The 115,343-nt window shown below is 71.3% G+C and carries 87 protein-coding genes (1 of these 87 running past the window's edge); 22 read left to right on the plus strand and 65 right to left on the minus strand.

Translation table 11 applies throughout. The features are described from left to right. Positions 1–119: 119 nt before the first annotated feature. The 3 genes from ABZZ74_RS28785 to thyX all read right to left on the minus strand — a co-directional run bounded on the left by ABZZ74_RS28785 (position 120) and on the right by thyX (position 3,801). Positions 120–1,805, minus strand: a complete 1,686-nt coding sequence (locus ABZZ74_RS28785) for a ribonuclease J (protein WP_356769757.1) — start codon at positions 1,803–1,805, stop codon at positions 120–122. A gap of 145 nt (positions 1,806–1,950) precedes the next feature. Then, on the minus strand, positions 1,951–2,850 hold the full coding sequence (gene dapA / locus ABZZ74_RS28790; protein WP_208783927.1) for a 4-hydroxy-tetrahydrodipicolinate synthase: 900 nt from the start codon (positions 2,848–2,850) through the stop codon (positions 1,951–1,953). A 210-nt stretch (positions 2,851–3,060) separates the two neighbouring features. Further along, a complete protein-coding gene (gene thyX / locus ABZZ74_RS28795) occupies positions 3,061–3,801 on the minus strand; it encodes an FAD-dependent thymidylate synthase (RefSeq protein WP_356769759.1) in 741 nt (246 codons plus the stop codon). A 201-nt stretch (positions 3,802–4,002) separates the two neighbouring features. On the opposite strand from thyX, the gene ABZZ74_RS28800 reads away from it, so the two are divergent. Together ABZZ74_RS28800 and ABZZ74_RS28805 are read left to right on the plus strand one after the other, a co-directional pair. Continuing rightward, complete coding sequence (locus tag ABZZ74_RS28800; protein WP_356769761.1) at positions 4,003–4,239, plus strand: hypothetical protein; 237 nt, start codon at positions 4,003–4,005, stop codon at positions 4,237–4,239. 89 nt (positions 4,240–4,328) lie between these two features. Then, on the plus strand, positions 4,329–4,883 hold the full coding sequence (locus tag ABZZ74_RS28805; RefSeq protein WP_356769763.1) for a hypothetical protein: 555 nt from the start codon (positions 4,329–4,331) through the stop codon (positions 4,881–4,883). A 102-nt stretch (positions 4,884–4,985) separates the two neighbouring features. Here the strand turns inward: ABZZ74_RS28805 and ABZZ74_RS28810 are convergent, their stop codons facing one another. From ABZZ74_RS28810 to rpsO, 5 genes are all read right to left on the minus strand, one after another. Next, complete coding sequence (locus ABZZ74_RS28810; RefSeq protein ID WP_356769765.1) at positions 4,986–5,438, minus strand: hypothetical protein; 453 nt, start codon at positions 5,436–5,438, stop codon at positions 4,986–4,988. 7 nt (positions 5,439–5,445) lie between these two features. Continuing rightward, on the minus strand, positions 5,446–6,198 hold the full coding sequence (dapB, locus tag ABZZ74_RS28815) for a 4-hydroxy-tetrahydrodipicolinate reductase (protein ID WP_356769767.1): 753 nt from the start codon (positions 6,196–6,198) through the stop codon (positions 5,446–5,448). 56 nt (positions 6,199–6,254) lie between these two features. Continuing rightward, a complete protein-coding gene (locus ABZZ74_RS28820; RefSeq protein WP_356769769.1) occupies positions 6,255–7,634 on the minus strand; it encodes a pitrilysin family protein in 1,380 nt (459 codons plus the stop codon). Beyond that, positions 7,631–9,856 carry a polyribonucleotide nucleotidyltransferase gene (locus ABZZ74_RS28825; RefSeq protein ID WP_356769771.1) on the minus strand — a complete coding sequence of 742 codons (2,226 nt, stop codon included), beginning with the start codon at positions 9,854–9,856 and terminating at the stop codon, positions 7,631–7,633. Before ABZZ74_RS28825 ends, ABZZ74_RS28820 begins: the two co-directional genes overlap by 4 nt. Before the next feature lie 337 nt (positions 9,857–10,193). Then, entirely contained in the window at positions 10,194–10,481 is a 288-nt protein-coding gene (gene rpsO / locus ABZZ74_RS28830; RefSeq protein ID WP_356769773.1) for a 30S ribosomal protein S15, read from the minus strand. Between the two features lie 233 nt (positions 10,482–10,714). Here rpsO and ABZZ74_RS28835 point away from each other — a divergent pair, with 233 nt between their 5' ends. Then, positions 10,715–10,990 carry a DUF397 domain-containing protein gene (locus tag ABZZ74_RS28835; protein ID WP_133047445.1) on the plus strand — a complete coding sequence of 92 codons (276 nt, stop codon included), beginning with the start codon at positions 10,715–10,717 and terminating at the stop codon, positions 10,988–10,990. A gap of 19 nt (positions 10,991–11,009) precedes the next feature. Here the strand turns inward: ABZZ74_RS28835 and ABZZ74_RS28840 are convergent, their stop codons facing one another. Further along, positions 11,010–12,530 (minus strand): PQQ-binding-like beta-propeller repeat protein, encoded by a 1,521-nt coding sequence (locus ABZZ74_RS28840; protein WP_356769775.1) that lies wholly within the window; start codon positions 12,528–12,530, stop codon positions 11,010–11,012. Between the two features lie 387 nt (positions 12,531–12,917). Between ABZZ74_RS28840 and ABZZ74_RS28845 the strand changes: the two genes are divergently transcribed. After that, on the plus strand, positions 12,918–16,976 hold the full coding sequence (locus ABZZ74_RS28845; RefSeq protein WP_356769777.1) for an SCO5717 family growth-regulating ATPase: 4,059 nt from the start codon (positions 12,918–12,920) through the stop codon (positions 16,974–16,976). 77 nt (positions 16,977–17,053) lie between these two features. On the opposite strand, the gene ABZZ74_RS28850 is transcribed toward ABZZ74_RS28845, so the two are convergent. The 9 genes from ABZZ74_RS28850 to rimP form a co-directional block, all read right to left on the minus strand. Next, a complete protein-coding gene (locus ABZZ74_RS28850; RefSeq protein ID WP_356769779.1) occupies positions 17,054–18,019 on the minus strand; it encodes a bifunctional riboflavin kinase/FAD synthetase in 966 nt (321 codons plus the stop codon). 129 nt (positions 18,020–18,148) lie between these two features. After that, positions 18,149–21,613 (minus strand): trypsin-like peptidase domain-containing protein, encoded by a 3,465-nt coding sequence (locus tag ABZZ74_RS28855; RefSeq protein ID WP_356769781.1) that lies wholly within the window; start codon positions 21,611–21,613, stop codon positions 18,149–18,151. Positions 21,614–21,869: 256 nt separating this feature from the next. After that, positions 21,870–22,775, minus strand: a complete 906-nt coding sequence (gene truB / locus ABZZ74_RS28860) for a tRNA pseudouridine(55) synthase TruB (RefSeq protein ID WP_356769783.1) — start codon at positions 22,773–22,775, stop codon at positions 21,870–21,872. Next, positions 22,772–23,218, minus strand: coding sequence for a 30S ribosome-binding factor RbfA (rbfA, locus tag ABZZ74_RS28865; protein WP_133047440.1), 447 nt, complete (start codon positions 23,216–23,218; stop codon positions 22,772–22,774). Before rbfA ends, truB begins: the two co-directional genes overlap by 4 nt. 37 nt (positions 23,219–23,255) lie before the next feature. Further along, positions 23,256–23,549 (minus strand): DUF503 domain-containing protein, encoded by a 294-nt coding sequence (locus ABZZ74_RS28870; protein WP_356769785.1) that lies wholly within the window; start codon positions 23,547–23,549, stop codon positions 23,256–23,258. A 143-nt stretch (positions 23,550–23,692) separates the two neighbouring features. Continuing rightward, positions 23,693–26,821, minus strand: coding sequence for a translation initiation factor IF-2 (gene infB / locus ABZZ74_RS28875; RefSeq protein WP_356769787.1), 3,129 nt, complete (start codon positions 26,819–26,821; stop codon positions 23,693–23,695). 146 nt (positions 26,822–26,967) lie between these two features. Further along, a complete protein-coding gene (locus ABZZ74_RS28880; RefSeq protein ID WP_356769789.1) occupies positions 26,968–27,264 on the minus strand; it encodes a YlxR family protein in 297 nt (98 codons plus the stop codon). A gap of 101 nt (positions 27,265–27,365) precedes the next feature. Next, a complete protein-coding gene (gene nusA, locus ABZZ74_RS28885; RefSeq protein ID WP_133047437.1) occupies positions 27,366–28,352 on the minus strand; it encodes a transcription termination factor NusA in 987 nt (328 codons plus the stop codon). A 2-nt stretch (positions 28,353–28,354) separates the two neighbouring features. Continuing rightward, positions 28,355–28,864 carry a ribosome maturation factor RimP gene (gene rimP, locus ABZZ74_RS28890; protein ID WP_356769791.1) on the minus strand — a complete coding sequence of 170 codons (510 nt, stop codon included), beginning with the start codon at positions 28,862–28,864 and terminating at the stop codon, positions 28,355–28,357. A gap of 209 nt (positions 28,865–29,073) precedes the next feature. Between rimP and ABZZ74_RS28895 the strand changes: the two genes are divergently transcribed. Genes ABZZ74_RS28895 through ABZZ74_RS28905 form a run of 3 tightly spaced genes read left to right on the plus strand, consistent with a single transcriptional unit; the run spans position 29,074 to position 31,031 of the window. Continuing rightward, positions 29,074–29,619 carry a hypothetical protein gene (locus tag ABZZ74_RS28895; protein ID WP_356769793.1) on the plus strand — a complete coding sequence of 182 codons (546 nt, stop codon included), beginning with the start codon at positions 29,074–29,076 and terminating at the stop codon, positions 29,617–29,619. Next, complete coding sequence (locus ABZZ74_RS28900; protein ID WP_356769795.1) at positions 29,616–30,092, plus strand: ferritin-like domain-containing protein; 477 nt, start codon at positions 29,616–29,618, stop codon at positions 30,090–30,092. Before ABZZ74_RS28895 ends, ABZZ74_RS28900 begins: the two co-directional genes overlap by 4 nt. Positions 30,093–30,119: 27 nt before the next feature. After that, positions 30,120–31,031 (plus strand): aminoglycoside phosphotransferase family protein, encoded by a 912-nt coding sequence (locus tag ABZZ74_RS28905; RefSeq protein WP_356769797.1) that lies wholly within the window; start codon positions 30,120–30,122, stop codon positions 31,029–31,031. 20 nt (positions 31,032–31,051) lie between these two features. Here ABZZ74_RS28905 and ABZZ74_RS28910 read toward each other — a convergent pair whose 3' ends face one another. The 18 genes from ABZZ74_RS28910 to ABZZ74_RS28995 form a co-directional block, all read right to left on the minus strand. Next, positions 31,052–31,252 (minus strand): ferredoxin, encoded by a 201-nt coding sequence (locus ABZZ74_RS28910; protein ID WP_356769799.1) that lies wholly within the window; start codon positions 31,250–31,252, stop codon positions 31,052–31,054. Between the two features lies 1 nt (position 31,253). Then, positions 31,254–31,841: a hypothetical protein gene (locus tag ABZZ74_RS28915; protein ID WP_356769801.1), complete on the minus strand. Its 588-nt coding sequence runs from the start codon at positions 31,839–31,841 to the stop codon at positions 31,254–31,256. Further along, complete coding sequence (locus tag ABZZ74_RS28920; protein ID WP_356769803.1) at positions 31,841–32,065, minus strand: hypothetical protein; 225 nt, start codon at positions 32,063–32,065, stop codon at positions 31,841–31,843. Before ABZZ74_RS28920 ends, ABZZ74_RS28915 begins: the two co-directional genes overlap by 1 nt. A 99-nt stretch (positions 32,066–32,164) precedes the next feature. Next, entirely contained in the window at positions 32,165–33,868 is a 1,704-nt protein-coding gene (locus ABZZ74_RS28925) for a proline--tRNA ligase (RefSeq protein ID WP_356769805.1), read from the minus strand. A 74-nt stretch (positions 33,869–33,942) separates the two neighbouring features. Further along, positions 33,943–34,473: a GNAT family N-acetyltransferase gene (locus ABZZ74_RS28930; protein WP_356769807.1), complete on the minus strand. Its 531-nt coding sequence runs from the start codon at positions 34,471–34,473 to the stop codon at positions 33,943–33,945. 54 nt (positions 34,474–34,527) lie between these two features. After that, positions 34,528–35,376, minus strand: a complete 849-nt coding sequence (locus ABZZ74_RS28935; RefSeq protein WP_356769809.1) for a GNAT family N-acetyltransferase — start codon at positions 35,374–35,376, stop codon at positions 34,528–34,530. 98 nt (positions 35,377–35,474) lie between these two features. Then, a complete protein-coding gene (locus ABZZ74_RS28940) occupies positions 35,475–37,262 on the minus strand; it encodes an alpha-L-fucosidase (RefSeq protein WP_356769811.1) in 1,788 nt (595 codons plus the stop codon). Further along, the gene (locus ABZZ74_RS28945; RefSeq protein WP_356769813.1) at positions 37,259–38,638 is read right to left on the minus strand and encodes a glycoside hydrolase family 28 protein; all 1,380 of its coding nucleotides are present in this window, start codon (positions 38,636–38,638) and stop codon (positions 37,259–37,261) included. Before ABZZ74_RS28945 ends, ABZZ74_RS28940 begins: the two co-directional genes overlap by 4 nt. Beyond that, positions 38,635–40,065, minus strand: a complete 1,431-nt coding sequence (locus ABZZ74_RS28950) for a glycoside hydrolase family 28 protein (RefSeq protein WP_356769815.1) — start codon at positions 40,063–40,065, stop codon at positions 38,635–38,637. The genes ABZZ74_RS28945 and ABZZ74_RS28950 overlap by 4 nt, the downstream gene beginning before the upstream one ends. Positions 40,066–40,112: 47 nt before the next feature. Beyond that, the gene (locus tag ABZZ74_RS28955) at positions 40,113–41,000 is read right to left on the minus strand and encodes an ABC transporter permease subunit (RefSeq protein WP_356769817.1); all 888 of its coding nucleotides are present in this window, start codon (positions 40,998–41,000) and stop codon (positions 40,113–40,115) included. Continuing rightward, positions 41,000–41,896 carry a sugar ABC transporter permease gene (locus ABZZ74_RS28960; RefSeq protein ID WP_356769819.1) on the minus strand — a complete coding sequence of 299 codons (897 nt, stop codon included), beginning with the start codon at positions 41,894–41,896 and terminating at the stop codon, positions 41,000–41,002. The genes ABZZ74_RS28955 and ABZZ74_RS28960 overlap by 1 nt, the downstream gene beginning before the upstream one ends. After that, positions 41,893–43,002: an ABC transporter ATP-binding protein gene (locus ABZZ74_RS28965; protein ID WP_356769821.1), complete on the minus strand. Its 1,110-nt coding sequence runs from the start codon at positions 43,000–43,002 to the stop codon at positions 41,893–41,895. Before ABZZ74_RS28965 ends, ABZZ74_RS28960 begins: the two co-directional genes overlap by 4 nt. Before the next feature lie 4 nt (positions 43,003–43,006). Next, the gene (locus ABZZ74_RS28970; protein WP_356769823.1) at positions 43,007–44,176 is read right to left on the minus strand and encodes an extracellular solute-binding protein; all 1,170 of its coding nucleotides are present in this window, start codon (positions 44,174–44,176) and stop codon (positions 43,007–43,009) included. Between the two features lie 179 nt (positions 44,177–44,355). Next, the gene (locus tag ABZZ74_RS28975) at positions 44,356–45,390 is read right to left on the minus strand and encodes a LacI family DNA-binding transcriptional regulator (RefSeq protein ID WP_356769824.1); all 1,035 of its coding nucleotides are present in this window, start codon (positions 45,388–45,390) and stop codon (positions 44,356–44,358) included. A 296-nt stretch (positions 45,391–45,686) separates the two neighbouring features. Beyond that, positions 45,687–46,844: a flavodoxin-dependent (E)-4-hydroxy-3-methylbut-2-enyl-diphosphate synthase gene (ispG, locus tag ABZZ74_RS28980; RefSeq protein WP_356769826.1), complete on the minus strand. Its 1,158-nt coding sequence runs from the start codon at positions 46,842–46,844 to the stop codon at positions 45,687–45,689. A gap of 167 nt (positions 46,845–47,011) precedes the next feature. Next, positions 47,012–48,304 (minus strand): site-2 protease family protein, encoded by a 1,293-nt coding sequence (locus tag ABZZ74_RS28985; RefSeq protein WP_356769939.1) that lies wholly within the window; start codon positions 48,302–48,304, stop codon positions 47,012–47,014. An 8-nt stretch (positions 48,305–48,312) separates the two neighbouring features. After that, entirely contained in the window at positions 48,313–49,575 is a 1,263-nt protein-coding gene (gene dxr, locus ABZZ74_RS28990) for a 1-deoxy-D-xylulose-5-phosphate reductoisomerase (RefSeq protein ID WP_356769828.1), read from the minus strand. Between the two features lie 128 nt (positions 49,576–49,703). Continuing rightward, on the minus strand, positions 49,704–51,635 hold the full coding sequence (locus ABZZ74_RS28995; RefSeq protein WP_356769830.1) for an acyl-CoA dehydrogenase family protein: 1,932 nt from the start codon (positions 51,633–51,635) through the stop codon (positions 49,704–49,706). A 293-nt stretch (positions 51,636–51,928) separates the two neighbouring features. Here ABZZ74_RS28995 and ABZZ74_RS29000 point away from each other — a divergent pair, with 293 nt between their 5' ends. Beyond that, on the plus strand, positions 51,929–52,948 hold the full coding sequence (locus ABZZ74_RS29000) for a LacI family DNA-binding transcriptional regulator (protein WP_133047415.1): 1,020 nt from the start codon (positions 51,929–51,931) through the stop codon (positions 52,946–52,948). A 55-nt stretch (positions 52,949–53,003) separates the two neighbouring features. After that, on the plus strand, positions 53,004–55,061 hold the full coding sequence (locus ABZZ74_RS29005) for a TIM-barrel domain-containing protein (protein WP_356769833.1): 2,058 nt from the start codon (positions 53,004–53,006) through the stop codon (positions 55,059–55,061). 26 nt (positions 55,062–55,087) lie between these two features. On the opposite strand, the gene ABZZ74_RS29010 is transcribed toward ABZZ74_RS29005, so the two are convergent. From ABZZ74_RS29010 to ABZZ74_RS29045, 8 genes are all read right to left on the minus strand, one after another. Next, positions 55,088–55,657 (minus strand): chorismate mutase, encoded by a 570-nt coding sequence (locus ABZZ74_RS29010; protein WP_356769835.1) that lies wholly within the window; start codon positions 55,655–55,657, stop codon positions 55,088–55,090. A 34-nt stretch (positions 55,658–55,691) separates the two neighbouring features. Further along, on the minus strand, positions 55,692–56,405 hold the full coding sequence (locus ABZZ74_RS29015; protein ID WP_356769837.1) for a hypothetical protein: 714 nt from the start codon (positions 56,403–56,405) through the stop codon (positions 55,692–55,694). Between the two features lie 37 nt (positions 56,406–56,442). After that, positions 56,443–58,638: a glycoside hydrolase N-terminal domain-containing protein gene (locus ABZZ74_RS29020; RefSeq protein ID WP_356769839.1), complete on the minus strand. Its 2,196-nt coding sequence runs from the start codon at positions 58,636–58,638 to the stop codon at positions 56,443–56,445. Beyond that, positions 58,635–60,605 (minus strand): beta-galactosidase, encoded by a 1,971-nt coding sequence (locus ABZZ74_RS29025; protein WP_356769841.1) that lies wholly within the window; start codon positions 60,603–60,605, stop codon positions 58,635–58,637. The genes ABZZ74_RS29020 and ABZZ74_RS29025 overlap by 4 nt, the downstream gene beginning before the upstream one ends. After that, positions 60,605–62,812 carry a 1,4-beta-glucanase gene (locus tag ABZZ74_RS29030; protein ID WP_356769843.1) on the minus strand — a complete coding sequence of 736 codons (2,208 nt, stop codon included), beginning with the start codon at positions 62,810–62,812 and terminating at the stop codon, positions 60,605–60,607. The genes ABZZ74_RS29025 and ABZZ74_RS29030 overlap by 1 nt, the downstream gene beginning before the upstream one ends. 154 nt (positions 62,813–62,966) lie before the next feature. Then, on the minus strand, positions 62,967–63,902 hold the full coding sequence (locus ABZZ74_RS29035) for a carbohydrate ABC transporter permease (RefSeq protein WP_356769845.1): 936 nt from the start codon (positions 63,900–63,902) through the stop codon (positions 62,967–62,969). Further along, positions 63,899–64,933 carry an ABC transporter permease subunit gene (locus ABZZ74_RS29040; protein ID WP_356769847.1) on the minus strand — a complete coding sequence of 345 codons (1,035 nt, stop codon included), beginning with the start codon at positions 64,931–64,933 and terminating at the stop codon, positions 63,899–63,901. The genes ABZZ74_RS29035 and ABZZ74_RS29040 overlap by 4 nt, the downstream gene beginning before the upstream one ends. 27 nt (positions 64,934–64,960) lie before the next feature. Then, positions 64,961–66,652, minus strand: a complete 1,692-nt coding sequence (locus ABZZ74_RS29045; RefSeq protein ID WP_356769849.1) for an extracellular solute-binding protein — start codon at positions 66,650–66,652, stop codon at positions 64,961–64,963. A gap of 328 nt (positions 66,653–66,980) precedes the next feature. Between ABZZ74_RS29045 and ABZZ74_RS29050 the strand changes: the two genes are divergently transcribed. Further along, positions 66,981–69,815: a glycoside hydrolase family 3 C-terminal domain-containing protein gene (locus ABZZ74_RS29050; RefSeq protein ID WP_356769851.1), complete on the plus strand. Its 2,835-nt coding sequence runs from the start codon at positions 66,981–66,983 to the stop codon at positions 69,813–69,815. A 109-nt stretch (positions 69,816–69,924) separates the two neighbouring features. Here the strand turns inward: ABZZ74_RS29050 and ABZZ74_RS29055 are convergent, their stop codons facing one another. The 3 genes from ABZZ74_RS29055 to ABZZ74_RS29065 all read right to left on the minus strand — a co-directional run bounded on the left by ABZZ74_RS29055 (position 69,925) and on the right by ABZZ74_RS29065 (position 75,653). Continuing rightward, positions 69,925–71,370, minus strand: coding sequence for an aldehyde dehydrogenase family protein (locus ABZZ74_RS29055; protein WP_356769853.1), 1,446 nt, complete (start codon positions 71,368–71,370; stop codon positions 69,925–69,927). Positions 71,371–71,801: 431 nt separating this feature from the next. After that, positions 71,802–73,445, minus strand: coding sequence for a PucR family transcriptional regulator (locus tag ABZZ74_RS29060; protein ID WP_356769855.1), 1,644 nt, complete (start codon positions 73,443–73,445; stop codon positions 71,802–71,804). Positions 73,446–73,544: 99 nt separating this feature from the next. Then, positions 73,545–75,653, minus strand: a complete 2,109-nt coding sequence (locus ABZZ74_RS29065; RefSeq protein WP_356769857.1) for an ATP-binding protein — start codon at positions 75,651–75,653, stop codon at positions 73,545–73,547. 239 nt (positions 75,654–75,892) lie between these two features. On the opposite strand from ABZZ74_RS29065, the gene gabT reads away from it, so the two are divergent. Beyond that, positions 75,893–77,227, plus strand: coding sequence for a 4-aminobutyrate--2-oxoglutarate transaminase (gene gabT, locus ABZZ74_RS29070; RefSeq protein WP_356769859.1), 1,335 nt, complete (start codon positions 75,893–75,895; stop codon positions 77,225–77,227). 191 nt (positions 77,228–77,418) lie between these two features. Next, a complete protein-coding gene (locus ABZZ74_RS29075; protein ID WP_356769861.1) occupies positions 77,419–78,285 on the plus strand; it encodes a phosphatase PAP2 family protein in 867 nt (288 codons plus the stop codon). On the opposite strand, the gene ABZZ74_RS29080 is transcribed toward ABZZ74_RS29075, so the two are convergent. From ABZZ74_RS29080 to ABZZ74_RS29115, 8 genes are all read right to left on the minus strand, one after another. Further along, a complete protein-coding gene (locus ABZZ74_RS29080) occupies positions 78,224–80,026 on the minus strand; it encodes a glycoside hydrolase family 18 protein (RefSeq protein ID WP_356769863.1) in 1,803 nt (600 codons plus the stop codon). The genes ABZZ74_RS29075 and ABZZ74_RS29080 overlap by 62 nt on opposite strands. 139 nt (positions 80,027–80,165) lie before the next feature. Beyond that, on the minus strand, positions 80,166–80,612 hold the full coding sequence (locus tag ABZZ74_RS29085) for a hypothetical protein (RefSeq protein ID WP_356769865.1): 447 nt from the start codon (positions 80,610–80,612) through the stop codon (positions 80,166–80,168). 118 nt (positions 80,613–80,730) lie between these two features. Further along, positions 80,731–82,149 carry an FAD-dependent oxidoreductase gene (locus tag ABZZ74_RS29090; RefSeq protein ID WP_356769867.1) on the minus strand — a complete coding sequence of 473 codons (1,419 nt, stop codon included), beginning with the start codon at positions 82,147–82,149 and terminating at the stop codon, positions 80,731–80,733. Positions 82,150–82,171: 22 nt separating this feature from the next. Continuing rightward, a complete protein-coding gene (locus tag ABZZ74_RS29095) occupies positions 82,172–82,972 on the minus strand; it encodes an ABC transporter permease (protein ID WP_356769869.1) in 801 nt (266 codons plus the stop codon). Then, on the minus strand, positions 82,973–83,896 hold the full coding sequence (locus ABZZ74_RS29100) for an ABC transporter permease (protein ID WP_356769871.1): 924 nt from the start codon (positions 83,894–83,896) through the stop codon (positions 82,973–82,975). Further along, positions 83,896–85,050 carry an ABC transporter ATP-binding protein gene (locus tag ABZZ74_RS29105; protein WP_356769873.1) on the minus strand — a complete coding sequence of 385 codons (1,155 nt, stop codon included), beginning with the start codon at positions 85,048–85,050 and terminating at the stop codon, positions 83,896–83,898. Before ABZZ74_RS29105 ends, ABZZ74_RS29100 begins: the two co-directional genes overlap by 1 nt. A gap of 5 nt (positions 85,051–85,055) precedes the next feature. Further along, positions 85,056–86,303 carry a spermidine/putrescine ABC transporter substrate-binding protein gene (locus tag ABZZ74_RS29110; protein WP_356769875.1) on the minus strand — a complete coding sequence of 416 codons (1,248 nt, stop codon included), beginning with the start codon at positions 86,301–86,303 and terminating at the stop codon, positions 85,056–85,058. Positions 86,304–86,351: 48 nt separating this feature from the next. Beyond that, positions 86,352–87,893: a gamma-aminobutyraldehyde dehydrogenase gene (locus ABZZ74_RS29115; RefSeq protein ID WP_356769877.1), complete on the minus strand. Its 1,542-nt coding sequence runs from the start codon at positions 87,891–87,893 to the stop codon at positions 86,352–86,354. A gap of 210 nt (positions 87,894–88,103) precedes the next feature. On the opposite strand from ABZZ74_RS29115, the gene ABZZ74_RS29120 reads away from it, so the two are divergent. Then, positions 88,104–88,673, plus strand: coding sequence for an NADAR family protein (locus ABZZ74_RS29120; protein ID WP_356769879.1), 570 nt, complete (start codon positions 88,104–88,106; stop codon positions 88,671–88,673). Positions 88,674–89,377: 704 nt separating this feature from the next. Here ABZZ74_RS29120 and ABZZ74_RS29125 read toward each other — a convergent pair. Next, positions 89,378–90,220, minus strand: coding sequence for a DUF4190 domain-containing protein (locus ABZZ74_RS29125; protein WP_356769881.1), 843 nt, complete (start codon positions 90,218–90,220; stop codon positions 89,378–89,380). Between the two features lie 229 nt (positions 90,221–90,449). Between ABZZ74_RS29125 and ABZZ74_RS29130 the strand changes: the two genes are divergently transcribed. Beyond that, positions 90,450–91,511 carry an adenosine deaminase gene (locus ABZZ74_RS29130; RefSeq protein WP_356769883.1) on the plus strand — a complete coding sequence of 354 codons (1,062 nt, stop codon included), beginning with the start codon at positions 90,450–90,452 and terminating at the stop codon, positions 91,509–91,511. A gap of 47 nt (positions 91,512–91,558) precedes the next feature. Next, complete coding sequence (locus ABZZ74_RS29135; protein WP_356769885.1) at positions 91,559–92,254, plus strand: glycerophosphodiester phosphodiesterase; 696 nt, start codon at positions 91,559–91,561, stop codon at positions 92,252–92,254. Here ABZZ74_RS29135 and ABZZ74_RS29140 read toward each other — a convergent pair. Continuing rightward, positions 92,236–93,918, minus strand: coding sequence for a sigma-70 family RNA polymerase sigma factor (locus ABZZ74_RS29140; RefSeq protein ID WP_356769887.1), 1,683 nt, complete (start codon positions 93,916–93,918; stop codon positions 92,236–92,238). The genes ABZZ74_RS29135 and ABZZ74_RS29140 overlap by 19 nt on opposite strands. A gap of 299 nt (positions 93,919–94,217) precedes the next feature. Further along, positions 94,218–94,736 carry a hypothetical protein gene (locus ABZZ74_RS29145; protein ID WP_356769889.1) on the minus strand — a complete coding sequence of 173 codons (519 nt, stop codon included), beginning with the start codon at positions 94,734–94,736 and terminating at the stop codon, positions 94,218–94,220. Positions 94,737–94,894: 158 nt separating this feature from the next. Here ABZZ74_RS29145 and ABZZ74_RS29150 point away from each other — a divergent pair, with 158 nt between their 5' ends. Then, the gene (locus ABZZ74_RS29150; protein ID WP_356769891.1) at positions 94,895–95,206 is read left to right on the plus strand and encodes a hypothetical protein; all 312 of its coding nucleotides are present in this window, start codon (positions 94,895–94,897) and stop codon (positions 95,204–95,206) included. A gap of 684 nt (positions 95,207–95,890) precedes the next feature. Here ABZZ74_RS29150 and ABZZ74_RS29155 read toward each other — a convergent pair. The 3 genes from ABZZ74_RS29155 to ABZZ74_RS29165 all read right to left on the minus strand — a co-directional run bounded on the left by ABZZ74_RS29155 (position 95,891) and on the right by ABZZ74_RS29165 (position 97,501). Next, positions 95,891–96,382: an RNA polymerase sigma factor gene (locus tag ABZZ74_RS29155; RefSeq protein ID WP_133047384.1), complete on the minus strand. Its 492-nt coding sequence runs from the start codon at positions 96,380–96,382 to the stop codon at positions 95,891–95,893. Positions 96,383–96,470: 88 nt separating this feature from the next. Further along, the gene (locus ABZZ74_RS29160) at positions 96,471–97,100 is read right to left on the minus strand and encodes a class F sortase (RefSeq protein ID WP_356769893.1); all 630 of its coding nucleotides are present in this window, start codon (positions 97,098–97,100) and stop codon (positions 96,471–96,473) included. Next, complete coding sequence (locus ABZZ74_RS29165; protein ID WP_356769895.1) at positions 97,097–97,501, minus strand: sortase-dependent protein; 405 nt, start codon at positions 97,499–97,501, stop codon at positions 97,097–97,099. The genes ABZZ74_RS29160 and ABZZ74_RS29165 overlap by 4 nt, the downstream gene beginning before the upstream one ends. Before the next feature lie 228 nt (positions 97,502–97,729). On the opposite strand from ABZZ74_RS29165, the gene ABZZ74_RS29170 reads away from it, so the two are divergent. After that, positions 97,730–102,826 (plus strand): hypothetical protein, encoded by a 5,097-nt coding sequence (locus tag ABZZ74_RS29170; protein ID WP_356769897.1) that lies wholly within the window; start codon positions 97,730–97,732, stop codon positions 102,824–102,826. On the opposite strand, the gene ABZZ74_RS29175 is transcribed toward ABZZ74_RS29170, so the two are convergent. Continuing rightward, positions 102,823–105,669 (minus strand): AAA family ATPase, encoded by a 2,847-nt coding sequence (locus tag ABZZ74_RS29175; protein WP_356769899.1) that lies wholly within the window; start codon positions 105,667–105,669, stop codon positions 102,823–102,825. The two genes, ABZZ74_RS29170 and ABZZ74_RS29175, sit on opposite strands and share 4 nt — an antisense overlap. Before the next feature lie 269 nt (positions 105,670–105,938). Here ABZZ74_RS29175 and ABZZ74_RS29180 point away from each other — a divergent pair, with 269 nt between their 5' ends. The 3 genes from ABZZ74_RS29180 (at position 105,939) to ABZZ74_RS29190 (ending at position 109,531) form a co-directional block, all read left to right on the plus strand. Continuing rightward, the gene (locus tag ABZZ74_RS29180; RefSeq protein WP_356769901.1) at positions 105,939–106,601 is read left to right on the plus strand and encodes a response regulator transcription factor; all 663 of its coding nucleotides are present in this window, start codon (positions 105,939–105,941) and stop codon (positions 106,599–106,601) included. A 153-nt stretch (positions 106,602–106,754) separates the two neighbouring features. After that, positions 106,755–107,426, plus strand: coding sequence for a DUF4255 domain-containing protein (locus ABZZ74_RS29185; protein WP_356769903.1), 672 nt, complete (start codon positions 106,755–106,757; stop codon positions 107,424–107,426). Between the two features lie 113 nt (positions 107,427–107,539). Then, positions 107,540–109,531, plus strand: a complete 1,992-nt coding sequence (locus tag ABZZ74_RS29190) for an ATP-binding protein (protein WP_356769941.1) — start codon at positions 107,540–107,542, stop codon at positions 109,529–109,531. A gap of 15 nt (positions 109,532–109,546) precedes the next feature. Here ABZZ74_RS29190 and ABZZ74_RS29195 read toward each other — a convergent pair whose 3' ends face one another. Together ABZZ74_RS29195 and ABZZ74_RS29200 are read right to left on the minus strand one after the other, a co-directional pair. Beyond that, a complete protein-coding gene (locus ABZZ74_RS29195; protein WP_356769905.1) occupies positions 109,547–110,926 on the minus strand; it encodes a ricin-type beta-trefoil lectin domain protein in 1,380 nt (459 codons plus the stop codon). A 4-nt stretch (positions 110,927–110,930) separates the two neighbouring features. Further along, the gene (locus ABZZ74_RS29200; RefSeq protein WP_356769907.1) at positions 110,931–112,361 is read right to left on the minus strand and encodes a hydrolase; all 1,431 of its coding nucleotides are present in this window, start codon (positions 112,359–112,361) and stop codon (positions 110,931–110,933) included. A 363-nt stretch (positions 112,362–112,724) separates the two neighbouring features. On the opposite strand from ABZZ74_RS29200, the gene ABZZ74_RS29205 reads away from it, so the two are divergent. Then, positions 112,725–113,747 carry a hypothetical protein gene (locus ABZZ74_RS29205; RefSeq protein WP_356769909.1) on the plus strand — a complete coding sequence of 341 codons (1,023 nt, stop codon included), beginning with the start codon at positions 112,725–112,727 and terminating at the stop codon, positions 113,745–113,747. Positions 113,748–113,764: 17 nt separating this feature from the next. Here the strand turns inward: ABZZ74_RS29205 and ABZZ74_RS29210 are convergent, their stop codons facing one another. Beyond that, positions 113,765–114,364, minus strand: coding sequence for a DUF4157 domain-containing protein (locus tag ABZZ74_RS29210; RefSeq protein WP_356769911.1), 600 nt, complete (start codon positions 114,362–114,364; stop codon positions 113,765–113,767). A 243-nt stretch (positions 114,365–114,607) separates the two neighbouring features. Here ABZZ74_RS29210 and ABZZ74_RS29215 point away from each other — a divergent pair, with 243 nt between their 5' ends. Next, a protein-coding gene (locus tag ABZZ74_RS29215; RefSeq protein WP_356769913.1) for a phage tail sheath subtilisin-like domain-containing protein crosses the window boundary here: on the plus strand, positions 114,608–115,343 show its 5' portion. The gene runs 860 nt beyond the window's last position; 736 of the gene's 1,596 nt are visible here — the first part of the coding sequence; it begins with the start codon at positions 114,608–114,610; its stop codon lies off the right edge, out of view.

The following is a 115,343-nucleotide window of genomic DNA, read 5'->3' on the forward strand; positions in this document are numbered from 1 at the left end:
GAAGGCCCCCCGCGTCTGCGAAGGACCTTCACCCACTGTGCGCCGCCAGGGACTCGAACCCCGGACCCGCTGATTAAGAGTCCCGAGGCGCCCCGCTCCTAGTTCACCCGCAGGAGGTGTCAGACGTCCACCACGACCGGGAGGATCATCGGCCTGCGGCGATAGGTGTCGGAGACCCACTTGCCGAGCGTGCGGCGGATGAGTTGCTGCAGCTGGTGCGGCTCCACGACGCCGTCCTGGGCCGAGCGTTCCAGGACTTCCGTGATCTTCGGGATCACCTCGCCGAAGGCGGAGTCCTCGATGCCGGAGCCGCGGGCCTGGATGTGCGGTCCTCCGCTGATCTTGCCGGTGGAGGAGTCCACCACCACGAAGACCGAGATGATGCCCTCGTCACCGAGGATCTTGCGGTCCTTCAGCGCCGGCTCGCCGACATCGCCGACGGAGAGCCCGTCGACGTACACGTAGCCCGCCTGCACCTTGCCCGCGATCTTCGCCTTGCCCTCGACGAGGTCGACCACCACGCCGTCCTCGGCGATGACGATCCGGTCGTGCGGAACGCCCGTCAACGCGCCGAGTTCCGCGTTCGCCCGCAGGTGGCGCCATTCGCCGTGCACCGGCATCAGGTTCTTCGGGCGGCAGATGTTGTAGAAGTACAGCAGTTCGCCGGCCGAGGCGTGGCCCGAGACGTGGACCTTGGCGTTGCCCTTGTGGATGACGTTGGCGCCCCAGCGGGTCAGACCGTTGATCACGCGGTAGACCGCGTTCTCGTTCCCCGGGATCAGCGAGGAGGCGAGGATCACCGTGTCGCCGTCGACGATGCGGATCTGGTGGTCGCGGTTGGCCATGCGGGACAGGGCCGCCATCGGTTCGCCCTGGGAGCCCGTGCAGACCAGGACCACCTCGTGGTCGGGGAGGTCGTCGAGCGTCTTGACGTCGACCACCAGGCCCGGAGGGACCTTGAGGTAGCCGAGGTCCCGGGCGATGCCCATGTTGCGGACCATCGAGCGGCCGACGAAGGCGACCCGGCGGCCGTACTCGTGGGCCGCGTCCAGGATCTGCTGGATGCGGTGCACGTGGCTGGCGAAGCTCGCCACGATGATCCGCTTGCGGGCGCTTCCGAAGACCTGGCGCAGGACGTTGGAGATGTCCCGCTCGTGCGGGGTGAAACCGGGGACTTCCGCGTTCGTGGAGTCCGTGAGCAGAAGGTCGATGCCCTCCTCGCTCAGGCGTGCGAACGCATGGAGGTCCGTGAGGCGGTTGTCCAGCGGGAGCTGGTCCATCTTGAAGTCACCGGTGTGGACGACCATGCCGGCCGGGGTGCGGATGGCGACAGCCAGCGCGTCCGGGATGGAGTGGTTGACCGCGATGAACTCGCAGTCGAAGGGGCCGACGCGCTCGCGGTTCCCCTCCGCCACCTCGAGGGTGTACGGGCGGATGCGGTGCTCCTGCAGCTTGGCCTCGATCAGGGCGAGGGTCAGCTTGGAGCCGATCAGCGGGATGTCCGGCTTCTCGCGGAGCAGGAAGGGGACACCGCCGATGTGGTCCTCGTGGCCGTGCGTGAGGACGATGCCGTCGATGTCGTCGAGGCGGTCCCTGATGGACGAGAAGTCCGGCAGGATCAGGTCGATTCCGGGCTGCTCCTCCTCGGGGAAGAGCACTCCGCAGTCGACGATCAGGAGACGGCCGCCGTACTCGAAGACCGTCATGTTTCGGCCGATCTCACCGAGACCGCCGAGCGGGGTGACCCTTAGGCCGCCTTCGGCGAGCGGCGGGGGCGGGGCGAGTTCAGGATGCGGATGACTCAAAAGACTCTCCTCACCACACGCGCCACGTACCGGTGGGCACGTGGCGCGCGTGACGTTCGTGCGTGTAGCAGTTGTCGTTGTGGGATGCAGGCAACCGGTGGCCTGCCTATTCAGTTGTGAAGCCTGGGTGGTGCCAAGTCTGTTGTCAGAGCTGTACCCCGCCGGCGGCAAGATCGATCTTGAGCTGCTCGATCTCTTCCGGCGCGCACTCGACCATGGGGGCGCGCAGGGGCCCGGCGGGCAACCCCTGGAGGGCGAGCGCGGCCTTCGTCGTCATGACGCCCTGCGTGCGGAACATGCCCGTGTAGACGGGGAGCAGCTTCTGGTGGATCTCCGTGGCCTTCTGTACGTCGCCGGAGACGAATGCGTCGACGAGGGCCCGCAGGTCGGGCGTGACGACGTGGCCCACGACCGAGACGAAACCGACCGCACCCACGGAGAGCAGCGGCAGGTTGAGCATGTCGTCGCCGGAGTACCAGGCAAGGCCGGAGCGCGCGATGGCCCAGCTCGCGCGGCCGAGGTCGCCCTTGGCGTCCTTGTTGGCAACGATGCGCGGGTGCTCGGCGAGCCGGACCAGCGTCTCGGTGTTGATCGGGACGCCGCTGCGGCCGGGGATGTCGTAGAGCATCACCGGCAGGCCGGTGGTGTCGGCGACGGCCGTGAAGTGGCGGTACAGGCCCTCCTGCGGGGGCTTGTTGTAGTACGGGGTGACGACCAGGAGGCCGTGCGCGCCGACGCGCTCGGCTTCGCGTGCCAGCTCGATGCTGTGGTGGGTGTCGTTCGTGCCGACGCCGGCGACCACGTGGGCCCGGTCGCCGACCGCCTCCAGGACCGCCCGTACGAGGTCCGATTTCTCCGCGTCGCTCGTGGTGGGGGACTCTCCGGTGGTGCCGTTGATGATCAGGCCGTCGTTGCCTGCGTCCACCAGGTGGGTGGCGAGCCGCTGTGCGCCGTCGAGGTCGAGTGCGCCGTCCGCCGTGAAGGGCGTGACCATGGCGGTGAGGACCCGCCCGAAGGGGGTCTGCGGAGTGGAGGTCGGAGCCATGGGTAACACGCTACTCGCTGCTGATTACGAGGTCTGCCCTCGGGGTGCGGGATAAGTCCGGACAAATGCGGAGCCCGGTACTGCCTGCTCGGGGGTTCAAGCAGTACCGGGTCCGTTTGATCAGGCTAGATGAACTTCACCAAATGCCGCAATTGGGACACCTCGCGAGGCTGACCGTACATGTGTGCTCCGCCGGGGAACACTGGTGCGTCACGGCGCCACACGCCCGTTCGCATTGAAGGCGGCGTACGTCAGCGGCATGAGCTTCGCCCACTCCGCCTCCATCTTCTCGCCCACCATCTCGATCTCCCGCTGCGGGAAGGACGGCACCTTCGCGAGCTCGTGCTGGGTGCGCAGCCCGAGGAAGTGCATCAGCGAACGGGCGTTGCAGGTGGCGTACATGGAGGAGAAGAGCCCGACGGGGAGGACGGCCCGCGCGACCTCGCGGGCGACACCGGCGGCGAGCATCTCCTGGTAGTGCTCGTACGCCTGGATGTACGAGTCCTGCATCGAGCGCTCGACGATCGCCAGCTGCTCCTCGGTCCCCGGCACGAACTCGTACTTCCCGGGCCGTCCCTGCTGGACGAGCCTGCGGTCCTGTCCCGGCACGTAGAAGACGGGCTGCAGCTCCCGGTAGCGACCGGACTCCTCGTTGTAGGACCATCCCACCCGGTGCCTCATGAACTCGCGGAAGACGAAGATCGGGGCGCTGATGAAGAAGGTCATCGAGTTGTGCTCGAAGGGGCTGCCGTGCCGGTCCCGCATGAGGTAGTTGATCAGGCCCTTGGAGCGCTCCGGGTCCTTGTTCAGCTCCTCCAGGGACTGCTCGCCGGCGGTGGAGACGCGGGCAGCCCACAGCACGTCGGAGTCGGCCGCGCTGTGCTTGACCAGCTCGACGGTGACGTCGCTGCGGAAGCTGGGCTTGAGGTCGTCGGCGGGGGTGTCGGTCACGGCTCGGAGGGTCCTTCCATCACGTCTCTCGGGCGGCGCCCACTCTACGGCCCGGCACTGACAACGGGGCGTTCGGTACCCGGTCGCGACATACGCCGGCGAATTTCTGTGAATTCGGCGAAACCGGGCACCTTTTGGGGCACACGCCCGTCTGTGTGAGTGACAGTCACTCATTCGACTCCGAGAGGAGAGGTACCGGCCATGTTTCGTCGGCGCGAGCCCGTTCCGTTCGCCTTCGTCGCGGAGGCCGACAGGTTTCGCAGCAATGTCGCTCCCCCGCCGCGCGACCGGGCGTCCGCCGGTCAGATAGCCGGGCGCTGGCTGCTCGGGATGACCATCGTGGCCGCGCTCGTGGGCTCGCTGGTGCTCGGCATGCCGGCGCTGTCGACCGGCACCCATTCACCGGCTCAGCAGTCACAGGCCTCCCAGGGGCACTGACTCCATCGGACCCCTGAGAGTGGTGAGCGGGGACACAGGCGGATAACCTCACCGGCACAGCCCACGCATGGATCGAGTGAGGACCAGCCGTGCCCCTGCCCTTCCTGACGGCCGACCGCGCTTTCGAGACAGCCGACGACCTCGCGCTGCCCTTCGACGACCGCGACCGCTGGCGGCGCCCCTACCGCCCCGGGCCGTGGCGTGTGGGGACGGCGGCGCTGTTGCTGCTGTTCGCCTCGTTCGTGCTGTTCGCGGCCGTCGTGATCGCCCTCACCGCGTCGGTGTCGGAGGCCGGCGTGATCCTCGGGATCGCGCTGGTCGTCATCCTGGGCGCCCTGCGGCTGCTGCGCATGGGTGTGTGGGTGAGCGCGCGGGGGCTGCGTCACGTCGGTTTCGTCAGCACGCGTACGACGGCCTGGGAGCGGGTCGTCGCCGTGCGGACGGTGCAGCAGCCGGTGCGCTGGCTGGGGCTGCCGCGGACGGTGCAGGGGGAGGCGCTGGTCCTGCAGCGCAAGGACCGGGCCGCGCAGGACGCGTCGCTGCTGATGACGACGCACAACGCCGACTTCGTGGGCCGGGCCGGGTCCTTCGACCGGGCGGCGGACACCATCGAGGCGTGGGCCGCGGAGAACCGGCGGGGCTGACGTCGAGGGGCGTACGCGCACCCGACGGTCGTACGTACGAGGGGCCGGACCGCGAGATGCGCGGACCGGTCCCTTCGTGTTCGCCGGCGTGGGCGGCGGAGGCTAGGCCTCGATCGTCCTGCCCTCGTGCAGGGCGATCGCTCGCTGCATCGCCTTGCGCGCCCTCGGGGTGTCGCGGGCGTCGTGGTAGGCGACGGCGAGGCGGAACCAGCTGCGCCAGTCGTCGGGGGCCGCCTCCGTCTCGGCCTTGCGCTTGGCGAAGACCTCGTCGGCGGAGTCGCGGTCGATCCGGCCGCCCGGCGTGCGCTTGAGCTCGTCGACGGGCAGGCCGCCCTCGGCGTCGAGTTCGGCGGCGAGCCGGTTGGCCTTGCGGACGAACTGGGTGTTCTTCCACAGGAACCACAGGCCGATGACCGGCAGGATCAGCACCGCCACGCCGAAGGTGACGGTCACAACCGTGCCGGACTCGATGAGCAGGACGCCGCGGCTGCCGACCAGGACGAAGTAGAAGACCAGGACGGCGGCGGTTATCGCGTAGGACAGCTTGGCGCGCATGGCGGTGTCAGCCCAGGTCCAGGAAGTGTTCCAGCCCGAAGGTCAGGCCCGGGGTGGTCACCACGCGGCGCGCGCCGAGCAGGATGCCCGGCATGAAGCTGCTGTGGTGGAGGGAGTCGTGGCGGATCGTCAGGGTCTCGCCCTCGCCGCCGAGCAGCACCTCCTGGTGGGCGAGCAGACCGCGCAGGCGGACGGCGTGCACGGGAATCCCGTCGACGCTGGCGCCGCGCGCGCCGTCCAGGGCCGTCTCCGTGGCGTCCGGCGCCGGGGCAGTGCCCGCCGTGCGCCGGGCCTCGGCGATGAGCTGGGCCGTGCGGGTGGCCGTGCCCGACGGGGCGTCGACCTTCTTCGGGTGATGCAGTTCGACGACCTCGACGGACTCGAAGTACGGCGCGGCGATCTGCGCGAACTTCATGGTCAGGACGGCGCCGATGGAGAAGTTGGGCGCGATGAGGACGCCCGTCTCCGGGGAGGCGGCGAGCCAGCCCTTCAGCTGGGTGAGGCGTTCGTCGGTCCAGCCGGTGGTGCCGACCACCGCGTGGATGCCGTGGCCCACGCAGTACTCGAGGTTGGCCATCACCGAGTCCGGCGTGGTCAGTTCGACCGCCACCTGGGCGCCGGTCTCGGCGAGGGTCTCCAGCTTGTCGCCCCGGCCGAGGGCGGCCACCAGCTCCAGGTCCTCGGCCGCCTCGACGGCCCGTACCGCCTCGGAACCGATGCGGCCCCTGGCACCCAGGACCGCCACGCGCAGCTTGCTCATCTTCTTGCTTCCTTAACCGAGAACCGAGGTGGATGCCGAGGCCGATCCGGGGTGGATCAGGCGACGGCGTCGTGCAGCCGGGACGCCTGCTTGTCCTTGAGCGGGCCGATGACCGACAGCGAGGGCCGCTTCCCCAGGATGTCGCGGGCGACCGAGCGGACGTCGTCCGGGGTGACCGACGCTATCCGGCCCAGCATGTCGTCCACCGACATCTGCTCGCCCCAGCACAGCTCGCTCTTGCCGATGCGGTTCATCAGCGCGCCGGTGTCCTCCAGGCCGAGGACGGTCGAACCGCGCAGCTGGCCGATGGCGCGGTCGATCTCGTCGTCGGACAGGCCGTGCTCGGCGACATGGTCGAGCTCGTCCCGGCAGATCTTCAGCACGTCGTGGACCTGGGAGGGCCGACAGCCGGCGTACACGCCGAACAGGCCGCAGTCGGCGAATCCGGAGGTGTACGAGTACACGCTGTAGGCCAGGCCGCGCTTCTCGCGGACCTCCTGGAACAGGCGGGAGGACATGCCGCCGCCGAGGGCCGTGTTCAGCACGCCGAGCGCCCAGCGCCGGTCGTCCGTGCGCGCCAGGCCCGGCATGCCGAGGACGACGTGCGCCTGCTCGGTCTTGCGGTCGAGCAGTTCGACGCGGCCCGCGGTGCGCAGGGCTCGCCTGCCGTCGCGCGGGGCGAGGGGCGTGGCGTCGGGGTTGGTGAGGGCGCCCGCCTTCTCGAAGGCGGCGCGGACCTGTCGTACGACCTTGTTGTGGTCGATGTTGCCGGCGGCCGCCACGACCAGGTGGGTGGGGTCGTAGTGCTTCTTGTAGAAGCGGCGGATGCGGTCGGCGGTGAGGGCGTTGACGGTGTCGACCGTGCCGAGGACGGGGCGGCCGAGGGGGTTGTCGCCGAACATCGTGTGCGCGAACAGGTCGTGCACGCAGTCGCCCGGGTCGTCCTCCGTCATGGCGATCTCTTCGAGGATGGCACCGCGCTCGACGTTGACGTCCTCTTCGAGGATCAGCGAGCCGGTGAGCATGTCGCAGACGACGTCTATGGCGAGTGGCAGGTCGGCGTCGAGCACGCGCGCGTAGTAGCACGTGTACTCCTTCGCCGTGAACGCGTTCATCTCGCCGCCGACCGCGTCGAGGGCGGAGGAGATGTCCAGGGCGCTGCGCTTCGAGGTGCCCTTGAACAGCAGGTGCTCGAGGTAGTGGGTGGCGCCATTCAGGGCCGGGGTCTCGTCGCGGGAGCCGACGTGCGCCCAGATGCCGAAGGTCGCGGAGCGGACCGAGGGCAGCGTCTCGGTGACGATGCGCAGGCCGCCCGGGAGGGTGGTCTTGCGGACCGTGCCGATACCGTTCTCGCCCTTGATCAGGGTTTGGGTACGGGCGACGGCCCGCGCCTCCGTGGAGGTGCGGGCCGTCGCCGTCGAGCTGCTCGACGTCACTTGTCGGTGTCGTCCTTCTTCGCGTCGTCGTCGGAACCCTCTTCGCCCTCGATCACGGGGACGAGGGAGAGCTTGCCGCGGGAGTCGATCTCGGCGATCTCGACCTGGACCTTCTGGCCCACGCCGAGGACGTCCTCGACGTTCTCCACGCGCTTGCCGCCGGCGAGCTTGCGGATCTGCGAGATGTGCAGCAGACCGTCCTTGCCGGGCAGGAGGGAGACGAAGGCGCCGAACGTCGTCGTCTTCACGACCGTGCCCAGGTAGCGCTCGCCGACCTCGGGCATCGTCGGGTTGGCGATGCCGTTGATGGTCGTACGGGCGGCCTCGGCGGACGGGCCGTCGGCGGCACCGATGTAGATGGTGCCGTCGTCCTCGATGGTGATCTCGGCGCCGGTGTCCTCCTGGATCTGGTTGATCATCTTGCCCTTGGGGCCGATGACCTCACCGATCTTGTCCACGGGGATCTTGACGGTGATGATCCGCGGGGCGTTCGGGGACATCTCGTCCGGCGTGTCGATCGCTTCCATCATCACGTCGAGGATGTGGAGGCGGGCGTCACGGGCCTGCTTGAGGGCGGCGGCCAGGACGGAGGCGGGGATGCCGTCCAGCTTGGTGTCGAGCTGGAGCGCGGTCACGAACTCCTTGGTGCCGGCGACCTTGAAGTCCATGTCGCCGAAGGCGTCCTCCGCACCGAGGATGTCGGTGAGGGTGACGTAGTGCGTCTCGCCCTCGATCTCCTGGGAGATCAGGCCCATGGCGATACCGGCGACGGGGGCCTTCAGCGGCACACCGGCGTTCAGCAGCGACATGGTGGAGGCGCAGACCGAGCCCATGGACGTCGAGCCGTTGGACCCGAGGGCCTCGGACACCTGACGGATCGCGTAGGGGAACTCCTCGCGGGTCGGCAGCACCGGCACGAGCGCGCGCTCGGCGAGGGCGCCGTGGCCGATCTCGCGGCGCTTCGGGGAGCCGACGCGGCCGGTCTCGCCGGTGGAGTACGGCGGGAAGTTGTAGTTGTGCATGTAGCGCTTGCGGGTCACCGGGGAGAGGGTGTCCAGCTGCTGCTCCATGCGGAGCATGTTCAGGGTGGTGACGCCCAGGATCTGGGTCTCGCCACGCTCGAACAGCGCCGAGCCGTGCACGCGCGGGATGGCCTCGACCTCGGCGGCCAGGGTGCGGATGTCGGTGACACCGCGGCCGTCGATGCGCTTCTTCTCCTTGATGACGCGCTCACGGACCAGGGTCTTGGTCAGCGAGCGGTACGCGGCGGAGATCTCCTTCTCACGGCCCTCGAACTCCGGGAGCAGCTTCTCGGCGGCCAGACCCTTGACACGGTCCAGCTCGGCCTCGCGCTCCTGCTTGCCCGCGATGGTCAGCGCGGAGGCGAGCTCCGGCTTGACGGCGGCGGTCAGCGCCTCCAGGACGTCGTCCTGGTAGTCGAGGAAGATCGGGAACTCGGCGGTCGGCTTGGCGGCCTTCGCGGCGAGGTCGGCCTGGGCCTTGCAGAGCACCTTGATGAAGGGCTTCGCGGCGTCCAGACCGGCGGCGACGACCTCCTCGGTCGGCGCCTCGGCGCCGCCCTTGACCAGCTGGATGGTCTTCTCGGTGGCCTCGGCCTCGACCATCATGATCGCGACGTCGCCGTCCTCCAGGGCGCGACCGGCGACGACCATGTCGAAGACGGCGTCCTCGAGCTCGGTGTGCGTCGGGAAGGCGACCCACTGGCCGTTGATCAGCGCGACGCGGACGCCGCCGATCGGGCCGGAGAAGGGCAGACCGGCCAGCTGCGTGGACGCGGAGGCGGCGTTGATCGCCACGACGTCATACAGATGGTCGGGGTTGAGGGCCATGATCGTGGCGACGACCTGGATCTCGTTGCGCAGGCCCTTCTTGAAGGACGGGCGCAGCGGGCGGTCGATGAGGCGGCAGGTGAGGATCGCGTCCTCGCTGGGCCGGCCCTCACGGCGGAAGAAGCTGCCGGGGATCTTGCCGGCGGCGTACATCCGCTCCTCGACGTCCACCGTCAGGGGGAAGAAGTCGAGCTGGTCCTTGGGGTTCTTGGAGGCGGTGGTGGCCGACAGCACCATGGTGTCGTCGTCCAGGTACGCCACGGCGGAGCCGGCGGCCTGCTTGGCCAGGCGGCCCGTCTCGAAGCGGATGGTGCGGGTGCCGAAGGAGCCGTTGTCGATGACGGCCTCGGCGTAGTGGGTCTCGTTCTCCACTAGCGTTTTCTCCGTTACTTGTCGTCTTTTGTCCCGCCTCGCCCGTGTGGCGGGGGGACAGTCGCGGAGAAGCGCTCCGTGCGGTGCGGGCCGGTCTTCGATCGAAGCACCCGGGGTTCACTTCCCGGGGGCCACTACCGAGGACCGGCGGCGGCTTGGGCGCGCTTCTCCTCGTTCTGTGTCGTACGGCGTTACGTGTCGTGCGTATGGCGTTGTGCTACCACACTACAAAGCGTGGGGGACACTCCGCACGTTTCCGCACGCACGTCAGTACTTTCCGTACGTACGCAAAGGGAGCGGCCCCCGATGCTTCGGGAACCGCTCCCCTCACGGCGTCTTACCGGGCGCCCGCCGCGCCACGGCGAATGCCGAGGCGGTCGACGAGCGCACGGAAGCGCGCGATGTCCTTCTTCGCCAGGTACTGCAGCAGGCGACGGCGCTGACCGACGAGGATCAGCAGGCCACGACGGGAGTGGTGGTCGTGCTTGTGGGTCTTGAGGTGCTCGGTCAGGTCGGAGATCCGACGGGACAGCAGGGCGACCTGGACCTCGGGGGAGCCGGTGTCACCCTCCTGGGTACCGAACTCGGAGATGATCTGCTTCTTCGTGGCGGCATCGAGCGACACGCGTACTCCTCAATGGTCTGAGAGTGCCTCCGAGTGCCCCCGGTCTTCGTCTCGGGGAAGCTTCTGTTACTCGCAAGGCGGAAGGCCGTACACACACGGCCATCAATCAGGGTACCAGCAGCTCGTGGGCGGCCTCGCCACCTGTGGAAGAGGCTGTGGAAACCGCGGAGGGCGGACCGACGCGGCCACTAGGGTGACCGTACAGATCGTTCTCGTATGTCGGGAAGGGACCCATGACGGAGACGGAAGAGCAGATCAAGGCGCGCAAGGAGCGGGAGCGCGACGAGCTGTACGCGCTCGACATCTCCGACGCGGAGTGGCACGGCGCGCCCGGCACCGAGGAGCACGAGGAGCGGGTCGAGATCGCATACCTTCCCGGCGGTGCCGTGGCCATGCGCTCCTCGCTCGACCCGGACACCGTGCTGCGCTACACGGAGGCGGAGTGGCGGGCCTTCGTGCTCGGTGCCCGGGACGGCGAGTTCGACCTGGAGCCGTCGCCGGAGGCGTAGAGCTACCGGCGGCGTAGAGCTACCGGACGGCCATGCTCTCGATGCCGAGAGCGAGGTAGACCCACTTCGGCCGGCCCTTGGCGGGGCCGTCGACCTTCTTGACGCCGAAGAAGATGCGGCCGTCCTGGACGACGATGTCGTTGTACTCGGTCATCGTCATCAGGTCGGCCTCCTCAGGCAGGTCGAAGTAGAGGTACGGGGTCTCCCTGCCCGTCTGCGGATCCAGGCCGACCAGCCCCGAGGGCATGATGTGCTGGTCGCTCACGCGGACGGCCAGCAGCTTGTCGCCGCTCATCCGTACCGGGTACAGCAGCGAGCCGGGGCCGGAGTCGAACTTCTCCGTGGTGTTCCCGGTCGCGAGGTCGAAGCCGATGATCCAGTTGGAGTTGGTGAGCTCGCCCGACTCCTTGCTGCGCAGGAAGACCTGGCCGTCACCGACGGCGATGGTCGGGCAGTCCTCGGTGGAGAGGTAGTCGTCGTACGAGCACTCGCCGACATAGGTGCCGTTCTGCAGGCGGATGACCGCGCGGGTCCTGCCCTTCGCGTCGAGGGAGAGCATCTCGGAGATCCCGATCCCGCCCGCCTGCACGGCGATCACGGGCGGCTCGGCGGAGGGAATGTCGATGTCCCGGACGCCCTGCGCGGCGGAGTAGGTCCACAGCCCCCTGCCCGTCCTCGGGTCGACCTTATGGGCCTTGTAGTTGACGGCGTCCGTGGAGTCGAGCGGGGCGTCGTCGTTCCAGCACTCCTGGCGCACCAGCAGCGCGTCCCCGCCGGCGGCGCCCATGTCCTGGCAGGCGCCGGTCGACGTCGTACGCCACAGACGCCGGCCGCCGTCCATGGCGTACGCGTCGGTGCCGCCGCCCCAGGTGACGACGACCGTGCCGTGGGTGAGGGTCACGCTCGGGGTGTCCTGGTCGTCGCCGCCGGTCGCGAGGCCCTTGGCGTCGCCGAGCTTGGAGTAGGGGAAGTCGGTCTCCCAGACCTCGCGTCCGGTGTCGAGGTCGAGGAAGGCGACGTGGTTGCAGTAGGCGCCGCCGCGATCGTTGGCGCGGAAGAGGACGGCGGTGCGGTTGTCGCCGGTGACGCGGCGCGTGTAGCCGCAGATCGGTCCGTCCAGCGGCAGCTTCCACTGCTCGTCGCCGGGTGCGGCGTCGGTGCCCATGCGCAGGCCGATCACGGTCTTGTTGATGCCCTTGGCGAGGATCCGGTCCGTGGCCCACATGCCGGGCATCTCGTAGTGCTCGCCCGGGCCGAGGTCGTCGACGGAGAACCGGACGGCCATCTTGCCGGTGGGATCGGCGGGCCGCTTCTCGACGGTCTCCCGTACGTCGAGAGGCCCTTGGGGACCGTGTGACCGGTTCGACGCGTCAGCCCCCTTTCCACCACCGCCCCACACGAGCCACCCGCCCGTCCCCACCGCCGCCACGAGGACGAGCGCGAACAGCCCCAACAGCCATGTCCGGCGGCGCTTCTTCTGTTGCGTCTCAGCGGTCAGGGCGGACTGGGTGTACATCGAAGGGGGTGGGCCGAAGCTCACGCGGGATCCTTTTCCTCTGAGGCGGGTACGGAAGTCCATGACATGGCCACGGAAACGTCCCCACTATGCCGGTTGCTTGATCACGCGCGCGAACGGGCGGCGCCGGCAACGGTATCGACCGATTTCTTCCTCAATGCGCAGGCTGTGTACGGCAATTCATGGCTGGTTGTGACGCAGTGGGCAGGCGCTCGGGGGTGGACGGGCCTGCCGGGGTGGGGCTACTGGTGATTAGGGTGGTACAGGGCGCGCCGCCAGAACCCGTGGACCAGGTGGCGGTGCCTCGGGGGGAGAGCCGGTGGATCGGTCTGCCTCGCAACGCATCAGGACGACAAGCACATGGTCGCCCCGGCACGGCATTGAGGGTGCTCGACCACACCAGGAGGAACTGTGAGCAGCGATCGGGACGGGAACCGCGGGGGCTGGGCCACACCCGGCGACGACCAGCCCGACGCCGAGTCCGCCATCGAGACGACGGGCGAGTTCACCATCGACTACGCACCGCCGGCGTGGTACACGCAGAACGCGTCGGGGGGTTCCTCCGGCGGAGGCGGTGCGGGGGGTGGCGGCGCGGGGGATTCTGGTACGGCGGGGTCCGGTGCGGGTGGTGCCGGGGGTACGGCGCCTGGGACCGGTGCGGGTGCGAGTGGGGCGCCTGGGGCACCCTCCGCTTCGGGGGCTCCGTCCGACTTCTCGCTCTCCTCTCTGCCGGGGCTGACTCCGCCGGCTCACTCGCGGCCCCAGTCGGGCACGGGTGCCGGTACGGCTCCGGGTGCGCCGTTCACTCCGCCGGCTCCGACGCCCGGAGCTCCCTTCACGCCTCCCGCTCCGGCTCCAGGTGCGCCGTTCACGCCGCCGCCAGCTGCTGCCGCGCCTGGGGCGCCGTTCGCGCCGCCGGTCGGTGGGCCCGGGGCGGTGCCGAAGCTTCCGGTGGGGAGCGGGTTCGAGCCTCAGCCGCAGGGGCCGGGGCAGGGGCCGGCGGAGACTCCGGGAGCGGGTGCCGCGTCGACGGTTCCGTCGGCTTCGGTGGCGCCCGAGGCGTCCGGTTCCCCGGCTTCCGATGAGGAGTCCGGGAACGGTGATCTGGACAGTGGCCGCACCATGCGGTTCTCTCCGGTGGCCCTGAAGCAGGAGATCTCCGAGCGTGCCGACTCGGCCGAGGCAGAGCCGGGCTCGGAGGACGACGTCGAGGGCCCCGGCGAGGTCGACGGTTCCGCCGAGGCGACGGACGCGCAGACCGCTGGCGATGAAGTGGCTGACGATGGCGAGGACTCCGGTTCGGCCGAAGTGATCGAGCTCGGGAGCCACTCCGCCGACGACTCCTCCGAGGAGGCGGAAGCTTCGGCGGCCGCTGCGGAGGGGTCGGACGCGGCCGAAACGGTGGATGCGGAGGCGGGCGACACCGACACTGAGGTCGCCGCCGATGCAGAGGCTGATGGAGAGACGGAAGGCTCGGCGTCTGAGGACTCGGAGCGCGAGCACGCCAGTTCCGAGGAGCAGGTGCTTCCGGAGGCGGCGGCCGTTGACGCCGAGTCGGCGGACGCGGTGGACGCGGTGGACGAGGAAGCGGTACGAGAGGACGCTGAGCCCTCCGACGCCGTATCCGCGGATGCCGAGCCGTCCGACGCCGAAGCCCAGGCTGGCGAGGCGCAGGGCAGCGAGCCGCAGGATGCCGTTCCGAGCGCGTCCGCGGCCCCTCAGGACACCCCGCCCGCCTGGGCTCCGCCGCCGGCGCCGCAGGGCGACCTGCCGCCGTTGCCCCCGTCGTACCAGCTCGCGGCGCCCGCGGCGCCCGCGGCGGCGGCCGAGTGGCCCGTACAGCCCCAGCAGCAGGATCCGGCTGCGCCCGCGCAGCCGCCGGCCCCGCAGGGCCAGCCGCCGGTACCGCCGCAGCCGTTCCAGCCGCAGGCCCCTCAGTCGGCCCCGGCGGCCTGGAACGCCCCCGCACCACCCCAGCAGGCTCCGGGCACCCAGCAGCCGAGCGCCCCGATCCCCAACACCCCGGGCGCCTACGGCTTCCCCCACCCCGGCGCTCCGGGCCAGCCCCCGGCCGCACACCAACCACCCACCGGCGCCCCGGCCCCCAACACCCCAGGGGCCTACGGCTTCCCCCACCCCGGCGCTCCGGGCCAGCCCCCGGCCGCACACCAACCACCCACCGGCGCCCCGGCCCCCAACACCCCGGGCGCGTACGGCTTCCCTCACCCGGGTTCCCCGGCAGCACAGCCACCGACCGGTGTCCCCGCCCCCCGCACCCCGGGATTCCCGCACCCGGGCACCCCGGGCCAGCCCCCGGCGGCCGCCCCTGCGGCACCGCCGACCCCGGCTGACGCGCCCCCGCAGAGCGGCGCCGGCTTCCCGCAGCCCCCTGCACCGCAGGATGGCTACGGCTACCCCAACCCCGCCGCACCCCAGGCCACCCCGCCTGCCCCACCCGCGGCCAACCCACCGGCTCAACCCGGCGGTTACGGCTTCCCTCAGCCGCCCACGGCCCAGCCCAACGACGCCCAGGCCTCCGCGCCTGCGGCTCCCGGCGGCTACGGCTTCCCCAACCCCGCGGCGGCTCAAGCGGCTCCTCCGGCCCAGGCCGACCCGAACTCCCCTGCCCACCCGAGCGGTTACGGCTTCCCCCAGCCCCCCGCCCCGCAAGGCCAGCCCCAGCCCGGCGTGCCTCAGCAGGGCCAAGCCGAGCCCGGCGGACCCGCACCGACACAGGCTCAGGCCGGTCCCAACCCCCCGGCTCAGCCCGCCGGTTACGGCTTCCCACCGCCGCCCGCCCCTCACAACCAGGCACAGCCCGGCCTCCCCCCGCAAGGACAGCCTCAGCCCACCCCCAACCCACCCGTCCAGCCCGCCGGTTACGGCTTCCCACCGCCGCCCGCCCCTCACAACCAGGCACAGGCGGCTCAGCCTGGCGTACCCCCGCAGGGACAGCCCCAGCCCGGAGCCGCTGCACAAGGACAGCCCCAGCCCGGTGTCCCCCCGCAGTACCAGCCGCACCCCGGCGTTCCGCCGTACGGTCAGGCTCAGGCGGATGCGCAGGCGGGGGCGGGGTTCCCGCAGCAGGGGGGTGCCGATCAGGCGCCGCCGGCAGCGCCGCAGCCAGTCGATCCGCGGGCCGGGGCCGGGTGGCCGCAGCCTGTTCGGCATGATCAGCGGCAGCCCACCAACCCCGGCGCCGCGCCGCTCGGTTACACCGCCGCCGTGGAGCTGTCCTCCGACCGGCTGCTCAACAACAAGCGGCAGAAGGCGAAGAGCGGCCGGCCCGCCGCCGCGCCGAGCCGGTTCAAGATCGGCGGAAAGAAGGAAGAGGCGGAGCGGCAGCGGAAGTTGGAGCTGATCCGCACACCCGTGCTGTCCTGCTACCGCATCGCCGTCATCAGCCTCAAGGGCGGCGTCGGCAAGACGACCACGACCACCGCGCTCGGCTCGACCCTGGCCACCGAACGGCAGGACAAGATCCTCGCCATCGACGCCAACCCGGACGCCGGCACCCTCGGCCGCCGCGTGCGCCGCGAGACCGGGGCCACCATCCGCGACCTCGTTCAGGCGATCCCGTACCTCAACTCGTACATGGACATCCGCCGGTTCACCTCACAGGCGCCGTCCGGCCTCGAGATCATCGCCAACGACGTCGACCCGGCCGTCTCGACGACCTTCAACGACGAGGACTACCGCCGCGCCATCGACGTCCTCGGCAAGCAGTACCCGATCATCCTGACCGACTCCGGCACCGGTCTGCTCTACAGCGCGATGCGCGGTGTGCTCGACCTCGCCGACCAGCTGATCATCATCTCGACGCCGTCCGTCGACGGCGCGAGCAGCGCCAGTACGACGCTGGACTGGCTGTCGGCGCACGGGTACGCGGACCTCGTGTCCCGGTCCCTCACCGTGATCTCCGGTGTCCGGGAGACCGGAAAGATGATCAAGGTCGAGGACATCGTGGCGCACTTCGAGACGCGCTGCCGCGGGGTCGTGGTCGTGCCCTTCGACGAGCACCTCTCGGCCGGCGCCGAGGTCGACCTCGACATGATGCGGCCCAAGGTGCGCGAGGCGTACTTCAACCTCGCGGCGATGGTCGCCGAGGACTTCGTACGCCATCAGCAGTCGCACGGACTGTGGACCAACGACGGCAACCCGCCCCCGGTCGCGGCCCCGCCGATGCCGGGCCAGGCCATGCCGGGCCAGCCCTACGCCCAGCCCGGACAGCCGATGTCGGCCGGACCGTACTACGGGCAGCCGGGGCAGCCTCCGGCGCCTCAGCCCGGTCAGCCGTACGCACCTGGGCAGCCGTATCCCGGTCAGCCGTACGCCCCGCAGCCGGGCCAGCCGTACCCGCCCGCCGGTCAGCCCGGCGAGCCCGGGTACGGCTACCCCCAGCCGCCGCAGCAGCCGCAGCCGCCCGCGGACGGGCAGACTCCGCCTCCTCCCCCGCCGCCGCAGCAGTAAGCAGTGCATGACGAAGGGGCCGGTGCCCGATGGCACCGGCCCCTTCGTCATGACGTCACGTCGTGACGCGCCGCGCTCTACTCCGCCGACGCCGCAGCCGCAGCCGCAGCCACCAGCTCACGGCACCGCTTCACGTCCTGGGCCATCTGCTCCAGCAGGGCCTCCAGGGACTCGAACTTCGCCTGGCCCCGGACGAAGGCGAGGAAGTCCACGGCGACGTGCAGGCCGTACAGGTCGAGCCCCACGCGGTCGATGGCGTACGCCTCCACCGTGCGCTCCGTGCCGTCGAACTGCGGGTTCGTGCCGACGGAGATCGCGGCCGGCATGGCCTCGCCGTTCACGTGCAGCCAGCCGGCGTAGACGCCGTCGGCGGGGGTCGCGGTGTGGGGCAGCGTCTCGACGTTGGCGGTGGGGAAGCCGAGCTCGCGGCCGCGCTGGGCACCGCGGACGACCACGCCCTCCACCCGGTGCGGCCGGCCCAGGATCTCGGCGGCGCCCTCGAGGTCGCCCTCGGCGACCAGGCGGCGGGTGAGGGTGGAGGAGAACGGCTCTCCGCCGCCCGCCTCACCGGTGACGTACAGGTCGACGACCTCGACCTCGAAGTCGTACGTCTTGCCCTGTTCGGCGAGGAACTCCACGTTGCCCGCGGCCTTGTGGCCGAAGCGGAAGTTCGGGCCCTCGACGACCGCCTTGGCGTGCAGCTTGTCGACCAGGACCTTGACGACGAAGTCGGCCGGCGACAGCTTCGAGAACTCCGTGGTGAAGGGGAGGATCAGGACCGCGTCCACGCCCAGGTCCGCCATCAGCTCGGCGCGGCGGTGGTGCGGGGCGAGCAGCGGCGGGTGGCTGCCGGGGCGCACGACCTCGCTCGGGTGCGGGTCGAAGGTGACGACGACGGAGGGAACACCCAGCTCACGGGCGCGGTCCACGGCGTGCCGGATGATCAGCTGGTGACCGCGGTGGACTCCGTCGTACGAGCCGATGGTGACGACGCTGCGCCCCCAGTCCTCGGGGATGTCCTCCAAGCCACGCCAGCGCTGCACTGTGACCGCTCCTCGAACCCGTGTCCGTGTGTACCCGACCTCTTACGCAGGTCTAAGGGTGCCATGCCGGGCCCGTACCGCCCGCATCGGCATGGGGGCTGTGACCCGACGCACGTGACGGCGGGGGGCTCAGGCGGGCACGCGTACGCCCGACAGGTTCTCGATCATCCGGCGGGCGCTGGGGCCGACCACCGCCGCCCAGGCCTGCGGGGTGTCCGTCAGCCAGCCGGCCATCCGGGCCGCGAAGCCGGGCACGCGCCGGCCCAGGTCGACCAGGCCGCGGTCGAAGCGGGCCGCGCCGTCCGGGGTGCGGACCATGAGGAGGCCGGTGCGGTGGACGAGGTCGCGGATCTCGTCGCCCGTGTGCGGCGCGACGGCGTGCAGCAGGGCGTCGAGGACGGCCGGGTCGTGCTCGCGGGAGAGGAGGAACTCGAGGAGTTCCTGGCGGAAGGGGTGGGAGATCGGGGTGCCGGGGACGGCCAGTACGGCGGCCAGCGCGGCCCGTACGTTCTCCGGGCCACCGTCGAGGAGGCCGGTGACGAGCGGGAGCAGCACCGCTCGGGCCGCGGGACCCTGGTCCAGCCGGCGTTCGACATATGCGGCGACGTCGGCGGCGGTCTCGGGGCGGTGCCGTACGGCGTCCCGCACCAGGGTGGCGACCCGGCGGGCCAGCGCGGGTGTGGTGACGTCGGCGAGGGTGCGCAGCGCCTGGCCCGGCTCCGGCCTGCGCAGCCGATCCCGGAACGCGTCGAGGACCGGTTCCGGGTGGGTGGCCAGGGCGGGGACCAGGGCACTCGGCGGGACGTACGGGTCACCGGTCGCGAACCGGCGCAGCGCCTGCGGGAGATGGCGGGCACGGGTGCGTGGATCGCGGACGAGCAGGGCGAGCGCGCCGCCGTGCAGGGTGTCGTCGGCGGGCCGGGCGAGCAGGGCCCCGGCGGCGTAGCGCAGGAGATCGCGGTCGGCCTCGGTGCGGACGTGGGGGGCGGTGCGCAGTCCGTGGACCGCGGCCGCCGCTCGCCGGGAAGCGCGTTCGTCGTGCGCCCAGCGGTCCACGGCCCGGCACACCGCCGACGGCTCGTCCTCGGCCAGCGCCGCCAGCAACTCGTCCGCCCTGGGATGCGCGGACTCCACCAGCACCTCGGTCAGCTCGTCCAGGGCGAGGTGCCGGTGGGTGTGGAGCAGGGCCTGGGCGGCTTCGGCCACGGTCGCGTGCGGAGTCGCGGGGAGGGGGCGGTCGTCGTCGAACCAGGAGGTGAGGAGGGGCTGTACGGCGGTCGGGGCGGCTGCGAGGAGGCGGGAGACGGCGTCGAGGTAGCGGGGAGTGGTGGGCGCGTCCCGGGGTGGGTGGTCAGCGAGGAGGAGGTGGCGGAGGAGGTCGAGGCGGTCGCTGTCCGGGAGGGGGAGGGCGGTCCAGAAGGCGGGGGTGAAGACGGATGCGGTGGTGGGGCGCTGAGCGGTGACGACGTGGTCGGCGAGGTGGCGGAGCACGTCGAGGTACGGGCCGGCGTCCGGGACCCGGAGGAGGGTTTCGGAGAGGAGACGGGCGGGCCACCAGGAGTCCGGGTCCGTCTTCAGCGCCTCGACCAACTCGTGCAGACGGGTGGCGAGTTGGGCGGTGCCCTGTTCTCGGGCGAGGAACAGCAAGGCCTGTACGACCGGGCCGATGCGATGGTGCGGTACGGGCAGCGGCTGGGCGAGCGGGGAGGGGGTACGGCGGTGGACCAGGGCCTGCAGCGCCTCGTCGAGGTCGAGGTGGGTGCCCTGGATCCAGTCGGCGAACTCCTCGTGGGCGAAGCGGTAGCCGGTGCCGGCGGGAACGAGGAGCCCTTCGGTGAGGACGGCGGAGGCCCAGCCGGTGCAACCGCCGAGGTGGCGCAGTGCCTGGCCCCAGGGGAACACCGCCTCGAACGACGCACGGTCGAGTTCGCCCTGGCCCGGGCCGAGGCTGCGGCGGGCGGCCTCGTGGACCTGGCCGGAGACCTTTGCCGCGAGGCGGCGTACGGCGGTGCCGCGCAGGCCGTTCCCGTCGGCCAGGCGGACGGCGATGCGCAGGCACATCAGGTCCAGGTAGGCCGAGAAGACGGTGTCGCGGTCGAGGGGGGCGTGCGGAGTACCGAGGGTGTCGGGGAGGGCCGCGCGGATCTCGGCGAGGAGCCGGAGGGTGAGGGGGTGGCGGGCGTCGGCGGGGGTGAGGGCGCCTTCGGGGATGCCGTAGCGGGCACGGGCCGTGCGGGCCTCGGGTTCCGTGAGGTCGGTGAGGTGCAGGCAGGGCGGTGGCGCTGACGGAGTCTCGTCCGCGACGGCCGGAGGTGACGGGAAATGCGTCGCCGCTGATTCCCAGTACTCCTGCCTGCAGGCCACCACCAGGCGGGCGCCTGTCTCAGCCAGCCAGGTCGCCGTGCCCTCGGTCCAGACGGGGAGGCGGTCGGAGAGCAGCGGGGGCATCTCCTCGGGGCCGTCGAGGAGGAGCAGCAGGGGGCGTTGGGCGGTGCGGGCGATTGCGGCGAGGCGGGTCGGGCCGATGTCGCCCAGGTCGTCCGCGCGGGTGGCTTCCGACGCGACGACGATACGGGCGGCGCGGGCCAGTGCTCGGCTCGCGGCGTCGGCGACGGACGTGTCGTCGTCGCACAGGTCGGCGCCGCGCAGCCACAGCGTGGGGGCGGGTTCGGCGCGGTGGTGTCGGCGTGCGGCGAGGGCCGCGAGTTCCGTCGTACGGCCGCTGCCCGGGGAGCCGACGAGGCCGAGGACCGGGGAGGACCCCTGTCCGTCCGCGAAGGCCGTCAACTGCCCTGTCAGCTCTGCCCGTTCCACCGGCTCCACCCGAGCGAGGCGGCCTGCCGGTGCCTCCGATGGGCCGTCCTGGCCCACCGATGTGGCCGTCAGTTCCAGTACACCCGCCAGGTTCAGGTCGGCTCCGTAGGCGGGGACCGTGGCCGCGTTGCGGGCCAGGAGGTCGGCCAGGGCCCCGTCGGTCCCGGGGCGCAGGGGGACGGCGTACCCGGTGTCGCGGTGGCCGGACCGGAGTGCCGTTCCGAGGACGGCGACGACGGCGCCCGTGTCGGCGTCCAGGACCGGGCCTCCGGCGGCGCCCCCGCCGAGCCGCAGCGCGTCCTGGCCGGCGGTGCCGATGGCCAGTTCCAGGACGTCGTCGATGAGGCGGTAGCGGTCCGTCGCCGCGTAGGTGACGGAGGTCGCGGCGAGGACGCGGGCCTCGCGCCAGCGGCCGGCGGCGAGACGGACGTAGGTACCGGTCTCGACGCGGTCCCGGACGGTGATGGGGAGCGGGTCGACGGCCAGCCCCTCGGTGCGGACGAGAGCGAGGTCCAGCTCGGGGAGGGCGGTCACCGCCTCCGCCGGCACCAGGCAGGTGCGGTCGCCGCCCGCGTGCACCACCAGTCTGGACAGCCCGTCGACCGCCTCGTGGCTGGTGACGACGGTGCCCTGGTGGTCGGCGACGAAGCCGGTGCCCCGGGGGCGCCCGGCGAGGTCGTGGATGCGGACGACGGCGGCCTCGCGGCTCTCCCGCTCCCCCGCGTCCCGTGGCTCCGGCGCACCGTCCCTCGTATGCCGGGACCGCTCTCGTCCCGTCATGGCCGTCCTCCCCGCCGTACACCCGTTCCCTGGGTTCGACGGTAGGCGCGGGATGATCAGCGGGACAGATCGCGTCGTGAACGCGCCCCCTTCCACTCCCTCGGTTCACTCCGAGCGCCTGCCCGGACAGGTGAACAGGCGGGGGTCGCTGGATACACCCTAGGGGTGGGGGAACCGAGGGGGGACCGTGGAGCGGCGTCGCAACCCCGTGAGCGCCGCTCCACGGACGGGCAGCCTCGGTTCTGCCGCGAAGTCGTCAGCCGAAGACGGCCAGGCTCTTCGCCTTGCCCTTCTGCGACTCGACGAGCGCGAGGAAGTGTCCCTCGCGGTCGAAGACGGCGACCGGGCCGGCGGTCGCGTACTCGTCGGGCATCTCCAGGCGGACACCGTTCGTCAGCAGGCGGGCGCGCCCCGCGTCCACCTCCCAGCGGGGGAAGGCGGCGGTGGCGGCGTCCGCGATGGGCATGACCGTCAGCTGCTGCTGGAGTTCGTCGAGCGTCTTCGCGGAATCCAGCTTGTAGGGGCCGACGCGGGTGCGGCGCAGGGCGGTCAGGTGGCCGCCGACTCCGAGGCCGGCGCCGAGGTCGCGGGCCAGGGCCCGGATGTAGGTGCCGGAGGAGCAGACCACCGAGACGACCAGGTCGAGGACGGGGGTGCCGTCCTCGGCGACGGCGTCCCGGATGTCGTACACCGAGAAGGACGAGACGGTGACCGGGCGGGCCGGGATCTCGAACTCCTCGCCCTCACGGGCCCGTTTGTAGGACCGCACGCCGTTGATCTTGATGGCGCTGACCTTGGACGGCACCTGCATGATGTCGCCGGTGAGCTCCGCGATCCCGGCGTCGACGGCCTCCCGGGTGACCTTCGAGGCGTCGGCCGACCCCGTGATCTCGCCCTCGGCGTCGTCGGTCAGGGTCGTCTGGCCCAGGCGGATCGTGCCCAGGTACTCCTTCTCGGTCAGCGCGAGATGGCCGAGGAGCTTGGTCGCCTTCTCGACGCCGAGGACGAGCACGCCCGTCGCCATGGGGTCGAGGGTGCCCGCGTGTCCGACGCGGCGCGTCTTCGCGATGCCGCGCATCTTGGCCACCACGTCGTGCGAAGTGAAGCCCGACGGCTTGTCGACGATGACAAGGCCGTCGGGCGTCTGGTTCCTCTGGGTCATTCGGCGGCGTCGTCCTCGTCCTCGCCCGGCTTCTTGTACGGGTCCGCCTCGCCCGCGTAGGCGGCGCCGGCCGAGACCTCGCGCACCTTCGCGTCGGACTGCCTGGCCTTGTCGAGGAGGTCCTCGATGGTCCGGGCGGTGTCGGGCAGGGCGTCGGCCACGAAGGTCAGCGTCGGCGTGAACTTCACACCGGCCGCGGCCCCGACCGCGGAGCGGAGCACGCCCTTGGCGCTCTCCAGTCCGGCCGCCGCGGCGGCTCGCTCCTCGTCGTCCCCGTACACGGTGTAGAAGACGGTCGCCTCCCTCAGGTCCCCGGTGACCCGGGTGTCCGTGATGGTGACGTGCGAGCCGAGCCGCGGGTCCTTGATCCCGCGCTGCAGCTTCTGGGCCACCACCTCTCGGATGAGGTCCGCCAGCCTCTTGGCACGCGCGTTGTCGGCCACTGGTCCGTCTCCTTAGTAACTTCTCTTGCCGCTTGCTTCAGTCTTCGTCGCTGTGGAGCCTGCGTCGAACCGAGAGCAGTTCCACCTCGGGCCGCGCGGCGACCAGTCGCTCACAGCGGTCCAGTACGTCGGTGAGGTGCCCTGTGTCCCCCGAGACCACCGCCAGCCCGATCTCGGCCCTGCGGTGGAGGTTCTGGTTGGCCGTCTCCGCCGCGCTCACCGCGTACTTGCGCTGGAGTTCGGCCACGATCGGACGGACGAGAGCGCGTTTCTCCTTCAGCGAGTGGACGTCGCCGAGGAGCAGGTCGAAGGACAGAGTCCCCACATACATGTGTGTCCGGATGTCCCGCCGGTTCGGGGTACGGGCGCCACGCTCGACGCCGATACGGGAACCGTACACGCAACGGCCGGGGCCGATCGACGGAAATTCCGTGGAGGAACTTCCCCGCCGACCGGCCCCGATCGCGTGCTGGATCAGACGCGCGGCTTCTCGCGCATCTCGTACGTCGCGATGACGTCGTCCACCTTGATGTCGTTGAAGTTGCCGAGGTTGATACCGCCCTCGAACCCTTCGCGGATCTCGGTGACGTCGTCCTTGAAGCGACGCAGGCCCTCGATGTTGAGGTTCTCCGCGACCACCTTGCCGTCGCGGATGAGGCGGGCCTTGGTGTTGCGGCGCACCTCGCCGGAGCGGATGAGGACACCGGCGATGTTGCCCAGCTTGGACGACTTGAAGACCTCGCGGATCTCCGCCGTACCGAGCTCGACCTCCTCGAACTCCGGCTTCAGCATGCCCTTCAGGGCCGCCTCGATCTCCTCGATCGCCTGGTAGATGACCGAGTAGTACCGGACGTCCACGCCCTCGCGCTCGGCCATCTGCGCCGCGCGGCCTGCCGCACGGACGTTGAAGCCGATCACGATGGCGTCGGAACCCATCGCCAGGTCGATGTCCGACTCCGTGACCGCACCGACGCCACGGTGCAGGACGCGGATGTCGACCTCTTCGCCGACGTCCAGCTGGAGCAGGGAGGATTCCAGCGCCTCGACCGATCCGGACGCGTCGCCCTTGATGATCAGGTTCAGCTGCTGGACCTCGCCGGCCTTCAGCACCTTGTCCAGGTCCTCCAGCGACACGCGGCGCGTGCGCTTGGCGAACGCGGCGTTGCGCTCACGGGCGGCGCGCTTCTCCGCGATCTGACGGGCCGTACGGTCCTCGTCCACCACGATGAAGTTGTCGCCCGCACCCGGGACGTTGGTCAGGCCCAGGACCTGGACCGGCGTCGACGGGCCTGCCTCGGCGACGTTGTTGCCGTTGTCGTCGAGCATGGCGCGCACCCGGCCGTAGGCGTCGCCCACGACCATCGTGTCGCCGACCCGCAGCGTGCCTCGCTGGACGAGGACCGTCGCCACGGCACCGCGGCCGCGGTCGAGACGGGACTCGATCGAGATGCCCTGCGCGTCCTGGTTCGGGTTGGCCCGCAGGTCGAGCGAGGCGTCGGCCGTGAGGATCACGGCCTCCAGCAGGGAGTCGATGTGCAGACCCTGCTTGGCGGAGATGTCGACGAACATGGTGTCGCCGCCGTACTCCTCGGCCACCAGGCCGTACTCGGTCAGCTGACCGCGCACCTTGGTCGGGTCGGCGCCCTCGACGTCGATCTTGTTGACCGCGACGACGATCGGGACGTCGGCCGCCTTGGCGTGGTTGAGCGCCTCGACCGTCTGCGGCATGACGCCGTCGTTGGCCGCGACGACCAGGATCGCGATGTCGGTCGACTTCGCACCACGGGCACGCATGGCGGTGAACGCCTCGTGACCCGGGGTGTCGATGAAGGTGATCTTGCGCTCTTCGTCGTTGACCTCGGTCGCGACCTGGTAGGCACCGATGTGCTGGGTGATGCCGCCGGCCTCGCCCGCGATGACGTTCGTCTTGCGGATGGCGTCGAGCAGTCGGGTCTTACCGTGGTCGACGTGACCCATGACGGTCACGACCGGCGGACGGACGACCAGGTCCTCCTCGCCGCCCTCGTCCTCGCCGAACTCGATGTCGAAGGACTCGAGCAGCTCACGGTCCTCCTCCTCGGGGCTGACGATCTGAACCGTGTAGTTCATCTCGTCGGCGAGGAGCTGCAGCGTCTCGTCGGAGACGGACTGCGTGGCCGTGACCATCTCGCCGAGGTTCATCATGACCGCGACGAGCGACGCCGGATTGGCGTTGATCTTCTCCGCGAAGTCGGTGAGCGACGCGCCACGGGAGAGACGGATGCTCTCGCCGTTGCCGCGCGGCAGCATCACGCCGCCGACGCTCGGGGCCTGCATGGCCTCGTACTCCTGGCGCCTCTGCCGCTTCGACTTGCGGCCACGGCGCGCGGGACCACCGGGACGGCCGAAGGCGCCCTGCGTGCCACCACGACCGCCCGGACCACCGGGACGACCGCCGAAACCGGGACGGCCACCGCCGCCGGCACCCGCACCGGGACCGCCGGGACGGCCGGCGAAACCGCCGCCACCGCCACCGGGACCGCCGGGACGGCCGGCGAAGCCGCCACCGCCGCCGCCACCCGGACGACCGGCGAAGCCGCCGCCGCCCGGACGACCGCCGCCACCGCCACCGGGACGACCGCCGCCACCGGGACCGCGACCGCCGGGACCGCCGCCACCGGGGCGGGGGCCGGCAGCGGGACGCTGCGGCATCATGCCGGGGTTCGGACGCGGGCCGCCGGGGCCGCCGCCGGGACGGGGACCGCCCTGCGGACGGGGCATGCCGCCCGGGGTCGGACGCGAGCCGCCCGGAGCCTGCGGACGGGGACCGCCCGCCGCGCCCTGGGGACGGGGACCGCCCTGGCCCTGCGGACGCGGGGCGCCGCCGGGACGCTCACCGGGGGCACCGGGGCCGCCGGGTCGCGGGGCACCGCCCGGACGGGGCGCCTGCGGGCGCGCCATGCCGGTGGAGCCGCCGGAGGTGAAGGGGTTGTTGCCCGGACGCGGACCGGCCGGACGGGCACCGGGACGCGGGGCCTGGCCACCCGGACGCGGGGCGCCCGGACGGTCACCGCGGTCGCCGCGACCCTGGCCGCCCTGGCCGGGGCCACCGGGACGCGGGGCGCCCGGACGGGCGGTCTGGCCGCTGGGGCGCGGGGCGCCCGGACGCGGGCCGGAGCCCTGGGACGCGGGGGACGCGGGGGACGCGGGGGCCGACGGGGGTGCCGTGAACTCGGGCGTCGTCGGAGCCGGGGACGCCGGGGCGGGCCGCGGCGCGGGCTTCGGGCCCGGGGTGGGACGGGGGCCGGGAGAAACCGGCGCGGCGGGAGCCGCGGGCTTCTCGGCGGCGGCCGGCTTCGGGGCCGGCGGGCGCGGGGCGGCCGGTCGGGCGGCCTGCGCGGGAGAGGGGGCCGCCGGACGTGCCGGGGCAGCCTTGCGTGCGGGGGCGGCCTTGCCGCCTCCGTTGCCCTGCTGGAGGGCGTCCGTCAGTTTGCGGACGACGGGCGCTTCGATAGTCGAAGACGCCGAACGGACGAATTCACCGAGTTCCTGGAGCTTGGCCATGACGACCTTGCTCTCAACCCCGAACTCCTTGGCGAGTTCGTATACCCGGACCTTAGCCACTTCGCTCCTTTTAGGTCCGGGTGCGTCCGGACCGTCGCTACTTCATGGGCGTACTCATCGCGTGCTCATCGAGTGCTCATCGCAATCTCGACCTACTTCCAACTCGCGGGGTACCTAGGGCCGCACGGGGTTCCGTACGGCACGTCTTACGGTGTTGCCTGCTCAGCAACTGTTGTCTGCTCGACGTACTGGCGCAACGCCTTAATGTCGAGCGCTCCCGGGGCGCGCAGCGCCCGCGTGAACGCCCGGCGGCGTACCGCCTGGTCGAGACAGACCGAGACGGGGTGTACATACGCACCCCGGCCGGGCAGCGTACCGCGAGGATCGGGGACGCAAGCGTCCTTGATCGCCACGATGCGCAGCAGATCCGTCTTGGCCGCTCGTTCCCGGCACCCCACACAGGTGCGTTCAGGGCAGGCGCGGGCGTGCGTCCGGCCAGACACTCCTCAGTCTACCTCCCCGTACCGACCTCACCCCTCTGGGTGAGGTTTCGAACAGCCGCCGGGCAAGATCCGTCTCGATCCAACCCACCCCGGGCCGAGATCTATTCCCCGGCCTGCTCGGTGTCGGGCCGGATGTCGATCCGCCAGCCGGTCAGGCGGGCCGCGAGGCGGGCGTTCTGGCCCTCCTTGCCGATCGCCAGCGACAGCTGGTAGTCCGGCACCGTCACGCGCGCGGAACGGGCGGCGAGGTCGACGACCTCCACCTTGGAGACCCGGGCCGGCGAGAGGGCGTTGGCTACCATCTCGGCCGGGTCGTCGGACCAGTCGACGATGTCGATCTTCTCACCGTTCAGCTCGCCCATCACATTGCGCACCCGGCCGCCCATGGGGCCGATGCAGGCGCCCTTGGCGTTCAGGCCCGAACGGGTGGACCGTACGGCGATCTTGGTGCGATGACCGGCCTCACGGGCGATCGCGGCGATCTCCACGGACCCGTCGGCGATCTCCGGCACCTCCAGGGCGAAGAGCTTCTTCACCAGGTTGGGGTGGGTACGGGAGAGGGTCACCGAGGGGCCGCGCACGCCCTTGGCCACGCGGACGACGTACGACCGCAGCCGCATGCCGTGCGGGTAGGTCTCGCCCGGCACCTGCTCCTGCACGGGCAGGATGGCCTCCAGCTTGCCGATGTCCACGAGCACGTTCTTCGGGTCGCGGCCCTGCTGGACCACTCCGGTGACGATGTCGCCCTCGCGGCCGGCGTACTCGCCGAGCGTCGCGTCGTCCTCGGCGTCGCGCAGCCGCTGCAGGATGACCTGCTTGGCGGTGGTGGCGGCGATACGGCCGAAGCCGGACGGGGTGTCGTCGAACTCGCGGGGCTCCTGGCCCTCCTCGAGGTCCTCGGGGTCCTCCTTCGCCCACACGGTCACATGTCCGGTCTCCCGGTTGAGCTCCACGCGCGCGTGCCGGCGGCTTCCCTCGGTGCGGTGGTAGGCGATGAGGAGGGCCGACTCGATCGCCTCGACCAGCAGGTCGAAGGAGATCTCCTTCTCCCGTACCAAGCCCCGCAGGGCACTCATGTCGATGTCCACGGCTACGCCTCCTCTTCCTTCTTGTCGTCCTTGTCGTCCTTGCGGCTGAACTCGACCTGCACGCGCGCCTTCTCGACATCGCCGAAGGCGACTCTTCGTGCGGTGGCCTTGCGCCCCTTGACCCCGGGCACTTCGAGGTCGACGCCCTCGTCGTCGACCTCGAGGATCCTGGCGACCAGTTCGCCGCCCTCGGTCAGCTGGAACCTCACCAGCCGACCCTTGGCGCGCACATAGTGCCGGTGCTCCTTGAGGAGGCGTTCCGCGCCCGGGGTGCCGACCTCGAGGGTGTACTCCCCCTCGCCCATCGCGTCCGTCTCGTCGAGCTTCGCCGAGAGCGCGCGGCTCACATCGGCGATCTGGTCCAGATCCGCACCGGTGTCGGAGTCGACGACGACGCGCAGCACCCGCTTGCGTCCGACGGAGTCCACCGCGATCTCTTCGAGATCCAGGCCCTGGGAGCTGACGAGCGGTTCCAGGAGCTCTCGCAGCCTCTCGCTCTGGGTGGTGCTCATCCGGGTGACTCCTCGGCCGCGTGTGCTGTTGTGGGATGGTCGCGTGTCTGGTCAAAGGGTATCCGGTCGCAGGGAGTGTTGCCGTCCACCTGTGTACGGCCGGTGCCGATGAGCGGCACCGAACGTGAGCGCGGGTACCGTGATCACGGCGGAACACTCCCGCCCGTGTGTTCGCCCGATGTTCGTACGAGCCCCCGAGGACGTCACCCGTGCAGTACCCCCCACACTCGCGCACCCTCTCGGGGCCGCGCAGAAGATCCCTGCTCGCCTCCGCCGCCGGGACCGCCCTGCTGGCGGGCTGTTCGCACGGCTCCGGGGAGTCCGAGGAGAGCACCGGCGGCAGCCCGTCGCTCACCGCGAGGGCACGCGCGCGTGCGGCTCGGGAGAGCGCGGGCCTGCTGCAGCGGTACGACGCCGTGCTCGCCGCGCATCCGGCGGCGGCGGAGCGGCTGCGGCCCCTGCGGGCGGAGGTCGTGCGGCACACGGAGGCGTTCGGAGGGGCGGTCGCGAAGGGGAGCCCGGCGTCCGCATCGCCGTCCGCGTCGGCGTCGGCGTCCGCGCCGGCATCGTCGTCCGCCGCCGTACCGGTCGACGAGAAGGAGGCCGTCGCGCAGCTCGCCGCGGCCGAGCGGGCCCTGGCCGAACGGCGTACGGCGGCGCTCCTGGACGTGCCCGGGGAGCTGGCGCGGCTGCTGGCGTCGGTCGCGGCGGCCGGGGCGGCGCACGCGTTTCTGCTGACGGAGGGTGCCAGGTGAGCGACGAGAGCAGGCAGAAAGCGCTGAAGGCCCTGCAGGCGGCGCTGGCCGCCGAGCACGCGGCGGTCTACGGCTACGGAGTGGTCGGCGGCCGGATCGGCGAGGACCGGCGCGCCGAGGCCCGTGCCGCGTACGACGCGCACCGCTCCCGCCGTGACGCCCTCACCCGCGACATCCGGGACCTCGGGGGCACGCCGGTCGCCGCGGCGGCCGCGTACGCGCTGCCGTTCCCGGTGCCGGACCCGGCGGCGGCGGTGAAGCTGGCCGCGGAGCTGGAGGACCGGGTGGCCGGGGTGTACTCCGACGTGGTGCGCGCCACTGAGGGCGAGCGGCGGCGCTCGGGTGCCGAGGCGCTGCGGGAGGCGGCGGTGCGGGCGGTGCGCTGGAGCGGGGAGAGCGTAGCCTTCCCTGGGCTCGCCGAGCGGGCGGGCACGACCGGCACGACCTCCGCCTCGCCGACGCCCTCGGCGTGACCGGCACGGGAAGGGAACGACTCGGGTATGGCTTTCGAACCCCCGCAGCGTCTGGTGCGGGCGCTCCGCGAGACGGCACCGGACGGTGACGGCTGGCTGGAGAAGCTGCCCGAGGCGGCGGAACGGGCCGTCGCGCTACGCGAGTTGACCGTGGAGCGGGTGCAGGTGCCCGGGGGCCGCAGCAGCCTGGTCGTGCTGGTCCGGCGCCCTGACGGCAGCCCGGCCGTGCTCAAACTGGCGCCGCCGCGGTCGCGGCCGGGGGCCGAACGGGCGGCGCTGTCCCACTGGGGCGGCCTCGGGGCCGTACAACTCGTCGAAAACGTGACCCAGGACGATGCGCAGGACGGTGTGCTGCTGCTGGAGCGGCTGCATCCTGACGTCTCCGTGCGGTCGCTGCCGGAGGCGAAGGCGCTGCTGGAGGCGGCGGGGACCTTGCGGCGGCTGTGGGTGGAGCCGCCCGCCGGTCATGTCTTCGAGACGGTCGCCGAGCGGACGGGGCGGCAGGCGGAGGCGATGCGGGCCGGCGCGGGTGCCTTCGGCGAGGTGGCCGGACTGGTCGACGCGGCGCTCGGAGCGCGGGCCGAGCTGTTGGGGGCGCCGCCCGAGGGGCGGTTGCTGCACGGGACGTTCCGGCAGAGCAAGGTGCTGGCCGGGGAGCGGATGCCGTGGTTGGCCGTGGGGCCGGATCCGGTGGTCGGGGAGAGTGCGTTCGATCTGGCGCGGTTGGTGCGGGATCGGGTGGAGGACTTGATCGCCTCGCCGTCGGGGGCGGCGACCACTCGGCGGCGGGTCAAGCGGTTGGCCGAGTCGTTGGATGTGGATCAGGAGCGGTTGCGGGGGTGGACGTTGTTCCGGGCCGTGGAGTCGGGGGTGCGGGCCCTTCGGGTGGGGCGGGCGAAGGATGCGGAGCTGTTGCTCGAGTTTGCCGGGTGGCTTTGAGGTTGTGCCTGAGAGGGCGCTCACCTTGCCGTCAGTTTCCATGCGAGGACCGGGCAGGCCGACGCCGCTCTCCGGGCGCGTTTCAGGGTACGAGCCGGGACGGAAGTCCCGTCGACGAGCGGGTAACCCCACTCGTCCAACGCGACGTGTTCCGGGAGGAGTTCCGCGCACAGGCCGTGGCCTTGGCAGGACGTCCAGTCGATATCGATGCGCTGGTCCATGTCAGATCTCCCGGGGGACGGGGAGCAGGGGTGTGTGGTCCGTTGCGGTGCACAAACCCCTTGCGTGGGCGTCGAGTTCGGTGGTGAAGGTGGTGAACGCGCTGCGGACCAGGCGGACGGTGCCGTCGGGGTGGTGGCAGGCGCCGCGGCCCTCGACCAGACCGGACCAGCGGGACACATCGGTGCGGGCAGTGCCCTGGGGCCGGGGGTCGCCAGGCTCTGGAAGGGGGCCGCGATGCGGGGCAGGCCGTTGAGGCAGGGGCCGCACTGGCCGGCCGACTGGAGGGCCAGGTAGCGCAGGACCCGGGCCGTCTCCGCGGGGCCGCAGCGGTCGGTGGGGAGGGCAGCCAGGACTCCGGCGCCCATCGTCGTTGCGTCCAGGGAGAGTTGGGCCGCCTCCGCGGCCGGGATCCAGTTCGGAGTCGGTGCGGAAGCGGCTGCAGGCCGCGTCGACCTCGGCGAGGTGCCGGGCCAGCAGCAGGTTGCAGGAGTCCAGCAGGGCCGGGTCGGTGACGACCAGGCGGACCGTGGTGCCCAGGGCACGCCATTCGACGGCGGCCGTCGTGCGGGGCTCGACCGGCGCGCTCATCACGACGCCCCCGAGGTGGAGTCGGTGGAGCCGCTGCCGTTGGAGGACGTCAGGCCCCCCGTGGACGAGGCGGAGGAAGCGGTGTCGCTGGACGACGAGGACGAGCTCGTACCGCTGTTGTCGCTGCTGCCCGATCCTGTGCCACCGGTCGACCCGGTGCTGCTGTTCGTCGTCGAGGACACCGCGCTGGTGTCCGTGTGCATCGTGCCGATCAGCGCGAACATTCCGGCGGCGGCCGCCAGTGTGACGGCCGCCGCTGTCGCCGCGGTGCGCCGGGTCCCTCTGCGGACCGCGGTGCCCCCAGAGGTTTCTGAGGAGTTCCTTTACGCGGTGAGGCGGGCGATCGCCTCGTCCACCGTCAGCTCCTCGCGCTCACCGGTCCTGCGGTCCTTGAGCTCCAGCACGCCCTCGGCGGAGCGGCGGCCGGCGACCAGGATCTGCGGTACGCCGATGAGCTCGGCGTCGGTGAACTTCACACCCGGGGAGACGCCGGCGCGGTCGTCGACGAGGACGCGCAGGCCCACGGCGCGCAGCTTCTCGGAGACCTCCAGGGCCAGTTCGGTCTGCAGGGCCTTGCCGGCGGCGACGACGTGGACGTCGGCGGGCGCGACCTCCTTCGGCCACACCAGGCCCTTGTCGTCGGCGGTCTGCTCGGCGAGCGCGGCGACGGCGCGGGAGACGCCGATGCCGTAGGAGCCCATGGTCACGCGGACCGGCTTGCCGTTCTGGCCGAGGACGTCGAGCTTGAGGGCGTCGGCGTACTTGCGGCCGAGCTGGAAGATGTGGCCGATCTCGATGGCGCGGTCCAGCTTCAGGCCGGTGCCGCACTTGGGGCAGGGGTCGCCCTCCTGGACGACCACGACGTCGACGTACTCGTCGACCTGGAAGTCACGTCCGGCGACGACGTTCTTGGCATGGGTGTGGGCCTTGTTGGCGCCGGTGATCCAGGCCGTGCCGGGGGCCACGCGCGGGTCGGCGATGTACCGGACCTTCTCGCCACGGCCCTGCGGGCCGACGTAGCCGCGGACCAGGTCCGGGCGACCGGCGAAGTCGGCCTCGGTCACCATCTCGACGACGGCCGGGGCGAAGTGCGCCTCGACCTTGTCCATGTCGACCTCGCGGTCGCCGGGGACACCGACGGCGACGATCTCGCCGTCGACCTTGACGAGGAGGTTCTTGAGGGTGGCGGAGGCCTCGACGCCGAGGTGGGCGGCGAGGGTCTCGATGGTCGGGGTGTCCGGGGTGGGGATCTCCTCGAGCGCGGGCACGCCGTCGGCGTCCACCGGCTTCAGCTCGTAGGTGATCGCCTCGGTGTTGGCGGCGAAGTCGCAGTTGGGGCAGTCGGCGAAGGTGTCCTCGCCGGCCCCGGCCGGGGCGAGGAACTCCTCGGACTTGGAGCCGCCCATCGCGCCGGCGGTGGCGGCGCAGATGCGGTAGTCGAGGCCGAGGCGCTCGAAGATCCGCTGGTAGGCCTGACGGTGCAGGGCGTAGGACTGGGCGAGGCCCTCGTCCTCGGTGTCGAAGGAGTACGAGTCCTTCATCAGGAACTCGCGTCCGCGCAGGATGCCGGCCCGCGGGCGGGCCTCGTCGCGGTACTTGTGCTGGATCTGGTAGAGGATGACCGGCAGGTCCTTGTAGGAGGACGCCTGGTCCTTCACCAGCAGGGTGAAGATCTCCTCGTGGGTCGGGCCGAGGAGGTAGTCGCCGCCCTTGCGGTCCTTGAGGCGGAACAGCTCCTGGCCGTACTCGTCCCAGCGGCCGGTGGCGTCGTAGGGCTCCCGGGGCAGCAGGGCGGGGAGCAGGACCTCCTGGGCGCCGATCGCGTCCATCTCCTCACGGACGACGCGCTCGACGTTGGCCAGCACCTTCTTGCCGAGCGGCAGCCAGCTCCAGATGCCGGCCGCGGTGCGGCGGACGTAGCCGGCGCGGACGAGCAGCTTGTGGCTGAGGACCTCGGCGTCCGCCGGGTCGTCGCGCAGCGTCTTCGCCATCAACTGGGACATGCGCTGGACCGGTGCGTTGGCCATGGTTCTCGTACTCCTGCCGGGAAAACGGTGATGGCTAGGAGGTTAGCCGGGGTCGCTGTGCCGGTGGAAATCCGTTACCGGCGGCGCAGCGGGAGGGGGGCGCCCATCACGGCGTACGGCTTCGGGGCGCTGGGGAACAGGACGCGGCGGGCCAGGTCCTCGTAGCCGAGGGAGTGGTAGAGACCGCGGGCCGGGCTGTCGGTGTCGATCGCGGACAGGATCGAGCGGGGTTCGGCGGCGCCGTCGGTGATGGTGGTGATCAGGGAGCGACCGATGCCACGGTTCTGGTAGCGGGGGTGGACGTGCAGCTCGGTGATCACGAAGGAGTCGTCGAGCCAGGCGTCGTGGCCCTGGGCGCGGAGGTAGGGCTCGACGACGGTCGACCACCAGTGGGTGCGGTCGTTCGGCATGCCGTACACGAACCCGACGAGCCGGCCACCGCTGGTTGCGCCGAGGGCGCGGGCTCCGGGGTAGGTCATGTGGCGCAGGACGATCTGCCGGCGGACGGCCACTTCGTCCGCGCCGAGGCCGAAGGCGACGGCCTGGACGGCGAGAGCCTCGTCTACGTGGGCGGGGAGGTCGAGGGGGCCGATGACGAGGTCCATGCGGGGGAGACTACAGGTCTCCCACGAGGCTCAGAACAGCCCTGTGAACAGCGACTAGAAGAGCACGCTCGTGAACGCGCCGACCTCCTGGAACCCCACCTTCAGGTAGGTCCGCCGCGCCGGGGTGTTGAAGTCGTTGACGTACAGGCTCACCACCGGCGCCACGTCGGCCAGGGCGTACCGCAGGACCGCCGCCATGCCGGGCGCCGCGAGGCCCCTGCCCCGGTACTCGGGGGCCACCCAGACGCCCTGGATCTGGCAGGCCTGCGGGGTCGCCGCGCCGATCTCGGCCTTGAAGACGACCTTGCCGTGCTCGTCGAGGCGGGCGAAGGAGCGGCCGGAGCCGACGAGTTCGGCGACCCGGGCCTGGTAGAGCAGACCGCCGTCGCCGGCCAGCGGGGAGACGCCGACCTCCTCGGTGAACATCGCCACGCACGCCGGCATGATCGTCTCCATCTCGTCCTTGCGGATGCGGCGGACGTACGGATCGGGGGCTATGTCGGCGGGCATGCGGTCGGCGACCATGAGCGGCTGGTGGGCGCGGACCTCGCGGGCGGGACCCCAGCTGGGTTCGAGCAGCCGCCACAGCTGGGTGGTGGCCTCGGCGGGGCCGACGATGGAGGAGCAGCGGCGGCCGGCCCGGCGGGCGCGGTCGGCGAAGGACCGCACGGCACGCGGGGTGGCGCAGATCGGGACCAGGTTGGCGCCGGCGTAGCAGAGGGACGTGAGCATGCCGTCCTCGTAGAAGCCCCACATCTCGCCGCCGAGCCGCCACGGGTCGAGGCCGGCGACCTGGACGCGGGACGTCACGAAGGCGTTCGCGACCGGCTCGCGGTCGAGGACGGCGAGCGCGGCGTCCAGGTCGCTCGGTTCGAGCACTCGGGAGGTGGTCTGGGTCAACACGTGCGGGACCTCACGCTGAGGGTTCTGCTGATCTCCGCACTGTACCTGCCGAATGTGGGCCGCGCCGCCCCGTGCGGCGACGCGGGAGGGCCCGTGCGTCAGCCGTGGCTCGTGGGATGGCCGTAGCCGACCTGTATCTCGTCGATCCGCAGCTGCTGGTAGAACGCGGGCACGGTGGGGGCGCCCCAGGTGGTGGGCACGTCGAGGCGGATGTAGCGGGTGCGCAGAGCGGCGGGGAGGTCGATGAAGCGGATGCCGCGGGCGCTCTCCAGCACCCCGGCCTTCACCTCACTCCATGTCGTTCCGTCGTCACTCACGGACACGGTGTAGTCCTTGATCCGCGCGGAGTCCTCCTTCCTGCCGAAGGTCTCCCGGTTGTATGTCGGCGACCATTCGCGCTGGTTGACGCCGAGGAAGGAGGCCTTGCGGACGCGGCCGAGGTCGAGGGTGTAACTGGCGGGCAGGACACCCTTGTTGTCGCTGTAGGTGTTGAAGTCGCCATCGGTGAGGGCGGGATCGGAGGCCTTGACCGCACCGGTCGGGTAGACGCCCTCGCGCACGGGTGCCGTACGGACCTTGAAGACGGTGTCGTACGGGTCCCAGTCGGTGACACCCTTGATGGTGAGGGTGCCGCCCTGCTGGTCGAAGTGGAACCGCTTGCCGGTGCGCAGGTCGGTGATCCTCTCGATCCGGTAGCCGTTGTCACGGATGCGGACCTGGTCGCCGGAGGTCGGCTTCGTGGTGACGTGGACGTACTGGGTCGTGCGGTCGGTGCGGCTGACGGTGATGTAGCCGTAGGAGCCGTCGTTCCAACTGCCGGGCTGCATACCGCCGTACATGAAGCCGCCGCCGTACACCCCGTGCAGGGACTGCCAGATGGGCGGGAGGTAGTCCTTCATCAGGTCGAGGAACTTCTCCTGCTGGGCGGGGAAGCGGCCGTTGACCATGGCGGTGAAGTCGGCGAGGGAGAGGATGGAGTTGCCCGCGTTGGCGATGTACCGGTCGACGTTGAGACCGGTCGACACCGGGCGGTCCTGGCCGTCGTACCACCAGCTGCCCGTGTCGGGGACCTTGTAGCAGGACTCGGTCAGGCGGGGCATCGGGGTCCAGATCGCCGACGGCTGGTCGTACGGCGGGGTCATGCCGACTTTCTGCTCATGGGACACCATGTCCATGATCGGGGTGTCCTCGTTGTTGTTGCTCAGGGTCATGTCCGGGCGCAACTGGCGGATCTGCTCGTAGAGCTGGTGCTGTTCCCAGTACTCGTTGTCGTTGTCGATCCAGAAGCCCGACAGCTTCCGGTACTTCTTCATGACCTCGAAGAAGTTGTCGTAGCTGAACTCGCCGAAGCCCTCGCGGGTGGTGAGGTCGACGTCGTGGCCCTTGTAGGCCGAGTAGGCGGCGGAGTCGAGGGTCTCGACGCCCTGCTCGTTGTGCCACTTGGGGTCGTCGGTCATGTAGAGGATGACCTTCAGGCCCTTCTTGGCGGCCGCGTCGATGAGTTCACCGAGGATGTCCCGCTTGGTCGAGCAGGAGCCGGGGATCGCCGACGGCCAGGGGCGGGCGTAGCCGAGGCGGGAGTGGAAGGTGGCGAGGACGATGTAGCTCGCGCGGATCTTGCGGGCCTCGTCGACCCAGTAGTCCGGGTTCCAGCCGCCGTCGGTGACGTCCTTCTCCCAGCTCGCGCAGTCGAGGTGTTTGGGCGCGGTGAACATGCCCCAGTGCAGGAACATGCCCGCGGTGGCGTTGCGCAGCATGGTCTGGCGGGGCGGGTACGCGGGGTGGTGCGCGGCCGCCGCCTGCGATGCGGGCGCGGCGAACAGGCCGCAGAGCAGGGCGAGTACGGCCACCCACAGCAGGTGGACGGTGCTCCGTGCGGGTCTCATGGATACGTGACCTCTGTTCCGTTGACGAACACTTTCCTCAGGACGAGATCCGGTGCGGACTCGATGACGTTCGGCTCGGCGATGCCCGTGAAGTCGCAGCGCTCGATGCGGATGTGGCGGAAGGGGTCGGAGTCCAGGCCTTCGAGGTTGATGGCGCGGCGGGCGCCGTCGTGGACCATGTCCTGGACGTGGACGTTGCGGATGACCGCCGGGCGGTCGCCGGTCTGGCCGGAGTAGCGGGTGGTCAGGTAGACGCAGTCCCGGTCGATCTGCCGTCCGGTGAAGCGGCGGACGTACACGCCGTCGATGGCGCCGCCGCGCTTCTTGTTGGTCTTCAGGAAGACGGGATGGCGAGGGTTGTAACGGCCGGGGAAGTCAAGGGGGTTGATGCGGCAGTCCTCGGCGAAGACGTCGTACACCCCGCCGGACATCTCGCTGCCGACGGCGATACCGCCCCACCGCCCGGAGAACACGCAGTCGCGTACGACGATGTTCCGGCTCGGCGTGCCGACCCGCAGTCCGTCCTCGTCGCGGCCGGACTTGACGGCGATCGAGTCGTCCTCGGTGTGGAAGCGGCAGCCGGTGATGTACACGTCCTCGCAGCACTCGGGGTCGCAGCCGTCGCTGTTGTTGATGCGGCCGATGACGTCGACGTCCTGGATCAGGATGTTGCGGGACAGCACCGGGTGGAGGGTCCACATGGCCGGTTCGAGGACCGTGACATCGCGGATGAGGATGTTCCGGCAGCGGTAGAACTGGACCATGTTGGGGCGCAGGTAGTGGCCGGCGCCGAAGACCCGCTCGGCGACGGGCACGCCCCGCTCGCCCATGCCGCGCAGCGCCTCCTGGTCGGCCGGTGCGCCGCCGCCGGGGTCGCGCCAGCTCTTCCAGGGGCCCGCCATGCCCTGTCCGTCGAGGGTGCCGGGACCGGTGATCGCTAGGTCGCGCCGGCCGTGGGCGTAGATGAAGGGCGAGTAGTTGTAGCACTCGGTGCCCTCGAAGCGGGTGAGGACGACCGGGAGGTAGTCGGCGGGGTCGGTGCTGAACAGGACGGTGCCCCGGACATGCAGGTCCACCCCGCTGAGCAGGTGGATCGCACCGGTGAGGAACACGCCCTCGGGAACGACGACATGGCCGCCCCCGGCCTCGTGGCAGGCCTCGACGGCCCGGCGGAAGGCGAGCGTGTTCTTGGTGGTGCCGTCGCCGACCGCGCCGTAGCGGCGGATGTCGAAGAAGCGGTGCGGGAAGGCGGGCGGGCGGATGCGGGCGAGGATGCGGGGGACGCGGGACCAGGGGTCGGCGGGGGCGCCGGAGGCCGGTGGCCTCGGCAGGGCGAGGGCGGCACCGGAGGCCTTGAGGAGCGTACGGCGCCTCATGGCGTCGTCACCTCCGTGCCGTTGACGGTGACGTGCCGTTCGGTGAGGTCGTCGGTGTACGTCACGCTGTCCGGGCCGCGGACCCCGGTGAAGTCGCAGTGGTCCAGATGGACGCCGTGGAGGTGGTCGGTGGCGAGGCCCTCGAGGTTCAGGACCGCCTTCGCTCCGTCCAGGCGGGTGCGGCGGACGGTGATGTCCTCGACGGTGACCGGGAGGGTGCCGTTCTCACCGCCGTTGTAGTTCGCGGTGACATAGACGGCCTCGCGGTCCACGTCCGTACCCGTGAAGTCCCGGATGTGCACGCCGGAGACGAAGCCGCCGCGCTTTTTGCTGGTCTTGACGTACAGCGGATACTTGACCGGGTAACGGCCGGGAAATTCAGGCGGGTTGACGACACACCGCTCGGCGAAGACGTTCCGTACCCCGCCCGACACCTCGCTGCCGACCGCGAGCCCGCCCCAGCGCCCGGAGAATCGGCAGTCCTGCACGACGACGTTCTCACTGGGCACGCCGACGCGCCGGCCGTCCTCGTCGCGTCCCGACTTCACCGCGACGCAGTCGTCGTTGGTGTCGAAGGAGCACTCGCTGATATGGACGTCCCGGCAGGCCTCGGGGTCGCAGCCGTCGGTGTTGTAGAGGGTGCTGTCGACGGTGACGCGGCGGACGGTGACATTGCTGGACAGCACCGGGTGCACGGTCCACATCGGCGGGTCGACCAGCGTGACGTCGCTGACCAGGACGTTGCGGCAGCGGTGGAACTGGATCAGCTGGGGCCGCAGGTGGTGCCCGGCGCCGAAGACCCGCTCGGCGACCGGGACGCCCGAACTGCCCATCTGGCGCAGGAGTTTCTGGTCGGGCGACTGGAGCTTGCCGTCGCGGTACCAGCTCTCCCAGGGGCCGAGCCGGGCCTGCCCGTCGATGATGCCGGTGCCGGTGACGGCGACGTTCTCGCAGCCGTGGGCGTAGACGAACGGCGAATAGTTCCAGCACTCGGTGCCCTCCCAGCGAGTGAGCACCGCGGGGAGGTAGTCGGCGGGGTCGGGGCTGAAGGCGATGACGGCGTTCTCGGTGACATGGAGGTCGACGTTGCTCCGCAGATGGATCGCCCCTGTCAGGTACCTGCCATCCGGTACGACGACCCGGCCGCCGCCCGCCTCATGAGCGGCGGCGACGGCCCGTCGGAACGCCTCGGTGCACGGGGTCACTCCCCCGGCGACGGCGCCGAAGTCCCGTATGTCGAACCGGCGTCCGGGGAATCGCGGCGGCCTGATCCGGGCGAGGATGGCGGGCACCCGGGCCCAGGGGTCGGCGGGGGCCGCCTCGGCGGGCGGCTGCGTCAACAGCGGGGCGGCCGCGGCCAGGCCCCCCGCGGCGAGGGCGGTGCGTCGGGAGATGCGGGCGGTGCGTCGAGGGAAGCTTGCGCGCAAGGGGGATCACCTGTTTCTTACGGACGGTGCGGGTACGGTCCGGTCGGTCAGCCGCGGGCCTGCTCCTCCCTCACCCGGGTGACCAGCTGCGTCGGATTGACGAAGCGCAGCGCGATCACCAGCAGCACCAGCATCGACGCCGTGTACATCACGGCCATCGCGTCGATCGACTGCTGCGTACGGATGCCGGCCGAGAAGACGGCGTAGTAGAGGGCGACGACCAGCGTCTGGCTGTCCGGGCCCGCGGTCAGGAACGTCAGCTCGAACATGCCGACCGTGCGGACGAGGACCAGCACGGACGCGGCGAGGATGCCCGGCACCAGCAGCGGCGCGAGGACCCGCAGCAGCACGGACGCCGTCCGCGCCCCGCACATCCGCGCCGCCGCCTCGATGCGCGAGTCGATCTGCTCGATGAACGGGGTCATGGTCAGCACCACGAACGGCACCGACGGCACGAGGTTCGCCAGCACGACCCCGGTCAGCGTGCCCGCCAGCTGGAACTTGTACAGCACGGTGGCGAGCGGAATGCCGTACGTCAGCGGCGGGACCAGGATCGGCAGCAGGAACAGCAGCAGGACCAGCTTCTTGCCGGGGAAGTCGCGGCGGGCGAGCGCGTAGGCGGCCGGGACGCCGACGGCCACCGACACCGCGACCACCAGCAGCGAGACCAGCGCGGTCGTCCAGAAGACCTGCCCCAGCGAGAACTCCCGCCAGGCCTCGCCGTACCACTTCGTCGTCCAGCCCTCGGGCAGCCAGCTGGTGAACCAGCGGGTGCCGAAGGAGTCGGCGAGCGGGACGCCCACGATCCCGGCGAGGTTGACCAGGAAGAGCCCGAAGACGAGCACGGCGGCCCAGGCACCGGGCTTGCGCCACCAGGGCCGCGGGCGCGCGGAGGCCTCCTTCGCCGGTGCGGGCGCCTCGAGTACGTCGGTCATCAGCCCTTGCCTCCCGTCGCCCCGCGGTACAGCAGCGAGCGCCAGCCCAGCACCAGGACGACCACCGCGAGCATCACCCCGGCCATCACCATCGCGATCGCCGAGCCCAGCGAGTAGTCGAACTTCTGGAAGGCCGCCTGGTAGGCCTCGATGGAGATGACGTGCGTGGCACCGCGCGGGTCGCCGACCAACTGCGCGGAGGGGAACACCGCGAAGGCCAGCACGAAGGAGAGACAGAAGGTGATCGCGAGGCCGGGGGCGAGCAGCGGCAGCATGATGTGCCGGAAGCGGTGCCACCGTCCCGCGCCGAGCGTGGCCGCCGCCTGCTCCAGGCTGGGGTCGATGCCGGTGAGGTACGACAGCGTCAGCAGGTAGGAGAAGGGGAAGCCGGTGATGACCAGCGAGGCCAGAACTCCCCAGTAGTTGTGCACGAGTTGGAGGGGCTGGTCGGTCAGGCCGAGGTCGTGGAGGATCTTGTTGAGCCAGCCGCTGGGACCGAGGTAGCCGAGCAGGCCCTCGGCGGTGAGGACCGTGCCCAGCGTGATCGGCATGACCAGGATCGTGGTCAGCAGCCGGCGCCCGCGGAAGGGGCGGCGGGTGCCGAAGGCGACAGGGACGGCCGCGAGGCAGTTGATCAGGGCGGCGGGCACGGCGAGCCTGAGGGTGATCCAGATCGTCTCGCGCAGATACGGATCGTCGAAGAACCGCCGGTAGTTGGCGAACGCTCCCCCGCCGTGCTGCGGCTGGAAGGAGAGCTGAAGGCCGTAGAGGAAGGGGTAGCAGAACAGCAGGACGAGGAAGACGACGCCGGGGAGCGCGAGCAACAGCGTGCGGTCGACCCCCCGTTCGGCGAGGCGATGGCGCAGGGCGGGCTTTCCCGTGCCGACGGCGCTCATGAGGCCGTCACCGCCTTCGGGTTGGCCGCCGCCGTCCGCGTACGGTCGTCGTCGGCCGCGAACACCAGCACCCGCTCGGCGGGCGCGGCCAGCCGCACTTCGTCGTCCGGGGCGAGCCGGGCGCGGGTACGGAAGTGGACCTGCCGGCCGTCCGACAAGGCCGCCTCGACGGCGAGTTCGCGACCGTGGTACTCGACGACCTCGACCCGTGCGGGCAGTCCGGCTCCCCCTTCGGCGACGACGTCCAGGTCCTCGGGCCGTACCGCAACCGTCACCCGGCCACCGGCGGCCGCACCGGACCGGTCCAGGCCGGTCAACCGGGTTCCGGCCAGGTCCACTTGGGCGTGTTCACCGTCGGTCGCAACCAGGGGGGCGTCGAGCATCGTGCGGTAGCCCATGAACCCGGCGACATAACGGTTGGCCGGACGGGCGTACACCTCCTCGGGTGTGCCGATCTGCTGTGTGCGCCCGTCACGCAGCACGACCAGCCGGTCGGCCAGCGACAGCGCCTCCTCCTGGTCATGGGTGACGTACACCGTGGTGAGGCCGAGACGCCGGTGCAGGCGCTTGATCTCGGCGCGCATCTCCAGACGCAGGGCCGCGTCCAGGTTGGACAGCGGCTCGTCCATCAGCACCAGACGCGGTTCGAGGACGACGGCGCGAGCGATGGCGACACGCTGCTGCTGCCCGCCGGAGAGCTGCCCGGGCCGCTTGTGCGCGTGCTCGGTGAGATGCACCAGCTCAAGGGCCCGGTCGGTGCGTTCGGCCGCCTCCGCCTTCGGCACCCGGCCCATCCGCAGCCCGAAGGCGACGTTGCCGCGGACGGTCATGTGCGGGAAGAGGGCGTAGTTCTGGAAGACCATGCCGAACCCGCGCCGCTCGGGGGCCAGTTGGTCGATGCGCTCACCGTCCAGCAGGATCGCCCCGCCGGTCAGCGGCAGCAGCCCGGCCAGACAGTTGAGCGCGGTGGACTTGCCGCAGCCGGAGGGCCCGAGCAGCGCGACGAACTCGCCGCCCGAGATCTCCAACTCCAGCTCGTGCAGCGCCTGGTGCCGTCCGAACCGGCGCGAGACACGCTCCAGGCGCAGGGTGTGGAACCGGGCCATGCGATCAACCGCCCGCCACGTTCCGGCTCCACAGGTCGAAAGCGGTGACCTGCTGCTGGGCCGGGAGGGACGGCTTCTTCGGGAACTGGTCGATCCAGGAGTCGAAGTCCTTGTTCCCGTACGTGGCGATCGTCTGCTGCGACTTGGCGGGAGCCATCGACAGCGGTACGTCCTTCACCGCCGGGCCCGGGTAGAAGTAGCCGTCGTCGTACGCCTTGGCCTGCTGCTTCGGCGTCAGGATCCACTTGATGAGGTTGAGGTCGGCGGACATGACGTCCGCGCTCACGCCCTTCGGTACGACCGCGTACTGGGCGTCGGTCACCCACGTCATGTCGTCGAAGTGCGCGACCGCCATCTTCTTCGGGACGGTGCCGAGGGCGCGCGGGTTGATGTACCAGCCGGTGGTGCTCTGGATCATGTCGACCTGACCGGAGGCGAGGTTCTTCATCGTCTCGGTGGTCCCGGAGGCGTACGGCGCCGCGTACTTGTCGAGCTCCTTCAGATAGGCCCAGGTCTTGTCCCAGCCGTGCTCGGGGTCGTTGGGGTCCTTGTCGCCGAGCAGGTACGGCAGTCCCATCAGCCAGGTGCGGCCGGGCCCGGAGTTGGCGGGGTCGGCGTACTGGTAGCGCTTGGGGTGGGCCTTGGCCCAGGCGAGCAGCTCCTGCGGGGTCCTCGGCGGGCTCTTGACCTTGTCCGGGTCGTACTCGACGAGCGGTCCGGACGGGTAGTAGACGATCGCCTGCCCCTTGCCCTGTGCCAACTTGGCCATGTCGGCGGCCGGCGGGAGATAGTCCGGACTGCCGATCGCGTCCTGGTGGGCGGCGAGGTCCGACCACAGGTTCTGCGAGAGACCGGCCGCGAGTCCGTCCGTGCCGGTGAGCACCAGGTCGATCTGGACCCGGCCGGCCTGCTGCTGCGCCTTGATCTTTCCGGCGAGGTCGGGCGCCGGGGCCTTGCCGTACGTCACCTTGCTGACGATGTCCGGATGCTCCTTGCGGAACTCCTCGATCATCCCCTGGGTGAGCTGGAGGTTGCCCGCCACATCGAGGATGTCCAGGGCGACCGGCTTGGAGGGCTTGGCGGGAATCTTCTGATCCGCCCCCTTGTCATCGGATGACTTGTCGTCGGGAGCCCCGCAGGCAGCAACGGCACCAATGAGCAGCAGAGCCGCCACAGCGAGCCGTGGTGCGTGGTGTCGACGAGCTTGACGAGCTCGGGAGCTGTACTGCTTTCGGAACACGGCGGCTCCTGCAGGCGTCGGCCGGGTGGGGGCCCGGCAATGAGACAGCGCTTCCTCGGTCCGTGTGCTCGAACAAGGTCCTGCGAGACATCGGATCTGTCAAGGCGCTGAGCTCAGATTGGTCCGGACGAACCACGAACCCGCAGCTCAACGGCGAGCGTTACCGATTCGATGCCTTCGTCGCCCGCCATCAGCCGGGCGAGCGCGTCGCCGGCCACGCGGCCGAGACCGCCGCGGGGTACCGCTACCGTGGTCAGCGGCGGCGAGGAGTAGCGGGCCAGATCGATCTCGTCGAAGCCGGTCAGGGACAGCTCCCCGGGCACCCGTACGCCCATCTCGGTCAGCCGGGACAGCAGCCCCAGGGCCACGAAGTCGTTGTAGGCGACGACCGCGGTGGCGGCGCTGTCGACGACGGCGGGCCCGGCGCCGTACCCCTCGTCCGTGGTGGATCCGCAGGCCAGGACGGTCACCTCCAGCCCGAAGGCCCGGGCACCGGAGAGCGCCCGCAGCCGCTCCTTGTTGGCCCAGGAACCCTGAGGGCCGGCGAGGTAGGCGACCTTGCGGTGGCCGAGCTGGGAGAGGTGCCCGCACAGCGCGAGCAGGCCCTGGTAGAAGTCCACACACACGGAGGTCAGGGCGAGGCCGGGCTCCTGCCGGTTGGCGACGAGCAGCGGGACCCCGCGCGCGACGAGGGCGGCGAGTTCCTGCCGCGGCATCCGGGGCGAGGCGAGCAGCAGCCCGTCCGCGTACCGCATCAGCTCCTCGGCCAGCTCCCGCTCCACGCCCGGATCCTCGTCGGAGTCCATGACCACGACCCGCGCGCCACGCTCCCGAGCGCTCGCGGAGAAGGTCTTGATCAGGTCGCTGAAGTGCGGGTTGGCGAGATCGGGCACGAGCACGCCGATACTCCCCGAACGCCCCCGGGCCAGCCCCTGGGCCGCCGCGCTCGGCCGGTACCCCAGCTCCTCGATGGCGAGCCGCACCCGGTCCGCGAGGACCGGGTCCACGGTCCCGATGCCGTTGAGCACCCGGGAGACGGTGGACACGGAGGCGTCGGCCGCGCGGGCCACATCCGCGATGGTGACGCGTTTGGCCCGCCCGCCACTCCGAGCCGACCGGGGTTCCCGCACCCGCGGGGGTTCCGCCATGGCCATCGGGCTCTCCCTCCGGTCGGTCCCGAGAAGGCCCGAGGGAGCGCTTTCTCGACGACGACGGCTTCTGGGGAGAAGCTAGCGGTGGGGAGCCGGGTGGGGAAGATCCCATGCGGGTGGTGGCGGGGCGGGGACGCGCGGTTCGGCCATGGCAGGACGTGGCGAGGCGGGACGCCACGATGGCCGTGCGGGCAGACGCGCCCCGAAGGGGCGCGGGGAACTGCGCGACAAGCCACGACGAAACCCGCGGACGGCTGAAGGACAGCAGGCCCGACCACGGGCCGCCCCGGGCATCAACCCTTGACCGACACCTCGGGCTCGCCCGACGCGACCCCGGCCTCCTCCATCTGCTCGGCCAGCTTCATGGCCTCCTCGATGAGGGTCTCCACGATCTTCGACTCGGGGACCGTCTTGATGACCTCGCCCTTGACGAAGATCTGCCCCTTGCCGTTGCCGGACGCGACGCCGAGGTCTGCCTCACGCGCCTCACCCGGACCGTTGACGACACACCCCATGACGGCCACCCGAAGCGGAACCTCCATCCCCGTGAGCCCCGCCGTGACCTCCTCCGCGAGCTTGTACACGTCCACCTGCGCGCGCCCGCAGGACGGACACGACACGATCTCCAGGCCCCGCTGCTTGAGGTTCAGGGACTCCAGGATCTGGTTGCCGACCTTGACCTCCTCGACGGGAGGGGCGCTCAGCGAGACCCGGATCGTGTCGCCGATGCCCTGCGAGAGCAGCGCGCCGAAGGCGACCGCCGACTTGATCGTGCCCTGGAACGCCGGCCCCGCCTCGGTCACCCCGAGATGCAGCGGGTAATCACACTGCGCGGCGAGCTGCTTGTACGCCTCGATCATCACGACCGGGTCGTTGTGCTTGACCGAGATCTTGATGTCCCGGAAGTCGTGCTCCTCGAAGAGCGACGCCTCCCACAGCGCGGACTCCACCAGCGCCTCGGGCGTCGCCTTGCCGTACTTCTGCAGCAGCCGCCGGTCGAGCGAGCCGGCGTTGACGCCGATCCGGATCGGCGTGCCGTGGTCCTTGGCGGCCCGCGCGATCTCCTTGACCTTGTCGTCGAACTGCTTGATGTTCCCGGGGTTCACCCGCACCGCGGCGCAGCCGGCCTCGATCGCCGCGAAGACGTACTTCGGCTGGAAGTGGATGTCGGCGATGACCGGGATCTGCGACTTGCGGGCGATCGTCGCGAGCACGTCCGCGTCGTCCTGCGTGGGGCACGCCACCCGCACGATCTGGCAGCCGGACGCCGTCAGCTCGGCGATCTGCTGCAGGGTCGCGCCGACGTCGGAGGTACGGGTCGTGGTCATGGACTGCACGGACACGGGCGCGTCACCGCCCACCGCCACGGACCCGACCTGGATCTGCCGGCTCTTCCGACGCTCGGCAACCCTGGTCGGAACGGACGGCATGCCGAGAGAAATCGCAGTCATCTGCTGTGCAACCCCAAGTCGTGGATCAAGATCCGGTCCCGGAACAACGGGCTCCAGGCTTCGAGATTACGGCACCCGCCCAGGCCCGAGCACATCCCGCTCCTAAACGCACTCAAACGAAGGCGGCCCGGAACCGATGGCTCCGGGCCGCCGCGAACTCCTCATGGCTAGGTGATTTTCACCGGGTTAACGACGTCCGCCACCAGGACCAGAAGCGTGAAGCAGACGAAGATCCCCGCCACCACATAAGCCACCGGCATCAGCTTCGCCACGTCGAAGGGGCCCGGGTCCGGGCGCTTCAGGAGGCGGGCCAGGTTGCGGCGGAGGGACTCCCACAGGGCGCCCGCGATGTGGCCGCCGTCCAGGGGGAGCAGCGGGAGCATGTTGAAGAGGAACAGGGAGAGGTTGAAGCCGGCGACCAGCATGACGAACATCGCCAGTTGCTGGGTGGCCGGGACGTCCAGCGTGAAGATCTCGCCGCCGACGCGGGCCGCGCCGACCACGCCCATCGGGGAATCGGGGGCGCGCTTGCCGCCGTCGAACGCGGCGTCCCAGAGGCCGGGGATCTTGCCGGGCAGGGCGGCGATGGAGTCGACGGCGTCGCCGACGCGGTCGCCCATCCAGGTCAACGACTGGCCGAAGTCCTGCTTGACGATGCCGGTGGCGGCGCTGAAGCCGAGGAAGCCGGCGCTGACGTACTTGCCCTGGACGATCTGGCCGCTGGAGTCCTTCTTGGCGACCTGGTTGGTGGCGATGGTGGCGTGGAGGGTGACCTCCTTGCCCTGGCGGTCGACGACGATCGCGACGGGCTTGCCGGGGTCGGAGCGGATCAGGTCGGACAGCTTGTTCCAGTCGTCGGTCCGTACGCCGTCGAAGGAGACGATCTTGTCGCCGGGCTTGAGACCCGCGGCGGCGGCCGGGGAGGCGGGGTCGCCCTTCTTGCAGGTGTCGCGGTTCTCGCTCTGGGCGATCACGCACTGGGAGACGGAGCTGACCGTGGTGGTCTGCTGGGAGATGCCGAAGCCCATCAGGACGGTGAGGAAGAGGGCGACGGCGAGGATCAGGTTCATGAAGGGGCCCGCGAACATCACGATGACCCGCTTCCAGGGGGCGCGGGTGTAGAAGAGGCGGGTCTCGTCGCCGGGGCGCAGTTCCTCGAAGGCGGCGGAGCGGGCGTCCTCGATCATGCCGCGCCAGGGTGAGGTGGAGCGTGCGGTGATCTTGCCGTCGTCGCCGGGCGGGAACATGCCGATCATGCGGATGTAGCCGCCGAAGGGGACGGCCTTGATGCCGTACTCGGTCTCGCCCTTCTTGCGTGACCAGATGGTCGGGCCGAAGCCGACCATGTACTGGGGCACGCGGATGCCGAAGAGTTTGGCCGTGGACAGGTGCCCCAGCTCGTGCCACGCGATCGAGATCAGCAGGCCGAACGCGAAGACGACTATGCCGAGGATCATCATCAGGGTCGTCATGCACGCGCCTCCGCGGTCGCCGTGGTCTGCGTCAGTTCCCTCGCCCGGGCTCGTGCCCAGGTCTCCGCTTCGAGGACGTCCGACACGGTGAGTGAGGTTCCCGTACGCGGTGTGCCGTGTTCCTCGACCACTCGCGTGACGGTTTCCATGATCCCGTTGAAGGGGAGCGCGCCGGTGCGGAAGGCCTCGACGCTCTCCTCGTTGGCCGCATTGAACACCGCGGGGGCGGTGCCCGCGAGTTCTCCGACGTGCCGGGCGAGGTTCACCGAGGGGAAGGCGTCGTTGTCGAGGGGGAAGAACTCCCATGTCGACGCCTTGCTCCAGTCGAAGGCGGGTGCCGCGTCCGGGACGCGTTCGGGCCAGCCGAGGCCGATGGCGATGGGCCCGCGCATGTCGGGGGGTGTCGCCTGGGCGATCGTCGATCCGTCCGTGAACTCAATCATCGAGTGGACATACGACTGGGGGTGCACGACCACCTCAATGCGGCTGAAGGGAATGTCGTAGAGGAGGTGGGCCTCGATCACCTCCAACCCCTTGTTGACGAGGGTCGCGGAGTTAATCGTGATGACGGGGCCCATGGCCCAGGTGGGGTGGGCGAGGGCGTCCTCGACGGTCACCCGGGCGAGGTCGGCCTTGGTACGGCCGCGGAAGGGGCCGCCGGATGCGGTGACGACCAGTTTGCGTACGTCGGCCCGGGTGCCGGAGGCCAGCGCCTGGAAGAGGGCGGCGTGTTCGGAGTCGACGGGGATGATCTGGCCGGGCTTGGCGAGGGCCTTGACGAGGGGGCCGCCGACGATGAGCGATTCCTTGTTGGCGAGCGCGAGGGTGCGTCCGGCTTCCAGGGCGGCGAGGGTGGGAGCGAGTCCGATGGAGCCGGTGATGCCGTTGAGCACGGTGTGGCAGTCGGCGGCGGCGAGGTGGGTGGCCGCGTCGGGTCCGGCGAGGATCTCGGGGAGAGGATCGCCGGGGCCGTACAGGCTCGTGAGTGCCTCGCGCAGCTGGGGTACGACGTCCTCGCGGGCGACCGCGACGGTCCGTACCCGGAGCTGGTGCGCCTGCTCGGCGAGGAGGGCGACGCGGCCGCCGTTGGCGGAGAGGCCGGTGACCCGGAAGCGGTCGGGGTTGCGCCGTACGAGGTCGATGGCCTGGGTGCCGATCGACCCGGTGGAGCCGAGGATCACCACGTCCTTCGGGCCGCTGCCCGCCACGGGGTCGTAGACGAGGTGCGGGTCAGCGAGTGGGGATGGACTGTCGCTCATTCCTCCATTGTGGCCGTAAGGACGGTGTGTGAGGACAGCGCGTCCCCCTCGTCCCCCGCACGGGGGGTGAGGGGGACGCGTCTTCGTCTCTTCGGTCACGCTCGCCCCGAGCGTCTTCGTCCCTTCGGTCAGCTGATGGGGCGGTGGACGTTGTCCTTCTCGGAGGGGCCGGGGGCGGCCTCGGCGATCCAGGGGCCTTCGCCGGACGGGTCGACGATGCCCTGTTCGAGCCATTCGTAGGTGCCGGACATGACGCCCTTGACGAGTTTGCGGTCGACGTCGTCGGTGTTGGTCCACAGCCGGTTGAAGAGTTCCTCGACGCGGATGCGGGCCTGGCGGCAGAAGACGTCGGCGAGCTGGTAGGCCTCGCGGCCGTGGTCGCCCTGGCTGCGCAGGAGTTCGGCGCGGACGCAGGCGGCGCTCATCGCGAACAGTTCGGCGCCGATGTCGACGATCCGGCCGAGGAAGCCCTGTTTGGTCTCCATCTTCCCCTGCCAGCGGGACATGGCGTAGAAGGTGGCGCGGGCGAGCTTGCGGGCGTGCCGTTCTACGTAGCGCAGGTGTCCGGAGAGGTCGACCTCCCGCTTGAACTCGCTGTAGGAGGCGGGGAGTTGGCCTGGGCCGGCGACGAGTTTCGGCAGCCACTTGGCGTAGAAGACGCCCGCGCCCATGCCTGCTTTCGCCTTGTCCTGGAGGGACTTGTCGGGGTCGATGAGGTCGCCGGCGACGGACAGGTGGGCGTCGACCGCCTCGCGGGCGATGAGGAGGTGCATGATCTCGGTGGAGCCCTCGAAGATGCGGTTGATGCGCAGGTCGCGGAGGACCTGTTCGGCGGGGACGGCGCGTTCGCCGCGGGCCCGGAGGGAGTCCGCCGTCTCGAAGCCGCGGCCGCCGCGGATCTGGACGAGTTCGTCGGCGATGAGCCAGCCCATCTCGGAGGCGTAGAGCTTGGCGAGGGCGCCTTCGATGCGGATGTCGTTGCGGTCCTCGTCGGCCATCTGGGAGGACAGGTCGAGTACGGCCTCCAGGGCGAAGGTGGTGGCGGCGATGAAGGAGATCTTGGCGCTGACGGCTTCGTGCTGGGCGATCGGCTTGCCCCACTGCTCGCGGGCGGCGGACCATTCGCGGGCGATCTTCAGGCACCACTTGCCGGCGGCGACGCAGGAGGCGGGGAGGGAGAGCCGGCCGGTGTTGAGGGTGGTGAGCGCGATCTTCAGGCCGGCGCCCTCGGGGCCGATGCGGTTGGCGGCGGGGACGCGGACCTGGTGGAAGCGGGTGACGCCGTTCTCGATGCCGCGCAGGCCCATGAAGGCGTTGCGGTTCTCGACGGTGATGCCGGGCGAGTTGGTCTCGACGACGAAGGCGGTGATGCCGCCCTTGTGGCCCTCGCTCCTGGGGACGCGGGCCATGACGACGAGGAGGTCGGCGACGACGCCGTTGGTGGTCCAGAGTTTGACGCCGTCGAGGACGTAGTCGTCGCCGTCGCGTACCGCGGTGGTGGCGAGGCGGGCGGGGTCGGAGCCGACGTCCGGTTCGGTGAGAAGGAAGGCGCTGATGTCGGTGCGGGCGCACCGGGGCAGGAACTGTTCCTTCTGTTCCTGGGTGCCGAACAACTTGAGCGGCTGCGGTACGCCGATCGACTGATGTGCGGAGAGCAGTACGCCGATGGCCGGGGAGGCGGAGCCCGCCAGGGTGAGGGCCTTGTTGTAGTACACCTGGGTGAGGCCGAGGCCGCCGTACTTGGTGTCGATCTTCATGCCGAGGGCGCCGATCTCCTTGAGGCCGTTGATGACCTCGTCGGGGATGCGGCCCTCGCGTTCGATGAGGGCGCCGTCGACCTTGGTCTCGCAGAAGTCGCGGAGCTTGGCGAGGAACTCCTCGCCGCGCTGGGCGGCCTCGGTGGAGGGGGTGGGGTGGGGGTGGACCAGGTCGAGGCGGAAGCGGCCGAGGAACAGTTCCTTGGCGAAGCTGGGCTTGCGCCATTCCTGTTCCCGGGCCGCCTCGGCCACCTGGCGGGCCTCACGTTCGGAGACGATGGGCTTGGCGGGGCTGGCGGACATGCGGCTCACCTCGTCGCGAAGGGGGATCTTGGGCGTATTGGTTACCGACGGGTGCTACCCGATCGTATGTACCCGATACCGGGCGACCCCACCACCCTTCGCGCGACCGTTCGGCCGAAGGGGTGTCTAAGCTGACATCCCACGTTTGTCGTCTTTGGGTGAGGAAGTCTGTCGAAGCGCTTCGACAGACTATGGACACCCAGGGGCGGCAGAGCTAGTGTCGGACCACCCCCACACCCACCCCTGTCAGTCATGCGCACTGTCGAAGCGCTTCACACCGCTTGGAGAGCTGGATGGTCACCCTCGCCGAGGTCGCCCAGCACGCCGGAGTCTCGGCGAGCACGGTGAGCTATGTCCTCAGCGGCAAGCGGTCCATCTCCGCGACCACCCGGCAGCGGGTCGAGCAGAGCATCCGCGAGCTCGGCTACCACCCGAACGCGGGCGCCCGGGCGCTCGCCAGCAGCAGGTCGAACATCATCGCGCTGATGGTCCCGCTGCGCACCGACATGTACGTGCCGGTGATGATGGAGATCGCCATCGCGGTGGCCACGACGGCCCGCACCCATGGGTACGACGTGCTGCTGCTGACCGGCGAGGAGGGCCCGGACGCCGTCCGCCGGGTCACCGGCAGCGGGCTGGCGGACGCGATGATCCTGATGGACGTCGAACTCGACGACGAGCGGCTGCCGTTGCTGCGCGGCACCGACCAGCCGTCGGTGCTGATCGGGCTGCCCGCCGAGACGACGGGTCTGACCTGCGTGGACCTGGACTTCCGGGCGACGGGCGCACTGTGTGTGGAGCATCTGGCGATGCTCGGTCACCGTGACATCGCTGTCATAGGCGAGGCACCGGCGGTCTACGAGCGGCACACCGGTTTCGCGGAGCGCACGCTGGACGGACTCCGTTCGCGCGCCCGGGAGTTGGGGGTGCGGCTGCTGCACCGGCCGTGCGAGGGCGGGTACGACGCGATGGCCGTGACGCTCGCCCGCATCCTGGACGAGCGCCCGGGCACCACCGGGTTCGTCGTGCAGAACGAGTCGGCGGTGGAGCCCCTGCTCGCCCTGCTGCGTCAGCAGGGCCGTGCCGTTCCCGAGGACGTGTCCGTGGTGGCGGTCTGTCCGGAACAGGTCGCCGTCCAGGCCTCGGTGCGGCTGACGTCCGTGGCCATCCCCGCGCAGGAGATGGGCCGGTACGCCGTGGAGCACCTGGTCGCCAAGCTCGACGGCCGGGGCACGGACGAAGTGGTGCTGATCGCACCCGAGTTGACGGTCCGGGCGAGTACCGGCCCGGCACCTTCCGGCCGTACTTCCTGACCCCGTTTTCTGGGTGTCCGCAGGGCACCCGCACGAGCTTCCGGGAGCACCCTTCGTGAACCAGCCCGCCGATCAGCGGCATCAGGTCAGCCTCGCGCAGTCGTCGCCCACCGTCGGCACCTTCCGTGAGCGGGACGGCGCGCTGGAGTGGAGCGGCCGCCAGGAGACCCTGCGCGTCGAGCCGTGGGGTCCGGACGCGGTCCGGGTGCGTGCCCGGCTCGGCGGGCCGGTCCTCGAGGGGCTGCCGGGCGCGCTTCTCGACGCGGCACCGGCCACCGAGAGCAGCGTCAAGATCGGTGACGGGGAGGGGCGGTTGACCGTCGGCGCGCTGACCGTCGAGGTGAGCGCCGAGGGCCTGCTCCGTTTCCTGCGCACCGAGGACGGCGCCGAGGTGCTGGCCGAGGAGCGCGCCCATTTCTGGTGGCCGGGGTCGCGGCTGTACACGGCCGTGGGCAACGGCCACCACCGTCTCGAGCAGCGCTTCGCCGCCTACGACGACGAGCGGCTGTACGGGCTGGGCCAGCACCAGCACGGCCGCTTCGACCAGAAGGGGCTGGTCCTGGACCTGGTGCAGCGCAACGCCGAGGTCGGCATCCCGGTGCTGTCCTCCAGCCGCGGCTACACCTTCCTGTGGAACAACCCGGCGATCGGCCGGGTGGAGCTGGCAGGGAACGGCACCCGGTGGGTGGCCGACTCGGCCCGGCAGATCGACTACTGGATCACCGCGGGGAGTCCGGCCGACGGTCAGCGCCGCTACAGCGCGGTGACGGGCCGGACGCCGATGCTGCCGGAGTGGGCGGCGGGCTTCTGGCAGTGCAAGCTGCGCTACCGGACGCAGGACGAACTCCTTGAGGTGGCACGGGAGTACAAGCGGCGGGGGCTGCCGATCTCCGCGATCGTGTGCGACTTCTTCCACTGGACGCACCTCGGCGAGTGGAGGTTCGACCCGGCCGAGTGGCCGGACCCGGCGGCGATGGTCCGTGAACTGGACGAGCTGGGCATCAAGTTGGTGGTCAGCGTGTGGCCGTCGGTGTCGCCGCTCAGCGAGAACCATCCGGTGATGGAGCAGCGCGGCTACTTCATCGGCACGCAGTACGGGCCGATGGCGCACGCCGACTGGCCGGACAAGGGGGTCGCGTCGACCGTCCAGGTGGCCTTCTACGACGCGACGAACCCTCAGGCGCGGGAGTTCGTGTGGTCGAGGGTGCGGGACAACTACCTGCGTCCGTACGGCATCACGGCGTTCTGGCTGGACGCCTGTGAGCCCGAGCTGAAGCCGGGTTTCCAGGAGAACCTGCGGTACTGGGCGGGTCCGGGGCTGGAGGTCGGCAACATCTACCCGGCCGAGAACTCCCGGACGTTCCACGAGGGTCTGCAGGCCGAGGGCGAGGAGGTCCTCACCCTCAACCGCTCGGCGTGGGCGGGCAGTCAGCGCTACGGCGCGGCCCTGTGGTCCGGGGACATCGGCACGGACTTCCCGACGCTGCGGCGGCAGATCGCGGCGGGGCTGAACACCGCGCTGTCCGGCATCCCCTGGTGGAACACGGACATCGGCGGCTTCCACGGCGGCGATCCCGACGACCCGGCGTACCGCGAGGTCATGGTGCGCTGGTTCCAGTTCGGGGCGTTGTCCCCGCTGATGCGCCTGCACGGCTTCCGTGACCCGGCGATGCCGCTCGGCCCGCAGATGACCGGCGGTCCGAACGAGGCCTGGTCGTACGGGGAGGAGGCGGGCGCGATCCTGGAGCGGTATCTGCGTCTGCGTGAGCGTCTGAGGCCGTACGTGCTGGAGGTCATGCGGGAGGCGCACGAGGAGGGACTGCCGGTGATGCGGCCCCTGTTCCTGGAGTTCCCGGAGGATCCGGCGGCCTGGTCGGTCGACGACGCCTATCTGTTCGGACGGGACCTGCTGGTGGCCCCTGTGCTGGAGGCGGGCGCGACCACCCGCAGCACGTATCTGCCGGCGGGGTCGACGTGGACGGACGCGTGGACGGGCGAGGTGTACGAGGGCGGTTCGTCCGTGACGGTCGACGCGCCGTTGGACCGTATCCCGCTGTTCCTGCGGGACGGGGCGCGGCTTCCGATCGCTGCGGAGGAGTCGCCGCGCCCCTGAGACCGGCGTGGCCGGATCCCCGAGGGTCAGTTACGGCACACGGAGGCCAGGGACCGAACCAGGGCCCCCGTGTGCAGGAAGTCCGCGTGCTTTTCGTAGGAGACCTCGGTGACCGCCACCGCGAGCTCGGGACGACAGAGCGCCCCGCCGCGCTGCGGGGTGGAGTCGGCGACGGCCTGGACCAGGTCGGTGTTGATGCGGTTGATGGTCTGGCGGACGACGTTCAGGTCCGGCTTCGTGGTCGGCGCCTGGTCCGGGTGGGCCGTCCAGCGGGCGTAGAGGGTCCGCTGGACGATCTTGTTCGCCTCGATCTGGTCGCGGAAGACGCGGCGGATCTCGTCGGGGTCGGCGCCGATCCGCTGGGCCTGCGCGGCAGCCGTGTCAAGGACCTGCTGCTCTCGGGCCGGGTCGTCGATGGGGCTGTCGGTGCCCCACTTGGCGGCGGCCACCAGGTCGGCGGTGGCGACGCGTTCGGCGGCCAGGGAGACCACGGGAAGCAGCGGTGAGGACGTGGGGGCCGCCGTCGCGGTGCCCGGCAGGGCGAGCAGCGCGGCGGCGGCGATCGCTGTGGCGCTCAGGGGGGTGGTGATGCGCATGTGCTCATCAAACCCCAGCCCGCCCACCTTCGGGTCAACTGCTGCTGACGCTCTCGCTGTTGACGGTGAAGTTCAGGCCACCGGAGGACGACGTGATCTCGAAGCCGAACTGCAGATCCCCGATGGTGACGTTGCCGAACCAGCCCTTGGTGTCCTTGATCCACTTCAGGATGGGCAGGACGTTGACAGTGCCGGCGGTCGAGTTCGAGGTGCGGACGAAGGAGAAGACGTCGTTGGAGCCGTTGTTGCCCTTGTAGACGGTCCAGGTGTGGCCGCCCAGCGTGACGGTGCCCTGCGAGGTGCCGAGCGGGCCCACCGCGCCGGTCTTGTTGACCCAGAGCATGATCTCGTACTTGTAGCCGGTGTCCCAGATGTCGTACGACGTGTTGTAGGCGCCGGACGACGGGACCGAGACGTTGTAGCTGCTGGTGAGCGAGGCGAGCGAGGTGATCGACTTGTTGATCACCTTCTTGGCGTTGGGGTAGGACTTGATGCCGCCGGTGTTGGGGTGGTTGGCGTTGACGCCCCAGTTGGTGCCGGAGTTGGCCCAGATGCACTGGCTGCCGGCGCCGGAGCCCCAGATGTTGTTGTAGAGCGTGTAGCCGTTCAGCGTGGTGTTGCCCCACTGGTCGCAGGAGCTCCAGACGGCGGCGGAGGCGGGGGCGGACGCGAGGCCGACGGTGGCGCCGAGGGCCATCGCCGGGGCCAGCACGGCCATGGTGACCGTGCGCAGGGTGCTGTGTGCCATGGTGTCCCTTCCATGGGTGGGGGGAAATTGCGGGGAGTTACCACGCCCCCAGGGTGAGGACGTGGTCTTCTCCGGCGACGAGGTCGAGCGGTCGCGCGCCGGAGGAAGTCCGGAGTTCGACGCGGTGGGTCCGGGTGGGGCGGATCACCGCGGTCGCTTCCTCGGGGTTCCAGGTGAGGTCGAGATCGGCTCCGAACCGGGTCCGGAAACCGAGGAGTTGGCCCGTCGGGCAGGCGGTCGGGAGGGCGGGCAGCAGGACCAGACGGTCCGGGGTGGACTGGACGAGCATCTCCAGGAGCACCGCGGGCAGGGTGTGCGCGGCGTCGGCGTTGTAGACGTCCCGGTTGGGGTAGTGCGCGCTCATCAGAGAGGTGTGGAAGAAGTCGCCCCCCAGGACCTGGCCGAGGGCGTGGGCGACCCGTTCCCCGTCGCGCAGGCGGGCGGCGATCAGGGCGTGGTGCAGATGGCCGTGCGCGGAGTCGTTCTCGGCGCCGCGCAGTTCGAGGGCGCGGTGAGCGGCCGCCGCGAGGTCCGGGGTGTCGTAGGGGTTGATCTCGTCGAGCGGCCAGACGCCGTAGAGATGGCTGAGATGGCGGTGGTCGTAGGAGTCGTCGAGGCCGGGCCAGGCCCATTCGGCGAGGGCGCCGTCCGTGTTGATCCGGTGCGGGGGCAGCCGCTCGGCGAGGGCACGCCACCGGTCGGCCTCCGGGGTGCCGGGGTGGTAGTCGGCGGCGGTGAGCAGGGCGTGCCGGGCGGCCGAGAGGTCCATCGCCGCGTTGATGGCGCCCCAGCTCCCGTTCGCGGGCCGGTTCTCGGGCGAGTAGGAGGGGACCACGACGAGATGGCCGTCCTCGTCGACCCGGTCGAGGAAGTCCTCGTAGAAGGTGGCCACCTGGCCGAGGGCGTGGGCGGTGTGCGGGTCGCGGGAGCCCTCGGTCTCGTCGTGGTCGACGAGCGGCTTGAGCAGCCAGTCGGCGCCGGCCGTCCACAGATGCAGCGGGTACTCACGGCTGAAGTGGTACGACAGCCCCGACTCGCCGTCGGTGTGGGCGGGCGCGACCACGCCCCAGGCGCCGAAGACCGTACGGGCGTTGACCGCCCAGTCCGCGAGCTGACGGTGGATCAGCGAGGCGTGGGCCCGCGTCACTTCGGGCAGCGCGGCGCCCGCCGCGGACGCGGTCTGGAGGTTGAGGTTGGCGTCGTTGGTGAAGGCGCCGGACCAGCCGGTGTCCCAGTCGCCGGTCCACAGCCCGGTCAGCCGGGGTGGGTTGATGCCGCTCGCGGAAAGCAGGTGGTAGCGGCCGGCGGCGAAGAGACGCTCCAGCAGGGCGGGGCTGTCGGGAAGGGACAGCAACTCCGACCCCGGCAGCGCGCGTTCGGCGGGATCGGCGCCGAGGTCGAGCGTCACGCGCTCGTAGGCTGTGCGGTGCAGGACGGTGTGACGGTCCAGGAGGACGGTGTACGGGTCCGCGGCGTCCGGCAGCGTGTCGCGCAGGGCGCGGGCGTGCGGGGTGGTGTCCAGCTCACCGGTGTGCCGCAGGACCCGGGTCAACAGCAGCACCGACCCGGCGCCGGTGATCCGGACCCCGGGCGGCGCGAGCGCCGTGCGGCCGCCCTCGGCCACGACGAGGGTGAGCCCGGTGTACGCCGTTTCGCTGCCGGGGTAGCGGACCCGCAGCGTGAGCAGGGCGCCCTCGGGGGTGAGCACGGCACCGTCCCCGACGGCGAGCCCGTGGGGCGCGCCGGGGAGGCGGTGGTCCAGGGCGACGTCGAGGTCGCCGCCGCTTGTGTACTGGACGATCACGTCGTCGGCCCGCGACACGAACACCTGGCTGCGCCGGGCCCCGCACTGCGTCTCGACGACGCCGGTCGTGAAGTCGACCGAGCGGCGGTAGAGGTGCGGCTCCTCGCCGGACGCCCTGCGCAGCCGTACCTGGAAGGCGGGATGGAAGGGCTGCACCCACTGCAGGTCCCGGCCGTCGGTGAAGGCCTCGGCGGCGCGCAGCTCGCCCGCGAGCAACCGGTCCTTCAGCAGCGGGAGCTGCGCGGCGAGCCGGGGCGGGCGCGCCTTCTCCCCGCCGTTCGGGCGGACGAGGGTGTGATGGGTGACGACGGTCCGCTCGTCGTCCGGATCGCCGAACACGAGGGCGCCGTGGTGGCCGTTGCCGCTGAGGAAGCCCTCCTCCCAGCGTTCTGCGGGGCGGGGTTCCCAGGTACCGTGCGTGATGGTCATGGGCGCAACACCACCACGCCGTACCTGCCGAGCGTGACATCGCCCCCGACTTTCACCCCCGTCAGCAGGTCCTGACAGCTGCCCGGCACCGGCACGGCCACCGATTCCCGCCCGTGGTTGAGCAGGAAGAGCAGGTCCCCGCGGCGGACCGCCTCGACCTGGTCCGGCAGACCGTCGAGGACGGGACGGACGCCCGCCCCGGCCGCGATCCCGGCGAGCAGGACACGCAGCGCGTGCGGCTCGGGGAGCGTGGAGACGTACCAGGCACGGCCGTTGCGCAGCACGGCGGGCAGGCCGTCGAGTTCCCCGCCCTTGTACACGGCCTCCACCGAGGCGTCCTCGGCGGGGTCGATCTCCTCCGACCACAGGGTCCCGTGGAACCGGTCGGTCTCGACCGTCTCGTCCTCGTCCAGCGGCCACCACTCGTGCAGCGTGCGGATGCCGAGCAGTGCGCGCAGCCGGGCGTCCATGCCGCCGGCGCGCACCCGGTCGTCCTGGTCGGCGACGCCGCTCAGGAAACCGCAGACGAGGGTTCCGCCGCCGCGGACGTACGAGAGGAGGTTGTCGATCGCCGCGTCCGTGAGGGCGTACGACTGCGGGACGACGACCAGCTGGTACCCGGTGAGGTCGTGCTCGGGGTGGGCGAAGTCGGTGGCGAGGTGGGCCTGCCAGAGCGCCCGGTGCCAGGCGGTGAGGAGCTGCGGGTGGTCGACCTTGGTGGAGAGCCGGCCCTCGTGGGAGGCGGCCCACCAGGAGTGCCAGTCGTGAAGAATCGCGATGTCACTGTCGGTGTGACTGCCCGCCACCTGGTCACCGAGCCGCGCGAGTTCGGCACCGATCCGCTTGATCTCCTGGAAGGTGCGCCCCTCCTCCCCCGCGTGAGGGACCATCCCGGAGTGGAACTTCTCCGCGCCCTGCCGTGACTGCCGCCACTGGAAGTGGCAGACGGCGTCGGCGCCGCGGGCGACGGCCTGCAGGGACCACAGCCGGTTGAGTCCACGCGGCTTGGGGTGGTTGACGCCCCGCCAGTTCACCGGCCCGGCCGCCTGCTCCATCAGCATCCAGGGACCCCGGGCCTGCGAGCGGGTCATGTCCTGTACGAGGGCGCCGTGTTGGGCGCCGAACGGGTCATGCGGGTCGGGATACAGGTCGACGGAGACGACGTCCTCCTCCTCGGCCCACCGCCAGGCGTCCTGTCCGGCCCACAGCGGCATGAAGTTGGTGGTGACCGGGATGTGGGCCGGGGAGTGCCGGCGGACGATGTCCCGCTCGGCGACGTAGCACTCCAGGAGCATGTCGGAGGTGAACCGCTTGAAGTCCAGCACCTGCCCGGGGTTCTTCAGATAGTGGGCGTGGCGCGGCGGCAGCACCTCCTCCCACGACCCGTATCCCTGGCTCCAGAAGGCGGTGCCCCAGGCGGAGTTGAGGGCGGCGAGCGTGCCGTACCTCGTCCGCAGCCAGTCGCGGAAGCGGGCGGCGGCCTCGTCGCCCCAGTCATAGGTGCAGTACTCGTTGTTGATGTGCCACATGGTGAGGGCGGGGTGGCCGCCGTAGCGGGCGGCGAGGTCCTCGGTGATGGCGGCGGCGTAGCGGCGGTAGACGGCGCTGGAGTGCGAGAAGTGCTGCCGTCCGCCCCACCACTCGACACGGCCGTCCTCGTCACGGGGCAGGGTCTCGGGGTGGAGGTGTCCCAGCCAGGGCGGCGGCGAGGAGGTCGGGGTCGCGAGGACGACACCGATGCCGTTGTCGTGCAGGAGGTCCATCAACCGGTCCAGCCAGCCGAAGTCCCGCTCCCCCGGCCGGGGTTCGAGCTTCGACCAGGAGAAGACGCCGAGGGTGACCGAGTTGACGCCGGCGTCCTTCATCAGCCGGACGTCCTCGTGCCAGGTCTCCTCGGGCCACTGCTCCGGGTTGTAGTCGCCGCCGAAGAGGATGCGGCCCCGGGTGGCGTCACCGAGCCCCGGCATCAGACGGGCTCCCCGTACTGGATCCCCCGCCCGTTGGTGGCGAGGTAGACCCGCCCGTGGATCCGGGGGTCACCGACGATGACGTCTCCGATGTACCCCCACTGATGCCGGTCGTCATTGATCCGCACCCAGGTCCTGGCACCGTCGTCGGAGCGGTAGACGGCGGTGCTGCTCTCGGTCGAACCCACTTGATAGACCGCCGGGTAGTCCGCCCCGTCGGCGGCCTTGCCGAAGCCGAGGGTGTACGAGGCCCAGCAGCTGTCGACCTTCGCGAAGGTGGCCCCGCCGTCGACGGACCGGAAAAGCCCGTTCCCCTTGGCGCTCAGCCACAGGTCACCGGAGCGCCCGGGCGCCGCGACCACCTTGAACTGACTGTCGCCGGAGGGCAGCCCGGTCGCACGGACGGTGAACGAACGGCCACTGTCAGTGCTGGCGAGTAGCGTTCCTGTATCGGTGTCGTACGCGTAGAAGAGCGTCGGGTCGGCCGGGTCGGCGACCGGCGTGGCGCCCTTCGGGAAGGAGGAGATCTCGGTCCAGGTCGTGCCGTTGTCCGCCGAGCGGTGGGCGGGGTACTTCGTGCCGTCCCAGTGCACGAAGGACCACAGCAGCACACTGCCGTCGGCGTTGGTGGCGATCGGCCCCGGTGCGTCGTGCGCGATGGAGGGCTGGCCCGCGAAGGGCGCCCAGGTGCGTCCGCCGTCGTTCGAGTACGCGCCGTTGCCGTTGTCACCCCAGCCGGTGCGCACCACGTACGCCGGCCTGCCCGCGGCCTGCGCGAGTCCCGTCGCCGACCCGAACACGGGGTTCGTCGCCATGCCGCGGGAGGGCGAGGCGGTGAGCCGCTCGTGGTACAGCACGCCGATGTCCCCGGACCCGCTGATCAGATGCGCCTCCCCGACCGGGGGCGAGATCAGCTGACGCACGGACGTCTCCTCCAGGCCCCGGATCCGCGGGGCCCAGTGGACGAGGTCCCGTGTGCCGTAGAGCGTCGCGCCGGTGCCGTACACGACATGCCGGGAGTCGTACGGATCGACGGCGACGGCCTGGATCCACCAGCCGAACTTCGGCTGCTCGGCGCCGAACGTGAGAAAGGGGGTTTCGGAGACGTCGAGGACCGCCTCGTCCTTGAGGGACGTCCAGCTGCGGCCGCCGTCGGTGGTCCGGTACAGGGTGTCCACGGCCGCCCACCGGTTGTTGGTGGAGACGACGACGGTCCCGGGACGACGGGCGTCGACGGCGACACCGCCGTACCCGAAGGTGTCGGCGGACCCGTCGCCGGCGGTCCCGCCGGGCTTCACGGGGGTGACCTCGGTCCACTTCCCGCTGGAGGTGGCGAGCTTGTGCACACTGCCGTTCGCCTGCCCGTTGGGCCCGGGCGCGTCGGCGTACGTCACGTACAACTCACGGGCGTGGCAGTCGTACGCGGCCCGGATCGGCACCTTGGCGGACGCGCCGGAGGGCTGATGGGGCACGGCTTCCCACGTGCTGCCGTCGGCGGTCCGGAAGAGGTTCGGGGAGGAGCCGTCTCCGTCTCCCCACCCGGCGTAGACGCAGCGCCCGACGGCGACGAGCAGGGTCACGCCCTGACCGCCCGCATTCGGGATGCCCGGGAAGGCGCTGACGGCCGCCCAGGTCGCGCCACGGTCAGTGGACTTCAGAAGCCCGTCGTGCCGCGTCCCCAGCCACAGCACGTCACTGTCCCGCGGATCGACGAGCAACCGCTCCCCCGCCCCCCGCCCGTCCTCGTTGGCACCGAGCTTCACGGTCAGGTCGCTGCGGCTCCAGGTCGCGCCCCTGTCCTCGGACCGCAGGACGGTGCCGTTGCCTGCCCAGGACTGCGTGTAGGTACCGAGAGCGAGATAAAGCCGCTCCGGGTGAACGGGATCGACGGCGATCGCCTCGACGCCCAGCAGATTCCAGTCGTCCCACCCGATGTGATCGATGAGGGGGATCCAGCGTGCGGCGCGATCGTCCCAGCGGTAGGCCCCGCCGATGTCGGTACGGGCGTAGGCGAGACCGCGGACCGACGGATGGAACAACACACCGGTGACGAACCCGGTCCCGCCGACAACGGCGTTGCGCCAGCGGTAGGAGGGGGCAGTGGCGCCGGCTCCGGCAGCTTGCGCACGGCCGGAGAGGAGCGGTACCGCGGCAGCGGCGGCGGTACCGGCGAGAACGGCCCGACGACTCATACGGGACGCGAACATGACACATACCTCGTTCTGCTTGTCGACGGTCTGGAGAGCGCGCCCAAGGGGGCGCGGGGCTGTATCGATGTGCGGCTCCGCCGCGTGGGCGCGACCAGCCACGACGAACCCGCAGCCGCCGTCAGACAACAGCCCCCACTTCAGTGGGCGCCGGTCACCCCTTCACCGCTCCGGTCAACATGCCCTTCTTGAAATGCCGCTGCACGAACGGCGACAACACAGCCACCGGCAGCAGCGCCATCACCATGACCGCCATCTGGATGGCAAGCCCGGACAGCTGACCGGTCCTGATGGCCTGCCCCAGCCCGACCGGCTGCTGCTGCCTCTGCACAAGCTGGATCATGACGTTCTGCAACGGCATCTTGTCCTGGTCGTTCAGGTAGAGCGAGGCGTTGAACCAGGCACTCCAGTACCCGACGGCGTAGAAGAGCGTGATCACCGCGAGGACGGCTCGTGACAGCGGCATCACGATCGTCCACAGGATCCGGAAGTCCCCGGCCCCGTCGATGCGCGCGCTGTCGATGAGTTCCTGCGAGATCCCCATGAAGAACCCGCGCAGGACCAGGATGTTGAAGACGCTCACCGCGCTCGGCAGGATCAGCGCGAGGTAGGAGTCCGTCAGGCCGACGGACTGCACCAGCAGATAGGTGGGGATGAGGCCGGCGCTGAAGAACATGGTCGCCAGCAGTGTCATGAGAATCCCGCGGTGGGCGAGCGAGCCGCTGCGGGACAGGCCGTAGGCGCACAGCACGGACACCGCCATGGAGAACAGCGTGCCGACGAGGGTGACGAGAACGCTGACCATCGTGGCCCGGGTGACCTGACCGCCGCTGAGCAGTTCCTGGTAGGCGATGAAGGTGATCCCCTTGGGCACGATCACCAGACCGCCCGCCTCGTCGATGGTCTTGCGCGAGGAGAGGCTGGTGACGACCACGATCCACAGCGGGAAGAGGACCGCCAGGCAGGCGAACGACAGGACCAGCCCCTTGCCCGCGAGGCCGGCCTTCGAGGGCTCCTCCTCCCACGCCGGGCGCTCGGCTGCGGCCCACCGGTTCGGCTTGCTCACTGGTTTGTCGATGACGGTGGTCATTTCTTGTACACCCCCTGCTCGCCCATGAGATGGGCCACCTTGTTCGCGGTGAGGACCAGGCCGATGCTGACCACGCCCTTGATCAGACCGGCGGCGGCCGCGTAGCCGAAGTCCTGGTTGCGTACGCCGTTCCACCACACGAACGTGTCGAGGACCTCACCCGCGTCCGGTCCGACGGCATCGCGTTGGAGCAGGATCTGTTCGAACCCGACGGTCAGGGCGTCGCCGACACGCAGCACGAGAAGCAGGGCGATCACCGGGCGCAGGGCGGGGAGCGTGACGTGCCACATCCGGCGCCAGCGGCCGGCACCGTCCATCGCGGCGGCTTCGTACAGGTCCGGGGGAACCGAGGCGAGCGCGGCGAGGAAGACGATGATCCCCCACCCGGCGTCCTTCCAGACACTCTGGGCGGTGACCAGAAGGGGGAAGGTGTTCGGGTCGGTCATGATGTCGAAGCCGTTGTAGCCGTGTTGCCGCAGCAGCTGCGAGAGCATGCCCGCGCCGCCGAACATCTGCTGGAAGACGGCGATGACCAGGACCCAGGAGAAGAAGTGCGGCAGATAGAGGACGGCCTGTGCCACGGCGCGTACCCGGGGCCGGACAAGGCTGTTGATGAGCAGCGCGAGCAGGATCGGGATGGGGAAGAACAGCACGAGCTGGACGATGAACAGCACCAGCGTGTTCTCTACGGCGCTCCAGAACGCGGAGTCCCCGAAGACCTGCTGGAAGTTCTCCAGTCCCACGAAGGGGCTGTGCAGGATGGAGACGATGCCGTTGTCGCTGACGTAGGGGTCGTAGTCCTGGAAGGCGACGATGTTGCCGAGGATCGGCAGGTAGTTGAAGACCAGGAGCAGCACGACGGCCGGCAGCGTCATGAGGAGCAGGACGCGGTCGCGCCGGAACCTGAGGCGCAGGCTCAGTTTCCCCGGACGTCGCTTCTCCCTGGATCCGGTGGCGTCAGCGGCCGCCACCGGGGTCTTCTCGAGCATGCTGGCCTCGGCACCGCTCCGAGGCACCGTGCTGTGGGACACGGCGGTACTCCTTGCCTCGGGGGCTGATCAGCTCGCGGCCGAGCCGTTCTCGTCGAGAAGCTTCTTGTACCAGTCGCGCAGTTTGTCGCCGCCCTTCGACTTCCAGTCGGCGATGGCCTGCTGCATGTCGCTGATCTTCTTGTGGCCGCGGACGATGTCGTCCTCGAGCTGCTCGAAGTTGTCGGCGAGGTTGGTGTAACGGTTCGGCTCGGCGACCTGCAGGCCCCAGAAGGACGACTTGCTGGTGAAGGAGCCCATCCGCTGCTGCCACTCCACCATGCCCTTGGTGTAGTCCGGGAGGTCGGGGTGCGCGATGGTGGCGGCCGGGCTGGCGACCATGACGAAAGCGTTGACGACCTCGTTGTTGCCCTTGTCGTTCTTGACGGGCACGCCGTTCTTGAGCGTGTAGTGGGTGCCCTCGACGCCGTAGTTGGTCATCATCCACTCCTTGGTGCCGTACGGCGCCGCGGTGACGTTGGCGACCGCCAGGACGTCGTGGATGACGGACTCGGAGGCCTTCTTGTTGACGAAGGCGAAGATGCCGGCCGGGTTGGCGGCCCACAGCTTCGGGGTGCCGCCGTCGTGGCCCCAGAGGTCCATGCCCCAGACCTTGAAGTCGGGGTTCTGGGTGATCTGGGAGGCCTGTCGGCCGTACCAGTTGGAGATGTCGTCGTTCCAGATCAGGAACTCGCCGGCGGCGAACAGGGGGGCGGGGTCGCCGATCTGGCTCTTGCCCAGCCGGAACTGGGGGTGGACGTAACCGGCGGCCATCAGCTTGCGCGCCCACTCCAGCGCTTCGAGGTACTCCGGGGTCTCGATGCGGTTGATCATCTTGCCGTCGACCACGGTCCAGCCGAGCGACTTCTCCCCGCCGCTGATCACCCCGAAGGTGTTGAAGGCGGTCCACTTCATGTCACCGCAGGCCCACCGCTTGGACTTGGGCCTGGTGATCTCCTTGCACAGGGCCGTGAACTCGTCGGCGGACTTCGGGACTTCGTAGCCCTCCTTGTCGAAGATGTCCTGGCGGTAGAGGGGCACGATGTTCTGGACGAACGGGGCGGGCATCGGCAGGCCCAGCAGCTTGCCGCCGAAGATGGACCGCTGCCAGGCGTCGCTGGGGATCGCCGCGAGGTTCGCGTACTCCTTGACCTTGTCCCCGGACAGGTAGGGACCGAGGTCGGCGAACTTGCCCGTGATGGCGCTGGGTATCCGGCCGGTCATGTTCCAGCCGGGGATCACGACCACGTCCGGGATGTCGCTGGAGGCGAGGACCGCGCCGAGTTTCTGGTCATAGGTGTTGCCGTCCTGGTTCCGCCACTGGACGTCGACGCCGATCAGGTCGTTCATCGCCTTGTAGTAGGGGTTGCCCTGCTTTGGCGGGGAGCCCCAGAACGGCGACATGACGGTGACCTTGCCGCCCTTGCCGAGCTTCGTCGGGACCGAGGTCTTGAGGTCGGCGATCGCGAGTTCTCGGGTGAAGCCCATCGCCGAGCCGTTCTTGGCCGGGATGTCGGGCGCCACCACGTTGCTGGCCACGTAGGCCGGAAGCAGTTTCCTCGCGTCCTTGCCCGAGGTGGTCCCGCCGCGCGAGCTGCTGTCCGACCCTCCGCACGCGGTCAGCAGCGGCATCCCGCCGGCGATCGCCGCGGTGGCGACCGCAGTCGAGGCGAGGAAGCTTCTCCGGCTCGGCCCGGAGGGGTAAGCGGCGTTCGGCGTCATTGCGTCAACCCTTCGTGGCACACCAGGACACCCGGCGGTGGCCGTCGGCTGCGGTGTCTTGAGTGGAACTGGCTGAGCTGAAGCGGTCCTTCGACGCAGTGCGAGTGCATTCGATTAGTCGAAGCGCTTCGATGTCGGAGTGAGGTTAGGTGAACGCCTGGGGGTGCACAAGGGTCGATTCCAAGATTCCTACGCTGCCTCACACTCGGCCTGTTTGCATATGCCGCATGAAGTAAACGTGCCCCTCTCTTGACACCCGCCCAGCCGTCGAATGAGCATCGAAGCGCTTCGAAAGCGCTCCGTCGCTCCATCGCAAGGGGACCCCCAAGTGACCGAACAGACGCCGCCCACGCCGCCGTTCCGCGATCCGCAGCTGCCGTTCGCGAAGCGCATCGACGACCTGCTGGAGCGGTTGACGCTCGATGAGAAGATCTCCTTCCTGCACCAGTTCGCGCCCGCCGTGGAGCGGCTCGGCATCGCCGCGTTCCGCACGGGCCAGGAGGCCCTGCACGGCGTCGCCTGGATGGGTCCGGCGACGGTCTTCCCGCAGGCCGTCGGCCTCGGCGCCACCTGGAACACGGACCTGGTGCGCCGCATCGGCGAGGCGGTCTCGAAGGAGACCCGCGCGATGCGTGCCCGGGACGACCGCGTGGGCCTCAACGTCTGGTCCCCGACGGTGAATCTGCTGCGGCATCCGCTGTGGGGCCGCAACGAGGAGGGCTACTCGGAGGACCCGAAACTGACCTCGGCCATCGCGACGGCGTACACCCGGGGTCTGCGCGGCGACCACCCGACGTACTGGCGCACGGCGCCGGTCCTCAAGCACTGGCTCGCCCACAACAACGAGACGGACCGCGCCACTTCGTCCTCCTCGGTGCGTCCGCGCGTCCTGCACGAGTACGACCTGCGCGCCTTCCGCGAGACGGTCGAGGCGGGCGCGGTCGCCGGGGTGATGCCCGCGTACAACCTGGTCAACGGCCGCCCCAACCACGTGTCGCCGTATCTGCGCGAGCAGTTGCGCACCTGGACGGAGGAGGAGCTGCTGGTCTGCTCGGACGCGGGGGCGCCCTCCAACCTCGTCGACTCCGAGCATTACCACGACAGCCACGAAGAGGCGACGGCGGCCGCGCTGCACGCGGGTGTGGACAGCTTCACCGATCACGGGACGGATCCCTCGAAGATCACCGCCCGGGTCCAAAAGGCCCTGGACCAGGGCCTGTTGACGGAGGCCGACATCGACACGGCCGTCCGCCGCCAGCTCTCGGTACGTTTCCGTCTCGGCGAGTTCGACCCGCACGACGACCCGCACGCAGGGACCCACGACTTCGACACCCCGGCGCACCGCGCGCTCGCCCAGGAGGCGGCCGAGCAGGCGATCGTGTTGCTGAAGAACGACGGTCTGCTGCCCCTCGCCCCCGACACCCGCGTGGCCGTGGTGGGCCTGCTGGCCGACGAGTGCAAACTCGACTGGTACAGCGGCACGTTGATCCACCGCTCCACCCCGCTGGAGGGTCTGTACGAGCGCTTCGGCGCGCACCGCGTGGAGTTCGCGGAGGGCGTCGACCGCGTCCGCCTCAGGACGTCGGCCGGCGCGTTCGTGGAGGTCCCCTCGGCCGACGCGGACGACGAAGTGCGCGGTGCGGAGGGGGCGTTGGACCCGGCCCTGCTCGCCGGCCGCACCGACCTGCCGCCGCTGACCACCGGTCCGGTCGGCACCGAACTCGCCCTGGTGGACTGGGGGGACGGCGTTCTCACGCTGCGGGCCCCCGACGGCCGTTACCTCTCGGTCGCCGACGACGGCCGCGTCCGCGCCTCCGCGGACCAGCCCGGCGGCTGGGTCGTCCAGGAGACCTTCCGCCTGGAACCCCACGAGAACGGTCACCCCCTCCGGCACCTCGGCACAGGTCGCCATGTCACTGTCGCCGCCGACGGAGTGGAGGTTGCCGAGGGGAATCCGGAAATCTTCGAGCTGGTCTTCGCCGAGCGCGGCGAGGAGGCCGTGCACAGGATCGCCGAGCAGGCGGACGTGGTCGTGGTCGTCGCCGGCAACGACCCGCACATCAACGGCCGCGAGACCGAGGACCGTACGACGCTGCGGCTGCCCGGCCACCAGGAACGCCTGCTGCGCGCGGCCCGCGCCGCCAACCCGCGCACGGTGCTGGCGCTGGTCTCGGCCTATCCGTACACCGTGCGGACCACCTCGCTCCCGGCGGTGCTGTGGACCGCGCACGGCGGCCAGGCGGCCGGCACCGCGCTTGCCCGGGTCCTGGCCGGAGACGTCTCTCCGGCCGGCCGGCTTCCGCAGACCTGGTACGAGAGCGATGCCGATCTGCCCGGGCTGCTCGACTACGACGTGATCGGCGGCCGGCAGACCTATCTGTACTTCGAGGGCACGCCACTGTTCCCGTTCGGACACGGCCTGTCCTACGCCGCCTTCTCCTACGGCGACCTGACGACCGGGGTGGCGGGCGACGCGCTGCGCGTCTCCTTCACGGTGACCAACACCGGCGATGTGACGGCCGACGAGGTCGCCCAGCTCTACACACGGGCCGTGGAGCCTACGGTGCCGCGTCCGCGGCGCGAGCTGCTCGCGCACCGCCGGGTCACGCTCGCGCCGGGCCAGCGGGCGGAGCTGGACTTCGAAGTCCCGCTGTCCGCCTTCGAGTTCTGGGACCTGGCGCGGGGCGGATGGCGACTGGAGCCGGGCCCGTACGACATCCTGGCGGGCGCCTCCAGCGAGGACGTCCGGCTGCGTACGACGGTGATCCTGGACGGTGAGCCCGGCGCCCCGCGGCCGGTGCTCCGACGCGGGCTGCAGGCGGCCGACTTCGACGAGCAGAGCGGGGCCGTCATCGTCGACCGGACGAAGGTGTCGGGCGACGCGGTGACGCCGGAGGCCGATCGGGTCGCCGAACTGCTCTACCGGGACTGCGACTTGGGGGACGGCGTCAGCGAGGTGCGGGTGACGGTGGCGGGCGAGGGTGCCGTCGAGGTGTCCCTGGACGGAGGCGCGGTGCTGGCCGTGCTCAGCCCGAGGACGCCCACCCCGGGGCCGTACGACTACACCACCCTGCGCGCCGGCATCGTCGCCGATGGCGTGCACGACGTGCATCTCAGGCTGCGCGGCCCGCTGCGGCTCGCGCGTGTCGGCTTCTCCGGTTGAGGGGCCGGGGAAGGCCGACGTGAGGAAGGGGCCCGGCACCGGAAGGCATCGGTGCCGGGCCCCTTCGGGGAGCCTATGTGAAAATGGTTCCCATTAACCGGGGTTCGGCTCAGAGGGCGAGCCCGGTCAGCACGAGGACACGCTCGTAGGTGTAGTCGTCCATCGCGAACTTCACGCCCTCGCGGCCCACGCCGGACTGCTTGGCGCCGCCGTACGGCATCTGGTCGGCGCGGTAGGAGGGGACGTCGCCGATGACGACGCCGCCGACCTCGAGGGCGCGGTGGGCGCGGAAGGCGGCCTGCAGGTCGTGGGTGAACACCCCCGCCTGGAGGCCGTACTTGGAGGAGTTGACGGCCGCGAAGGCCGCTGCCTCGCCGTCCGCCTTCTGCACGGTCAGGACGGGACCGAAGACCTCCTCGCAGGAGATGGTCACGTCGGCCGGAACGTCGGTGAGGACGGTCGGCGCGTAGGAGGCGCCGTCACGGTCGCCGCCGGTGAGCAGGGTCGCGCCCGCCTCCACGGCCTCCTTCACCCACGACTCGACGCGCTTGGCCGCGTCCTCGCTGACCAGCGGGCCGACGTCCGTCTTGTCGTCGCTCGGGTCGCCGGTGACCTGGGCCTCGACGGCGGCGACGATGCGCGGCAGCAGCCGGTCGTACACCGAGGCGTCGGCGATGACCCGCTGCACGGAGATGCAGGACTGGCCGCCCTGGTAGTTGGAGAAGGTGGCGATGCGGGTGGCGGCCCAGTCGAGGTCGGCGTCGCTCGCGTAGTCGGCGAGGACGACGGCCGCGCCGTTGCCGCCGAGCTCCAGCGTGAGGTGCTTGCGCGGCACCGAGTCCATGATCGCGTAGCCGACCTTGTCGGAGCCCGTGAAGGAGATGACCGGCAGCCGCTCGTCCTGGACCAGGGCGGGCATCTTGTCGTTGGCGACCGGCAGGATGCTCCAGGAGCCTGCCGGGAGCTCGGTCTCGGCGAGGAGGTCGCCGATGATCAGGCCGGAGAGCGGGGTGGCCGGGGCGGGCTTCAGAATGATCGGCGCACCGGCGGCGATCGCCGGGGCGATCTTGTGGGCGCAGAGGTTGAGCGGGAAGTTGAACGGCGCGATGCCGAGGACGACGCCCTTGGGGAAGCGGCGGGTCAGCGCGAGCCGGCCCTGGCCGCCGAGGTCGGTGTCGAGGCGCTGGGCCTCGCCGCTGTTGAAGCGCCGGGCCTCCTCGGCGGCGAACCGGAACACGGAGACGGCACGGCCGACCTCGCCGCGCGCCCACTTGATGGGCTTGCCGTTCTCGGCGGAGATCAGCCGGGCGATCTCCTCGGTGCGCTCCACGAGACGGCGGCTGACGTGGTCCAGGGCGGCGGCACGGACGTGGGCGGGGGTGGCGGCGAACTCGTCGCGCACGGCGTACGCGGCGGCGACGGCCTCCTCGACCTGGGCGTCCGTCGGCACGCTCACCCGGCCGACCACGTGGCCGTCCCACGGGGAGGTGACATCGACGGTGTCCTCGCCGGTGACCTGGCGGCCGGCGAGCCAGAAGGCGGTGGTGGAAGTCATTGCGGGATCCCGGCCCTTCCGTTGGGGTGTACAGGGGGTTCGCGTCCACGGTAGGCCGCGGCGGGCGGGGGTGCGTTTGTCCGGCGTGTAGTGGTCGACCGGGCAGGTGCGCCTCTTTGGCGAGTCCACGGAGCCCGGCCGGGGACGCGTCCGGCGGCCAACGGTCGACCAACCGCGCACGCCTCATCGCCCAGTCCGCGGATCTCCTCGACCGCGCCGAGCAAGGGAGCGCCCGGCAGACAACGGTCGACCAGCCGCGCACGCCTCATCGCCCATCCCTCAAAGCGCCGGACACGAGTGCCTCCGACAGGCAACCGTCCACCAACCGCACACGCCTCACCGGCCAGTCCGCCGATCTCCTCGACCGCGCCGGGCATGAGTGCCTCCGGCGGGGAGCTGGCGATCAGCCGCGTGTCCTTATCTCCGGCTCCCTACTCCGCCGACGTCGCCTTCAGCGCCAGCCACAGCTCCATTCGTACGTCCGGGTCGTCCAGGGAGCGGCCGAGGATTTCCTCGACTCGGCGCATGCGGTAGCGCAGGGTGTGGCGGTGGACGCCCAGGTCGGCTGCCGCCGCGTCCCACTGGCCGTGCCGTGACAGCCAGGCCCGCAGCGAGGCCACCAGGTCGCCCCGGCCGGTCGCGTCGTGCTCGTACAGCGGGCGCAGCAGGCCGTCCGCGAAGGCCTTCACCGCGTCGTCGGCCAGCAGCGGCACCACGGAACCGGAGGCCAGCTGCTCATGGGCCACGTACACCCGCCCCCGCCGCCGGGCGACCGACAGCGCCTGCTCGGCCTGCTTGTAGGCCGCCGCCACGGCGATCGGGCCGACCGGCGCCGACACGCCGACGACCAGTTCGTCCTCGTCGCCGCCCATCTGCTCCCGGGCCGCCCCCGTCCGCGCGGCCTCCAGGCCCGCCGCGAAGTCCGCGCAGGCCGCCAGAACCGCGCCCTCGTCGGCCGCGAGCACCATCAGCCGCTCCCCGTCGGGTACGACCAGCAGGGCCTCCCCCGCCCGCGCGGCGGCGGACTCCGCGGCCTCGGCGAGCGCGGCCAGCGGATCGGCGCCGACGGCGTCGGTCCCCGTTCTGGCCGTCTCCAGGTGCGCGTGGGAGTCGACGCTCATCCGGACGGCCGGGGCCGACTCGGCGACGATCATCCGGAAGGGAGCGTCCAGGAGCCCTCCGTACAGATCCCCGGCCACGGTTCGCGCGTGGTCCGGCTCCCCGGCGAGCAGCATCCGCAGCACCGCCACCCCGATCCGCTGCTCGGCGGCGCGCAGCGAGCGGGACCTCTCGGTGGTGAGCGTCAGCAGGGCGATCGCCGAATGGACCGCGTACCGCTCGGCCGTGCCGAGCGCCGCTGCCGTCCCCACCGCGAGCGCGGCCCGCGGCCGGCGTCCCGTGCCGAGCGAGTGCAGCTCGACCCGGTCCTCGTTGTCCGGGCCGCCGACCACCGAGGACGCCGGGGCCGGGCGCTCCCGCAGCCGTTCCACGTCCGCCGTGAGCCGCGCGGCCCGCCGCCCCGCCCACTCCGGCGCGGTCGCGACGACGGCACCGGAGGCGTCGTACAGTGCGGCCCAGCCGTCGACCTGTCCGGCGAGCGCGGCGAGCAGTCCCTCCGGGCCTTCGGCGAGCGCCTGCCTGGTCAGTTCCCGCTGGGCGGCGAAGCCGGCCGTGACCGCCCGGTACTGGTCGGCCGCGATCGCGGCGGACACGGCCTTGCTGATGGCGAGAAACGGCGTGCGGCGCGGCACCTCCAGCAGCGGCAGCCCTTCTTGTTCCGCCGCGTCGACCAGCGCCTTCGGGATCTCCTCGTAGTTGACACCGACCGCGAAGCCGAGTCCGACGACCCCGGCGCCCACCAGCCGCTTCACATACCGCCGCATCGCCTCCGGGTCCTCCGCGTCCAGCTTCAGCGCGGTGATCAGCAGCAGCTCACCGCCCTCCATGTACGGCACGGGGTCGGCGAGCTCGCTGACGTGCGCCCAGCGGACAGGCACGTCCAGCCGGTCCTCGCCCGCGCGCACGGTCAGCTTGAGCGCGGAGTGGTGGACGAGCGAGGCGAGGGTCGGGGGCATCGGGCCTTCAGGTCTGTGTGGGCAGCGTGATCCCTGTGATCACTTGGCCGCCGTGTATGAACAGACTATGCCGATTCCGCCACACCGTACGATCCGGTTTCAGCCCCTGAGGTCCACCAGCAGCGGCGGCGCGTGCTCCCCCTTCACGTTCGTCAGGGACAGCACCGCGTGGCCCGGCGGCACCCCGTGCGCCAGCTCCGACGCCGACCAGCGCTCCCGCTCCACCTGACGCACGGTCACCGCGCGCTGCGTGGGCGCCTTTCCGGTGATCACCCGGCGCAGTATGTGCAGGGCCTTGCCGGCCGGTGTCTCGGCGATGATCTGCCGGTCGGTGACGTCCCGCGCCTCGATCCACTCCTTGCCCCACACCTCGGCGAAGTCCTGCCCGTCCCAGGGGGTGAGCCCGGACAGCGCCATCCGGCAGCCGACGGCACCGAGCAGCGGACCGCGCAGGGGCCTGGCCACGTCGTCCAGCGTGCGCAGGGTCAGCACGACGCCGGCGTTCCCCGACCGCAGCCGCTGGATGCCGCGCACCGCCTCCGGGGTGACCACGCCCGTCGCGTCGTCCAGCACCAGACAGGCGAACAGCGACCGGTCCTCCCGTACCGCCACGCTGGCCGTGAACTGCGCGAGCACCAGCCGCGCCAGCATCCGGGAGGCGTCCGCGTGTCCGCGCTCGGGCAGGTCGATCCGCACCCGGACCGGGTGGTCGAGGGCCTTGAGGGAGAACGGCTTGGACTGACCGGAGGTGTCGAAGAACCCGGCGAAGGCGGGCCGGTCCAGCAGCGCCACCCGGTCCGCGAGCACCGCCGCCACATCCCCCGGATGCCCCGACTGCCGCTCCCGCGCGTCGAGTTCGCGGATCAGCGACTCCTGCCCGGAGCCCTGCAACGCGGTGCGCAGCTCGCGCAGCGGCTCGGGCGCGCCGTCGAGCAGCCGGCGCAGCTCGGGTACGGAGGGGAAGCGGCCGTGGACCGCCCGGAACGGTCCGAGCAGCTGGGCGAGCACGGTCGTGGACCGCCGGCTGTCGCTGCCCGGGTGCGGATCGGCGAGGTCCCCGACCAGCGCCTCGGCGAGCACGGCCGCCGCCTCGTCGGGATCGGCGCTCCCGCCGTACAGGTCCAGGTCGTACTCCGACTCCGGGTTCCCGATCCGTACGACGACGTCGAACGCGTCGGCCGGTCCGAGCCCCGCGCCCGCCGCGCCGACCACGACGACCGCGGCCCGTCCGGCCAGCGCGTGCAGGCACAGCGACTCGGCGAGCGGGCGCACCACGGTGCCGGTCTTGCCGGAGCCGGCCGGGCCGACGGCGAGCAGGGAGGTGCCGAGCAGTTCGGTGCCGAGGCCGAGCCCGGCGCCGCGGTAGGCGTAGGGGTTGCGGGGGTCGTCGGCGGTGGTGCCCAGCCGTACCTGGCCGGTGAGCAGGTCGTGGCGGGCGATCCGGGTGGGCAGGTCGCGCTCGCCGGAGGGGTGCAGACAGGCGGCGGCGCCGTCCTTGAGCACGGCACCGGTGAACGTGGCGAGGTTGAACCGGCCGCTGCGCACGCCCTGCCAGGCCCTGACGATCCGCGCGTGATCGACGTCCCGCATCCTCCCGGCACGCGCCTCGGCGGCGAGCCGCTCGGCGGCGTCGACGGCTCCGGCGGCACGCAGCTGCGGCCACTCGGCGGGGTCGTGGTCGGGGGCCGGCGGACGCTCGGTACGGGGAGCGGTCTTGCCGCGCCAGGCGGACGGGCCGTAGCGGCGCCAGATCTCGCTCCAGCGGCCGAGCCTGCCGACGGCCAGCATGATGATCAGGGCGATCACCACGTAGTAGGCGTAGACGACCACGACCGAGGCGAAGCTGTGCGGCTCGGCCCAGGAGTCCGGGATCATCGCGTAGAGCGGCAGCAGCCACCAGCCGCCGAGGTAGCCGTTCCACAGCAGCGACCAGACGAGCCAGCCGACGAGGAAGGCGATCAGCGCACCGCTGATCAGCTGGCGGGCGGGGATGAGCTCCGGTTCCTCCTGCGCGCGGGGCTTGTGCCCGAACCGCCACACGCCGGGCAGCGCCTCCGGGCGTGGCGCCCGCAGCCAGTTCAGGAACGCCGAGCTGTCCGGTGGCGGCACCGACGGCGCCCGAGAGGGCATCGGCGGCACCGCGGAGCGTGCCCGCGGCACAGGATTCGCATGCGTCTCCCGCGCGTCCCGCGTCCCGTCGCTGTCCATCGCCCTCGCTCCCTGACCAGCCGCTTCCGTCCACCTTCAGCGGTCAATCTAACGCCCTCACCAAGGGAGTTCACCGATTGCGCGGCCGAGCGGGCCCGGGTGCTCCCGGATGCGCCATGTCCACCGCGGACAACCCGATCCGCCGACAACGCCCACATGGAGCATGCCCACCCCCCGCTCCCCGTCCTAGCCTGCGAGAAAAGAAGGCAAGAAACCGCAATTCCCCCCAGGAGCCCCTCATGAGCGACCTTCCGCAGGAGCGCCGCGTCGTCACCGCCATCCCCGGCCCGAAGTCGCAGGAGCTGCAGGCCCGCCGTACCGCCGCGGTCGCGCTGGGCGTGGGCTCCGTGCTGCCCGTGTTCACCGCGCGCGCGGGCGGCGGGATCATCGAGGACGTCGACGGCAACCGGCTGATCGACTTCGGTTCCGGCATCGCCGTGACGTCCGTCGGGGCGTCCGCCGAGGCCGTCGTACGCCGGGCCTCCGCCCAGCTCGCCGACTTCACCCACACCTGTTTCATGGTCACCCCGTACGAGGGCTACGTGGAGGTCGCCGAGGCCCTCGCCGAGCTCACCCCGGGTGACCACGCGAAGAAGTCGGCGCTGTTCAACTCGGGCGCCGAGGCCGTCGAGAACGCCGTGAAGATCGCGCGGGCCTACACCAAGCGGCAGGCCGTGGTGGTCTTCGACCACGGGTACCACGGGCGGACCAACCTGACGATGGCGCTCACCGCCAAGAACATGCCGTACAAGCACGGCTTCGGGCCGTTCGCGCCCGAGGTGTACCGGGTGCCCGTGGCCTACGGCTACCGCTGGCCGACCGGTCCGGAGAACGCCGGTCCGGAGGCCGCCGCGCAGGCCATCGACCAGATCAGCAAGCAGGTCGGCCCGGACAACGTGGCCGCGATCATCATCGAGCCGGTGCTCGGTGAGGGCGGCTTCATCGAGCCGGCGAAGGGCTTCCTGCCGGCGATCCGCAAGTTCGCCTCGGACAACGGCATCGTCTTCGTCGCCGACGAGATCCAGTCCGGCTTCTGCCGCACCGGCCAGTGGTTCGCGTGCGAGGACGAGGGCATCGTCCCGGACCTGATCACGACCGCCAAGGGCATCGCCGGCGGGCTCCCGCTCGCCGCCGTCACCGGTCGCGCCGAGATCATGGACGCCGCGCACGCGGGCGGGCTGGGCGGTACGTACGGCGGCAACCCCGTTGCCTGCGCCGGTGCGCTGGGTGCCATCGAGACCATGAAGGAGCTCGACCTCAACGCCCGGGCGAAGACCATCGAGTCGATCATGAAGCCCCGGCTGACCGCCATGGCCGACAAGTTCGACGTGATCGGCGACGTCCGCGGCCGTGGCGCCATGATCGCCGTCGAGCTGGTCAAGGACCGTACGACCAAGGAGCCGAACCCGGAGGCGACCGCCGCGCTGGCCAAGGCCTGCCACCAGGAGGGCCTGCTGGTCCTGACCTGTGGCACCTACGGAAACGTCCTCCGCTTCCTGCCCCCGCTGGTCATCGGCGAGGACCTGCTCAGCGAGGGTCTCGACATCATCGAGCAGGCCCTCGCACGGATCTGAGACACAGGGAATCCGCAGCTCACGCACGGGAAGCCGGTCTCTCGCGCCCCAGCCGTCCCAGCCCTTTCGAGCGCCGGGACTCCGCGGCTGGGGCGGCGAGCGGCAGGCCGTGTGAAGAACGTGTGCGAGGTGTCTGTCGGGACTCGATTCCGCCTGTCTTCGGCCACCGGACTGCCGTAGGTTCTACCCAGATGAGAGATACACCCCGCCCACAGGGGACTGTGGGCGACTTCAGGCCGTGGCCTCCCCAGCTACGACCTGGTCGTGCCCTCGCGCACACACCCGGAGCCTCCGGTTCCGGATCTCCTCACCGATCGGACAGTCGCCCGCCCCAAACCCCCCGGGGTGGGCGTCCATCCGGTCAGATCGGCCGCCTCGGAACGACCCCCCCTGTTCCGGGGCGGCCGGCCTCCTTCTTCCTCCTCTTCCTCGGGCTTCCCGCCCTGCTCTTCACGCTGATCACCTGGCAGGTCGCGGCCGGCGGCCTGCTGGTGCGCGTGGACAAGCGGGTCAGCCACGCACTCGTGGACCCGCAGCGCCTTTACGAGGTCCTCGCCGACCTGGGCGACATCGGTGTCGCCGTCCCCGTGCTCGCCGTCGCCATCGGGTACGTCGCCTGGCGCGGGCACGCCACCGGTACAGACCGCTGGTGGCTCCCGCCCGTCGCCGCGGCCGTCCTGATGGCACTGGTCCCGGCCCTGGTCGTCCCCCTGAAGGTGCTGATCGACCGTCCGGGTCCGCCGGTCACGGGCCCGGGCACCGGCTACTACCCGTCCGGCCACACCGCCACCGCCTCCGTCGCGTACGGCGCGGCGGTCCTGCTCCTCCTCCCCCGGCTCCGCGCTGTGTACGCCCGGCGGGGACTGGTCGTCGCCTGCGCGGTGGTGAATCTCGCCGTCGGCTACGGCCTCGTGCGGCGTGGCTACCACTGGCCACTGGACGTCGTGGCCAGTTGGTGCCTGTGCGCGCTGCTGCTGACGGGCTTCTGGATGCTCCTCAGCCGAAATAGCCGTCGAACGTCTTCTGGAACTCCCCGTTCGAGTAGCGGTCCCAGTTGATCGACCAGGTCATCAGGCCGCGCAGCGCGGGCCAGGTGCCATGGGTGGGGTACGAGCCGCAGTTCGCCTCCCTGGTCAGGCAGTCGAGGGTCTTCACGACCTCGGCGGGGGCCACGTAGCCGTTGCCCGCGTTCGTGGAGGCGGGCATGCCGATGGCCACCTGGTCGGGGCGCAGCGGCGGGAAGACGTTGGCGGGGTCGCCCGCGACCGGGAAGCCGGTGAGCAGCATGTCGGTCATGGCGATGTGGAAGTCGGCGCCGCCCATCGAGTGGTACTGGTTGTCCAGCCCCATGATCGGGCCCGAGTTGTAGTCCTGGACGTGCAGCAGGGTCAGGTCGTCGCGCAGGGCGTGGATGACCGGGAGGTAGGCCCCGCACCGGGGGTCCTGGCCGCCCCACTTGCCGGTGCCGTAGTACTGGTAGCCCATCTGCACGAAGAAGGTCTCCGGGGCCATGGTGAGCACGAACCTGCTGCCGTACTTCGCCTTCAGGGTCTTCAGCGCGGAGATCAGGTTGACGATCACGGGGGTGGTCGGGTGCTTGAAGTCCGTGTCGTCGGCGTTGAGGGAGAGGGAGTGGCCCTCGAAGTCGATGTCGAGGCCGTCGAGTCCGTAGGTGTCGATGATGTTCGAGACCGAGGAGACGAAGGCGTCACGGGCCGCGGTGGTGGTCAGCTGGACCTGGCCGTTCTGGCCGCCGATCGAGATCAGCACCTTCTTGCCGGCCGCCTGCTTGGCCTTGATCGCCGCCTTGAACTCGGCGTCGGACTCGACGTTCGGGCACTCGGTGACCGGGCAGCGGGTGAAGCGGATGTCGCCGGAGGTGGCGGAGGTCGGCTCGCCGAAGGCCAGGTCGATGACGTCCCAGCTCGCCGGGACGTCGGCCAGGCGGGTGTAGCCGGAGCCGTTGGCGAAGCTCGCGTGGAGGTAGCCCACCAGGGCATGCGCGGGCAGGTCCGGCGTCCCGCCGGTTGAGCCGGTCGTGGCCGTCACGGCGGCCGACTTCGCGGACTCGCCGGCGTCGTTCACGGCGGTGACCTGGAAGCTGTAGGCGGTGGACGGGGACAGCCCGGAGACGGTGGCCGAAGTGCCGCTCGCCGTCTGGACCTTGGCGCCGTCGCGGTAGACGGCGTAGCTCGTCGCGCCGGTGACGGCGGACCAGGACAGGGTGACCGAGGACGAGGTGACGGCGCCGGCCGTGAGGCCGGTGGGGGCGGCCGGGGGCTGTCCGGTGGAGGCGCCGCCCGGGCCGACGAGCGAGATGTCGTCGGCGTAGTAGGCGCCGGTGCCGTACCAGCCGTGGGTGTAGATCGTGACCTTGGTGGTGGCCGCGCCGGTGGTGAGGGTGGTGGTCAGCTTCTGCCAGTCGGCGGCGGTCGGCGTCCAGGTGGAGACGTCGGTGGTGCCGGTGCCGGACGCGCCGAGGTAGACGTAGGAACCGCGGACGTAACCGCTGAGCGTGTAGGTGGAGTTGGGCTGGACGGTCACCGTCTGCGCGCACTGGGCGTTGTCGCTGCCGGCCGGGGTCGCCCGCAGTGCCGCGTTTCCGCTGTGCACGGGTGAGCCGACCGTCGTGCCCGCGCTGCAGCTCCAGCCGTCGAGGCCGGACTCGAAGCCGCCGTTCCGTGCCAGGTCCCCGTCGGCCGCGCGGGCGGCCGACGAGAGCACGGTGAGGCCGGGCAGGGCCAGCACGGTGGCGGTGAGCACGGCGAGGAGGGATCTGGTGCGTCTGGGGCGGTCCACAAGAGCCTCCGGGCATGGGGGATTTGGAGGGTGGAGCGTTGCGAGGGTGGAGCGCGCCCAACTTGGTCCAGACCAATCCTGTTGTCAAGGGCTACGGCACCAACCCGGCGGCGACCAACAGCCTCCCGCCCCACGGCGCTCAGTCGTCCTCGGCCAGGCCTGCGGCAGCTTCGTGCATCGCCAGTTCCAGCAGCGCCGGGTCCGTGAGGGTGCCCGAGCCGTCCGGCGGCACCAGCCAGCGGACGCCGCCGGTGGAGCGGCCCGGGTACGGCACCACGATCCAGGTGCCGGCGCCCGCCGTACGGATGCCGGTGCCCAGCCAGCGGACGGCGGTTCCGGGCGGCACGAAGAAGCCCATGCGCGCGTCCCCGAAGTCGACCAGCACCGGGCCGAGCTGGTCGAGGATGCGGGTGAGGACGTCGAGCGTGGGATAGCCGAGCTCGCCCGGCAGGATCAGCACGTCCCAGGCCTTGCCGGCGGGCAGCAGCGCGACCCCGAGGGGGTTGCGCTCCCACTCCCCACGGCAGGCCTCGGGATCCGGAGCAACGGATGCCAGCCACTCGACCGCCGTCTTCGCCCCAGTCATGAGAAGACCTCCCTCTCTCCTGGACGCTGGTCGCGTCACGGGAGAGAGGGAGGTCTCCTGGTCTGCATTACGCGGGTTTCGTTCACTCTTCGGAGTGAACCAGGTCACATGCGAACGACTAGCTGTCGAAACCGAGTCCGAGTCTGTCCATCGTGCGCAGCCACAGGTTGCGGTGGCCAGCGTGGGAGTCGGCCCGGGCGAGAGACCACTTGGTGAGGGCGATGCCGGTCCAGGCGAAGGGTTCGGGCGGGAAGGGGAGCGGCTTCTTGCGGACCATCTCCAGCGAGGTGCGCTCCGTGGCCTCCCCCGCCAGCAGGTCGAGCATGACCTCGGCACCGAAGCGGGTGGCGCCGACGCCCAGGCCCGTGTAGCCGGCCGCGTACGACACCCGGCCCTGGTGCGCGGTGCCGAAGAACGCGGAGAAGCGGGAGCAGGTGTCGATCGCGCCGCCCCACGCGTGCGTGAAGCGGACGCCCTCCAACTGCGGGAAGCAGGTGAAGAAGTGCCCGGCGAGCTTGGCGTAGGTCTCCGGGCGGTCGTCGTACTCGGCGCGCACCCGGCCGCCGTAGTGGTGGACCGCGTCGTAACCGCCCCACAGGATGCGGTTGTCGGCGGAGAGACGGAAGTAGTGGAACTGGTTCGCCGAGTCGCCGAGACCCTGGCGGTTCTTCCAGCCGACGGAGGCCAACTGGTCGGCGGTCAGCGGCTCGGTCATCAGGGCGTAGTCGTAGACCGGGACGGTGTACGCCCGCACCCGTCTGAGCAGGTTGGGGAAGATGTTGGTGCCGAGCGCGACCTTGCGGGCGCGCACCGAGCCGTACGGCGTGCGTACGGCCATCCCCGCACCGTACGGCTTCAGGGTGAGGGCCGGGGTGTGCTCGTGGATACGGACGCCGAGGCGGAGGCAGGCGCGCTTGAGGCCCCAGGCCAGCTTGGCGGGGTGCAGCATGGCGACGCCCCTGCGGTCCCACAGGCCCGCCTGGAAGGTCGGTGAGTCGACCTGTTCGCGGACCGCGTCGGCGTCCAGGAACTCGACGCCCTCGGCGAGCCCCTGGCGCTCCATCTCCTCGTACCAGTCCCGCAGTTCCCAGGCCTGGTAGGTCTCGGTGGCCACGTCGATCTCACCGGTTCGCTCGAAGTCGCAGTCCAGGCCGTGGCGGGCGACCGCCTTCTCGATCTCGTCGAGGTTGCGGGCGCCGAGTTCCTGGAGCTTGTGGATCTCGTCCGGCCAGCGGGTCAGGCCGTTGGGCAGGCCGTGGGTGAGGGAGGCGGCGCAGAAGCCGCCGTTGCGCCCGGAGGCGGCCCAGCCCGCCTCCCGGCCTTCCAGCAGGACGACATCCCGTCCGGGGTCGCGCTCCTTGGCGATCAGCGCGGTCCACAGTCCGCTGTAGCCACCGCCGACGACCAGCAGATCGCAGGTCTCGGTGCCGGTGAGCGCGGGCTCGGGGTGGGGCTTGCCGGGGTCTTCCAGCCAGTACGGGACCGGCTGCGCGTCGGAGAGTGACTTGGTCCAACGGTTCATGGCGCTTGGGGCCATGATTTCAACTCCCTACAGGTGCTTATGCCTTCTGCCTGTTGCGGCGATTGCCGATGACCATGGAGGTCAGGACCAGCAGGACGGCGACCAGGAACATGGTCGTGCCGATGACGTTGATCTGAACGGGCGTTCCGCGCTGTGCCGAACCCCAGACGAACATGGGGAAGGTGACGGTCGAGCCCGCGTTGAAGTTGGTGATGATGAAATCGTCGAAGGAGAGCGCGAAGGACAGCAGCGCGCCCGCGGCGATTCCCGGCGCCGCGATCGGCAGGGTGACCCTCAGGAAGGTCTGCGCCGGGCTGGCGTACAGATCCCGCGCGGCCTCCTCGAGGCGCGGGTCCATCGACATCACGCGCGCCTTGACGGCGACGACGACGAAGCTGAGGCAGAACATGATGTGGGCGATCAGGATCGTCCAGAAGCCCAGCTGGGCACCCAGGTTGAGGAACAGGGTGAGCAGCGAGGCCGCCATGACGACCTCGGGCATCGCCATCGGCAGGAAGATCAGCGAGTTCACGGCGCCCCGCGCGCGGAAGCGGTAGCGGACCAGCGCGAAGGCGATCATCGTGCCGAGGATCGTCGCGCCGATGGTCGCGAGCGTGGCGATCTGCAGGCTGATGGAGAGCGAGCCGCACAAGTCGGCGACCCCGCAGGGCTGTTTCCAGGCGTCCAGGGAGAACTGCTGCCACTCGTAGTTGAAGCGCCCCTTTGGTTTGTTGAAGGAGAACACCGTCACGATGACGTTGGGGAGCAGGAGATATCCGAGGGTGATCAGCCCCGCGATGACGACGAGATGGCGCTTTAGCCAGTTGACGAGGGCCATTTAAACCAGATCCTCCGTCCCGGACCTGCGGATGTAGAAGGTGACCATGATGAGGATCGCGGCCATGAGGATGAAGGAAAGGGCGGCGGCCGTCGGGTAGTCGAGAATTCTCAGGAACTGCGTCTGGATGACGTTTCCGACCATGCGGGTGTCCGTCGAACCGAGCAGGTCCGCGTTGACGTAGTCGCCGGCCGCCGGGATGAAGGTCAGCAGCGTGCCGGAGACCACGCCCGGCATCGACAGCGGGAAGGTCACCTTGCGGAAGGTGGTGAACGGCTTCGCGTACAGGTCGCCCGCCGCCTCGTGCAGCCGTCCGTCGATGCGCTCGAGCGAGGTGTACAGCGGCAGGATCATGAACGGCAGGAAGTTGTACGTCAGTCCGCACACGACCGCGAGCGGTGTCGCCAGCACACGGTCGCCGGCCGTCCAGCCCAGCCAGTTGGTCAGGTCCAGGATGTGCAGCGAGTTGAGCGTGTGCACGACCGGGCCGTTGTCGGCGAGGATCGTCTTCCAGGCCAGGGTGCGGATCAGGAAGCTGGTGAAGAACGGCGCGATCACCAGGATCATGATCAGGTTCCGCCAGCGTCCGGCCCGGAACGCGATCAGATAGGCCAGCGGGTACCCGAGCAGCAGACACAGCACGGTCGCCGCGGTGGCGTAGAGGACCGAGCGCAGGAACTGCGGCCAGTACTCGGACAGGGCGTCCCAGTAGGTGGCCAAGTGCCAGGTGACCTTGTAGCCCTCCTCCAGGGAGCCCGTCTGCACCGACGTGGAGGCCTGGTAGATCATCGGCAGCGCGAAGAAGATGATCAGCCAGAGGATGCCGGGCAGTAGCAGCCAGTACGGCACCAGGCGGCCCCGCTTGCGCGGGGGCTTCTTCTCGGGGGCCGGCGCCAGGGGCGGCGCCTCGGTGACGGCGGCCATCAGGCGGCCTCCTCCTCGACCTCGGCGACACCGGCGTCGATGTCCTGAGCCGCGTCGAGGCCGAAGGTGTGGGCCGGGTTCCAGTGCAGGACGACCTCGGCGCCGGGCACCAGCCGGGCGTCGCGGTCGATGTTCTGCGCGTAGACCTCGAACTCGGGGCAGACGGGGCTGTCGATGACGTACTGGGTGGAGACGCCGATGAAGGAGGAGTCGGCGATCCTTCCGGTGATGCGGTTGCGGCCCTCGGCGATCTCGCCCGCGTCGTCGGCGTGCGTGAGGGAGATCTTCTCGGGGCGCACACCGACCAGGACCTTGCCGCCGGTCGTGGTGGGCGCCGAACAGCGCGCCTCGGGCAGCACGAGCTTGCCGCCGCCCGCCTTCAGCACGATGTCGTTGCCGCTCTTGGAGTCGACCTCGGCCTCGATCAGGTTGGACGTGCCGAGGAAGTTGGCGACGAACGTGGTCTGCGGATTCTCGTACAGGTCAGTCGGGGAGCCGAGCTGCTCCACGCGGCCCGCGTTCATCACGGCGACCGTGTCGGCCATGGTCATGGCCTCCTCCTGGTCGTGCGTGACATGGATGAAGGTGATGCCGACCTCGGTCTGGATGCGCTTGAGCTCCAGCTGCATCTGGCGGCGCAGCTTGAGGTCGAGGGCGCCGAGGGGCTCGTCGAGCAGGAGCACCTTGGGGTGGTTGATCAGGGCGCGGGCGACGGCGACGCGCTGCTGCTGGCCGCCGGAGAGCTGGTGCGGCTTCTTGCGGGCCTGCTCGCCGAGCTGGACCAGCTCCAGCATGTCCTCGACCTGCTTCTTCACGCTCTTGATGCCACGCCGGCGCAGGCCGAAGGCGACGTTCTCGAAGATGTCGAGGTGCGGGAAGAGGGCGTACGACTGGAAGACGGTGTTCACCGGCCGCTTGTAGGGCGGGAGCTGGGTGACCTCCTGCTCGCCGAGGTGGACGGTGCCACTGGTGGGGTCCTCCAGGCCGGCGATCATGCGCAGGGTGGTGGTCTTGCCGCAGCCGGAGGCGCCGAGCAGGGCGAAGAAGGAGCCCTGCGGCACGGTCAGGTCGAGCGGGTGCACGGCGGTGAAACCGTTGTCGTACGTCTTGCTGATACCGGAGAGGCGGACGTCGCCGCTGGTGTCCTTGGTCATCTTCGTCACGCCCCTGTGAGCTTCGCGAACTTCTGCTGGTAGGCCGTCTCTTCCTTCGAGCTCAGGGCGCGGAAGGCGTGGGACTTGGCCTGCATGGCCCGGTCGGGGACGATCAACGGGTTGCTCGCCGCCGACTTGTCGATCTTGGCAAGGTAGGGCACCACTCCCGCGACGGGGCTGACGTAGTTGACGTAGGCGGCGAGCTCGGCGGCCGGTTCGGGTTCGTAGTAGTAGTCGATGAGCCGCTCGGCGTTCGTCTTGTGACGGGCCTTGTTGGGGATCATCATGTTGTCCGTCGAGGTCATGTAGCCGCTGTCGGGGATGACGTAGCCGACGTGCGGGTTGTCCGCCTGCAGCTGGACGATGTCGCCACCCCAGGCCACGCACGCGGCGAAGTCGCCCTTGGTGAGGTCGGACGTGTAGTCGTTGCCGGTGAAGCGGCGGATCTGGCCCTTGTCGACGGCCTTCTGGAGGCGGGCGATGACGGCGTCGTAGTCGTCGTCGGTGAACTTCGCCGGGTCCTTGCCCATGTCCAGCATGGTCATGCCGACGGTGTCACGCATCTCGGTCAGGAGACCGACCCGGCCCTTGAGCTTGGGGTTGTCGAGCAGGTCGGAGACCGACTTCACCTCGACACCGTCGAGCGCCTTCTTGTTGTACGCGATGACGGTCGAGATGCCCTGCCACACGTACGAGTAGGCGCGGCCCGGGTCCCAGTCGGGACTGCGGAACTGGTCCGAAAGGTTGGCGAAGGCGTGCGGCAGGTTCGACGCGTCCAGTTTCTGCACGTAGCCGAGCCGGATCATGCGGGCCGCCAGCCAGTCGGTGAGGACGATCAGGTCACGGCCGGTGTCCTGCCCGGCGGCGAGCTGCGGCTGGATCTTGCCGAAGAACTCGTCGTTGTCGTTGATGTCCTCGGTGTACTTGACCGTGATGCCGGTCCGCTTGCGGAACGCGTCCAGCGTGGGGCGGTGCTTCCCGCTGTCGTCGACGTCGATGTACTCCGGCCAGTTGGAGAAGTTGACCTCCTTCTCCTTGGCCGAGTGGTCGTCCGCGGAGACACCGCCGCTCGTCTTGCCGGCCGCGGGGATGCCGCAGGCGCTCAGCGCGCCGAGGCCGCCGAGGGTGAGCGCGCCGCCCGCGGAGGCGCGCAACAGGGACCGGCGGGTCATCGCCGCCCGGCCGTTGCGAAGGCTGCGCCGCATCGCGGCCGCCACGGCCGGTGACAGGCGGTCGGGCTCGTACTGCTCCATGCGCTGCTGCCCTTTCGGGAGTCGCGGCCGCGGGTCGGGCGGCCTGCTCTACTGCTGTCGGTCCCCGAAGATCGTGCGGTGCCAGTCCTTGCGGGCCACCGCCGTGTTGTCGAACATGACGTGTTTGATCTGGGTGTACTCCTCGAACGAGTACGCGGACATGTCCTTGCCGAAGCCGGACGCCTTGTACCCGCCGTGCGGCATCTCGCTGATGATCGGAATGTGGTCGTTGACCCACACACAGCCCGCCTTGATCTCGCGGGTCGCGCGGTTCGCCCGGTAGACGTCCCGGCTCCAGGCCGAGGCGGCGAGACCGTACGGCGTGTCGTTGGCCAGTCCGATGCCTTCATCGTCACTGTCGAACGGCAGGACCACCAACACCGGGCCGAAGATCTCGGACTGGACGATCTCGCTGTCCTGTGCGGCGTCGGCGACCAGGGTCGGGCGGTAGTAGGCGCCGTTCTTCAGCTCCCCCTGCGGAACTTCACCACCGGTGACCACGCGCGCGTAGGAGCGCGCCCGCTCGACGAAACCGGCGACGCGGTCGCGCTGGACGTGCGAGATCAGCGGTCCGAGGTCGGTGCCCGGCGCGAACGGGTCGCCGAGACGGACGGTCTCCATGAGGGCGGCCGTCCGCTCCACGAACGCCTCGTAGAGGGGCCGCTGCACGTACGCGCGCGTGGCGGCCGTGCAGTCCTGCCCGGTGTTGATGAGGGCGCCCGCCACCGCCCCGTTGACGGCCGCCTCCAGGTCGGCGTCGTCGAAGACGACGAAGGGGGCCTTGCCGCCGAGCTCCAGGTGCAGGCGCTTGACGGTCGCGGTGGCGATCTCGGCGACGCGCTTACCGACGGCGGTGGAGCCGGTGAAGGAGGTCATCGCGACGTCGGGGTGAGCGACCAGGTGCTCGCCGGCCTCCTTGCCGGTCCCGGTGACGATGTTGACGACACCGTCCGGGATGCCGGCGTCCGTTGCGGCCTGGGCGAACAGCAGCGAGGTGAGCGGGGTCAGCTCGGCGGGCTTCAGCACGATGGTGTTCCCCGCGGCGATCGCCGGGAGGATCTTCCAGGCGGCCATCTGGAGGGGGTAGTTCCAGGGCGCGATGGAGCCGACGACGCCGATCGGTTCGCGGCGGACGTACGAGGTGTGGTCGCCGGAGTACTCGCCGGCCGACTGTCCCTGCAGATGCCGGGCGGCGCCCGCGAAGAATGCGGTGTTGTCGATGGTGCCCGGCACGTCGAACTCGCGGGTCAGCTTCAGCGGCTTGCCGCACTGCAGTGCCTCGGCGCGCGCGAACTCCTCCGCACGGTCGGCGATCACGGCGGCGAAGCGGTGCAGGGCGTCCGAGCGCTCGCCCGGGGTGGCACCCGCCCAGCCCGGGAAGGCGTCGCGGGCGGCGGCGACGGCCGCGTCCACGTCGTCCGGGCCGGCCAGCTCGTACGTGTAGACCTCCTCGCCGGTCGCCGGGTCGACGACGGCGTGCGTACGGCCGGACGTGCCCTTGGTCAGGCGTCCCGCGATGTACTGCGCGCCGTCCGCGAGGCGGTCCTGCGCGGGGAATCGTTCCGGGGTGGCTGTGCCCGGGTTCTGCATGTCGCTCTCCTCCGCCGTCGCCCACGGGGAAAGGGGGCGGGTGGCGTAGCTCCAGCTCGATTTGAGTGCCGATCCTGACAGAGCGAATGGCCGTCGACAAGTGATTCCGTTGTTGCCTTTCGGTTACGCGACGGAATCTGTCGACCAGGTGTCGAGTGAGGGTGGAAAAGGGGGGACGGAGTGTCAGTGGTGGCTGCGAGACTCGCATGCATGGAGAGGATCACGGGGAGGATCGACTCGCGGGAGGCCCTGGTCAGGGAGGTCCGCGCGGGGGCGAAGATCAAGTACCTGCACTTCTGGGGGCATCGGCCGCGGGCGGACGGACAGGTCGGGGCGAGCTGTCTGAGCCAGTGGTGGCCGTCGCCGTTCACGGTGGACGGGGTGAACTACGCGACCGCCGAGCACTGGATGATGGCGCGCAAGGCGCGGCTGTTCGGGGACGCGGAGGCGGAGCGGCGGGTCCTGGAGGCCGGGCATCCCTCGCAGGCCAAGAAGGCGGGGCGGCTGGTGCGGGGCTTCGAAGAGGCGGTCTGGGAGCGCGAGCGCTTCGGGATCGTCGTCGAGGGCAGCGTCCACAAGTTCACCGCACACGCCGACCTGCGGGGCTTTCTGCTGGGCACGGGTGATCGGGTGCTGGTGGAGGCGAGCCCCGTGGACCGCGTATGGGGCATCGGCCTCCCGGCGGACGACGAGGCGGCGACGGATCCGGAGCGGTGGAGGGGACCGAACCTGCTGGGGTTCGCGCTGATGGAGGCGCGGGGGCAGTTGCGGGAGGGGTAAGCCGGGGGCGGGGTTGGTTTCGGCAGAGCTGACCTGGGCTGATTCGACTGAGGTCCCGTAGGGGAGACGGGGGCGGATCCGGGACGGTGAGCCGGGGCTGGATCGGCGGTCCCGTAGTGGACTGGGCGGCTTCGAGAGGGTCGAGCAGGGGCGGGATCTGCTGGGATCGCGTTGATGAAGGCGCGGGGGACGCCTGCGGGACATGTGGGCGGGGGCTGACCGAGGGCTGAGCGGGGGTTCGCCCGCGCTCAGCCCTGCGCCGTCAGTCGTGCGTCGCCGGTCCTGCGCCGTCAGCCGGGCGACGTCAGACCTGCCCGGTCAGTTCGGCGCCGCCAGACCTGCCCGGTCAGTCCTGGGCCGTCAGTCTGACGCCGCCAGTCATGCGCCGTCAGACCTGCGCCGTCGGTCGAGCTCCGCCAGTCAAGCGCCGTCAGCCGGGCACCGCCAGACCTGCCCGGTCAGTTCTGCGCCGCCAGACCTGCGCGGTCAGTCCTGGCCGCCGGTCGGACGCCGTCAGTCGAGCGCCGTCAGACCCGCGCGGCCAGCGCCGCCGATCCTGCGCCGTCAACCGGACGCCGTCAGACCTGCACCGTCAGTCGAGCGCCATCAGACCTGCACCGTCAGCCAGCCGCCGCCAGCCGGGCGCCGTGAGTCCTGCGCCGTCAGTCCTGCGCCGTGAGTCCTGCGCCGTCAGTCCTGGGCCGTCAGGCCTGGGTGAGGAGTGGTGCGGAGATGCTGGGGGCGGAGTTGTAGGACGGTTCGTCGTCCGTGCGGTTCTTCTCGTCGTTGATGGCGAGGGCTATGCCGACGATCAGCACGGCAATCGTGGCGAGGCCCAGGATGATGCCGATGATGCCGGTGATGAAGCCCGCCTGGGCCTGTCCGCGGTTGGTGGCCTCGCCACGGTCCGCGCGCCGCTTGCCCTTGACGCCGAAGACGACCGCGAGGACGCCCAGGATCAGGCCGACGATGCCGTAGAGGCAGAACAGGCAGCAGGACAGAATGCCCAGCACCATCGCCGCGGTGCCCATGCCGTTCTGCGGGGGCGCCTGCATACCGGGCCAGCCGTAGCCCTGTGGGTAGGCGGGGTAGCCGTACCCACCGCCGGGCCCCTGCGGACCGGCACCCGCGCCGGGCGCGACCGGCGGAGGCGGCACGGCGGACTCGGCCCAGCCGTTCGGCGCGCCGGGGGTGCCGGGCGGGGCGTAGGAGGGGGCGCCGAAACCGGGGGTGCCCTGGGCGGGGGTTCCCTGGCCGGACGCGTCCTGGCCCGGGGCGGCGAAACCGGACCCCGGTGCGGGCTGGACCGGCGCGCCGAAGCCGGGGGTGGACTGGCCGGGGGTGCCCTGGGCCGGTGGGCCGAAGCCGTCTGAGGGGAAGGACGTCACCGTCGCCTGGTCGTGCACGGACGGCGGCCGGTCCTGCGGGGCGGGCTGCGTGCCGGGGGCTGATGAGGTGCCCTTGTCCAGCGAGGTCTTGCGCTCCGGCGGCGCCCACGGGTCCTGCTCGGCTCCCGCGCCCCCACCCGGCTGTGTCTGATCCGCCACGTCCCCGTCCCCCTCAGTCGATCGTCACGCCATGGTAAATGCTCATCCCACCTCGCTCACCGCCCGGTCACCGACCACCAACTCCCCACCGCGGCACCCCCCGAGCCAAAGCCACGCCACCACCCCCGCCCACCCGTCACCCCCGGCCTACGATGATCTCGAGTCATCGATCAGCCGATCACCCGCGTCCCGTGCCGCAACGCCCGGGGCGCCGTTCCGGGGAGGAACCTTGTCCGAGCATCTTGTCGAGCCGCGTGTGCCGCGTGATCTGCACGCCTTCATCGCCTCGCTGCCGAAGGCCGAACTGCACGTCCACCACGTCGGCTCCGCCTCCCCCCGGATCGTGTCGGAACTGGCGGCCCGGCACCCCGACTCCCGGGTGCCGAGCGACCCCGAGGCCCTGGCCGACTACTTCACGTTCACGGACTTCGCGCACTTCATCGAGGTGTATCTGTCCGTCGTCGACCTCATCCGCACCCCGGAGGACGTCCGGCTGCTGACGTACGAGGTGGCGCGCGACCTGGCCCGGCAGCAGGTGCGGTACGCCGAGCTGACGATCACGCCGTTCTCCTCGACCCGGCGCGGTATCGACGAGCGTGCCTTCATGGAGGCGATCGAGGACGCCCGCAAGGCCGCCGAGGCCGAGTTCGGGACCGTACTGCGGTGGTGCTTCGACATCCCCGGCGAGGCCGGCCTGGAGGCCGCCGAGGAGACCGCGCGGCTCGCCACCGACGACCGGCTGCGCCCGGAGGGCCTGGTCTCCTTCGGTCTCGGCGGCCCCGAGATCGGCGTACCGCGGCCGCAGTTCAAGCCGTACTTCGACCGTGCCATCGCCGCGGGCCTGCACTCCGTGCCGCACGCGGGGGAGACCACCGGCCCGGAGACGGTCTGGGACGCGCTCACCCACCTGCGCGCCGAGCGCATCGGACACGGCACCAGCTCCGCCCAGGACCAGAAGCTGCTCGCCCATCTCGCCGAGCACCGCATCGCGCTGGAGGTCTGCCCGACCTCCAACATCGCCACGCGCGCCGTCCGCACCCTCGACGAGCACCCGCTGGCGCAGTTCGTGAAGGCCGGCGTCCTGGTCACGATCAACTCCGACGACCCGCCGATGTTCGGCACCGACCTCGACAACGAGTACGCCGTCGCCGCCCGCCTGCTGGACCTCGACGAGCGGGGACTGTCCGACCTCGCGAAGAACGCGGTCGACGCGTCCTTCCTGGACGAGGCCGGCAAGCGCCGTATCAAGGACGAGATCGACACGTACACGACGGACTGGCTCGCCCCCTGAATCACCTCGCCTCCCCCGGTCCCGGTACGTCCCGACACAATGGGCGCATGCAGACGCTGACTGCCGTGGCCCATCGCGGCGACCCCTACCGCTTCCGTGAGAACACGATCGACTCGCTGCGTTCCGCGCTCGACCGGGGCGCGGACGCGGTCGAGATCGACGTGAGGCTCACGAAGGACGGCGTGCCCGTGCTGTTGCACGACGAGACGCTGAAGCGGCTGTGGGAGCAGGACCGTCCGCTGCTCGCGCTGTCCGCGGCCGAGGTGCGCGGGCTGACGGCGGGCGCGGTGCCGACCCTCGCGGAGGCGCTCGCGGCGACCGGTGGCAGCCGGGTGATGCTGGACCTGCCGGGGACCCGGGAGGTGCGCACCGCGCGGCCGGTCGTGGACGTCGTACGGGAGGCGGGCGCGGCCGACCGGGTCTACTACTGCGCCGACGCCGCCGCGATGCTCGCCGTGCGCGGCGCCGATCCGGCCGCGGAGATCGCCCTGACCTGCACCAGCCTGGCTCCCCCGCGTCCCGCTCTGCTGGACGCGATCAAGCCGCGCTGGCTCAACTACCGTTTCTCCCTGGTCGACCGCGACCTCGCGGCCCGCGTCCACCACGACGGCTATCTGCTGTCCGTGTGGACCCCGGACACCCGCCGTTCCATGCGCCGGCTGATCGATCTGGGCGTCGACTCGATCACCAGCAACCGCATCGACCTGCTGTGCGCGCTGCGGGACTACACGCGGGAGCGCTGAGGCACCGTCGCCGGGTCGGCCGGGGTCGAGCGGGTGACGTACTGCGGGACGGGGGTGTCGTCCCCGCCGGTGTCGCGGACCAGGCCGTAGCGCTCGGCGCCCTGGGGCGGGCCGGTGGTGATGTCCTTCTCCGCCGCGCCCCAGGTGGAGGGGAAGACGCTGAGGCCGTAGTCGGCGCCGCGTTCGTTGACGGTGAGGGTGACGCTGCCGTCGAGGTAGAAGTACTCGTTCTGCCACATCTGCTGGGTGCCGGCCGGCAGCACGTCGTAGCCGGTGGCCTTGGAACCCATGCTGGTGGCGGTGGCGTCGGTCGCGCTGACCGGGTCGTCCATGCGCCGCCCGCCGCCGGAGGCGACGTGGAAGAGCTTGCCCTTCAGGCCGGTCCAGGAGGGCGGGACCAGGCTGCCGGACCGGTACTGCGGTGAGATCTGCCAGCGCACCAGGACATAGCCCTCGCCACTGAGCGTCACGCCGTCGCCCCGGTGGTTCAGGACGGCGTGCGCGCCGCCGGTGCTGGTGACGCCCTTCTCGGGGCGGTGCGGCAGGGCCCCGGGCGGCGTGTCCGGGTCGGGCGCCCGGTCGACGGCGTCGACGACGCTGCCGTAGAGCGCGGTGTTCTCATGGGTGACCGACGGGGACGGCGAAGGCGAGTTCTTCGGTCTGGGGGGCGGCGGCGGGCGGTGGGTTGCGGGCGTCGCCGTGGGCGTCACGGTCGCGGTCGCCCGCGGGGGTGGGGTGGGCGCGGGCCGGGTGACGACGTAGGCGCCGCCCGCGACGATCGTGGCGCCCGCCGTCGCGGCGATCGCGGGCTTGGTCAGGACGCCGAGCAGCTTGGCGGACCAGCCGACGGAGGTCGCGGCGGCGGCCGTCTTGCCGCCGAGCGCGAGCGACAGCGTGAAGCCGACGGGGAGCGGGACGAGCGCGATGCCGACGAGCAGGCGTTCCGCCGGTACGACGGCCTCGCGGGCGTCACCGCAGTAGGCGCAGCCCCTGATGTGCCGGGCCAGCCGTTTGCGCCAGACCGAGTCGGGACGGCCGTCGAAGCGGCCGGTCAGCTCGCGCAGTTCGGGGCAGGCGCCGTCGAGGGCGCGGACGATCCCGCGCGAGGTCTCCAGGCGTTCCTTCATCCGCTGCACGCGTACGGCGGCGTGCTGTCTGCTGATGCCGACGGCCGCCGCCAGCTCGCGGCGGGTCAGTTCGCCGGCGACCTCCAGCCACCACAGCGACAGCAGTTGCCGGTCCTCGTCGTCCAGCCAGCGCACCGCCTCCGCGACCTCGCGCCGCTGTCCCTCCAACTGCAGGCGCAGCACGGTGAGTTCGGCGAAGTCGGCGGCCTCCTGGGCCGCGTTCTCGTCCAGCGGCCGGGGCGTCCTGCGGCGCGCCCGGTCCCGTATCTGGCGCATGGCGATCGCCATCAGCCAGGACCGGAAGCTGTCCGGGTCGCGCAGTGAGCCGAGGTTGTCGACGGCGCGCAGCATGGTCTCCTGGACGACGTCGTCGACGTCCGCGTGTCCGTTCAGGGCCCGTCCGACGACGTTGTAGACCAGCGGCAGCCAGCCCGCCACCAGTTCGTCCAGCGCCTGCCGGTCTCCGGCCTGCGCGGCGGCGATGGTCGCGCGCCAGGGCCGCCGGCCGGTCGTCTCGGCGTCGGCGTGCGTCCTCATACCCGCACCTTCTCAACCGGGCCTCTGCTGTTGGCAATGTCGGAGATCACACCCCGGGGACGGTCCGGGCCGGCCCTCGATAACAGTTTTTCGGCGCCCGGGCGCCGCTTACAGCGCGGCTTCAGCGGTTCGAGTACGGGGGCCGGGTGTACTGGCTGAAGTCGGGGCGCGGTACGGCTACGGCGCGGTCGTTGCGGCGGCCCGGGACCTGGGCCGTACCCTCGTCTGCTCGGTCAACTCGACCGACGCCGAGGGGGAGTCGACGAACCCGGTCGCCGAACGCGTCGCGCTGGCCACGCTCAGGTAGCGAGCGCGGGGGTGGGGCCGGGGTTCGGGGTGAGCGCTTCGAGGCGCTTGATCTTCCTGCGCAGGATGTACAGCGGGATCACCCCGAACACTCCGAAGGACATGTCGATCACCGACCACCAGAAGGGGATGCCCCGGATCGGCCCGCAGATCAGGGCGAGCGGGATGATGCCGGCGCAGGCGATCATCGCGAACTCGACGACCCAGATGTTGCGTACGGGGTCGCGGTAGGGACCGTAGAAGGCGACGGCGATGACGAGGTGGGCGAAGGCCAGCCAGTCCGTGCCGTAGAGCAGGAACGGGTAGTCGGTGTCGGCGGTGTCGAGTCCGCGCCGGACGCGGGCGATCCAGTCCATGAGCGGGTCCGGCGTGGGCAGGGACCGCAACACGTCCTCGGTCCAGCGCAGTTCGTGCACCAGGGGGAAGGCCGTGGCGCCGCTGAGCACCAGGCAGACGACGAACAGGACCAGCCAGACGCGGATGCCCTTGAGAAGGGCGGCTCTGTCGCTCATGGCGGCAGGGTACGCCTGTAATTGAACGTGTTCAAAACTAATCCGGCGAGGGCTTGGGCTTGGGCTTGGGTCAGCGGCCTCCCGGGGCGGAGGGCACGCTCGTCGGGGTCGCCCGGGCGTCGGAGCGGGTCTTGGACGGGCGGGCCGAGGGGGCTTGCGTGCGTGTACGGGCGGAGGGGGCGGTGGAGGGGCTGGTGCGGTCGGTGGACGGCTCGCTGGGGACGAGGGTGCGCCGGTCCCGGCTGGGTACGGGACTCGACGGCTCGGGGGCCGGCGTACGGGACGACGGCGAGGCGGAGGGGCTGCTCACCCGGGGCGGGGCCATCGGAACCGTCGGAGAGGAAGGGGTGTCGGAGGCCGTCAGGCGCAGGGGCAGGATCACCAGGGCCGCCACTCCGCACGTCAGTGCCGCACCGGCGGCCGCGCGCAGAAGACGACGCCGGGACGCACCACGCCGGATCGCCTCGTAACGACCGGGGGGCGGGCCGAGGTACTCGGCCGGGGGGCGCAGAAGCACGGTGAGCTCGTCGTCGGGCCCGAGGTCCAAGTACTCACCGCCGGAACCGAACTCCCGACGCCCACCCGGGGAATCGACCCCCGGTCCCCCGCCATACGCGGACGCGAAACCCCGCCCGACACCCTCGGCCTCGAAACGCCACCCGGCGTCCCCGGCACCGGATTCCCTCCGGGGGGCCCCGGACCCGAAGCCCCGCCCGGCGCCGTCAGGAACGTGCCCCGACCCGAAGTCCGAGGCCCCGAGACGCCCCGCGCCGTCGCCGGAACCGAGCCCACGCCCGGCGTCCTGCGAACCAAAGCCCCGCCCGGCGGCCGTGGAAGGGAAGCTCCGCCCGGTGTCCCCAAGACCCGAACTCGGCCCGGCATCATCAGTACCTCGCCCCCGACCGTCGTCGCCGGCACCGAAGCCCCGCCCGGCACCCCCGGCGCCGAAGCCCCCATCGGCGCCCTCCGGCCCGGTGCCCCGCCCGGCACCCCCAAAGTCAAAGCCTTCACCGGCGTCCTCCGGCCCGGTGCCCGACCCCGCGTCCCCGGGGCCGCGATCGCCACGTCCGGGAGTCTCACCGCCGGGGCCCTGTCCGGTGTTCTCCGGGGTGCGGGCTGCGGGCTCGTTCTCGTGGTCGAAGTCCGGGCCCTCGTCAGAGTGTGTGGTCAACGCTTCTCCTCAGGTGGGCGCGGAGCAGTTCACGGGCGGCGTGCAGGTCGGCCTTGACGGTTCCCTCCTTGCGTCCGGTCAGCACGGACACCTCCCGGATCGGCATGTCAGCGTAGTAGTGCAGCAGGATCGGGACGCGCAGGCGTTCGGGCAGGGACTGCACGAGCAGCCGCACCGAGGGGTCCGCCTGTTCGGTCGGCGGGCTCACCGCGACCTCGTTGGTGGCGCGCCGCACGGCCCGGCGTTCGCGCTCCAGCTTGCGCCAGTGGTCCCGGACGAGGTTGGCCGCGGTGACGTAGAGGAAGCCGCGCGGTTCGGTGACGGCCGTCCAGCGCGCCCACAGCCGGGTGAACGCCTCCGAGGCGATCTCGTGGGCCGTCTCGTCGTCGTCGACGAGACGGCGGCACCAGCCGGCGAGACGCGGATAGAGGGCGGCGAACAGCTCGGACGCGGCCTTCTCGCGGGACCGTTTCAACGTTCTCCCGGGTTCGTGGGGGGTCACTCGTGGAGGAAGAGCCCGGGCCTGCGGCGTACGTTCCGCGGGCCCGGGTTCCGGTCGGTGGTCAGTGGCCGGTTCCGGTCAGCACCGCGAAGACGATGACGTTGTCGCGGTAGCCGTCACCGGTGCGCTCCCCGCCGCAGGTGATGAGCCGCAACTCCGGCCGTGACACGTTCCCGTACACCTCCTTGGTCGGGAAGTTCGCCTTCGCCACCGTCCGTACGTCCGTCACGGTGAACACCGCAGTGGTGCCGTTCTCCAGGCGCGCCTCGATCCGCTCGCCCCGGCGCAGTTCGCCGAGGTGGCGGAAGACGCCGTCCCCGTAGGCGCCGACCGTGACATGACCGAGGATCACCGACGGTCCGGTCTGTCCCGGCGTCGGTGAGTTCTCGTACCAGCCCGCCCGGTCGTGCGCCTGGATCGGCGGGACCTGCACGGTCCCGCCGGCGGCCAGCCCCAGCTTCATCACCGGGGTGTCGACCCCGATGGCCGGTATCCGGAGCCCGACCGGGAGGGATCGCCCCACCGCCGGCACCTGCTTCGCGGCGGGCGGCGCGGAGGACGACGACGAGGACGAGGTGCTCGCGGAACTCCCCTGCGGGCCGCTCCCGGTCGTGGCTCCGGTGCCGCCGCAGCCCACGAGCAGCGCGGCCAGCGCGAGGCCGGCGAGGGCGCGCCCGGAGAGGTGGCTCATTCCCCGTTCGCCTGCCGACGGCGCAGGAGGAAGACCGCCCCGCCGCCCACGACGACGGCCGCGGCGGCGCCCCCGCCGACCAGCGCGCCCGTGTTCGAGGAGTCCGAGGTGGTCGCCACACCGGTGTTCGGCGCACCGCTCGGCACGACGGAGACCTGGCCGCGGGGCACCCGGGTCGGGACGGGGCTCGGGGCCAGGGTGCCGGGACGGCGCTTGGTGGGGACGGCGCTGGGCTCCTGGGGGTCGGCCGGACGGGTCTTGGTCGGGACGGCGCTGGGAGCGGTGGTGGCCCGCTCGGCGGGGCTCGGGGTCGCGGACGTCCCCGCGGCGAACGCGGGCACCGCGCCCGCCAGGACGGCGGTGGCCGCGATCACCAAGGCACTGAGGCCGGTTCGGCGCATGAATCGCTCTCTTTCGTCGGTCCGCCCGGCGGTCGGGCCGGGCGGGCTGTGGCGTGGATCGAGCGGAGAGACGAGACAGCACGGAAGCGGGTTGTAAAGAGCTGGCAAAGTCGTCGAATGTCCTTCAGGTGTACGGGAGTTGACCCACCGATGGCGTGGGCGCGGCGAATGGGACCGGGGTGGCCCAAGGGGCGTCTGCCGTGCCTGTGCCTTGATTACGTTGAGGCCGTGCGGAACCAGCAGCAGCCACGGGACGGCAGAACCGGCACTTCCCAGCAGGCGCCCCCGGCGCCCCGCACCGCCGGGCCACCCGCCCATCCCCTGCTCGCCTTCCAGCAGTCCGCGGGGAACGCGGCCACGGCCCGGGCGGTGCGGCGGGCGCGCACCGATCGTTCCCGGCCCGCGCTTCCGGGCATCGAGGAGCGCGCCGAGGCCGGGTTGGAGCTGCCGTCGTACCTGATGGGGCTGGAGGTGGCCGGGCTGTCGACGGCGTACGGGCTGACCGGGCACGAGTTCGTGCGGCACGCGGTGGCCGCCGCGGTGGGGCACGCCGACGGCACGGTCGGCGACATCGCGGCCGAACTGGCCGGACGGCCGGAGAGCTTCTTCGGACAGGGCCGCGCCTTCGCCGTGCGGGGCCGGACCGGCAAGGAGTGGTACGACGTCACGGTCGCCGTCCACCGGGCCGCCGACGACCGGCCGCCCGTCTTCCGCTCCCAGGACCTGCCGGCCGCCGCCGTCTCCGGCACCGACGAGGTGGCCGAGCTGGAGGATCCCGAGGGCAAGGACACCAAGGTCGACGTCCAGCACAACACCGCCGCCACGGCGAGCAGTACGGCCGGCGGCTCGGCCTCCAAGGGTGTCGGCGGGCTGGCGTTCGGGCTGGCTCCCGTGGCGCCCGGCCTGTGGGTGGGCGGCGCCGCCACCGGCAACGTCCAGCCCTGGCAGTCCTCGCGGGAGTCCCGGCACCAACGGAACGTGGCCGAGCCGCGCGTCCTGCGCAGCGACAAGGGCTCGGTCGAGGTCCACCGCAAGGTGGTCTACGAGGTACGGGTGCAGAAGACCGGCACCGAGGAGACGCAGACCTTCCGGGACAAGGGGACGCTCACCCAGCGGGTGCCGACCGAGCATCTGGTCCCGGTCGGTACGGGCGCACCGGCGCCCGGGCGGCCGCTCGGCGCGGACACCGCGCGCGGCGTCTCGCTCGGCGACTCGCTGGCACCGGTCGCCGTCACCGACACGGCGGCCCCGCACCAGAGCGGCGGTGGGCTCTTCGACGCGGTCGCCTCCGTGCTGCACCCCTCGCTCACCGCACCCGGCGCGCCGGGCCGGGCCCGGCTGTACGAGGCGACCGCGACGGCGACCGTGCTGGAGGACATGCCCCGGCTGCTGCGGGACGGCGTGGTCGGCGAGGACCTGCAGTCCAAGGACGGGAAGACGGCGGGCAGTTACCACCTGCGGGCGGCGCTGACCGGCCTCTCCCCCGCCTGGGCCACCGGCAAGACCCAGCTGCGCACCCATCAGCAGACCCAGCACACGGTGACCGAGTCCGCGGGCAAGGGCCGGGCCGTCGCCGCCGGTCTGGGCCCGGCGATCGGTGTCGGCGCGGCGGGCAACGCGGCCGTGCTGCGGGGGACCGCGATGCCGGTCGCGGCGGCCCGCAAGGCCCGCTTCAGCGTGACCGAGCAGACCGTCTCCACCCGGCAGGGCGCGGAGGTGCGGGGTGAGAAGGTGCTGTACTTCGGGACGGTGCTGTTCACCGCGGAGGGCACGGGCCCGCGCTCGGCCGAGCACATCCTGAACCCCGGGCGCCGGGTCGCCACCCACTCGATGAACGTGTGGATGAGCCTGCGGGCCGACGAGGCACAGGAGTTGGGGCTGCCGCTGCCGCAGGGCACGAACGCCGGGCCGTTCGCCGAGAAGCCCCGGCGGACCGACGAGAGAGGCGAGGAGGTGGAGGTCGAGCGTCATCTCCCGTACGGCGCGAAGGGATCGAGTGTCACGCTGAGCCGGCTCGACACCGGACCCATGGTGCGGGCCGTGCGGGAACTGTTCGCCACCGACCCGAGGCTGGCGGGCTATCTGCCGGCCTTCGGCGCCACTCCGCCGTCCCTGCAGACCAGCGACGAGGAGGCCGAGGCCCAGCGCCGCAACTACCGCGAGCTGATGACCGTCCTGTCGGAGACCAACCTCCGGGTCAACAAGGACCAGTTGCTGTCCACCGGCATCCGGGTGCGGCTGCGCCGCAAGACCACCCTGCACTCGCACGACGTACAACTCCTCGTCAAGGGCGAGATGTCGGACGCCGAGTACCAGGGCGACATCAAGGACTGGATGGTGCGCGCCCATTCCGGCGTCACCAGCAACTCGACCAGCGGGCGCAGCAGTTCGCGCTCGATCGGCGGTCTGGTACTCGGACAGGCCCGGCTGATCCCGGGGGCGCTGACCGGTGCGGCCCGCTACGAGAGGCACAGCACCGGCACCCGCCGCAACCAGGCGGGGCCCACGGGCCGTTCGGACATCCTGACCAACGGCTCGGAGACCGCGAGCGCCTTCGGGGCAGCCCTGAGCATGCAGGTGGACGTCACCATGACCTCCCGGCCCCGCAAGCTCGCCCGCGGCCTCAGCGTCGGCTCGCCCGGCCAGGACGCGCCGGACGCCAAGCTGCTGGCGGGGCTGCACATGGAGCCGCAGGACGTACGGCTGCTCACCCCGGCGGAGTTCACGCTGGACCAGGAGGGCCGGGACCGGCGGGACGCGGTGGCGGGGGCGCGCAGGGCCCAGGCGCCCGCCCCTGATCACGCCTTCAACGCCGAGGGGATCGGCGACCTGGCCTCGATCACCCCGCGGCCGTCCACCGGGCGGGCGCTGCGCGACTGGCAGTTGGTGGAGAACCTCGACTCGGAGCCGGTCCGGGCGCTCGCCTTCCAGCTGCTGGCGCAGGCCGCGGCCCGCAACAAGGGGCTGCGGGAGGATCCGGCGCTGGCGACGGAGGGGCTCGCGCCCCGGCTGGCGGTGGAGGACCGGTTCGGCGAGCGGGCGGTCAAGGCGGCCTTGAGGCAGGCCGCGTCCTCCGGCTGGGTGGTGAAGAACCTCCGCTATCCGCGCCGGCTCGCGGCCCTCAACGGCGCGGTCGGCACCCGGCTGACGCTGGCCAACCCGAAGTTCGTGCACAAGGGCGAGGGACCGGGCACCGAGACCTTCATCCTGGGCGGCCACCAGTCCGCCGGTCAGGTGGGCCAGGGGACCACCAGCACCGTGCAGTTCGGGGCGACCGGCTCCGAGAACGGCCCCGAGCGGCGCACCGGGCAGGGGCTGTCGACGTTCCGCACCACGGGCCACGGTGACAGCCGGGCCGCCGCGCTGTCCGGCACGGTGGAGCGCAACGCCCACACGCCGAAGAAGGCCCCGCTGTATCTGGTCCAGTGCGATGTGCTGGTCAACATGGTCGCCGAGGTCAAGGTCACCGGCGGCGGCCCCTATGTGAGCCAGGGCGCCCGCACGCTGCCGGGCGCGGCGGCGGTGTGGCTGACGGAGGCGCAGCTGCCGCAGCGGATCCGGCGGCAGCTGAACCTCGACGCCGACGCCGACCTCGTCATGCGTCCACCGGCGGCGCGGGGCGAGAGCAGGGCGGAGAGTTCCCGGATGGCCGCCGAACGGGCGCGCGCCACCGCTGGTACGTCCTCGTCCGCGCCGGCCCGGAGCAGCGGTGGGCCCGCATCCTCGCGGACGAACGGCCCCGGCTTCGGCAGCGGGCTGCCCCTCGGCTTCGGCATGGTCGAGGACCTGCCCGACTTCGTGCCGCTGCTGGGACGGCTGCGGGCCAACCTGGTCCAGAACCGGCACCAGGACGTCGCCGACGACCTGCTGCCCCGGCAGCAGCTCAAGGACCGCAACGACAACGTGCAGCGGCTGCTGCGCGTCCTGGACCGGGACGGCTCGGCCGGGCTGCTGTCCAGCGCCATGGACGGCGGGGTCACCGTGGAACTGCTCGACGGCCGCAGGACGCCCTACTGGGCGGTGTTCCGCGTCGACCGCAGGGGCGACGGCGCGTACACGGGCGACGCTGGCGACGGCCGGGACATGGAGTACATCACCGCGGCCGTCTCCCAGCAGGCCGTCTCCCACGACGAGGGCACGGTGACCGGCATCGAGGGCGTCCTCGCCGGATCGGGCAAACCGGACGGCGGTGCCGGGCAGTTGAAGAGCACCGGCGGCGCGGCGGGCGTCGGCTACGCCTCCGGCGACTCACGGCGCAGCGGTGCGGCGAGCCGTGGACAGCTCGGCATGAAGACGGTCGCCGAGGCGAAGTCCGCGCCGTCCGCCAGGATGCGGCTGCCGGTGCGGGCGAGCCTGGAACTGTACAAGGGCGGCACCCGGCTGGCGCTGGCCCGCATGGACAACCTGGCGCTGACCCACCGTGTGCTGCACAAGGACCTGGCCGCGCTGAGCCGGGTGACCGCACCGGTGCGGACCACGGCGCCCCCGGTGCGGGGCCCGCGCGACGACGGCCCGTCCGGACTCGGCTCCTGGCACGCGGGCGGGGTGCGGCTGCCGATGGAGGCGCAGGTCAACGGCTTCCAAGGGGCGCCACGAGTACGGGAGTTGGTGACCGCGGCGGTCCGGCAGGCGGGCGGCGGCGAGCGGTTCCGGGACAAGGGGCAGGCCGCCGCGTACGCCCTCAACGAGGCCGTCTCCACCGAGTGGATGATCGCCGCGCTGCCGCTGCTCACCTCCGCCGGCGTGGACCTGCCGCCGGTGCACGCCTCCGGCGCGGAGGGGCAGGACCTGCGGGCCTCCCTGCACGCGCGGCTGCGGGCCGGGCGGGTGCTGGGCCTGGGCGACACGATGACGTTCGAGACGGTGGGCCAGAGCCATCTCCAGGCGCCCCGGCCCACCCAGACGGACGGGGTGAGCTCCGCCGAGCACGGCAGACAGGCCCGGGGGCTCGGCGGCGCGGGGCTGCTCAACGCGGACGAGTTCCGGCTCAACCAGCTCATGGCCAACGCGGGCGGATCGGGCGGTGTCTCGGACGCCGCGGCGAACTCGGCGGGCTCGATGCCGCTGCACAAGCCGAAGATGAAGGCGGTCCTGGTCCAGTTCACGCTGGACGTCAGGGTGGTGGCCAGGGTGACCAACCGGGTCCGCAGCGGCCGTACGAGCACGGCGGCGCGCGAGCTGACCCTGCCCACGCCGGTGGTGATCCGTATGCCGGAGCCGATGGTCCGCCGCATGCTGACGACGGAGGGCGGGCAACTCCAGGACCCCGACAACCACTTGGGCGTCACGGCGACGGTCGCGCCGCCACCCCCGTCGGCCACCTAGTCGGCGCTCAGCGCCTCTCTCAGCTCGCCGCGCCGCCGGATGCCCAACTTCTTGTAGGCGCTGGTGAGATGGGTCTCCACAGTGCGCCGGGCGAGGTGCAGCAGCCCGGCGATCTCGGTGTTCGTGCGGCCGTCGGCGGCGAGGCGGGCGATGCGCAACTCGCTGCCGGTGAGGGAGCCCGAACCGGTGCGGACGAGGGCGGGACGACGTGCGCCGCCCTCGCGCAGCGCCTCCTCGGCGAGCTCCCGCAGCCGCAACGCTCCCAGCCTCTCGGCACGTTCGGCCGCCTCCCGCAGACACTCCCGGGCCCTCCCGCGCTCCCCGGCGGCGGTCAGCAGCCGGCCCTGCGCGAGCAGCGCGGCCGCCAGCTCCGGTTCCGTCGCGGCGGGCGCGTCCCGCAGCAGTCGTACGGCCTCCTCGGTCAGCTTCAGGCCCCGGCGGCCGCCCGTGACGGAGCCGAGGGTGCGCAGGGCACGGCCCACCGTGCGGGGCGTGCCCCACGCGCGGGCCAGCCGCAGTTCCTCCTCGGCCAGGGCGAGGGCCTCCTTCGGGTCGCCGAGGGCGAACCAGCACTCGGCGGCGGCCGACCGCCACGGGGTGACGACCGGACTGACCACCTCGCGCGCCGACTGACGGCGCCCGCACTCCATGAAGTCGTGCAGGGCCCCCGCCGGATCGCCCGCGGCGGCGCGCTGCACTCCACGCGCGTACAGGAAGCGGTTCAACTCCCAGCTGTCCGGGGCCTCGCGCAGGTCGAAGCCGTCCGCGAGGCGCTGCGCCTCGGCCGCGCGGCCGGTCTCCACGAGCGCCAGCAGGATGTGCGCGTGCGCGTTGGAGGGGCCGGTGGCGGGCAGTACGGGCGGTTCGGCCGGGAGGCGCCCGAACTCGCCGCGGGCCGCCGCGATGTCGTCGCGGGTGCTGAGCAACGCCTGGTGCATCGGGTGCAGCAGCCCGGGGCGCTGGCCGGCCAGGCCGCGCTCCACCAGCCGGTCCGCCTCGTCCAGTTCGTCGGCCCACTGGGCGAGGGCGGCGGCCGTGCCCAGCAGGAAGGGCTCGGTCAGCGGGTCGGCGGGCTCGGCGAGCAGGGCGCGCACCCGGTGCATCACCTCGGCCGCCGAGGTCAGTCCGGCGGTGGCCGCATACCGGACGAGGAGGGCCCGGGTGGCCGGGCCGAGCAGCTCCGGCGCGTTCTCCGCGGTGTCGCACAGCTCGCGCCACACCTCGCGGCGGACCGTCTGGTCCTGGTCGGAGAGCAGGGCGGAGGCGCTCTGCAGGGTCGCGGCGAGTTCGGGCCGGTCGGCCAGCTGTTCGCCGACGGAGCGCAGGACGTCCACGGCGGCGCGGGGCCGGCCGCGCCCGGCGAGCGCGGTGCCGAGGGCGATCGCCGCGCGCACCCGGTCCTGCGGGGTACCCGGCAGCCGCAGCGCCTCGGTGAGCCGGGGGATCCCGGCCGAGGACTTACGGTCGGCGACCTCCAGGGAGCCCAGTTCGGTCAGCAGCCGCTGCCGGCGTTCGTCGGGCAGCGGCTCGTCCAGGGCCCGGCGCAGAAAGGCCACCGCGTCCTCGGCGCGGTCGTCGCGCAGGGCGAACGAGGCGGCATCCTGCAGCACGGTCGAGGCCCAGGGGGCGTGCACCGGGTCGGCCAGCAGCAGTTGCCGGGCCACGGGTTCGACGGGGGCGCCCCGGTGCAGCATCGTCTCGGCGGCCGTCCGGTGCGCGGCCCGCCGCCGGGACACGGGCACGCCGGTGAGCACGGCGTCCCGCAGCAGCGGATGGCCGTAGCGCGGGCGGCCGTGGCCGTCGGGGCGCAGCAGACCGAGCCCGGTCATGGCGGTGACCCAGCCCATCACCCGGGCGGGGTCGGCCCCGGCCAGCTCGGCGAGCAGGGCGCCGAGCCGCTCGGGGACACGAAACTCGGTGGCGGAGCGCTCCCACCGCTCGGCGGAGCCGTCGAAGGAGCCGCGCACCTCGCCGAGATCCGTGTGCGCACGGCCCGTTCGGGACGGCCCCTTGTGGTCCCAGCCCTCGTCGAGCACGGCCAGGACACGGGCCACCTCCGCGGTGCCCGGTCCGGCGCTGTCCAGCCACCAGGACACGGCCGCCGGATACGCCCCCGGATACAGCGCGGCGCAGCTCTCCGGCACGGACGCGGGTTCGCCGGACGCCCGCAGATCGTCGAGGAGGGCCCGCAGCAGCAGGGGGCTGCCCGCGCCGGCCCGGACGCAGTCCTCCGCCCAGGAGGCGGTCACGCCGGGGAACTCGGCGCGCACCAGGGCGGCCGCCGACTCCGGAGTGAGCGGGGCGAGGGTGTGGGTGCCGACGAGGGCCGGCGAGAGGGTGTGGGTGAAGCCCGGCGCGGGCAGTTCGACGTCGTACTGACTGCGCTCGGTGACGGCCAGCAGGATCGGCAGGGCTAATCGGTCCACATGGCGGGCGTACTCCACCAGCCAGCGGTACGAGGGCGCGTCGGCGAGGTGGACGTCGTCCACGGCGACCAGCAGCGGCGACTGTTCGGCGCGGGCGTCCAACGCCCTTTGCAGCACGGCACCCTGCTCACGTTCGGTGTCGGCGGCGTCGAACCCGGGCACCTCGCCGAGGAGTTGGAACACGGCGGCGAAGGGCACCGCGGCGTCGGCGGGGGCGCAGCGGGCGCGCAGCACCCGCATGCCGTGTGCGGCGGCGGCCTCGGCGGCGGCCTCCAGCACGGTGGTCCGGCCGGTGCCGGTGGCGCCGCGCAGCAGCACCAGACCGCCCGCCCCGGTGCGGGCGCGCGCCGCGGCGTCCGCCAACAGCGCGGTGGCTTCCCGGTGTTCGCGCGGCTGCTCACCCTGCGCTACGGCCATGCCTGCCTCCTTGCTCGGACCGGACGTGTTCCGCAGTCGAGGACGGCCCTCGTCCCGCGGCGGTGGCGTGACAAGTCCCACGGTGGCCGGATCCGGCCCTCGCGGAACCGGGCGGCCGGCCGCCGTCGTGGTAGTCGTACGGCCGATCTCGTGGTGCTGCTCGTGGTCCTCCACGATTGCGGCCGCCCCACCTGTCACACGAGTGTGGGAAACGCACGCCTGTCACCAACCCCCCAGAGGTTGCGTGCACGTGGACATAGGGGAAACGCTTGCTCAGCTCATCGCGGACCACACGCTCCGGTACGGCCGACGTGCCCGAGCGGATACCCGTGGCGGTGCTCGCCTCCGACCCGATCCTGCGCGAGGGGGCGATCGGCCAGCTGCGCCGGTACCCCGAGGTCGACCTGCGCGAGGAGTCCGGTCCCGGCACGGTGGCGCTGCTCGTCGGCGACGTGCTCGACGAGACCGCGCTGACCCGGCTGCGCCGGCTGGTGCGCAGTGAGGGGGCACGGGCGGTGCTCGTCGTCGGCTCCCTGCGCGAGAGCGAACTGCTCGACGTGATCGAGTGCGGGGTCGGCGCCATCGTGTGGCGGCACGAGGCCACCTCGACCCGGCTGGTGCAGGCCGTGCTCGCGGCGGCGCGCGGCGACGGCGACCTGCCCGCCGACCTGCTGGGCCGGCTGATCAACCAGGTGGGGACCCTGCACCGCAGTGCGGCCGGACGGCCCGGCGGACCGTCGTCGGGGCTGACCCCGCGCGAGGTGGACGTGCTGCGTCTGGTCGCCGAGGGCCTCGACACCGGAGAGATCGCCGGCAAGCTGTCCTACTCCGAACGCACGGTCAAGAACGTGATCCACGGGCTGACCACCCGGCTGCATCTGCGCAACCGGGCGCACGCGGTCGCGCATGCCCTGCGGGAAGGCTACATCTGACCGAACGGGCAGCCCACTCCGCCCCCTTGGGCAGCGGAGTGCGCCCGTGAGCCGTCCCCCGCGTGCCTGCGCGGACGGCCGGGACGGAGGGCAGGATCGGGTACGGCAGCGGGTTTCATGCGGTGCGGGGCATCGCGGGGCAGGAGCAAGACGGTGATCCACGAGGTGGACGAGGTCCTCAAGGGCCTGCTGAGCGGTGGCGCGTTGTCCGGCTCGGGCATCGACGTCGCCTTCGACGCCCCGACCCGCGACTGGGCCGCGCGCCGCAACTCGCCCACGATCAACGCCTACTTGTACGACATCCGGGAGGACGTCAACCGCCGGCAGCGGGGCCATGTCGCCGTGCACGACGAGCGGGACGTGATCGTCAAGCGACGCCAGCCGCCGCGCTGGTTCCGGCTGTCGTACCTGGTGACGGCGTGGACGAAACGGCCGCAGGACGAACACCGGCTGCTGTCCGCGGTGCTGGCCACGCTGATCCCGCGTGAGCTGATCGGACCGTCCGAACTCCCGGGCGCGCTCGGCGAGCTGGGCCTGACCATCCCGCTGTCGGTGGCCGGCATCCAGACCGAGTCCCGTTCCCTGGCGGAGATCTGGTCCGCGCTCGGCGGCGAACTCAAGCCCTCCCTGGACCTGGTGGTCACGGCCCCCTTTCCCGCCTACCCCGAGTACGACGCCGGTCCGCCGGTCACCGAGGGTGCCGCGGTCCGCGTCCGCACCCTCGACGACGCCCCGGTCACGGACGAACGCGCCCACCGCCCGGCCCAGGTGGCGGCAGCCAGGGAGGCCCGAGCGGCGGCCCGCACCACGGACCGGACACCGTGACGCCCCGGACCCCGGGGACCGACGCGCTGACGGACGGCGCGGCGGCCGCGGACGGTGTTTCGCCTGAGCACCCGGAGGATGAACCGGTCGGCGCGTTCCACGTGCCGTACGGCATGGCCGAGTTGACCGAAACCGATCCCGCCGTCGCCCTCGTCACGCGGCTCCAGGCACTGCGCGAGCGGGTCGCCCTGGTCGTGGAGCAGCGGTCCGTGGACGATCCGACGGCGGCCGATCCGCTGCGCGGGCTGTATCTGTCGGAGGAGGCGGTACGGCATCTGCTGCGGCCGGTGCCGCCGGTACGGCTCCCTCTCCCCGACCCCGCCGAGCAGCCGTACGACCGGCTGGGCGAGCTGTCCGCGCGGCTCGGGCTGACCGAGCTCGACGCGATGCTGCTGCTCATCGCCCTCGCACCCGACCTGGACCGCACCTTCGAGCCGCTGTACGGCTACCTCAACGACGACGTCAGCCGCCGCCGGGCCACCGTCGCGCTCGCGCTGGATCTGGTCGGCGTCCCCGTCCACTCCCCGGCCGGACGGGCCCGGTTCCAGCCGGCCGCCCCCCTCTCCGCGCTCGGTCTCCTCACGGTGGAGGAGACCGAACGCCCCTTTCTCGGCCGCTCCTTGCGCGTTCCGGACCGTCTGGCCGCCCACCTTCTCGGCGACGACACCCCCGACGCGGCGCTCGCCGGCCATCTGCATTCGCTGAGCGCGCCGTCGGACGCCGGGACCGACGGCGAGTTCGGCCGGTTCGTCGAGCGGCTCGCCGCCCGCCTCGACGCCGGTCCCCCGCTCACCGTCTATCTCCGCGAGCGCCGTGAGGGCGACGGCCTCGCCTGTGCGGCCGCCGCTCTGCGTGCCGCCGGCGTCCCCGCCCTGCGTTTCTCCGGGCCCGAGGACGGGGTGCCCGACCTGCTGCGGGAGGCCCGGCTGGGCGGGCAGACGGTGGTCGTGTCCGGGGTACCGGACCAACCCGCCGGCCTGATAAGTCAGTTGGTGGCCGCTGCCGACGTACCCGTGCTGATCACGGCCCCGCGCCCCTACGACCCCCACTGGTCCGACCAGGACCCCCTCGTGCTGGACGTGCCCCGGCAGCACGCGGGGGCGGTGGGCGCCTGGACGGCCGCGCTCGGCGCGGAGAACGTCCACGGCTTCGATCTGGCGGCCACCGTCGCCCCGTACCACCTCCCCGGCGAGCACATCTCCCGGGCTGCCCGGGCCGCTCTCGACCTCGCCCGCTTCGAAGGGATCCCGCTCTCCCCCGCCCATCTGCGCCTGGCCGCCCGCCAGCAGTCCGCGTCGGGGCTGGAGCAGCATGCCCGCCGGATCCGTCCAGCCGTGGACTGGACCGACCTCGTGCTGCCCGACCGCCCTCTCACCCAGCTGCGCGAGCTCGCGCTGCGTGCCCGGCACCGCGACCGGGTTCTCGGCGACTGGCGGCTGAGCGCCGGCGGTGGCCGGGGCCGGGGCGTGCTGGGTCTGTTCGCGGGAGAGTCCGGCACCGGAAAGACGCTGAGCGCGGAGGTCGTGGCCGCCGAACTCGGCCTCGACCTCTATGTCGTCCAGCTGTCCTCGGTCGTCGACAAGTACGTCGGCGAGACGGAGAAGAACCTCGAACGCATCTTCACCGAGGCCGACCGCACGGACGCCGTGCTCCTCTTCGACGAGGCCGACGCCGTCTTCGGCAAGCGGTCCGAGGTCAAGGACGCGCACGACCGGTACGCCAACATGGAGAGCGCCTATCTCCTCCAGCGGCTGGAGTCCTTCGACGGGATCGCCCTGCTCACCACCAACCTGCGGGCCAACATCGACGAGGCGTTCACCCGCCGACTGGACCTGGTGGTCGACTTCCCCTTCCCGGACGCCGAGCAGCGGCTCGCGCTGTGGCGGCACAGCCTGTCCCACGTGCCGTGCGCCGAGGACGTCCGACTCGGGCCGGTGGCGGCCGACTTCGAGCTGGCGGGCGGTTCCATCCGCAGCGCCGTGGTGACGGCCGCGTACCTCGCCGCCGGCCGCGGCGACCTGGTCACCGCGGCCGATCTGCTGGAGGGCGCCCGCCGCGAGTACCGCAAGGCCGGCCGTCTGGTGCCGGGCGAGGGTGCCTGGTAGCGGCGTCCTCCCGGGTCAGTTCTGCACGCGCCACTTCTGGTTGGGTGTGCCGGAGCAGGTCCACAGCTGGAGCTTGGTGCCGTTGCCGGTGCCGTTGTCCGTGGCGTCCACGCACTTGTCGGCCTGCGGGTTGACCAGGTCGCCGGCCTGGCTCAGGACGAACTGCTGGGCCGGGTTGCCGCTGCACCGCGCCAGCTGGATGTGCGCCCCGTCGTCCTTGGAGCCCCACGCCACGTCCATGCACATCCCGACGGAGCGCACGGTGCCGTCACCGCGGAAGTCCCACTTCTGGTTGGCGCTTCCGGCACAGTCCCACAGTTGCAGCTGCTTCCCGTCCTTGCCGACGCCGTTCTGCGCATCGGGGACGTCGATGCAGCGGTTCGAGCCCTGCCCGATGATGAGTTGCCCCACGACGGGGGTGGCGGTCTTTTTGGGTGTGGTCTTCGAGGACCCGCCCCCGGACTTCTTGCCACCGCCCGCGGACGTGCCGGACCCCTGCGAAGTCCCCGAGTCCCCCGTGCCCTTGGGCTGCTCGGCGCCACCGCCCTGCACGGGGGTGGACGCCGGAGGGGCGGCGGGCGTGAGGGCGGGGGTCGGAGTGGGCGTCGGGGCCAGCGTGTTGGCCGCCTCGACGGTCTTCTCGGTGGCGCCGGAGTTGACGGCGGGTTTGTAGGCGATCCACAGCATCACGAAGGTGATCCCGAGGGCGACGAAGACACCGAAGAAGGTCGCCAGCCAGCGCGGCAGGAAGCCGCGCTGCAGGTACGTCCCCTCCACGGGAAGCGGGTTGGTGCCCGAGCGGACCACGTTCAGCGTGTAGGGATGCTGCTCCTTGCTCCCGAACCAGATGATCGGGCGCGGCTTCAGCGTCGTCTTCTCGAACGCCGCACGCCCCGGCTCGATCTGCACATTGCTCGGATGGATGTCGTACGACAACTGATCACCGTTGTCGCTGCCGCCGATGGACGCCGTCAGCTTCGTGTTGCCCAGATTGTCCACCGCCAGCCGGGGCCGGCCCCGAAAACGCCCCTTCACGGTCGGCGGCACCAACTCCGCCCGCACCTCCGTGAACGGCGTGATCGTCAGATTCCCCTCCGGAACCGTCGTCGCCTCCGGATGCTCCGTCGGCGTGATCCGCACCGCATACGGATTCGGCCCCGCCGCCGCATCCGGCGTACGCGGCGGCGCGAACGTCAGCTCCACCGTCCCCGTCGTCCCCGGATACAACCGCAACGACTGCGGCTCGACCGTCGTCCAGGGCGCCACCGGCCCCACCGGCTCGAACCGGTACTCGTCCACCACGTCACCGGTATTACGCAACCGCAACCGCACACGTGTACTGCCACCCGGGTCCACAGTCGCGGAGGCGGGTTCCAGGGAAGTCCACAGAGTCATGCCGTCACACCGTCAGCTTGATCGCCTCGACGAAGCGCGAGTTGTCGAAGTGGCCGGCCGTGTTGAGATCGGGGCGGGCGTTGTTGCAGGTCTGGCTGTCCCAGTTCTGGCCGCTGATCTTGACCACGCTGCACAGCTGACCGGAGCCGACGTTCCAGACGAAGGTCACCATGTAGGGGGCACCCTCCTTGGTGCTGCCGATGTAGTTGTCCTTGCCGTCGGCGACGATGGCCGTCCAGTTCGGCTTCCAGGTGCCCTGGCCGTTGGTCGACTGGGGGTTGTAGACCATGGCGTTGCCGGCGGACCCCTGGACGCCGTACACCGCGACGTTGAGGGCCATGATCGCCTGGCCCTGGCCGACCGTGCCGGACACGGTGCCGTCGCACACCGGCTTCTGCCAGCCGTCGCCCTGGACGTAGGCGCGGTAGCAGACGTGCCGGCCGCCGGGGTCGTTCTTCGCCAGCCGGTTCACGGCGGTCGCCGCGGTGTCCGGCTTGGGCTTGGCCGTCTTCGGGGCCGAAGCACCGCCCCCGCCTCCGCCACCGGATCCGTTCGCCCCGGCGGCGGCCCCCGAGTTGGCGGGCGGCGGGGCGCTGGTCGTGGCGGGGGGCGCCGGCATCACCGGCGCCGAGGTGGCCGAGGGGCTGGGCGCGAGGGTGGCACCGGCCTCGACGGTCTTCTCGGTGGCGCCGGAGTTGACGGCGGGTTTGTAGGCGATCCACAGCATCACGAAGGTGATCCCGAGGGCGACGAAGACACCGAAGAAGGTCGCCAGCCAGCGCGGCAGGAAGCCGCGCTGCAGGTACGTCCCCTCCACGGGAAGCGGGTTGGTGCCCGAGCGGACCACGTTCAGCGTGTAGGGATGCTGCTCCTTGCTCCCGAACCAGATGATCCGGCGCGGCTTCAGCGTCGTCTTCACGAACGCCGCACGCCCCGGCTCGATCTGCACATTGCTCGGATGGATGTCGTACGACAACTGATCACCGTTGTCGCTGCCGCCGATGGACGCCGTCAGCTTCGTGTTGCCCAGATTGTCCACCGCCAGCCGGGGCCGGCCCCGAAAACGCCCCTTCACGGTCGGCGGCACCAACTCCGCCCGCACCTCCGTGAACGGCGTGATCGTCAGATTCCCCTCCGGAACCGTCGTCGCCTCCGGATGCTCCGTCGGCGTGATCCGCACCGCATACGGATTCGGCCCCGCCGCCGCATCCGGCGTACGCGGCGGCGCGAACGTCAGCTCCACCGTCCCCGTCGTCCCCGGATACAACCGCAACGACTGCGGCTCGACCGTCGTCCAGGGCGCCACCGGCCCCACCGGCTCGAACCGGTACTCGTCCACCACGTCACCGGTATTACGCAACCGCAACCGCACACGTGTACTGCCACCCGGGTCCACAGTCGCGGAGGCGGGTTCCAGGGAAGTCCACAGGCTCACGCGTCGACGCTAGGCGGGTGTGGGCGCGCGGTCAGGAGTCTTCCGTGCACAGCTCGCTGCCCTCGGGGCCATCGAGGGGCGGGCCGGAGGACGCCCGGCCCCATCGTGCGGCAGGGTCTGCCCCTTCGGCCGCGCGATACCGGCCTTCCGTACCTGGCGTCGGCCGACGGCCGCGGGTATCGAGGAGTAGCCCTACCGCGTTCCCGCCCAGGAAGAGGTTGCATGCACACCCAGGACGGCACAAGAGTCACGGAGCAACGGGCCGGCGGCGCGCGCACGACGGCACCTCGTCGTACGCCGCCGCCCCGTCCCGTCCCGGCCGTGCCGGACCCTCGCTCCAGGGGTGCGCTGAGTCCCGGTTCGATGGCCGCGATCCAGGCGACGGCGGGGAACGCGGCGGCCGCGCGGGCGGTCCAGCGGACGGTGACCACCCAGGAGCCCGCGACGGGGGCGCAGCCGCAGCACCAGCCGTACGAGCAGACCGTCGCCGAGTACCTCGCCTCGGGCGGGCCGCAGCGGCTGTACCGGGCGATCCGGATCGAGTCGCAGGTCAAGCGCCGCGAGGGCGCGTCGGCGTCGTCCGTCACCGCGACGGCGGACGGGAACCTGGGCGAGGGGATCTCGGCGCCCGCCGAGGTGAAACGGATCTACCAGACCCTCAGGCAGTGGCCGGAGGGCAAGGACATCGAACCCGTCGATCCCCACGCGACCTTGAGCGTGGCGCACCATGTGGCGGGCGACAACTACGGCACGCAGTACATCTCCTTCAGCCCCAGCCGCGAACGGGCGACCACCTACTCCAGGTACAACTTCAAGGAAGGGCCCGCGGAGAACCTGGAGTACGGCCAGAAGCCGCGCCGGGTGAGGCAGTGGGCCCCCGTGATCGAGATCGACGTGAGCAGACTGGGCTCCGGGACCCGGCTGGTCAATCTCGGAAACCCGGCCGTCCACGGGCAGACCAACCTCGCGGAGCGGTCGGACATCGGCTCCATGGCAACGAGCGACATGGAAGTGCTCATCAAGGGCACGGTCGCGGCGGGCGCGGTCACGCAGGTGTTCGGGGTCGAGGACGCCATCAGGGAGATGGACCTGGACGCCCGCAGGCACCTCATGGAGCGGGAGTTCAGGCTCGGCCGCCGGGAGGACGACCGGGAGGGATGGGACGGGCTGTTCCAGGCCAACGTCCCCGAACATCTCCGGCAGTACTTCCAGCACCTCCAGGAGGAGCCCGAGGAGGTCGCGGCCCCGCCCGCTGCCCCGAGCAGGCGGCGCCCCGCGTCCCAGTCTCCGGTCCGGCCGGACGAGGAGTCCGGGAACGTCGTCAGGAAGCCGAAGAGGAAGAAGAAGGCGAACCCGAACCTCCTGAGCTTCCGGGACGACGAATAGGCCGGGTTTCGGACCGGTCAGGCGCCGCCCAGGTCAGGGGCGGCGCCCTGGGCCATCCGGCGGCCGTTGGCGGCGGCCCTGCGCTCGAAGGGGTCACCGGGGTCGGAGACCCGCGCCCCTGAACCGTCGTCGGTGCCGGACACGGGCCCCGAGCTCTGCTGGTGGACGTGGTCGATCTCGTGGAACAGCGTCTCGTCGTCGATGCCCTGCGCACCCACCACGATGTCGGAGCCGGAGGTGTAGGCGCGGGCGCCGTACTCCAGGGCCGAGCGCTGCGCCACCGGCCCGGAGTGCACCCGGACATGGGCGAAGCTCATGCCGTACGCCTGCTCCGCCTTCGCCTGGATCCGTGGCTCCAGCGGGCTGCCCGGCGAGCTGGTCGCCTCGAACACCGACGAGCGGCGCTGGACGGCCGGCTCTCCGCAGGCGTCGCGCTGGACCTCCGCGGTGTGGCCGCAGTCCGGGCCGTGCTCGTGCCATGCCTCCTGGATGGCGCGGGTGACGGCGGCGTTGCCGGCGGCTCGCTGCAGGGCGAGCAGCGGCGGCAGCGGGGCGGCGGACCGGACGGGGGCGGGTGTGCGGTCGGCGGACGAGCGGTTCTCTTCGTGTGCGCGCATGGGCCTTCCCGGTCGCGGGCGGGACGTCTGACTCCCGGGATAACGGCTCGGGAGGGTCGGCGGAAGGACCGCAGGGGCAGTCCCGCGGGCACCTCCTTCGACCCGGTGGGCCGCGGGCAGCACGCAACTGCCCTTGAGGGCAGCCGGGTTGCCCGAGGTCCGGCACCGCAGGCCGTTTCCCCGGGACTTGCGCGCGCGTGAGGCTGAGGGCGTTCCTGTCTCGTACCCCGAGGAGAGCAGAGCATGCCGTCCTACCTGTCGCCCGGCGTCTACGTCGAGGAGGTGGCCAGCGGCTCGCGCCCCATCGAGGGGGTGGGCACGTCGGTCGCGGCCTTCGTGGGGCTCGCCCCGACCGGTCCGCTCGACGAGCCGACGCTGGTGACCAACTGGAGCCAGTACGTCGCGAGCTTCGGTGAGTTCACCGACGGGTACTACCTCGCGCACTCGGTCTACGGCTTCTTCCAGAACGGCGGCAGCGCCGCGTACGTCGTGCGCGTGGGCGGTTCCGCCGACGACGCCGCGGCCGCGGCCGGCACCGCCCCCGCCGCCGTGACCGGCTCCGCCGCCAAGGCCGCGCTGCCGGCGGCCGAGCCGCAGCAGATCGGCACGTTCTCCGTGACGGCCATCGCCTCCGGCAGCAACGGCTCGCTGAGCGTCGAGGTCGCCGACCCGGAGGGCGAGGGCCCCGCCGAGCGGTTCAAACTGATCGTCAAGGACGGCGACAAGGCCGTCGAGAGCTTCGACGTGACCGCCAAGAAGGGCGGCCGCAACTACGTGGTCACGCAGGTGAAGGAGCGCTCGAAGCTCATCACCGTGACCGAGGCCGCGCCGGCCGCGCAGCTGGTCCGCCCGGACAACCAGACGGTGGCCCTCGTGGCCCCGGCGCCCGCGCCCGCCGTACCGGACAAGGCCGTCGAGAACGGCTCGCACCCCGGTCCCGCCCAGTACCTCGGCGACTCCGCCGACCGTACCGGCTTCG

Source organism: Streptomyces sp. NPDC006476 (assembly GCF_040612015.1).
Lineage (GTDB): Bacteria > Actinomycetota > Actinomycetes > Streptomycetales > Streptomycetaceae > Streptomyces > Streptomyces griseorubiginosus_B.

Bases quoted from the DNA above. Each gene is read 5' to 3' on its own strand.
- ABZZ74_RS29015 (WP_356769837.1), bottom strand. From the start codon at position 56,405: ATGGCACACAGCACCCTGCGCACGGTCACCATGGCCGTGCTGGCCCCG.
- ABZZ74_RS29035 (WP_356769845.1), bottom strand. From the start codon at position 63,902: ATGACCACCGTCATCGACAAACCAGTGAGCAAGCCGAACCGGTGGGCC.
- ABZZ74_RS28810 (WP_356769765.1), bottom strand. From the start codon at position 5,438: ATGCGCGCCAAGCTGTCCTACGCGATAACCGCCGCCGTCCTGGTCTTC.
- ABZZ74_RS28940 (WP_356769811.1), bottom strand. From the start codon at position 37,262: ATGAGACCCGCACGGAGCACCGTCCACCTGCTGTGGGTGGCCGTACTC.
- ABZZ74_RS28835 (WP_133047445.1), top strand. From the start codon at position 10,715: ATGACGGAGACGGAAGAGCAGATCAAGGCGCGCAAGGAGCGGGAGCGC.
- ABZZ74_RS28925 (WP_356769805.1), bottom strand. From the start codon at position 33,868: ATGGCCAACGCACCGGTCCAGCGCATGTCCCAGTTGATGGCGAAGACG.
- ABZZ74_RS28995 (WP_356769830.1), bottom strand. From the start codon at position 51,635: ATGTCCGCCAGCCCCGCCAAGCCCATCGTCTCCGAACGTGAGGCCCGC.
- ABZZ74_RS29210 (WP_356769911.1), bottom strand. From the start codon at position 114,364: ATGCGCGCACACGAAGAGAACCGCTCGTCCGCCGACCGCACACCCGCC.
- ABZZ74_RS28955 (WP_356769817.1), bottom strand. From the start codon at position 41,000: ATGACCGACGTACTCGAGGCGCCCGCACCGGCGAAGGAGGCCTCCGCG.
- ABZZ74_RS28855 (WP_356769781.1), bottom strand. From the start codon at position 21,613: ATGACGGGACGAGAGCGGTCCCGGCATACGAGGGACGGTGCGCCGGAG.
- ABZZ74_RS29105 (WP_356769873.1), bottom strand. From the start codon at position 85,050: ATGACCAAGGACACCAGCGGCGACGTCCGCCTCTCCGGTATCAGCAAG.
- ABZZ74_RS28960 (WP_356769819.1), bottom strand. From the start codon at position 41,896: ATGAGCGCCGTCGGCACGGGAAAGCCCGCCCTGCGCCATCGCCTCGCC.
- ABZZ74_RS29095 (WP_356769869.1), bottom strand. From the start codon at position 82,972: ATGGCCCTCGTCAACTGGCTAAAGCGCCATCTCGTCGTCATCGCGGGG.
- ABZZ74_RS28965 (WP_356769821.1), bottom strand. From the start codon at position 43,002: ATGGCCCGGTTCCACACCCTGCGCCTGGAGCGTGTCTCGCGCCGGTTC.
- ABZZ74_RS28945 (WP_356769813.1), bottom strand. From the start codon at position 38,638: ATGAGGCGCCGTACGCTCCTCAAGGCCTCCGGTGCCGCCCTCGCCCTG.
- gabT (WP_356769859.1), top strand. From the start codon at position 75,893: ATGAGCGACCTTCCGCAGGAGCGCCGCGTCGTCACCGCCATCCCCGGC.
- ABZZ74_RS29030 (WP_356769843.1), bottom strand. From the start codon at position 62,812: ATGTTCGCGTCCCGTATGAGTCGTCGGGCCGTTCTCGCCGGTACCGCC.
- ABZZ74_RS29195 (WP_356769905.1), bottom strand. From the start codon at position 110,926: ATGACTCTGTGGACTTCCCTGGAACCCGCCTCCGCGACTGTGGACCCG.
- ABZZ74_RS28870 (WP_356769785.1), bottom strand. From the start codon at position 23,549: ATGTATGTGGGGACTCTGTCCTTCGACCTGCTCCTCGGCGACGTCCAC.
- ABZZ74_RS29160 (WP_356769893.1), bottom strand. From the start codon at position 97,100: ATGAGCCACCTCTCCGGGCGCGCCCTCGCCGGCCTCGCGCTGGCCGCG.
- ABZZ74_RS29020 (WP_356769839.1), bottom strand. From the start codon at position 58,638: ATGACCATCACGCACGGTACCTGGGAACCCCGCCCCGCAGAACGCTGG.
- truB (WP_356769783.1), bottom strand. From the start codon at position 22,775: ATGACCCAGAGGAACCAGACGCCCGACGGCCTTGTCATCGTCGACAAG.
- ABZZ74_RS29060 (WP_356769855.1), bottom strand. From the start codon at position 73,445: ATGCCCCCGACCCTCGCCTCGCTCGTCCACCACTCCGCGCTCAAGCTG.
- ABZZ74_RS29205 (WP_356769909.1), top strand. From the start codon at position 112,725: ATGGCCGCGATCCAGGCGACGGCGGGGAACGCGGCGGCCGCGCGGGCG.
- ABZZ74_RS28930 (WP_356769807.1), bottom strand. From the start codon at position 34,473: ATGGACCTCGTCATCGGCCCCCTCGACCTCCCCGCCCACGTAGACGAG.
- dapB (WP_356769767.1), bottom strand. From the start codon at position 6,198: ATGAGCAAGCTGCGCGTGGCGGTCCTGGGTGCCAGGGGCCGCATCGGT.
- ABZZ74_RS28910 (WP_356769799.1), bottom strand. From the start codon at position 31,252: ATGGACCAGCGCATCGATATCGACTGGACGTCCTGCCAAGGCCACGGC.
- rimP (WP_356769791.1), bottom strand. From the start codon at position 28,864: ATGAGCACCACCCAGAGCGAGAGGCTGCGAGAGCTCCTGGAACCGCTC.
- ABZZ74_RS29140 (WP_356769887.1), bottom strand. From the start codon at position 93,918: ATGAGGACGCACGCCGACGCCGAGACGACCGGCCGGCGGCCCTGGCGC.
- ispG (WP_356769826.1), bottom strand. From the start codon at position 46,844: ATGACTGCGATTTCTCTCGGCATGCCGTCCGTTCCGACCAGGGTTGCC.
- ABZZ74_RS29000 (WP_133047415.1), top strand. From the start codon at position 51,929: ATGGTCACCCTCGCCGAGGTCGCCCAGCACGCCGGAGTCTCGGCGAGC.
- ABZZ74_RS29025 (WP_356769841.1), bottom strand. From the start codon at position 60,605: ATGCCGGGGCTCGGTGACGCCACCCGGGGCCGCATCCTCTTCGGCGGC.
- ABZZ74_RS29175 (WP_356769899.1), bottom strand. From the start codon at position 105,669: ATGGCCGTAGCGCAGGGTGAGCAGCCGCGCGAACACCGGGAAGCCACC.
- ABZZ74_RS29010 (WP_356769835.1), bottom strand. From the start codon at position 55,657: ATGCGCATCACCACCCCCCTGAGCGCCACAGCGATCGCCGCCGCCGCG.
- ABZZ74_RS29090 (WP_356769867.1), bottom strand. From the start codon at position 82,149: ATGGCCCCAAGCGCCATGAACCGTTGGACCAAGTCACTCTCCGACGCG.
- ABZZ74_RS29110 (WP_356769875.1), bottom strand. From the start codon at position 86,303: ATGGAGCAGTACGAGCCCGACCGCCTGTCACCGGCCGTGGCGGCCGCG.
- ABZZ74_RS28905 (WP_356769797.1), top strand. From the start codon at position 30,120: ATGGCTTTCGAACCCCCGCAGCGTCTGGTGCGGGCGCTCCGCGAGACG.
- ABZZ74_RS29165 (WP_356769895.1), bottom strand. From the start codon at position 97,501: ATGCGCCGAACCGGCCTCAGTGCCTTGGTGATCGCGGCCACCGCCGTC.
- ABZZ74_RS29120 (WP_356769879.1), top strand. From the start codon at position 88,104: ATGGAGAGGATCACGGGGAGGATCGACTCGCGGGAGGCCCTGGTCAGG.
- ABZZ74_RS29045 (WP_356769849.1), bottom strand. From the start codon at position 66,652: ATGACGCCGAACGCCGCTTACCCCTCCGGGCCGAGCCGGAGAAGCTTC.
- dapA (WP_208783927.1), bottom strand. From the start codon at position 2,850: ATGGCTCCGACCTCCACTCCGCAGACCCCCTTCGGGCGGGTCCTCACC.
- ABZZ74_RS29135 (WP_356769885.1), top strand. From the start codon at position 91,559: ATGCAGACGCTGACTGCCGTGGCCCATCGCGGCGACCCCTACCGCTTC.
- ABZZ74_RS28915 (WP_356769801.1), bottom strand. From the start codon at position 31,841: ATGAGCGCGCCGGTCGAGCCCCGCACGACGGCCGCCGTCGAATGGCGT.
- ABZZ74_RS29115 (WP_356769877.1), bottom strand. From the start codon at position 87,893: ATGCAGAACCCGGGCACAGCCACCCCGGAACGATTCCCCGCGCAGGAC.
- ABZZ74_RS28800 (WP_356769761.1), top strand. From the start codon at position 4,003: ATGTTTCGTCGGCGCGAGCCCGTTCCGTTCGCCTTCGTCGCGGAGGCC.
- ABZZ74_RS29190 (WP_356769941.1), top strand. From the start codon at position 107,540: ATGGCCGAGTTGACCGAAACCGATCCCGCCGTCGCCCTCGTCACGCGG.
- ABZZ74_RS29085 (WP_356769865.1), bottom strand. From the start codon at position 80,612: ATGACTGGGGCGAAGACGGCGGTCGAGTGGCTGGCATCCGTTGCTCCG.
- ABZZ74_RS29145 (WP_356769889.1), bottom strand. From the start codon at position 94,736: ATGAGCGACAGAGCCGCCCTTCTCAAGGGCATCCGCGTCTGGCTGGTC.
- ABZZ74_RS28975 (WP_356769824.1), bottom strand. From the start codon at position 45,390: ATGGCGGAACCCCCGCGGGTGCGGGAACCCCGGTCGGCTCGGAGTGGC.
- ABZZ74_RS29065 (WP_356769857.1), bottom strand. From the start codon at position 75,653: ATGGACAGCGACGGGACGCGGGACGCGCGGGAGACGCATGCGAATCCT.
- ABZZ74_RS29055 (WP_356769853.1), bottom strand. From the start codon at position 71,370: ATGACTTCCACCACCGCCTTCTGGCTCGCCGGCCGCCAGGTCACCGGC.
- ABZZ74_RS29075 (WP_356769861.1), top strand. From the start codon at position 77,419: ATGAGAGATACACCCCGCCCACAGGGGACTGTGGGCGACTTCAGGCCG.
- ABZZ74_RS29100 (WP_356769871.1), bottom strand. From the start codon at position 83,896: ATGGCCGCCGTCACCGAGGCGCCGCCCCTGGCGCCGGCCCCCGAGAAG.
- ABZZ74_RS28985 (WP_356769939.1), bottom strand. From the start codon at position 48,304: ATGATGATCCTCGGCATAGTCGTCTTCGCGTTCGGCCTGCTGATCTCG.
- ABZZ74_RS28920 (WP_356769803.1), bottom strand. From the start codon at position 32,065: ATGTTCGCGCTGATCGGCACGATGCACACGGACACCAGCGCGGTGTCC.
- dxr (WP_356769828.1), bottom strand. From the start codon at position 49,575: ATGAGCGACAGTCCATCCCCACTCGCTGACCCGCACCTCGTCTACGAC.